Here is a 113,984-nt window from a genome sequence, read left to right as displayed (position 1 = left end):
CCCTGTTAGCCGCTGCTACCCTCTACGCTCCGTTATCTCAGGCCGAGGCGATGCACTACCAGCTGAACCCGGAGCATACGTCGGTGATTGTTGCCTGGAACCACTTTGGCTTCTCAAATCCTACTGCGGATATCCCGGATGCAACCGGTACTCTGGTGTTCGATAAAGATCATCCGGAGGCCTCACGCGTTGACGTGACCCTGCCAGTCAGCAAAATCGACAGCCACGTTGCCGCGCTGACCAAAGAGTTTAACGGTGCTGAATACTTTGATACCGCCAAATACCCGACTGCGACCTTCCACAGCACTAAAGTCGTTGCGAAGGGCGACAACAAATTTGACGTTGAAGGCAACCTGACCCTGAAAGGCATCACTAAGCCAGTAACGCTGCACGCGACACTGAACAAGCAGGGCGAGCATCCAATGGTGAAGAAGCAGGCGATTGGTTTTGACGCTACCGGCACCATCAAGCGTTCTGACTTTAAGCTGGACAAATATGTTCCTGCAGTCAGCAACGATGTTACGCTGATCCTGTCTACTGAAGCTTACGCGAAGTAACCGGCGACAGGCGCAGCCCCGCTGGCTGCGCCACTTTTCCCCTGACTTTGCTCTCGTCAGCCCTGCAGACTCTCCAGGGTAACGGAAGCCCCGCCACAGACGATAAGCAGCACATTATCATCCGGTTTAAAGCCGACTTTCCCGTCATACAGCATCGATAATGAGACGCCGCAGGCTGGCTCTGTCAGAACACGATGATCGTCCAGGAAGCGGCGACAGGCATTCACAGCTTCGTCATCGCTCACAACCTTTCCCCTGACATCTGCCCGGCGTGCCACGTTAAACGCATTTTCACACACCTGACTGGCTGCCAGCGTGGTGGCGATACCGCTGACCCGGTCCAGCGTGACCCGCTCCCCGGCTTCCAGCGCGGCGTTAAGCGACGCGGTTCCCACAGTTTCAACCGCATAGATCGGAATATGGCTGAGCTGATGCCTTTCCAGACCCTGGACAATACCGGAGAGCAGACTGCCGCCGCCCACGGAGAGGATTACCGCATCCGGGCGCAACCCTTCACTGATCACTTCATCGACCAGCGTACTGATGCCGTCCCACAGCAGCGGATGGTCAAAGGGATGGATGTAGATATGTTCCTGCGTCGCCAGCGATAAAGCGTACGCATTGGCCTCACTCCAGACGTTGCCGTGTACGATCAGCCTCGCACCTTCCTGTTCAATAAGCTGTCTGGCGCGCGCCGGGGTCGTTTCAGGCACCACCACCGTGACCGGTAGCCCCAGTCTGCGGCCGCTGTGCGCCACAGCAATACCCGCATTGCCGCCGGAGGAGCTGACAAACGCCTTAGCACCCTGTGCAGCGTAGTATTGACAGATATGGCCTGCGCTTCTGAGCTTAAACGATCCGGTTGGCTGCGCCGATTCCATTTTCAGCCAGACGTTGCTGCCGCTGAGCTGACTCAGTGGCAGGGAGTGAATGAGAGGGGTACGGATAGCTATTTCCATGCGTATGATCCTGGTCAGATATGGTCACAGAGAACCGGTTTGTCGTCACGGAGAACGTCGTTTTTTGCCGTGCGGATGAGCAGCGTCGGATGCAGAAGAGAATTCACCCCTCAGAAAGAGCGCAGAGGCTTTCCCTTAGAAATCATTATCGTCAGGCTGTGTTTTCTTTATGCATTGAAAGGTTATACCGAAGAATGCTACTCGTTCGCAACAGAGATGCTGAATCTGCTTAACATCTGCCTGCAGCTTGTCTTTCTGCCCCTGAACTGCGGTTTCTGCTCTGCGAAACCGGTAAAAATGAGGTGAAAGTCACAAATCTGCAACGCCGTCCGAATGACCGATTTTACCTCCTCCCGCTTTCTGGCCCGTTTACCCGCGCCATCTGCTAACCCAATGATATATATCGATTCGCCCAAAACGCAATAGGTTGGAATAGTGTGAGTCAAATCACAAATAAAGCGATGTCAGGAGCACTGTCAATATCCCCGTCTGAGAAAAACCGCGCGTAACTGTGATCTACTCTGCAAATAGCAACCCCGCTAACCGGAAGAATAACCTTCAGCAGAATAAGCCAGCGAGGTGAGGGTGATGCGAATTGGAATGGTGATCAGTGGCGGTGACGTGACCGGCATTAATAATTTTGTCTTCCAGATTGGGCGCATGGCACAGGCGGAGATGGTGATATTTGACGGCGGTATTCCCGGCCTGCTGGAAAATAATCATCGTGAGATTAGCCAGCGCGATCTGCTCGACTTTTCCATCGCCCCAATTCCGGTTATACAATCGGGACGCACTGAAAAGAAACTGGTCCGCAGCGAATATGAGTTAATAGCACGCCAGCTGAAAAACGCCCGGATAGACATATTAATTATGGCGGGCGGAGACGGGTCGCTGCAATTTCTCCATACCCTGTCGGCGTATGGCGTAAATTGTTTCGGCGTCGGTATGACCATCGATAATGATGTTTTCGGCAGCGATTACACGCTGGGATTTTCCACCGCCTGCGAGCAGGTATTAAAAGAGGTGGCGAAGCTGCGTAATACCGGCCGTGCCTTACCGGGCCGGGTTTTTATGCTGGAGTTACTCGGCGGCTATTGCGGCGAATTAACACTGCAGTCCGCGATTAAAGCTAACGCAGATATTGCGTTAATTCCGGAGTGCCAGATCCCGCTGCCACAACTGGCGCAGCGCATCACCGGGCGGCTGGCAGAGCAGAACAGCGTGGTGATCCTCTGTTCGGAAGGCTATACCCGTGAATATTCGCCCGGCTTTCAGGGGGCGATCGACACCTTAATTAAACAGCTTGAACCCCTTATTGGCGTGCGTATCCGTAAAACCATTCTGGGTTACGGGCTGCGCAATGGTGATCCCACCTGCGAAGAGATCTTTCAGGGCACCATTATGGCCAGTGAAGTGGTGCGTTGTATTCAGTCAGGCATGCGGAATAAAGCGGTCATTATTAATGGCAGCAATAAACCCATTCCGATTGATTTAATAAGCATGCAAAAACGCCTGGTCGATATTGACGGGCACCATTACAAACTCGCTAAACAACTCAATATAGTGTGAGGAAAAACCATGCTGAAAATATTATGTGTCTGTGGTTGTGGATTAGGTTCCAGTTTTGCGATTGAGATGAGCGCAAAAGCGGTATTAAAAAAACTGGAGATTGAGGCCGACATCGATCACACCACCATTTCAGAAGCGAATGCCTTTAAGTCAGATATGATCCTGACGCAAAAAGCGTTTGCCGATGTTTTAAACGCCGACGCCAGTCCGGAGCAGATTAAACGGGTCATTATTCTTAACCGGCTCACCGATAAAGCGGAGATAGAGCAGAAGATCCTGGCTTTCTTAAAAGAACACAACCAGAAGGTCGCCGCCCATGAATAGTGTGATCGACTTCCTGGTAAAAGATCTGCTGGGGCAGGCATCGATTCTGATCGCTTTTATTGCCCTGATTGGTCTGCTGCTGCAAAAAAAATCGGCAGGTAAGGTGGTGGAAGGCACCTTTAAAACCCTGCTCGGCTTTTTAATTATGATGGCGGGTATCAATATTATTGTGGGCACGCTGACGTTCCTTAATACCATTTTTACCCATGGCTTTGGCATGCGCGGCTATATCACCGATGTGGCCGCTATTGCCGGGCTGGCTAACCGTGAGCTGGGGTCTGAAGTGGCGCTGACGCTGCTGGTGATCTTTATCGTCAACATCATCATCGCGCGACTGACGCCGTTTAAGTACATCTTCCTGACCGGCCAGGCGTTGCTGTGGATGGCGACGATTGGCGCGGTGATCGGCTACAAAGCGGGGCTGACTGGCCTGCCGCTGATTCTGACCGGCGGCATCTTTGGCGGGATTATGGCGGTGGTAATGCCTGCGCTGGCGCAGCCAGTGGTGCGGCGCATCACCGACTCGGATGACGTGGCGCTGGGTCACTTCTGCACCATCGGTTATCTGGTTACGGCGGCAGTCGCCAAAGTGGTCGGCAAAGGATCGCGCTCCACCGAAGACCTGAAGCTGCCCGATAACTTCAAGTTTTTGCAGGATACCTATCTGTCGATGGCGCTGGTGATGGTGCCGATGTACCTGATCCCCGCTGTGGCAGCCGGCCCGGCGTTTATCGCGCAGTACAGCAACGGCATGAACTACCTGATGTACGCCTTTATGCAGTCGATTCAGTTCGTGGCCGGGGTCTTCGTGCTCTACAGCGGCGTCCGCTTGCTGCTGAACGAACTGGTGCCGGCCTTCCGGGGTATCGCGATGCGCGTGGTGCCGGATGCGAAACCGGCGCTGGATTGCCCGGTGATGTTTCCGTACGCCCCGAACGCGGTGATTGTCGGCTTCCTCGCCACCACGCTGGGTTCCATCGTCGGTATGCTGGTCTTCCCGATGTTTGGTCTGGCGATGATCCTGCCTGGCCTGTTGACCAACTTCTTCGCCGGTGGCACCGCCGGCGTATTTGGTAATGCCATGGGAGGACGGCGCGGCGCGATGATCGGCGGCTTCGTCCACGGACTCTTTATCACCATTCTGCCCGCCATCCTGGTGCCGATGCTGGAAAGCTACGGCTTCAACGGCGTCACCTTCAGTGATTCCGACGTGATCAGTACCGGACTGGTACTCGGCCACGCCTTCCAGAATAACTGGCTGTTTGTCGCCCTGTTTATCGCCTTTATTACCGCGCTTGCCTGGTTTGTTAATGGCAAATCGACCAAACCTCAGGAGGAAAAAATCCATGAAACTTTATAACTTCGCCGATCTGTTACAGCTGGCTAAACAGCGTGACTTCAAAGCGGTTGGTTCGTTTAATCTTCACTGTCTGGAGATGCTCCCCGCCTATTTTAAAGCGGCAGAGAAAACCAACAGCCCGTTAATGATTCAAATCTCCACCGGCACGGCGAAATATCTCGGCCATAAACTGCTGGTCGATGCGATTAAATCGCTGTCAGAGAGTACGAACGTGCCGACCTGCCTGCATCTCGATCACTGCTCCGATTTAGCCGCGATTCAGACAGCGATTGATGCCGGATTCAGTTCTGTCATGTATGACGGCTCACATCTGCCCATTGATGAGAATATTGCGAATACCCGTCGGGTGATTGATATAGCGCGACCACATCATGTTTCAGTCGAGGCGGAGCTGGGTGCCATCGGCGGGTCGGAAGATGGTAAATGCGTAGAGATGGAGGCGATAGCGTTCACTCCCGTGGAAGATGCACGCCGCTTCGTCGAAGAGACCGGCGTCGATATGCTGGCGATCTCCATCGGCACCGTGCACGGGCTTTATACCGGTAAAGCCCATATTCAGCATCAGCGGCTGGCCGATATTACGGCGGCAACCCACACGCCACTGGTACTGCACGGCGGCACCGGCGTCAGCGATGAGGATATGCGGCTGGCGGTCAGCAGCGGAATTGAGAAGGTGAATGTCGGCACCGAAATGAATGTGCAGTGGGTGGCGCAGTGTAAATCGACGTTTGAAAGAGGCAAGGTTAATGACAGCGTGCGTAATTTCCTGGTGCCAGCCAACGATGCGGTGACGAATGTACTGGTAGAGAAAATGCAGTTATTCCGGTAATTACCCGTGCCGCCATCATCGGGTTAATGCGTTAACGATCTTTTATTCACTGTTTATATTAGCCACCCCAATATTATGTGGGGCAGGAGAGCCTATGTTTGGATTCCTCAAAAAGTCTCCGGCTGTGGAACCACCCAGCGAGCAGCAGCAGGATCATCTGGCGGAATTAAGTCGCGAGAAAATAACGCAGCTGGAGCAGCAGCTGGCGATTAATCCGCGTGATGGCGAAACGCAAAAACAATTAATGCTGGAATATAATCGTGCATTAAGCCTGTTTGCGAAAAGCCGTCGCTACCGCAATGAAATTGATGCGCTGTTTGTCAAAATCGATGAATTACGCAATGTGGTTCGCCAGTCGATTTAAGGAGAGCTGATGACGATTAAGCAATTATTGCAGGAGGCCAACGCCATTCAGATTGGCATTGACGCCACGGACTGGCGTCAGGTTATCGCGCTGGCCGCCGAACCGCTGGTCAGCGGCGGTTATCTTGATGCCACCTATCCTGATGCCGTGATCGCCAATACGCTGGCTCACGGTGCGTATTATGTGTTTGAGGAGGGGATCGCCATTCCTCATGCGCGACCGGAAGCGGGGGTGATCCGCGACTGTTTCAGTCTGATTCTGCTGAATGAGCCGATCTCATTTGAGGGCAGTGATAAGGCGGACATTGTGATTATGTTTGGCGCACGCGACAGCAACGCGCATATCGAAGAGGGGATCCGCGCGATTGTGTCGCTGCTGGAGGATGAGGAGACGCTGGTCCGGTTACGCCGGGCCAGCAGCGTGGCGGAGGTTATCGATATTCTATGACGCAAAACATTCCCCCCAAACGTGTGGTGCTGGTTAACGGCATCCCCGCCTCAGGTAAAAGCACCCTGACGCACGCGCTGTCACAGCACTTTGGCTGGCCGGTACTGACCCTCGACAGTCTGAAAGAGCCGTTTATGTCCTGCTTTGCGCCGGTCGATCGCCAGTGTAACCGGCAACTGGGCTGCGCGGCTTACCAGGCGATCTGGAACATTGTCGGCCAGGCTCCCGCCAGTCAGATCTGGCTGATCGACGCCTGGTTTGGCTTTCAGCCACGGACATTGCTTGAGCTGGGACTGAAACAGGCGGGCGTCGAAGAGGTGCTGGAACTGTGGCTGAAGATTGCGCCGGAGGTAGCGGTGGCGCGCTATCAGGCGCGGCTGTCGCAGCGGCTGCCTGGCCATCCGGGCGCTGAGTATCTGCCGGAGCTGCGCCAGCTGGCCCAACAGGCCCGGCCAATGGCGCTGGGACCGGTGTGTGAAGTGGATGCCTGCAACCAGGATCACGCGGCCGTTATCCACTGGCTGCACCAGCAACTGAACATAACCCGCTACACTTCAGCTCATCATCAGATGAGTGAGGAGTTGCAGCATGTCATCACCCCCGTATCTGCAAACCGGTGAAAGCGCCGTACTTTATGACGGCGTCTGTAAACTGTGTAACGGCTGGGTTCAGTTTCTGCTGCGTCACCATCTGGCGCGGCAGGTGCGTTTTGCCGCGGTGCAGAGCGAGCAGGGCAAAGCACTGTTGCGCTGGGCCGGGATGCCGGAAGAGAACATCAGCACCATTGTCTACATTGATGGTAATCAGCACTGGCTGCGGGCGCAGGCGGTTTTCCGCGTGATGCAGCTTCTGCCTCCCCCGTGGCGCGGGCTGGCAGTGCTGCGCCACTTTCCCGACGCGATCAGTAATTTTGCCTACGACCGCATCGCCTTAAATCGCTATAAGCTGTCTGGCCGCTACAGCAGGCAGCACGCCATCCAACCCGATTATCCGGGTCGATTTCTGCATGAGGTGGAGACGTCCGTTACATCGGAAAGGTAAAGACCGTGCGGAAGCGGCTGTCGTCGCTCTGCCAGGCCTCAGCGACCTCACAAAGTGGCCGTGGCTGGAAGGGGATGGCAAATCCATGTGACGCGGCGGCCTGCAGCATTTCCCCTATTGAGGCGATCAACTCACGGTCTGGAACGCTGCCCAGCCCGCTTCCCATCAGCGTTAAGCCAGATGAACGCAGCAGTTTACTGTGCAGAGAAATCTCCTGTCCGCTCAGCGAACCAATCTGGACAAAGCGAACCACCTTGTCACCACCGTGTACCGCCGCTGTCATGATCGCCAGTACACTCTCACCCCACAGATAATCCAGCACCACATCAACGCCTTCCGCCATCAGAGAAGGAAGCTCTGCGGATAATGCATCCAGCGTCAGTATGATATCAGCACCCTCACTCTGTAGCTGTTCCAGAGTCTCCCGGTTACGGCCTGTGGCAATGATTCTGCCTGCGCCCAGCGCACGGGCAATGCGGATCGCCAGACGTCCCGAGGTACCGGTGGCACCATTGATCAGCACGGTTTCGCCAGGACGCAGTGCCGCCCGACGGGTCAGCGCAGCCCAGGAGGACATGCCCGGATTCGCGAGAGCGGCAGCCAGTACCAGATCCAGACCGGCAGGCAGTGGAATAATATGTTCACTGTTGACCACAGTTCGCTCGGCCATGCTGCCCGCCGCGGCGTTAAACGTCAGAAAACAGACCGGCTCGCCAGTGTCGAGATATCCGGTACCGTCAATGCCGGGAATAAACGGATAGTGTGCCACAGAGCTGTAGTGGGTCCCTGCCGCGCGGGCCTTTGCCAGCTGGCTGAGTGCCACAGCGTTGACCGTCACCCGCTGCTGATGCTCACCGGGCTGGGGTTCCGGCATGTCGCCGTAGTAGGGTTGTGCGCCTGCCTGCCCGATTATTGCTGCTTTCATTATTTATCATCCTTCTGTTCAGGCGTTAATGGGTGTAAAGTACACACATTATTCCCGCCTCTGGATGGTGTCAATGAAAAGCGTGCAAAATACACATAAATACGATGCGCTGCATGATTGTCTGCTGACAATTGCGGGCGCGCTTAACCGGCCTCAGCGCGATATGGCGATGATTAAAGCGGCGGGTATTGAGCTGGATCGGGCACTGTTCCCACTGCTGGTTCAGGTCAGCCGGTTCGGGCCGATCGGCGTGGGCGAACTCGCCGATCGGGTGGGTCGTGATTACAGCACGGTCAGCCGTCAGGTAGCGAAATTAGAAGAGACCGGGCTGGTCGTTCGGCAGAAAAACCGTCAGGACAAAAGAATCAACGAAGCCGCAATTACCGCGGCTGGCAGGGCAATGACCGATAAAATCGATGCGCAACGTGTGCAGGTTTATCAGCGCATTTTCCTCCACTGGCCAGAGAGTGACCGCGAGACGCTGGAACAGTTGCTCAGCAAATTCGTTAGCGATTTCAGCCAGACGGAAGGCGATGAAAATGATGATGGCAAGCCTGATGCGGTTTAGGGGAAGAGGAATGTATGCCAGTTAATTTCGATCTCAACGATCTCTACGCATTTCGCGCGCTGGTGGAGTTTGGCAATTTTCGTCTGGCGGCGGAATCGATCTGCCTTTCGCAATCGGCGCTGAGCCGCCGCATCGACAAGCTGGAAACCACGCTGGGAATCAAACTGTTTGAGCGGACTACGCGCCGCGTCACGCTGACGCTGAAAGGGCATACGTTTGCTCAGCGTTCGGAGAAGCTGCTGGCCGATTTTGAAGAGGTGATGGCCGATCTGAGTGAAGTGAGCTTAGCCCGCACCGGTCTGATTACCGTGGCCTGTGTGCCATCAGCCGCCTACTACTTTATGCCCAGCATCATCCGGCTGTTTCAGGCGCGCTATCCAAAGGTGCGGGTGAAGCTGATTGATAGCAGCGCGGCCAACGTCTATGACGCGGTGATTGGCGGACAGGCCGACTTCGGCATCAGTTTTTCCAGCCGCTCGCAGCCGGATGTGCACTTCCAGCCGCTGATGGACGATCCTTATGTGGCGGCCTGTCGGCGTGACCATCCGATAGCAGGCAAAACGAGTGTGAGCTGGCAGGCGTTTTATCAGTATGAGTGGGTCGGACTGGATAAAACCTCCGGCAATCGCAACCTGCTGGACCAGGCGTTGCAGGCGATCATACCGGAGAAGCCCTGTGTCTGTGAAACCCGGCACGTGACCACCATGCTGGGGATGGTTGAGGCGGGGCTTGGCATTGCTGCCGTACCCACTATGTCGATGCCCGGCTACGATCACGCCCTGCTGATGGCGGTGCCGTTAACCGATCCGCAGGTGAAACGCACCGTCGGACTGCTGCGTAAAAATGGCCGGACGCTATCGCACATCGCGGGCGAACTGGAAAACCTGATTATTGAACAGTATCAGCGACTTTAGCCGGTTTTGACGCCTTCACGCTGTGCAGGCCGCTGGCGTGCACTGCCTGCTGTGCCTCAGGCGAAGCGAGCCAGTGCAGTAGCTTCGCCGCCTCGTCCGGCTGCGCTGACCTGCGTACTACGGCACCGGCGAAGCGGGTGGTGTACTGCAGCGTGTCCGGCAGTTCGCCAATAAACGTTACGCCGGAGACCGGCAGCAGTTCACTGACCTGCTGAAAGCCGATAGCGTATTTACCCGCTGCGACCTCGGAGGCCACCGGGATGCGCTCAACCTTCACCGCCTTCGCTTTCACCTGATCCTCAATGCCCAGTCGGCTGAAGAGCTGGCTGCTGACATATTTGCCGCTGGCGCTGTCGGAGTAGGCGATGGAAGAGGCGTTCAGCAGGGCGGTACGCAGCTCGCTTTCGCTACCGATTTTTACCGGTGTGGTGCCCTGTTTTATCACTGCACCGATGCGCGAGTCCGCCAGCTCTACCCGTGAACCCGGCAGCGTGGCGCCCTTTTTTTGCAGTTCGCTTAAGGCATCGCCAACCATAATCACCACATCAGCCGGTTCACCATGCGCCAGCCGCGCCGGAATCGCCTGTGGCGTCTTACCCATCGACGGACCGGCAACCGTGTCAATGGTGATCCCTTCACGCTGAGCAAAGCGTGGCGAAAGCGTATCCCATGCCGCTTTAAATCCGCCAGAGATCATTACCGTCAGCTCTTTTGCCTGCGCCGTGGCACTGCCCGCCACGCTGAACAGCAGGGCAGCGTACAGCGACATCGTTTTCAGTTTCATCTTCAGTTCCTCAGCTAACGGTTTTATGGGCAGCTAATACGGCACTGCGGGTGCGACGATAGAGATACAGGGTTGCGCCCAGCGCGCAGACAGCCGCAAAACTCATCCAGTAGCCAGGCGAGGCTTTGTCGCCGGTCAGCTCGATCAGGCCGGTCGACATCACCGGGGTAAAGCCACCAAATACCGCGGTTGCCAGGCTGTAGGCCAGCGAGAAGCCTGCCACACGGACTTCCCCCGGCATGATTTCGGTCAGCGCCGGGACCATCGCGCCGTTGTAGAGACCGTAAATCATCGAAAGCCATAGCAGCACGCCCAGCATCATAGAGAAGCCCGGTGCCGCTGCCAGCAGGCTCAGGGCCGGATAGCTGGTGGCGATCGCCAGAAGGGTCATGGCAACCAGGACAGGTTTGCGGCCAAAGCGGTCGGAGATCGCGCCGCCAATCGGCAGCCAGATGAAGTTCGACACCGCCACCAGCAGCGTCACCAGCAGGCTGTCCGAGGCGCTCAGCAGCAGGACTTGCTTGCCAAAGGTCGGCGCGTAAACCGTAATCAGATAAAACGCCGTGGTGGTCATCGCGACCATCAGCATCCCGGCAATCACCACCTGCCAGTGACTGAGCAGGATGCAGAACACCTGTTTCACATCAGGATGACTGCGGCGATTGCTGAACTCCTGCGTCTCTTCCAGCTTGCGACGCAGCACAAAGATAAACGGCACAATCAGGCAGCCAAACAGGAACGGAATACGCCAGCCCCATTCGCGGATAGCGCTCTCTTCCAGTACGGCGTTGAGGATAAAGCCTATCGCGGCCGCCACCATAATCGCGACCTGCTGACTGCCCGACTGCCAGCTGGTGTAGAAGCCTTTGCGGCCCGGCGTTGCGATCTCGGCCAGATAAACCGACACCCCGCCCAGCTCTGCACCGGCGGAGAAGCCCTGCAGCAGCCGACCGATCAGCACCAGCAGCGGTGCCCACAGGCCAATGCTCTGGTAAGAGGGGATGAGCACGATCATAAAGGTGCCCGCCGCCATGATGGAGAGCGTGACGATCAGCCCCTTGCGACGGCCGACCTTATCGATATATGCCCCCAGCACCACTGCACCGATGGGGCGCATCAGGAAGCCTGCACCAAAGACGGCAAAGGTCATCATCAGTGAGGCAAACTCACTGCTGGCCGGGAAAAAGGTATGGGCAATATAGGTGGCATAAAAACCGAACAGGAAGAAATCAAACTGTTCGAGGAAATTGCCCGAGGTAACACGAAATATAGCGCCAATCCTGGCGCGATGAGTCATGGGTGAGGTTGTCTGCATCAGTAACTCCAGTAAGGTATGACACTTTTTGCCGTGCCTGTGACTGAAGAGTGGATCAGCGCCCGGCGCTGAATAAGTGCAAAAATGACAATGATTAATGTGTGCGCCGCATGATTGCCTGGCGTTATCATTTAATAGCTCTATGATTCATAAGGTTATAGAAACTGCCGGTTTTGTCGGTGTGTTATTAGCTCTGAGGCGAGTTTGCGGAAATGTGACAGAATTCATAAGCCTGTTATGGGCTGATAAGGGGATTCCAGGCAGTCCGAGGCCGCCCGCGCAGAGCCTGGCAGCAAATGGGCTCTGAACTCAGGCGTGCTGTGTCAGCGAAGTGTGATATCGAAAACCTGACGTAAATGCCTGGCGCCCACCGCAGTAAACGTCACTTCACGGTAGCCGGGCTGTCGGGTGAGCCAGCCCTGCACCTCAAAGGCGGTTAACAGCGCTGCGCCCGCGTAGCCGCCGAGATGAAACCGGCGCTCACTCCAGTCGAGACAGCCACAGCACGATTTGCGGCGTCCGGGCTGCGACAGATCAATTCGCAACGCCGCAAACTGCTGTTGTCCATAAAGGGTGAGCGCGCTGCCCTCCGGCGTGATCCAGCCGTGCTGTGCCATTGCGGCGTAGATCTGCACCGCGACTTCACCCCCCAGATGGTCGTAGCAGGTGCGGGCAGTGCGCAGTGATGTTGGCGTCGTGCTCTGCGGCGCAGCGATCCGTCGCCACGACACCCCCATCATGTTCTCAATCAGCGTTGCGATGTCACTGCCTGTCAGCCGGTAATAGCGGTGACGGCCCTGTGCCAGACAGACGATCAGGCCGCTGTTAATCAACCGGTTCAGATGCGCGCTGGCGGTGGAGGGGGCAACATCGGTGACGGCGCTAAGTTCCGTAGCCGTCCAGGCGCGTCCATCCATCAGCGCTGACAGCATCTTTACCCGAGACGAATCGGCCATCGCGGCGGCGACGCTCACAATTGCGTGCTCAAGCGCGTCGCTGTCGTCAGTTGCGTGATGGTGTTGCTGTGTCGCCATCAGATTAGGGAGCCCATTCTGTGGTCAGCCCGGCGGCTGATTGATTGTTATCGGTGATCAGGATTAGCTGGTTAGCGTGATCGCTGTATTGCACCAGAATGTTGATCCCGGCATCGGCCAGGCGTGTCGTGATCGCCCCCAGTTCGCCAGGACGCTGCTGCGGTAGCCTGCGAATCAGCGGGACATTTACGGCCTTGACGGTGATCCCCTCCGCTTCCAGCACGGCACGAGCCCGTTCGCCTTCCGCAATCAGAAAATGGGCATGGCTCTGCGCACCACACGAGAACAGGCCGCCGCCTTCCAGTCCGATTGCATGGCGGCCCAGCAGCGTGGTGAGTCGGGAAAGGGTGCCTGGACTATTTTGCAGGATCACATGAATATCGAACATGTTAATTTACTCCCTGTTGTGAGGCATATTCTCTGACCAGCGCGGCGATGCGAATGCGATAACCGGCAAAGAGGGTATCACGACCTTCACGCTGCGCGGCCTGGTGGCAGAGGTTACGTTTCCACGCCTCTACCGCGGCGTCATCGCGCCACCAGGAGAGCGAGAGGATTTTTTTCTCATCACCCAGGCTCTGAAAGCGCTCAATAGAGATAAATCCATCAATGTCCTTTAACAGCGGACTCAGGTCGGCGGCCAGTTGCAGATAACGTATCTGGTGTTCGGGGCGGGCTTCAGCTTCAAACAGTACGGCAATCATCGCTATCTTCCTTCAGACAAGAGTAAAGAGGGTGAGGCACAAAAATAGCGGGTGGAGCAAACCGATGCTTCGGCCGGAAACGAAATATGGCTGTACGGACGAACATCAGCCAGGCAACGCATTTTTACGATGGAGCAGACGATATGTTCGGCGGACTCAGTGCTTTTCCCCTTACTCACTTTGCAGAGGGCAAACCCGATCAAGCGGCCTTCTGCGGCCTCTGAGCAGGCTGACGGAGGCAAAAGTCGACTCCGGTGTGCGGCGGGCTGTTTCCGCGCGTTGCAAAAGCGATGACCGATGCGGCAGCCGCAGGTGAGTATGCGAGCGTCAGAGCGCAGTCCGATCGTCCTGAGCCGTTGTGGGCACTGTACCGCCAGCACGGCGGCAGTTTCCGGGTAATCAGCGCTGCGGCAGGGCTGCTGGGGCTGACCGAACGCGACTGTTGTTGCCGCTTACGGCTGCCGATTTCGGGAGATTGCTGATGTGCTTGCCGCTCTCGATCTCTCCTGATAGCAGAAGACGTTAACCGTGGCGTACCAGGTGAAAGCCTTCTTCCTCCTGCGGCGCTTCAAAATAGCGGGTAATCAGCGTGAACTGCTCGTCCGTTGCGGCAAAGGCGTGTTCGCCGCCCTGATTACGGGCATGCAGACGCGATTTACACAGTGCGTCCGGCACGTCCAGATAATGCAGGCGATGATCAGCAGACGAGGCCTCTATCACTGAGCGCATCCAGTCACGATTTGCCCGGGTATTGGCCGGAAAATCGAGTACCACCGATACACCTGCGTTAAGCAGCGCCACCAGGTGGGGCGTCATCGCCTTCCTGAGTTTTGCCGTAACGCGCACGTAATCGGCCACTGAATGCATCTCGTCCTGCCAGATCGCGGCCAGCCACTGATCCTCGCTGATGACCACACAACCCGGTAAAGCGCCCAGTTCCGCTGCCAGCGTCGATTTCCCGGAGGCAATTTTTCCACACAGCAGATGCAGTGTGGCAGGTGCTGGGGTCATGATCATGTCACTCCTTTTACAGACGGGTAATAAACCGTGCGGCGAGTGTAAGGCGCGTCACGCCGATGCGCGATTCAGGCTAACAAAAGCAGTGAGGGATAAGCAATCAGAGGCTGGGAGGGCTTGTGAGTAATCCCGGATTAACCGCCTGGAACAGCATCCGCTGATGTGGGCAATCTGGCGTTGGGAACAACAGGCAATGTTTACATGAAAATGAATACGCCTGAACGTCGAAGTGCGGTCAGGCGAATGTCCGGAGTAGTAATAAAGGTCCTGAAGCGTAGTGAATCAGCGTTAAACCGCCAGCCACAGGCTTCATTTTTGTGCCATCAGTAGCGTCAGCAGTTCACGGCAGCACGCTTCTTCTTCAGCACTGTCCGCAGAGGCCAGATGACGCAGCAGTTCCATGCAGCTTTTTTCCTTACCTGCTTCCATCAATTCTTCAATCAGAAAGTTAAGCTTGTCCTGTTCAGAGGCGTCAAAGGATGATGTGAACTCATTTTTGACCGGGATGGTATGGTTCACCGGCAGGGTCAGCGTGTTTTGCATTGGCATATTATTGTCCTGTTTCGGGTTAAAAAATGCACTGGTGTTGCTATTAAACTTATACAACGATCCGTATTTTGTACAGAAATCTGCTGAATGATTTTTAACCCAGCGCTAAGCGCAGCGCGGCCGCAGAGGAAGTGCTGGCTAATCATTCAGTTAGAAGTGAAGGGAATTTCAGAAAAATTACACCGGCTTTAAGTCAAATCCGGCGGGCAGGGAAAAGACACAGCACAGGTCAGTGCGACAAGCGGCCCATCGGGCCGCGTGAGTTATTTAGCAGCGAGGAAATCTTCGCGTTGTGGCGTAAAGGTATCCAGCAGCACGCCCGCCTCAAGACAGACACAGCCATGAAGCACATTGGGTGCTTTGTAGAGTGTGTCCCCCGCGGCGACTTCCCGTGTTTCACCCTCAATGGTGAAGGCAAAGCGTCCGCTCAGTACACAGGTCAGCTGCTCATGGGGATGGTGATGCAGCGGGCCAGTCGCCCCTTTTTCAAAACGGACTTCAACCGCCATCATTGTGCCGCCATGCGCCAGCACGCGGCGGGTCACGCCACCACCCAGATCGTCCAGTGGCTGGTCTTTATGATAGATAAACATCGGAATCCTCATGCGGTAACAGGCACTGCAATGGCCATTTTGTGATGGCTCTCACAGCGCGCAGGTGAATTAGCCCATGCACTTTAGTGCTTTTCCATTAAAATGAAACAGTGTTTCAATTAATTTATAGGGGGAGATCATGAAAATCGCATTAATGATGGAAAACAGCCAGGCCGCTAAAAACGTTACCGTGCTGAAAGAACTGGAAGGCGTCGCACAGCCACTGGGCCATCAGGTCTTTAACGTCGGGATGAGCGATGAGCAGGATCACCATCTGACCTACATTCATCTTGGTATTCAGGCCAGCATACTGCTCAACAGCCAGGCGGTGGATTTCGTGGTCGCGGGCTGCGGTACCGGACAGGGCGCGCTGATGTCGCTGAACCTCCATCCGGGCGTGGTCTGCGGCTACTGTATCGATCCGGCGGATGCTTACCTGTTTGCGCAGATCAACAACGGTAATGCTTTATCCCTCCCATTTGCTAAAGGGTTCGGCTGGGGTGCAGAACTGAATCTGCGCTTTATCTTTGAAAAAGCGTTCACCGGCGAGAAGGGCAATGGCTATCCGCCAGAGCGTAAAGAGCCGCAGGTACGCAATGCCGGTCTGCTGAACCAGGTTAAGGCTGCGGTGATCAAAGATAACTATCTCGACACGCTGCGTGCTATCGATCCTGAACTGGTGCGTACCGCCGTCAGCGGCCCGCGTTTCCAGCCGTGCCTGTCTGAGCATGGCAAAAATGAGGAGATCGTTGCCTTTGTGCGTCAGCTGACGCACTAAGCCATCCGATTTCACGAGGCCGGTCTGACCGGCCTTTTTTTTATTCTCTCTCACGATCTCCGCTGACTTTCAGCCTGCTGCATGAGTGTGGCGACTCGCCTCGACCAGCATCCGCGTGTAGGGCATAGCAGCGCGATCCGCCACCAGCGTCGGTACATCCAGCGTCTCCAGCACTTTGCCCTGTTGCATCACCGCCACGCGATGGCAAAGGTGCGCCACCACACCGAGATCGTGTGTCACCATCAGATAGGTGAGATTCTCCTGTTGCTGAAGATCGCTGAGCAGATTCAGGATCTCCGCCTGCACCGACACATCCAATGCAGAAGTCGGTTCATCCAGCAGCAGTACGCGCGGCGCTAAAATCAGCGCCCTGGCAATCGCCACGCGCTGACGCTGGCCTCCTGAAAGCTGGTGCGGATAGCGCGTCTGCCAGGCGCGATTCAGCCCGACCTTCTCCAGCATCGCCACCACCCGCTGCTGGCGCTGCCCGAGCCCCTGAATCTGTAACGGCTCTTCAAGAATGTCGCCCAGCGTGTGACGCGGATGCAGCGAACCGTAAGGGTCCTGAAACACCATCTGCACCCGACGACAGCGCGCCCGATCGATGCGGTGCGTCAGCGGCTGGTCATCAATGCTCAGCTCTCCCTGCCAGTGAGTAAATAATCCCGCCAGGCACTTCAGCACCGTAGTTTTACCCGAGCCCGACTCGCCCACCAGCCCGAAAATTTCACCCTGTTTCACCTGCAGATTTACGTCGAACAGCACCTGACTCCGGCGATCGTCATCACCAAAACTCAGGCTGAGATTTTTCACATCAATCATCGCGAACTCCTTAGTCCATCAACCAGCTGGCATGACGTTGTAACACCGGCAGACGTGTACGGCGGTGATCAAGGTCGGGCAGTGCCGCCAGCAATCCCTGCGTATAGGGATGCTGGGCATGGTCAAGCTCACTGGCGGCCAGCGACTCCACCACGCGTCCGGCGTACATCACCAGCACCCGATCGCAGAAGCTGCGCACCAGACTGATGTCGTGGCTGATAAAAATCAGTCCCAGCCCGCGCGCCTTCACCAGATCGTCCAGCAGCGCCAGCACCTGCAGACGCACCGAGACATCCAGCGCAGAAGTCGGCTCATCGGCAATCACCAGTTCCGGCTCAGTGATCAGCATCATAGCGATCATCACGCGCTGCCCCTGACCGCCAGAAATTTCATGCGGATAGCGCTGATAAACTCGTTCAGGATCGCGGATCTGCACCTCCTCCAGCATCGCCAGCGTTCGCTGGCGCGCCGCCGCTTTCTGGCCGCGATGATGACTGCGCCAGGCTTCGGCGATCTGCTCGCCCACCCTAATCACCGGGTTCAGGGAATATTTCGGGTCCTGCATAATCATGGAAATGCGTTTGCCGCGAATGGCGCGCATCTGCGCCGGGCTGGCGTGCAGCAGGTCAATATCACCAAACTGCATCCGGCTCGCCTCGATGCGCGCCCTGGCCGGATGCAACTGCAGCAGGGCGCGGCCCACGGTCGATTTACCGGAGCCGGACTCGCCGACAATCGCCAGCTTCTCCTGTCCGAGCTGAAAGGAGACGCCGCGCACCGCCGGGGTGATCTGGCGTCCGTTAACAAAGTTCACGTGCAAATCACGCACGTCGAGCAACGGCGAGGCGTTACTCACTGCGGGGATCGAGCAGGTCACGTAGGCCATCTCCTAAGAGGTTGAATGCCAGGCTGTTAATGAGGATCGCCAGACCGGGCACGGTAACCACCCACCAGCACTCCAGCATGTAGTTGCGGCCGCTGGCGATCATCGCGCCCCATTCCGGATCCGGCGGCTGCGCGCCCAGCCCGAGAAATCCCAGCCCGGCGGCGGTGAGGATAATGCCCGCCATGTTCATGGTGATGCGGATAATCACCGAGGGCAGGCAAAGCGGAATAATATGCTTCCACAGCACCCGCAGCGGCGACGCGCCCTGTAATCGCACCGCCGAGATAAAGTCCGCCTGGCGAAGCGACAGCGTTTCGGCACGCGCCAGACGGGCGATCGGTGGCCAGGCGGTGAGGGTAATGGCGATCACCACATGCTCCAGACCCGGCCCCAGCGCCGCCACAAACGCCAGCGCCAGTACCAGGCTGGGAAAGGAGATGAAGATATCGGTGACGCGCATCAGCACGCTGTCGACTTTGCCGCCAAAGTACCCGGCGGTGACGCCCAGCAGCAGGCCCAGCGGGCCGACGGTGATCGATACCAGCAGCACGATGTAGAGCGTAATGCGCGCGCCCCACACCAGACGGCTGAAGATATCGCGGCCAAACTCATCGGTGCCGAACCAGTGGGCCGCATCGGGCGGCATCAGGGCATTGTCCAGATCCTGAATCAGCGGATGCCAGGGCGCGATCCAGGGCGCAAACAGCGCCACGATGCAGAGCAGCAGCAAAATGCCGCCGCCGATGGCGGTCAGGGGATTACAGGCCATGCGCCACAGGAAAGTGCCGCAGTGAGCAGCAAATCGCCGACAGCGCGCCAGCCGTTCGCGGGTGTGTCCGGCAGAAGGGGTGTCGAAGGAGATCGTCATACTTTGGTCCTCGGATCGAACACCTGATAGAGCAGGTCGGCGATCAGGTTAAGCAGCACAAAGATCAGGCCGACCACCAGCACGCAGCCCATTACCGCATTCATATCGCCCAGCATCAGGCTGCCGGTGAGATAGGAGCCAAAACCGGGCCAGGAGAAGACCGTTTCAATCAGCACTGCGCCCTCCAGCAGCGAGCCATAGGCCAGCGCCACCACGGTCAGCAGCTGAACCAGAATATTGCGGAAGGCGTGCTGCCAGATCACCTGCCAATCGGTCAGGCCTTTGACCCGCGCGGTCAGAATGAACTCCTGCGACAGCTGTGCCAGCATAAAGCTGCGCGTCATACGGCTGATGTAGGCCATGGAGTGAAAGCCGAGCAGCGAGGCGGGCAGCACCAGATGATTCAGCGCATTCCGGAACACCTGACCGTTGCCCGCCAGCAGGGCGTCGATCAGCATAAAGCCGGTGCGACGCGGTACGACGCCATCCAGGCTGAAGTCCACCCGTCCTGCACCGCCGACCCAGCCGAGATGGGCATAGAACAGCAGCAGACCCATCATGCCAACCCAGAAAATCGGCGTGGAGTAACCGGCCAGGCTGAGCATCCGCACCACATAGTCGATGACGCTGTTACGCCGCGCCGCCGCCAGCACGCCAAGCGGCACACCGAGCCCTGCGCCAATTACAATTGCCAGCGTAGCCAGCTCAACCGTGGCGGGAAAAACGCGCAGGATGTCATGCACCACCGGCTGGCCGGTGAGCAGCGCGTGGCCCAGGTCGCCATGCAGCAGGGCATTAAGATAGAGGCCAAACTGCACCCACAGCGGTTTATCAAAGCCAAGCTGGTGGTAGACCTGCTGATAAGTGGCCTGATCGGTGTCAGGGCCGACTATCGCCAGCACCGGATCCAGCGGCATCACCCGGCCAATAAAAAAGGTCAGCAGCAGCAGGCCGAACAGCGTAATTGATACCTGTACCGCGCGATGGCTGATGCGGCGGCACTGATTTCGTGTCAGGGTCATCATCATGGTGTGCCTCCCGCCAGGGCTTCAGGGGTTTTCCAGACGTCGCGCAGGAAGGTGGTCGCGGAGGGATGGGGCTGATACGCCTGCACCCGATTACTGACCACCACGGAGTCGAGCATTTGTGATATCGGCATGAGCGCAGGCACCAGCTGGTCATAGCGTTGCTGGATGGCGAAGTAGTCCTGCTGCTGGCGTGTTTTGTCGCGTTCCACCAGCGCCTGATCGATCAGGCGGTTGAGCTGCGCGTCGTAGAAACCGGTTCGCCAGCCCTGGAAGTTGGTCAGCCGGGCGCTGTCGGCATTGTTCGGGTTGTAGACCAGCGCGCGAAGGCTGGAGTGGGGGTGCGGCTCGACGCCGCTGCCACCGCGTCCGACCAGCAGGCTGAACTGGCGATCGCGCATCGCGCCATAAATCTGGTTGCCGGTGCCGGTAATGATTTTTGCCCGGATGCCGCCCTGCAGCAGCGTTGACTGAATGGCGATGGCGATATTCAGGAACGGCTGATCGGCCAGCACCCGCAGCGTAGTGTCAAAGCCATCCGGATAACCCGCTTCAGCCAGCAGCGCACGAGCGCGCGGCACATCGAGCCGGTAACCGGGGTCGGGCAGCGTGGCGGGCATCCCCGCCTGTATCGGGCGCTGGTGCAGTTCGCCATAGCCGGTCATCAGGCTTTTATTAATGCCCTGATAATCGACCAGATAGCGGACCGCCTCACGCACCTTAATATTGTCAAAGCGTGGATCGTTCATGCTCATCGCCAGGTAGTAGATTGTTCCTTTTCTGACGGCATCTATGGTGAGGTCGGGATCGTGACGCAGAGCCCGCACGTCGGGGATTGCCATGTTGCTGGCGATATCGAGATCGCCTTTCTGCATCATCAGCCGCAGGGTCTGCGACTCCTGCAGGTGGCGGAACACCACCCGTGACATCTTCGCTGCGCCGCGCCAGTAGTCTGTCGCGCGACTCATGCGCAGCACATCTTTTGCCTGCCAGACATCCAGCCGGAACGGGCCGGAACCCGCTTCATGCGTGGTGAGCCAGCGGTTGCCCCAGTCGCCATCGACTTCATGCTGCTGTACCGTTTTGCGGTCCAGCACCACCATGCTGCCCAGCGCCGCCAGCGAGTAGATCACCAGCTGCGGATCGTTGGGTTTGGGCAGGGTGATCGCCAGCGTGCGGTCGTCGGGGGCGGTAATCATCTGGTCCACATTGTCGCGGCTGAAACCGTAGGACTTCCACACCGACGCCTGCGCCAGATTCAGGTGCAGCACCCGCCGCATCGACCAGACCGCATCAGCGCTGGTGAGCGGATTGCCGGAGTGAAACCTGACGTTGTCGCGCAGGTGGAAGGTCAGGGTGCGGTTATCCGGACTGACTGACCAGCGTTCCGCCAGCGCCGGGCGCACCTCGGTGAGCTGCTGCGGATTCAGCTCCACCAGGCCGTCATAGAGATTCACCACAATACCGACCACCTCGTTACCGGTCATCGCGGCCGGATCCAGGGTGAGCAGGTTGTTCATATTCATGCCGACGATCAGCTGGTCATCCGGGGTCTTTGCCTGGATTGGCGCGCTCGTGAGCACCAGCAGCGTGATCAGCCACGCACCACATCGTTGTGTCAGGGTCATAGGTAAAGTCCAGCAGGTCAGAGGTTTTCCCGTTTACCGCGTCATCGGGGCTGCGCGGCAACAGGGTTATTATTGTTTGCCGTACTTCATTACCAGCGGTTCAGCGTGTGGGTCTCAATCCAGCTGAAGTTAATATCCTCTCCCAGCCCGCTGCGGGTGGGCAGGGTGACAAAACCCCGATCGTCCATCGGATCAATCAGGCTGTTGAGATACGCAGGCGGCGTCTCATAATCCAGGAAGGGATGCAGCAGGCCGCGCTCATACCAGCGGCAGTTACGAATAGCCCCGACCACCGCCAGGCTGGCTGCGCCGTTGCCGTGGACTTCGCAATCCATACCGAAAGCTTCCGCCAGACTGGCTACTTTCATCGTAGCGGAGATGCCGCCTACGCCATTGGCACCAGCACGCAGAATGTCGCAGGCACCGGCACGGACCCAGTCGGCCCGGCTGTGATGTTTGCCGCCAAGACTCTCCGGGCCGAGCACGTCGATTGAGAGGTTGTCCGCCAGCCAGGCGTAAGAGGCCATGCTCTCTTCCTCCATTGGCTCTTCGAACCAGGTGAAGTTAAGTTTTTCCAGTGCTTTGCCGATGGTCAGCGCGTCACTGCGGCTGTACCAGTGGTAGCCATCCAGCATCAGTGCGATACCTGGGCCAACCGCTTCACGCACCGCTGCGCAGGCTTTGATGTCCATGGACGGGCTGGGCGCAAAGGCGACCGGCGGCATCCAGGTGTGCAGCTTGATTGCCTTATAGCCGCGTGTCACCAGCTTTTCCGCGAACTGTGCATACTCATCCGGCGTCGATAAACCGCCACTCAGTTCATCGCCACACATGGTGCTGCCGTAAGCCGGTATCTTCTCGCGATAGCCGCCCAGCAGCTTATGCACCGGCTGTTTCAGCCTGCGCCCAATCAGATCCCACAGCGCCTGCTCAACTGCGGAGAGGGCACGCTCGGTAAGCTGGTGGGCGCTGCCGCGCTGCCAGTGCACCAGATCCTGCCACAGACGCTCGCGGTCAAAGGCGTTCTGACCGATCAGCACCTTGCGAAAGAAGGCATTAACCACATGCGACCGCACCACTTCCGGTGGCGCAAAGGCGTAGCCGCATTCGCTATCCTCGCTGGTCAGGGTCAACAGCGCCATCTGCGCATCATTTTCCGGGCCGGGATGGGAGTGGCCAGCGCTGTCGGTAACGCGCCGGGTGGGATAGCTAAAAAGGGTGACATCTATGGCGCTGATTTTCACGGTTAACTCCTGTGGCTGGCTGTCCTGATTAATTATTAAAACGCTGTTTCATTTTTAATTTAGCGCTCACAATTCATTAACGCACTGGCCAAATCGATACGATTAACGGCTAATATGTGTGCAGCCGCCCAAGGTGCTGTGAGCATATTCACGAAAGCTGTCCGTTTTGTGAGCAGCAACACGCTGCACTTCTTTCTTCACGGAGGACATTCTCTGGCTGCTCACTCAATTCCTGTAGCGGGTTACAAGGGGGATAAAGCTGGCCTGTGATCTGTCTCAAAGGAATTGCCAGAGCCAGGCAAACCCGGTTCAGCAGCATTTAACCCTTCGCTTAACCTTTTACTTCAGCACATTCGTTTAAATGATTACCGGGAGCAGGACTCTAAAGGGCGAACAGACGGAACGGTCTTTGTGAGCGGCGGGAGAGGGTGTTTCAGAGGGTAAAGTCGTCAGCAACCGGAGGGTCATATCTGGAATGGCTAACAGGTAATAAAGAACCTGATTCACTGGCTCAGGCGCCAGCAAACCACTTAACAGTACCAACTGATGCTGTTTTGAGAGGAAAAAGGCAGTAAAAACCTGTCTGCTGTGCAACAGATATGCAGGCGCCATTGCAGTGCCTGTAACAAAGGGTAGCCTTTACCGTGCTGACGAGAGGATGGCGCTGAAGCCTGAGTCAGGCCGCAATGCGCCACCCCGATCGGAGACCAGCGTCAGGCGTGAGCAGATTGAACCGGTTGTCACTGCCCTGACCAGAGCAGAAAGCTAAGTCACCGTGGCCCGACCCTGCTCAGTGTGACGGGCCTCGTGATGTATCCGGCAATGGTTCTTTTAACCAGAACCGATATCAGAAAACCAGCTGAACCTTCGCCGCTTTTTCTTTATCTGAGGCCAGTTCCAGTGCAGCGCTGGCGTCATGCATATCCACTTCGGCAGAGAGTAATGGCAGCGGATTAATTTTGCCGTTACCCAGCCAGCTGACGGCTGTGCTGAATTCATCAACGAAGCGAAATGAACCGCGCAGCTGAATCTCCTTAACCAGCAATGCCCCTATCGGGTACGTCACTGCAGCGGCACCCATGCCCAGTTGCACGATTATCCCTCCGGGACGTGTATATGAGACAACAGAGGCTACGGCTGTCGCTGCCCCTGATGCTTCGAAACAGACGTCAAAAATGCCACCCCCGGCAGTCCAGCCTTCCGTGGTCTGTTCATCACGAGGGTCATGGGCAGATATGGCGCCCATCCTGACTGCCAGTTCGCGGCAACGCTCACTGATATCGGTGGCGATCACTTCGGTTGCGCCGGAAGCGAGAGCCGCTGCAATAACCAGGCAACCGATAGGTCCTGCACCGGTCACCAGAACACGTTTTCCGGTCAGGTCACCGGCTTGCTTTACGGCGTGGATGCAGACGGCGAGCGGCTCAGCAAAAGCGATAACCTTTGAATCAGCCTGGTCCGCGTAGGGTACACATTGTTCCGGGCTGACAACGACTTGCTGCGCGAAACCGCCGTTAACATGCGGGAAGAATTGGGCGCTGCCCATAAATCGCATTGAGCGGCAAAGGTTTTGTTTGCCGCTGCGGCAAATCTCGCATTGCTGGCAGGGTTGTGACGGATTGATGGCGACACGTTGGCCAGGGCGAAGATTGCTGCCGGGTGGGGCTTGCTCGACTATGCCGACAAATTCATGTCCCAACACCATCGGAGATTTCAGTACTGACATCCCGGCTTTACCGTGCTGAAAATAGTGGATGTCTGAACCGCAGATCCCGCCGCGCTCGACGCGCACCAGCACTTGCTCATCATCCCAGCTAATAATCTGCGCCTCCACGCCAACATCGTGCGCGCCTTTGACCATGACTGCTTCTACTGTTTTCTGCTGCATAACTTATCCCCGTACATTTGATGGAGTATTGAAATTATTGGCTTCGTTGCTGTTTTGTTCGTCTCCCGGCGGGGTTATCAACTCAATCTTACCGACCAGGAACAGGTAGGCGAAAAAACCCGCCAGCGCCACGGCGGCGATGTACCACATTGCGTACTGGAAGTTCTGTGTGCGTTGCAGGATCACGCCGATGATAATCGGGCTGGCAATACCGGAAAGGTTGCCAAAGATATTCAAAAAGCCGCCGATGGTGCCGATAAGGTGCCGTGGTATCACATCGCTGCATACCACCCAGCCCAGATTAGAGAAGGCATTGGCAAAGAACGCGATAGAGAGAATGCCGATAGCGATCACCGGCTGATCCTGGAAGAAATTGACCAGCCCAATCGAGCAGGTCAGCAGCATACCGGCCATCACCGGCAATTTGCGTGCAAATGTGCGGCTGCGGCCACGCTTAAGCAGCATGTCACTTAAGGTGCCACCACACAGCACGCCAGCCATTGCCATCAGATAGGGAAACATTGCGCCGATGCCCGCTTTATCGATCGACAGGTGCAAGCCTTTTTCCAGATAGACGATGAACCAGGTCAGAAAGAAATAGAGCGTCGACGAGGCCGCGAACTGCGCGATAAACAAGCCCCATGTCGTGTGCTGGCGCAGGATATAGCGCACCGACTGCCAGTTAACCCGGCTATGCGTGTTTTGCAGCGCGGAACCGTAACCGCCCCCCTGGCAAATGATTTCCAGCTCGGCCTTATTCACCGACGAGCTGTGCTGTGGATCACGATAGGTGAACAACCAGTAAATACCGAAAATGATGCCTGTCGCGCCAGACAGATAGAAAGACATCTCCCAACCCCATTTGCTGACGATAAACGACAGCGCGGGCGTGAGCAGTGCCAGGCCGATGTATTGCGCACTGGAATAGGTTGCGGTAGCACGCGCACGTTCATGATCAGGAAACCAGGTGGCGATAATTTTGGTATTGGAGGGAAAAGAAGGCGCTTCAGCTACGCCAACGAGTGCGCGACACACCAGTAACATCACGAAAGATGCGGAAGCCGTGGTGAACAGGTTATGCGAGGCAAAACCCATCAGCAGCGTGAAGATGCTCCACAACACGATGGCACTACCGTACAACCAGCGCGAGCCGATTCGGTCAAGCAAATAGCCGACCGGAATCTGACTCATGGCGTAGAACCAGGTAAACATCGAGAACAGCAGGCCAAGCTGAGTGGCTGACAGGGCGAACTCGCCCTGAATGTGAGAGCCTGCAACGGAAAGGTTTGCGCGATCCATGTAGTTAATCGCGGTGACTATAAACAACATGGTCAGCACGGAGAAGCGCGTTCGGGTCGGTTGAGTGGTCATGGATGAGCCTGTTTCAGTAAGCATTTGAAGTTTTCGTCAATGCTGCGGAATGGCTGCTGAACGTCGTCAACAGGGCGAGCAAAACAGCGACGACCAGCGATCCGCCCATGAACACATAGGACGTCATTGGGCTACTGGTCAGGCCATTGAGGTAACCGACAATCCATGCGCCAACGAAAGATCCCAGCGCCCCGAAACAGACGACGAAGGACATTGCTCCTGCCACCACATTGCGCGGGATCATTTCGGGTATTGCGGCGAAGAATGGGCCGTAAGGCGTATACATCGCACCCCCAGCGATCACCAACAGCGTGTAGGAAATCCAGAAGTGCGAGGCACCCAACGAGAATGATCCAATAAAACAAAGTGCACCAAGGCCGAGAAACGTCACCACAATGGCTTTACGCTGCTGATATTTGTCTGAAAACCAGGAGACGCCAAGCATTAGCGGGACGGCGAGGAGATAGGGTGCCGCTGAGAGCCAGCCGGTGGCGACGATGCTCAGTCCCGAGGCGGTTTTGAGGATTGACGGCAGCCACATGATGAAACCGTACATGCCGATGTTCCAGAAGAAGTGAATAAATGCCAGCGAAAGTACTTTGGATAAGCGGAAGGCTTCACGGTAATTTTTGACGGGTTTAATTGCCTGCTGTTCAGCTGCCAGGGCATTTTCCACCGCGCGTTTTTCTGCTTCGCTCAACCATTTGGCATCTTTCGGCCGATCCGCATAAATCGCCCACCAGATAAACGCCCAGAGAATGGCCGGCACACCTTCAATAATGAACATCCCGCGCCAGCCAAATGAATTCACCAGATAGCCGGAAAGAATCGACATCCACAGCACGGTGATGGGATTGCCGAGAAACAGGAAGGTATTGGCTTTAGAACGCTCGGCACGCGTGAACCAGTGGCTGAGGAAGATTAGCATCGCCGGCATCACCACGCTTTCAGCAACGCCGAGCAGGAAACGAATCGCGGCGAGCAGCGCCACGTTGTGCACCATGCCGGTTACCGCAGCCAGCGCACCCCAAAGTATCAGGCTCAAGAAAATCAGTCGCTTAGCCGAATGCTTTTCAGCGTAAATACCGCCCGGCACCTGAAAGCAGAAGTAGCCGAGAAAAAACAGCGCCCCGAGCAGCGATGAAATCGCGGGCGTGATGTGCAGATCTTCGGCTAATCCTGCTGCCGCGCCGAAGCCATAATTCGCGCGATCAAGATATGCCAGGCTGTAGGTGATAAAGGCGATGGGGATCAATCGACGCCATCTGCTGGTCGGTAATGTCCCTGCAACGGTCTGATTCATGGTTCTGACCTCTTTTATTTTTTGTCAGTAGGGTACAGGTGCGTTTTGATGCGGCGGGTAGCGCGTTACAGCGTCGCGAGCCAGCCGCCGTCCACATAGATCATCTGGCCATTAACGTAATTTGAGGCGGAGGACGCCAGATAAAGGGCGGTGCCGATCAGTTCTTCGGGTTTGCCCCAGCGGCCTGATGGATTGCTGTTGCAAACCCACTGATTAAACTCTTTGTTATCCACCAGCGCGGCGTTCATGTCGGTGAGGATATAGCCCGGACCAATGCCGTTAGTCTGGATGTTGTGCACGGCCCACTCGGCGGCCATAGATTTGGTGAGCAGCTTAATCCCGCCTTTAGCCGCGGTATAAGGCGCAACCGTCGGGCGCGCGGCTTCGCTGGTTAACGAACCGATGTTGATGATTTTGCCGCCACTGTTGCGTGAGACCATGCGTCTTGCCGCGGCTCGCGCCACCAGAAAAGCGCTGGTGAGATTCACGTCCAGCACGCGCTGCCAGTCACTTAATGCCAGATCGAGCATTGGCTGGCGAAACTGAATGCCGGCGTTGTTGATAACAATATCAACGTGAATGTTGGCTTGATCGAGCTGGCTGAACACCTGCTCAATATCGTCTTCTTTCGCAACATTAAAAATAAAGCCGGAAGCGTTATAGCCTCTGGAGTGCAATTGGCTCAGTGCGGCATCCATATGCTGCTGGCTGGTGCCATTCAGGATGACGCTGGCACCGGCTTCAGCCAAACCGCTGGCGTAAGCAAAACCCAGGCCGCGCGTCGATCCGGTAATCAACGCGGTTTTACCGCTAAGGTCGAAAAGAGTGCTCATTATAAATCTCCATGTAGCATGACTAACAAGTTAATAGTAATTGTTGTACTTGAGGTAAGCGTAAGCAGCAATTCTCCTTAAGGCGAAATGCAAAGCGCTTCACAAAAATTCAGTTCACTGTTTTACGATTTCGCAGCAAGTATTTAACCTAACTCTCTCATTAACCGGGAAAAATGGTGATTTGTTATTTTTCAGAAAGACGCCAATAGCGCAAAATTTATCTTGTACTGGTTTATAATCGGGGTTACAAATCCAGACATGTAGGACAAGTGGGTTGATGTTATGACGTTAGAAAGTGTACAAAAAAATAACATCGTGGATGTGATCTACGAGCAGATGAAGAAAAACATTCAGGAGGGTATCTGGGAGCCCGGCTGCAAATTGCCTTCAGAACCCGCCCTGACGGCCACTTTCCAGGTTAGCCGTGTCAGTGTAAGAAGTGCAGTTCAAAAACTGCGCGATCTTGGCGTGGTGGTCACGCATCATGGAAAAGGCACTTACGTTACGCGTAATGTGGCGCGTTACGACACTTTCAACGATAACCAGCCGATTCTGCATCTTTCACAGGAAGAGTTTGACCATATGCGTGTTTTCCGCCAGACCGTGGAGTTTTGCTGTATGGAACTTGCGGTGAAAAACGCGAATGATGACGATCTTAACGAGCTGGAAACAGCGCTTAACCGCATGCTGGTGAATAAGGATGATTACAAAAAGTATTCACTGGCAGATTATGACTTTCACCTGGCGATTGTGAAGGCTTCGCATAATTCGATCTTTATTCATGTGATGCAGTCGCTGAAGGGCATTTACATTCATTATCTGGAAGAGCTTAACCGGGTTCTGGGCATTACGCTGGAAAGTATCGAGGCTCACATCAAGGTCTATATGGCGTTGAAAAATCGGGATGCTACGCTGGCGACAGAAACGTTAAATAGCGCCATGGCGCACAACGTGCGTGCCATTCAGGATGTACGTCACGACTGATTTCACAGAAATCCCGTGCAGACTTTTTTAAACACCTTGCATGTAGGACATCTTACAAGATATTCAGGAGTATTATGAGCCAGCTGAAGATTACCAACGTTCAAACCATACTGACTGCACCTGGCGGCATTGATTTAGTCGTCGTCAAAATAGAAACCAACGAGCCAGGTTTATACGGTCTGGGCTGCGCCACGTTTACCCAGCGTATACACGCCGTAGCAGCGGCAATTGACAACTACATAAAACCTTTTTTGCTGGGCAAAGATCCCGCGCGTATAGAGGATATCTGGCAGTCGGCTGCGGTAAGCGGTTACTGGCGTAACGGTCCGGTGATGAACAATGCGCTTTCTGGCATGGATATGGCGTTGTGGGATCTGAAGGGCAAAGTGGCCGGTTTGCCGGTTTATGAACTGCTCGGTGGAAAATGTCGTGATGGCGTGGCGCTGTACCGTCACTGTGATGGCGCTGATGAAGTGGAAGTGGAGGACAACATTCGTGCACGCATGGAAGAGGGCTATCAATACGTACGTTGTCAGGTCGGCATGTATGGTGGAGCAGGCACTGACGATCTGCGCTTAATTGCGGGCAAGCTGGCAAAGGCACGTAACATTCAGCCCAAGGTTTCGCCGCGCAGCCAAACGCACGGCGTGTATTTCGATCCCGATGCCTATGCGCGGGCGGTGCCGCGCCTGTTTGATCATCTGCGTAATAAACTCGGCTTCGGCGTTGAGTTTATCCATGATGTGCATGAACGAATCGCGCCAATTGCTGCGATTCAGATGGCAAAAACGCTGGAACCTTATCAGTTATTCTTTCTTGAAGATCCGGTTGCGCCTGAGAACATCGACTGGCTGGATAAAATGCGTGCGCAAAGCAGCACGCCGATTGCGATGGGAGAGCTCTTTACCCAGATTAACGAGTGGAAACCGCTGATTCAGAATCATTTTATCGATTACATTCGCTGTCACGTCAGTACAATCGGCGGGATCACGCCTGCGAAAAAGTTAGCGACTTTTGCTGAACTTTACGGTGTAAAAACAGCCTGGCATGGCCCTGGGGATATTTCACCGATTGGGGTGGCAGCTAATTTACACATTGATTTAAGCATCACAAATCTGGGTGTTCAGGAATATACGCCAGTTAATGACGCGCTAATGGAGGTGTTCCCAGGATGCCCGGAAATCGATCGCGGCTACGCTTATCTCAGTGAACGACCGGGGCTGGGAGTTGATATTAATTTAAAAGAAGCAGCGAAATATCCGGTACAAGGTGATTTACCGAAATGGACCAATGCGCGCTTGCCGGATGGTACAGCAGCACGGCCTTAACGGGTGTATCTGGCAGCAGAAAATCGATCAGGTATCTGCTGCCCTCAGCGAGCTCTGTGAGCCAAAATGTAAACCAACAAACGGATCTCTGATGGTGCAGTCTTAAGCACTGAGCGGAGCCAGTGCTTCTGCATCAGTCAACCTGATCCGTTAACGCTTCCCAGGACGATTTTTGACACTCGTTAATTGATGAATTCCCTCTGCTTCATCATCCTGAAGATAAAGTTAACCGTCATGCAGCCACTTTAGCTTTTTTGTGTCCCAGGCAGGCTGAATTTTCTCTTTCCGGCGCTGAGTTTTGCCTGTTAACGTCACCGGGCGAATAATGCGCGGTTTGGTTTAAGCCGTAAGGTCGCTGTAACCTCGCCGCAAAAAACATTTAACCCCACGACTTCCCCTGAACGCTGTTTTAGGTGATAGTAACGCCGCTTTACATTAATAGTTCTCATTATCATTTGTGCGGGTTTTCATAATGAAAAAATGGTTTTTAGCGCTGGGGCTGCTCACGCTGGCAGGAACGGCTTCGGCCAAAATGATCACCGATGTCGCAGGCCGTCAGGTCGAGGTGCCGCAGGAGGCAAAGCGCATCATTCTGGGTGAGGGCCGTCAGATCTATCTGCTGGCCGCATTTGATAGCGACGCCCCGTTCACGCGGGTGATTGGCTGGCGTGATGACCTTCACAAGGCGGACTGGGACGGTTATCAGGCCTACGAGAGGCGTTATCCGGAAATTAAAAAATTACCGACCTTCGGCGGCGCGAAAGATGGCACCTTCAACGTCGAGCAGGCGCTGACCCTGAAACCCGATCTGGTGCTGATGAATCTGGAGTCGAAAGCGGCGACCGATGAAGGCAAGCTGATTGAAAAACTGCAGGCCGTTGGCGTACCGGTGGTGTTTATCGATTTCCGTGAAGCGCCGATGGTGAACGCGGAGAAAAGTATCCGCATCATGGGCGAACTGGTAAACAAACCGGCGCGTGCGCAGGAGATCATCACCTTCCGCCAGCAGCAGATTGACCTTGTCACCTCGCGGCTGAAGAACTTCACCGGCTATCGTCCGAAAGTGATGATCGACCGCGCAGGCGGCTATAGCGACGAATGCTGCATGTCATTCGGCAATGAGAACTTTGGTCAGATGGTGGAGATAGCAGGCGGTCGCAACATCGCGAAAGACCTGATCCCTGGCACCTTCGGCACGGTTAATCCGGAGCAGATTATCGCCAGCCAGCCGGATGTGGTGGTGGTGACCGGCGCAAACTGGAAGAACTACAACACCGTGGGCAAATGGGTCGGCGTCGGTCCGGGTGCAAACGTCACCGACGCGACGGCGCGTCTTAAGGCACTGATGATGCGCGATGCTTTTAAAACCCTGCCGGTGGCGCATAGCGGCAACGTCCACGCCATCTGGCATCAGTTCTACGATAGCCCGTACCAGTTTGTGGCGATTCAGGCGCTGGCGAAATGGCTGCATCCCGACCTGTTTGCCGATGTCGATCCGGATGCCACCTTCCGCGCGTTCCACGAGAAATTCCTGCCACTGCCTTACCAGCCAGGCTACTGGGTCACCTTACCCGCTGATAAGCCCTGACTGACCAGCGATGACAGGGACGTCATCCGCCTGATTTGCAATTCCTCCCAAATAAACTCTCTGTTCTCTTCAGATTTACTAATCTTTTACAGACGCGGGGTCGGTTGCTCTGAGCAGTGCGACATCTGACCTGGTCCGCATTCACGTTAAAAATGGAGAGAAACATGCGCAATACCCTGGGAAGATCGGCGTTTGCCGTGACGCTGTATGCTCTGCTGGAGCCGGTGCCGCTGGGCTTTTTTGTGGCGGCCTGGCTGTTTGACATTCTCTACATGCAGACCTTTGTGCAGTTCTGGACGGATGCCGCAGGCTGGCTGATTGCGCTGGGACTGATACTGGCGATCGTGCCACGTCTCATTGCACTGGTTTATCTGTTTCGCGGCAGTGACAGCGCGGAAAAGGGCCATTTCTGGCTCTGGCTGGTGGCCATCATCATCGCTATCGTCAATGCATTTATTCACAGCCGTGATGCCGCCGCGGTGATCCCACTGGGCGTAACGCTCTCGACGCTGGTGGTAGCGCTGCTGCTGCTGGCGAATGTGCAACTTGCGTTACGTCAGCGTAGCGCTTAAGGAGGAGCCACATGAACATACCGCATAAAACGCTGCTCGCGCTGACCCTGGCCACTTTGCTGGCAGGCTGTGATGATGGTGCGCTGGTCGATCCGCAAAAGCAGATCGGACCCAATCCCGAACTGCCGCAGGCGCAGAATTTCTTTATGCCGCCAATGCAGGTGCCGGAAGGCACGCCCTGGAAAGCCGGTGAAATGCCAAAAGTGGCTGATGGCCTGAAGATTGAGAAGATTGCTGAGAATCTGCAGCATCCGCGTCAGGTTTACGTGCTGCCAAACAATGATGTGCTGGTCGCGGAATCCAATGGCCCGCCAAAACCGACCACCCGGCCTAAACAGCTGATTATGGGTATCGTGCAGAAAGCGTCAGGTAAGGGCGGCGCAGGCGGCAACCGCATTACGCTGCTGCGCAACGTCAATGGTAAATGGGAGCAGCATCGTTTTATCGAGAATCTGCACTCGCCGTTTGGTATTCAGCTGATTGGGAATACGCTCTACGTGGCGAATGCTGACAGCCTGGTGAAGTTCCCCTATCGCGAAGGGGACACGGAGATCCGTACTGCTCCTGAAGAGGTAACGGAGCTGCCGGGCGGACCGATCAACCACCACTGGACCAAGGCGCTGTTAGCCAGCCCCGACGGCAGCAAGCTCTATGTGGGCGTCGGCTCCAACAGTAACGTTACCGAAAACGGCATTGGCGCAGAGTATCGCCGGGCAGCGGTACTGGAAGTGGATGCGGCCAGCGGTGCCAGCCGTATCTACGCCAGCGGTCTGCGCAATCCGACCGGCTTGCAGTGGGAACCGCAGAGCGGCAAGCTGTGGGCGGTCGTCAACGAGCGTGATGAAATCGGCTCCGATCTGGTACCGGACTACCTGACCTCGGTGCAGGATAAAGGTTTTTACGGCTGGCCCTATAGCTACTTTGGTCAGCATGTGGATACCCGTGCCGAACCGCAGCGTCCTGAACTGGTTGAGAAGGCGATCAAGCCCGATTACGCCCTGAGTTCGCATGTCGCGCCGCTGGGCCTGCTGTTCTATGGTGGTGATAATATGCCGCAGTACCGTGGCGGTGCGTTTATCAGTGAGCATGGCAGCTGGAACCGGACACCGCTGAATGGTTACAAAGTGGTGTGGGTGAAATTCGAGAACGGCAAGCCGGTGGGTCAGCCGCAGACGGTGGTTTCGGGCTTCCTGACGGACGATGAAAAGCAGGTAAGGGGGTTGCCGGTTGGGCTCGCCAGCGATAAACAGGGCGGCGTGCTGATTGCTGACGACGCAGGGAACACCATCTGGCGTATCAGCGCCGCGAAGTAAGTTCTGCACGGATTGGATTATCGCCGTAAAACAGGCATAAAAAAAGGATTTGGCATCGCGCCAAATCCTTTATTTTTTGTTCGCTACCCGGCTGGTAACCGCGCTGCGAACGAGGTGCTCAGCACTCTCCACAGACAGGATTGTAAAATGTGCGGCTAAGGATTTCAAGTTTCGCCAAAATACTGTATGTTTATACATGTGTTGAGTGTCGGGCATTGCCTCATTGTCGACTGGCCGCTCCCAGGGGCACGGTTTTAAAAATCCCGGCAGGCATCAGGTGGTGCTGGCCTGTGGCTTTAACCATGAGTGCCGCTCAGCCCTCTCCACAAAGATGTGCTCAGGCACCCGGCGGGTAGAGTCAAAGCCCTGGTTGCCGAATAGCGCGCTCCTGAAAAAGGAGAAGGAAAGTGATGGAACTGACTAAGCTGATACTGGATCTTATCCGGGTCATCTTGCAGATCATCGTTGCCCTTATGCAACTGACCGGTCACGCAGGTTAACCGGAACTTGAAACAAGGCGGAGCTAACCACTCCGCCTTTTTTCTGTGTCAATTATCTGTCATTAAAGGCGGGTAAGGTGATGCAGCAAACACACCACCGGGGTGCTGCTTATCCTGACAGGGAGTAATATGTCCATTTCCGCCGTTATGCCTGCCCGATTAATGCACACCTGGATTGATGAAAGTGTATGGATGCGGGAAACCACTGTGGGTCAGCAGTGCGAGATCCTGGCGCACAGCGTGCTGGAATACAGCGAGCTGGGTGACTTCTCCTATGTCGGTGAGCACTGCTGCCTGGCCGACACCCAGGTGGGGCGTTTCTGCGCCATTGCCAACCAGGTGCGTATCGGTGCGCCGAATCATCCAATGGACCGCGCTTCGCAGCATCGCTTTACCTACTGCCCGGAGTATTACCATCCCGGCGTGCAGCGCGATCAGGGCTTCTTTGCGGCCCGCCGCGCCGATCGGGTGGTGATAGGCAATGATGTCTGGATCGGGCACGGCGTGATTGTGCTGCCCGGCGTCACTATCGGCGATGGTGCAGTGCTGGCCGCGGGCGCAGTCGTAACCAAACACGTTGCGCCCTACAGCGTGGTGGGCGGTGTTCCGGCGCGGCCGTTGCGGGTCCGGTTTACGCCCGCGATTGCCGCCCGCCTGCAGCGCATTGCCTGGTGGAACTGGCCACTGGAGAAACTGCTCGCGCATCTGCCCGACTTTCAGCACGGCGACATCGACGCGTTCTGCCAGCGGCACGGGGAATAATCATCTCCGTGTCAGCCGGTTCGCACGCCGATAAAGCGCACGATCCGCTGCCCATAAAGTCCCACTGCCAGCCCGGCGACGATCAGCATCAGCGCGACGATTTTCTGAGCTGAAACCGTTTCGCCAAATATCGCCACTGAGCCCAGAATGCCGAACACCGGTACCAGCAGCGACAGTGGTGCCACAGTGGAGACCGGATACTGTTTCAGCAGCCAGTTCCACACCCAGTAGCCCAGCAGGGTGTTGGGATAGACCTGAAACAGTATTGATAACACCGCTTTCATATCCAGCTGCGTGAACAGCGCATGATAGCCCGCGCTGCCATTGACCAGTCCGTCCAGCAGAAAGAGCGGGATGGGTGCAAAGGCGCTCGACCAGACCAGAAACGCAAACACCTGCCGGGTCGCCGCTTTCTTGTTGATGATGTTAGCAATGCTCCAGGCGATTGCGCCTGCCAGCACCAGCAGCATGCCGGAGAACGTAACCGAGCCATCGGTAATAAAGAAAATGCTCAGCAGACCGGCGCAGGCCAGCAGACATCCGGCAATCTGATAGCGGCTGAGGCGCTCTCTGAATACCCAGCCACCCAGCAGCAGGGTGAAAAAGGCGCTGAACTGTAACAGCAGCGAGGCGATGCCCGCCGACAGCCCGGTTTTAATCCCCAGATTCACCAGTCCCCACAGACCGATTCCGAAGACCAGGCCATAGCTGATCAGGTAGCGCCACGGCACGTCCGGTTTCCTGATAAAGAACAGCGCGGGCAGGGCGCAGAGCGTAAAGCGGATGCCCGCCAGGATAAAGGGATCGACCGCATGCAGCCCGAGTTTGATAACGGAAAAGTTAACGCCCCAGATGGCGGTGATCAGCACGGCGAGTAGCAGATGCGATAATTTCATGATTGACGTGCTCCATACCAGCAAAGAAAGGCAGAGGCACTGACGGCTGCCCCGGCACAACAGACGGCCTGCCATCCCCAGTGCGCGTAAAGCCGTGTCGCCGCAATGGCTCCCAGCGCACTGCCCAGCGAGTAAAAGCACATGTACGCACCGACCAGACGACTGGCCGCTTCAGGGCGAGCAGTGACGAGCAGGCTCTGATTAATCACGTGCACTGTCTGAACAGCAAAATCGAGCAGGATAACCCCGAAAGCCAGCAGCAGGATTGAGCTCTGAAGCGCGGCTATCGGCAGCCAGGAGAGTGTCAGCAGCACCAGGGCTAAGCCGGTGGCGCGCTGGCCCCGTCCCCGGTCAGCCCATGCGCCTGCTCTGCTGGCCGCCAGCGCACCGGCCAGGCCCGCCAGTCCGAACATCCCGGTCTGAGTGTGTGACAGTGACAGGGTGGTCAGCGGCAACACCATCGAGGACCAGAGCATACTGAAGGCCGTGAAAATCAGCAGCGCCAGGATGCCACGTTTGCGCAGTTGGGGTTCTGTACGGAATAGCCGCAAAACCGACAGTAACAGCAGCGGGTAAGCGGTGCGCTGCGTCTGGCCGGTTGTGGCGGGCAGCACTTTTACGAGTACCAGCGAGATTAGCAGCAACAGACAGGCGGCCGTCAGAAAGACCGCCCGCCAGCCCACCAGATCGGCAATCATCCCGGAAACAAAGCGCGCCAGCAGAATGCCGATCACGATGCCGCTGGTCACGCTGCCGACCACCCGCCCGCGCTGTTCTGGCGATGCCAGCATGGCGGCCCAGGCCACCATCAGCTGCGCGACCACCGCCATCAACCCTACCAGCAGCATCGCGCTCAGCAGCGTCGTCAGATCGGGCGCGAAGGCCGCGGCGGTTAATGCCAGCACGGAAAGCAGTAGCTGGATAACCACCAATTTTTTGCGATTCACGCAGTCGCCCAGCGGCACCAGAATGATTAGCCCGATGGCGTAACCGATCTGCGTGGCCGTCACCACTGCGCCAATGGTACCAGGGAAAACATTCAGGCTGGCGGCTATCGATTCCAGCAATGGCTGCGCCGAGTAAACATTGGCGACCGCCAGCGCAGAGGTAAGTGAGAACAAAACGATCATCCGGTGCGTAAGCACCGACGTCGCAGCGGGCGGCAAATCTGATTCAGAAGTACACGTCTTGCCAGTTGTTGTGGTCATGTTAGCGCCTGAGTGGTTTTTATTTGAAACCGGGTTGCAACATAATTATCAGCAGAGGTTTTTTTTTGCAACTTCTTTTCCGGCTGGCTAAGCTGGCTTTATGAGACAGGCAAAGTGAGAGAAAACATGGCTAAGCAGGAATCTCTGAGAACCAGTGAATGTCCGGTTGCCAGAACCCTGGAATCAATTGGGGAACGCTGGTGCATGATGATCGTGCGTGAAGCCTTTGATGACGTCCGCCGATTCAGTGATTTTCAGCGCAATCTGGGGCTGGCAAAAAATATCCTGGCGTCACGCCTGAAGCAGCTGGTGGAGATGGGGGTATTTGAAATTGCGCCGGCCTCCGATGGCAGTGCCTACAACGAATATGTCCTGACTGGCAGAGGCTGTGCGCTGTTTCCGGTGGTAGTGGCTATGCGCCAGTGGGGCGAGCGCTATCTGTTTGAGAAGGGCGAGACGCACTCGGTGCTACTGGATAATGCAGAAGGCAAGCCGCTGCCGCGCCTGGAGGTCTGTTCCTCAACGGGGCTAAAACTGGATCCGGCCGACTGTCATCGCCAGCGGGTAGTCGCTGAAGGTTAACTGTCAGAGGATGTCTGCCTCTGCATTCTCTGAATCTGGCAGGCCTGACATTCCAGGCGATCATCATCATCAAAGTCAGCCTGTCGATATCATCATATTTTCCAATGACAGGTTGCCTTGTAACTTGCCGATGCGCATGACATTCTCGCTGGTTGTATAGACATGTATCTTCAACCCTGAGCCGGGCACTTCACCTTTCCAGTTAACGCATCTCTTACTGTTTCAGCGAGGAATCTATGTCGGTCAAAACATCTGTAGCAGACTATTCAGGCGCAGAAAAACAGCGCCTGTCAGAAACCCGTTCCATTGATTACATCCCGTTGCGCGAACGCCATGGTCATCCCATTAGCCAGTTTACGCTCTGGTTTGGGGGCAACCTGCAGATAACGGCCATTGTCACGGGTGCGCTGGCCGTGGTGCTGGGTGGCGACGTTATATGGTCGCTCATTGGCTTACTGGTGGGTCAGATTCTGGGTGCAGCGATCATGTCTTTGCATGCGATCCAGGGACCGCGCCTGGGTTTACCGCAGATGATCACCAGTCGTATGCAGTTTGGCGTATTTGGTGCCGTTATTCCGCTGGTGCTGGTCTGCATGATGTATGTGGGGTTTTCAGCCAGCGGGACAGTGTTAGCAGGACAGGCGCTGGCGAAACTTATCCATGTCAGCAATTCAGCCGGGATGATCCTGTTCAGCATCCTCATCGTGATCATTGCAGTGCTGGGCTATCGTGTCATCCATCAGTTGGGGAAAGTGGCGAGCGTTATTGGCGTTTTAGCCTTTGCTTATCTGTTTATCACTCTGTTCTCTGCGCATGACTTATCCGCCGTCTGGCAGAATCAGCACTTTACCGTCGCGAATTTCATGCTGGCGGTCTCCCTTTCTTCGTCATGGCAGATTGCCTTCTGTCCCTACGTCTCGGACTATTCGCGCTATCTGCCGGCTGATGTCTCTGCAAAGAAACTGTTCAGCGCGGTCTTTTTCGGCACCGTGCTTGGCACGCAGGCTTCAATGACGCTGGGGGTAATCGTCGCGGCTATTGCCGGCAGTGCGTTTGCAGGTAATGAGGTGGGTTACATCGTGAGCATGGGCAGCACGGCGACCATGGCAATGGTGATGTATTTCGCAATTTGCTTTGGGAAAATCACCTTTACCACGCTGAATGCGTACGGCAGTTTTATGTCACTGACGACCATCGTGTCTGGTTTCCGGCAGCAAACCACGCTGAGTCGGGGCGCACGCATTCTGTTTGTGGTGCTGATGGTGGCGCTGGCCTGCGTCATTGCTCTGCTCAGCGAACCGGCCTTCCTGAAATCCTTCACCCACTTCCTGCTCTTCCTGCTGGCTTTCTTTGTGCCCTGGAGCGCGATCAGCCTGACCGATTTCTATCTGATCACCAAAGGCAGGGTTGATGTCCCTGCGTTGTCTCAGCCGGATGGACGCTATGGACGCTGGAATCTGGCCGGTATCATCGTCTATTTCCTGGGAGTGCTGGTGCAACTGCCGTTTATTGATAATCCGCTGCACCATGGCTCGCTGACCTGGATTTTTGCCGGCAATGATGTCTCGTGGATCATTGGCTGGTTTGCGACGGCGCTGTTATGGCTATTCGTCAGCCGCTGGGATCACCGCGGCAGACCTGAACAGTCAATCTATCCCGCTAAGTGAAAGGTAAAAGCCGCCATAAAAGGCGGCTTTTATTCAGGGGCTGAATGTGTGATCGGCAGGGTGTCAGGCTAAGGCGCAATTCGTCATGCCAGGGAATCTTCCTGCCTGAGATTAGGCCGCCGAAACATCCACAGCGCCGGTCTGCGTGTCGGCCACCATCGGCTTTTCTGGTTGCAGCAGCGTCATCGCCAGCATGCTACCGGAGGCGATGACTGCAGTGACGGTAAACATCGCGTTGTAACCGTAATATTCCGCCAGCCAGCCGCAGAGCATCGGAGAAATAATTGCCGCCAGGTTGGCTATGGCCAGCGTCATGCCGCTGTAGGTGCCGACCGACGCTTTCGGGGTGACATCAATCACTACCGACCAGTAGACATTATTCACCAGCGCATTCAGCGCATTGCCCAGTGTCATCAGGGCGATAATCCCGGCGGCCGACTGCACGTAGGGGATCGCCATAAAACAGCATGCGGTGCCGCACAGCGTAACTGCCGCAAACAGATTGCGCGCCAGCCGCAGATTACCGAAGCGGGCCAGCAGGGCATCGGCAATACGCCCCCCCAGCAGCACGGTGATGCAGGCACCACTCCAGGGGATCATCGCCACGTACCACAGCGAGTGCAGATCGTAATGGAAATTATCCTGCAGATACTTCGGCATCCAGGTCACCAGGGTAAAGGTGATGTAGAGAAATGAGAAGTAACCCAGTGCGTTGCAGACCAGTGTGCGGCTGGTAAAGAAGCGCCTCCACGGCAGGGAGACGCTGTCGCCTGTGCTGCGGCGCTGACCGCGCTGGATCAGTGCGCGTTCAGCCGCGCTGGTGTGAGGGCTCTTTTCCGGGCTGTCGCTGAAGGTACGGGCAAACAACGCCATCGCCAGCAGGGAGAACACACCGAGCAGGATAAACATCATGCGCCAGTCATGGGTCAGCAGCAGCAGGCCCACCGCGATCGGGGCAGTCAGCAGCGCGCCAACCTGGGTAGAGAGCAGGCCGATACCCAGTGCGAAGCCACGCTCGCTGTCGGGTGCCCAGTGGGCAATCGCCTTGTTCATCAGCGCATAGGCCGGGCCTTCAGAAAAACCAAACAGGATGCGCAGGGCCGCAAAGCCCATAATGGCGGAGCCGCCAAACAGCGCCATGCCCAGTTCACCGGCCCAGGCGGTAGCGATCTCCAGCAACGACCAGAGCACGCCAGCCAGCAGCCAGACTTTCTTCGTGCCGATACGGTCGGCAAGGAAGCCGCCACACAGCGAACCAAACAGATAACCGAAGCCAAAGTAACCCAGCACCGCGCCGAGCTGGACTTTGCTGAAGTGGTACTCCGCCGCAATGGCGTTAGCCGCAAATGACAGGGCGCCGCGATCGATGTAGTTGATCAGGGCGATCAGGAACAGCAGTGAAAATAGGGTGTAACGGTAACGGCTGGATGTCATCTCACGTCTCCTGATTAAATGTCTCAGGATAGCCGAAGCAAGATTAATGCCGGATAAGAGGTTTATCCAGCAGAACCGGGGCTGACAGAGGCTGCGGGCTGCTGAGCCTGCGCTTAACGGTTTAACTGATCCCGCTAATTATTCGCCTGCGCATCAAAGCGGTGCAGTCATTGCCTGTGGATGGTGAACCTCAGGCAGCATTATGATGAGTGCTGCTGACGTGGGGCAGCGGGATAACCACCACTTCCGTTTCCGTCGTGGTTTTATCCTGTGGCGTTTCGCCAACGTGCTGCAAAATCTGTTGCTGATATGTTTCATCAGCGACTGTTGTCTGTTCACTCAGCAGCACGCCCGCTTCATTAACATTTTTTCCTGCCACTTTTACTTTGCTGGTGGCACTGGCCAGCATCCACTCATATTCAATATCGACATGGCCGCTATCAATACAGCGAATTCCGCGCTGACTTAAATCATATGCCAGCACGGTTGCCGTCGGGCCTAAAGAAATTAAGACCAGGTCAAAGTTGACTGCATTCGCTAATACTGTATTGAAGAGGCGATCATAAACGGAAAAAGCATTACGGTTCAGCGTCGTAATGCGTTTAATTTCACTGGCCCCCTCCAGTAAATTATTGCCTAATCCCAGACGAGTGCCACTGCCTTCAACAATTAATACCCGGCGACCCTGATAGAGCTGTTTAAATTTATCGAATATCGTCCTGGATAATTTTTTGCTTTTATAATCGTGATAAGGTCGGGTAACGGAAGTATTACCATACTGGTACTGATGATTCAGCAGAGCATCATAATGTTTAAAGTAAAATGATTTATGGAAGAACCAGAACAGGGCCGATCCATTTTTCATATTGCGGGTGGTGCGGAAAGCATCTGGCAGGCAAATCAGACAGTTCGGGTTGTCCTTGGGCGCCTGCTGCAGCAGTGCCGTGAGCCTTGCCGACAGTTTGGGGTCAAACGGCTGAAAACCAATGTTTTTATACCAAGTCATCTCCAGTTCACCGTCGCCGTAACGGGCCAGTGATAATTGCGGATTGTGTAATAACAGATCTATCGTTTCTTCTATCGACATGACGGAATAACGCTTTACCCGTGCCTGCGCGGCAGGATAGCGAATGGCCGCATTAATGAATTTAAACGGGAAACGTAACTTACGATAAATAGCATTAAGTGCGGACATAATTAGCCTTGGGTTATTGCTGCCAGTGAAAATCCCGCCTGCTGGCCGGATAAATTTTAAAAGAGTGATGATATATATCACAGATAAAAGTCGGGTCGGACTACGGAATATCTGAAATCGTTTTTATCGACAGATTCCCTTACGTAATTAATCTATTCCTTACTGAAGGTAGCGCTAAAAAATAATTGCTGAATAAGGTCAATTGCCAGAATTAATATTCTGAAAATCATTGAAGCCGCATGAGCATTGACAGCGGGACGGATTAAATCAGCAGTACATTAAGTTTACTGATTTCAGCAATAAGAGTAATTGCAGAGCTGTGTAAATAAACCATTATACTTATTTGACACTCGTTATCCCTGTCTGGTCACACTTAAGCTGGCGTTCATGAAGCGCGGCTGGTCTGTTAATAATTCGTTTTTGAACAAAAGGTGCGATAACTCACGGCCTATCGTTAATTTTTTGTGATGAATATCGCGTATTTGCCCCTTTGGAAAGTAAATAAAGCGGTCTCAAGGCCACTGCAGTCGATATTTTTAATAAATATTTTTAATGGGTTACGCTTATACACGTTTTTACATATTTCTCACGTAAGTTAAGATCTCGTTGAATTTATGTTTCCGGTTTAACTTTCTGATGACCGCTAATGACCCGAGGATGGATCATGATAAATAAAATAACCAGTGTAATCATGGTGATATTTGCTATCGCCCTGATTTACATGGGAGGACAACTTCTGCTGGCAGGAGGCAGCGCGTTCTATGCGTTGATGGGCATGGGCGTTTTGCTCAGCGCGATTCTGCTGATGATGAATAAACGCAGTGCACTGACGCTGTATGCGCTGCTGATGTGGATCACGCTGTTCTGGACTATCTGGGAAGTGGGCTTCGATAAGTGGCAGTGGATCCCGCGCGGCGACCTCTTTGGTGTGCTGGGTGTCTGGCTGGCTCTGCCGTGGGTGGTTCGTCCTCTCTATCAGGGACAGCGTCGCTTCCATCCTTTCCTTGGCGGCTCCGTGGTGCTGATGGTGCTGCTGGTGACTGGCCTCTGCTTCTACGATCCGCTGCCGCAACAGGGCACCATCAATACCCAACGTAACAGTTCCGCGACCGGCGGTGCTGCTGAAGAGTGGAACGCCTATGGCGGGACCACAGATGGCCAGCGTTTCTCGGCCCTGAAGCAGATCACTAAAGATAACGTCAACGATCTGGAAGTGGCCTGGACCTATCACACCGGCGATCTGCGTCAGGGTGATGATGCTACCGAGTACACCTTTGAAGCAACGCCGCTGAAAGCCAACGGCATGCTCTACCTCTGTACGCCGCACAACGAGGTTCATGCTCTTGATCCGGAAACCGGTGCAGTGAAGTGGAAAACAGCGCCGGATAAAAACCGCTCTTATCTGCAGCAGCACCAGACCTGCCGTGGCGTGAGCTACTTCGATGCCGGTCAGCAGGCGGAGCAGCAGACAGGCGCATCCCCGGCTATCTGCCGCAAACGTATCTTCAATGCGACCACCGATGCCCGTCTGCTGGCACTGGATGCCGACACCGGCAAGACCTGTGCTAACTTTGGTGACAACGGCGTGGTAAACCTGCGCGCCAGCATGGGCGAGGTGCGTCCGCATGCGCTGATGCAGACTGCCGCACCACTGGTGGCAGGCAATCTGGTGATTGTTGGCGGTTCTGTGATGGATAACGGCTTCAACAGCGGCAACCCATCGGGTGTGATCCGTGCCTACGATGCCGTTACGGGGCGTCTGGTGTGGAACTTCGATCCGGCTAATCCGGATAACACCGCACCGGTCGCCGCGGGCGCAACCTATCCGCAGGATACCCCGGTCGCCTGGGCTACGCTAAGCGCCGACCTGAAAAACGGCCTGGTCTATGTGCCGTTTGGTAACGCCTCGCCGGATGAAGTCGGCATTGAACGCGATCCTGCCAGCAATACCGAAAAATTCCGTGATGCGCTGGTGGCACTGGATCTGAAAACCGGTGCGTTCAAATGGCGTTTTCAGAGTTCGAACCACGACCTGTGGGATCGCGATAACCCGTCGCAGCCGTCGCTGGTGGACATCAACTATCAGGGCAAACCGCAACCGGCGGTGATCCTGCCGACCAAAACCGGCAACCTGTTTGTACTGAACCGCCTGACCGGTGAGCCGGTTTACCCGGTAGAGCAGGTTAAGGTCTCCACGGATGGCATTAAGGGCGAGCAGTACGCGGCGACTCAGCCGGTCTCCAGCCTGAACTTCATTCCGCAGCCGCTGACTGAGAAGTCGATGTGGGGCATTACACCGTTTGACCAGATGGCCTGCCGCACGACTTTCCGTGAGCTGCGTTATGACGGTAACCCGTGGACGCCGCCAACCGAGAAAGGCTCGCTGATCTTCCCGGGCAATATCGGGGTGTTCAACTGGGGTTCCGTGGCGGTTGATCCGCAGCGTCAGATGCTGATTGCGGCACCGGTGCGCCTGGCCTACAAATACAACCTGATCAAGCGCACGCCGGAAACCGAAACCCAGCGTACCTTCACCAAAGATGGCACACCGTACTGGAATGAGAACTTCCACGGAGATTACGCTATCCATATCCAGCAGATGGCATCGGGGCTGGGTATTCCCTGCATCGCGCCACCGTGGGGACGGATGGTGGGCGTGGATCTCACCACCGGCAAAACCGAATGGCTGCGTCGCGTTGGCACCACCAAAAACCTCAAGACCAGCTTCCTGCCTGGCCGCTTCCCGCTCGGTTTCCCGATGGGGATGGTGGCGCACGGCGGACCGCTGCTGACAGCGGGTGACCTGGTATTCCACGGCGCAACGGCAGATAACTTCTTCCGTGCTTACGACAGCACCACTGGCGAACTGCTGTGGCAGACGGAACTCAGCGCGGGTGCACAGGCCACGCCATCGACCTTTATGGGCAAAGATGGTAAGCAGTATGTGGTGATTGCCGCAGGCGGCCATGGCTCGCTTGGCACCACGGCGGGCGACAGCGTTGTCGCGTTCCGTCTGAAGTAATTATGACCTGCTGAGCGCCGCCCTGGCGCTCAGCGTTATTACGCGCTCTCCTGGCAAACTTTCCTGCGATATCACGTCTTCTCTTTTTTCCTTCTGAATACATTAACTGCTAAGCGTCGTCAGCGACAGGTGTGCCTGATTTGCGGGAGAGTCTTTGGGTTACGGGCGGGCCTGAGGCCGGAGAGGTCACACTGCGGGGATAGGGATACTGCATTCAATGCAGCGTGCCACGTCAGTGACGTGGCACGTTAACCATTATGCGCCGACGTTCACCACGGTTTTACCGAAGTTTTTGCCATTCAGCATATCGATAAACGCCTGTGGTGCGTTCTCTAACCCTTCAATCATGTGCTCGCGATAGTGGATTTTTTTGCTCTCAACCATAGGACGCATCGCCTCCAGGAACTCTGGATAACGGTCACCGTAATCCTGGAAGATGATAAAGCCCTGCATACGGATACGGCGCTTCAGAATGCCCGCCATGAGCAGTGAGGTTCTGTCCGGGCCTTCAGGCAGTTCGCGCTGGCTGTAGGCGGAGACCAGGCCACAGACCGGCACGCGCGCGGCAGTGTTAAGCAGCGGGAATACCGCATCAAACACTTTACCACCCACATTTTCGAAATAGATATCGATGCCATCCGGGCAGGCGTTTTTTAGTTGCTCTTCAAAGTCGGCGCTGTGGTGATCGAGGCAGGCATCAAAGCCCAGCGTATCGACCGCGTAACGGCATTTCTCTTCACCGCCCGCGACACCGACGACACGACAGCCTTTCTGCTTACCTAACTGACCCACTGTTGCGCCTACCGGACCGGTTGCCGCGGCGACGACCAGGGTTTCACCCGCTTTCGGCTGACCGATATCCATCAGACCCATATAGGCGGTAAAGCCTGGCATCCCGAGTATGCCCAGCGCCCATGACGGATGCGGCAGATCGTTGCCCAGCTTCGCAATCTCTTTGCCATCTGAGACGGCATATTCCTGCCAGCCACTCTGCGCCAGCACCCAGCCACCGGTTTCAAAATCGCTGTTTTTCGATTCGACGACCTGACAGACGGTGCCACCGACCATCGGCTGATCCAGCTCTGCCGGCGCGGCGTAGGATTTACCGTCGTCCATCCGGCCACGCATGTAGGGATCAAGTGAGAGATAGATAGTCTTCAGCAGCACTTCGCCATCTTTAATTTCCGGGATAGGCTGCGCCACATGGCGGAAATTCTCTTTGGTCGGCTCACCGTGAGGGCGTGAAGCCAGTAACCAGGCATGGTTCTGGGTTGCTTGTTCAGTCATATTGTCTTCCTTTTATAGCCGGGCGATGCACTGGGCATTGCCATATGAATACCGGAAAAGTGTAGATGACTGCGGCGGGAATGCGTTTAGCGCTGTGAGCGGTCAGCGGATTTTGCAGATGAGCTGGCTGAAGCTCCTGATTACGCGCCATCACTACATTCACCGGGCAAGGGCCTGTGTTGCAATTGCCAAAACAGAGAAGTTAAAACGTTTCTGTAACCGGGTTTTTTGTGCCTTCAATTTGCAAATACGGTCATTTCATGGAACTGGCTGGGCGGTTGTTAGCATTCAGGATCACAGGAAGCGCTGAAGATTGTGATAAATAACAGTCAATTGAACAGGGAGAGAACCATGACTTTTCAGCATTTGCGTATTGCCCGACCTGTGACTGACCTGACGCACAGCAGTCAGATCTATTGCCACGGGCTGGGGTTGCAGGAAATCGGTGAGTTTACCGGTCATCAGGGTTTTAGTGGTGTGATGCTGGGCGCGGAGGGATTGGGCTGGCATCTCGAGTTCACGCTCTGTCATACCCATCCCGTCCGGCCATCGCCAACGGAAGACGATCTGCTGGTGCTTTATATTCCCCACCAGCCAGACTGGCTGTTTCGTTGTACCTCTATGGATGACGCAGGCTTCCAGCGGGTGCCATCCTATAACCCTTACTGGGATCAGCGGGGCGTGACATTTATCGACAAGGATGGTTATCGTGTCGTTATCCAGCATGCCTTGTGGCAACCCACACGCTGACCCTGTACCTGTCAGAAAAGGAACTCACCCTGAATATTCTTTGCTTCCACACCGCTGCCAGCAATATCGCGATTTTTGATGATGCCGCCATAACCTTGGGGCGTGACAACTCGCCGCTAAATCATCTGGTGATGCCATCGCTGCTGGCCGAGGCGGAACGCAGCGGCGGCATGACAGCGCAATTACGCTGCCATATCGCGCAACTGGTTAAAGCCATGCTGCCGCAGTTCGATGCCGTACTGATTACCTGTTCGACGCTGGGACCGGTTGCCGATGATTTCTCCGTGCAGGATCGGGTCATGCGCACCGACGGCATGTTAGCGGCGGCGCTACAGCGTCATCCGGGGCCGACGGTGGCGCTCTGTGCGGCAGAATCAACGCTGGCGGCAACGCGGGCGCTTTTCTGCCAGCCCGGCAGCCAGACAGAGGTTGCGCTGGTGGAGGACGCATGGGCGGCGTTTAAAGCGGGGGACATAACACGCTATTTTGCACTGATTGCGGCAGCCGCAGAGCAGGCATATCAGCAGGGCGCCATTGCGGTGGCCCTGGCGCAAAGTTCGATGACGCCGGTTGCACTGCAGTTTCCCAAATCCCGGCGACCGCTGACCGGTCCGCATCTGGCTTTGCAGGCGTGCTACGAACTCAGATGAACGTCATGTTATGCGGGCAGAGCGCCGTCTATGCGCCCTGTCCGTATAGCTTACTGATCCTGCGTCAGAATGCCTTTGACATCGTGCGGTTCAGAACGCAGATACTGCGGCGGAACCTGAACTTTACCTTCCAGCACAGCCGCGGCGTGCCATGGCCAGCGTGGATCGTAGAGAATACCGCGCGCCAGAGCGACCAGATCGGCATCTCCCTGCTGAAGCACACCTTCCGCCTGCTGCGGTTCAGTAATCAGGCCAACCGCAATCACCGGAATCGACACCTGTTCGCGGATATCGCGAGAGAACGGTACCTGGTAGTTAGGCCCCACGCTGATTTTCTGATCTTCCGACAGACCCCCACTTGAGACGTGGATATAAGCGCAGTTCAGCGCTTCCAGTTCACGTGAGAAGGCGATCGACTGCTTGATTTCCCAACCGCCTTCTACCCAGTCCGTAGCGGAAATGCGCACGCCTACCGGCACGGACGCGGGTACGGCTTCACGGACGGCGTTGAACACCTCCAGCGGGAAGCGCATACGGTTTTCCAGCGAACCGCCATATTCGTCACTGCGCTGATTCGACAGCGGCGACAGGAACTGATGCAGCAGATAGCCGTGCGCTGCATGGACTTCGATCAGCTCAATGCCCAGGCGTACCGCGCGATGGGCGCTGTCGACAAAAGCCTGTTTTACCCGCTGCAGATCGTCAATGCTCATCGCCAGCGGTTTCACTTCACCCTCGCTGTAGCTCACAGCTGACGGCGCCACGGTCTGCCAGCCGCCGGCATCCGGTGCAATCTGCTTACCGCCTTCCCAGGGCACAGCACACGACGCTTTGCGGCCCGCATGGCCCAGCTGAATACCCACCGGAATAGAGGAGTAACGGCGCACATCTTCCAGCACCGTTTTCAGCGCGGCTTCATTGTCATCATTCCATAAGCCCAAATCGCCGGGGGAGATACGACCAATGTCCTCGACGGCAGTGGCTTCGATAATCATCAGACCCGCGCCGGAAAAGGAGAGCTGACCAAGATGGATACGGTGCCAGGCAGTGGCATTGCCTGCCTCAGCGGAGTACTGGCACATCGGCGCAATCACAATGCGGTTATCCAGCGTAAGTTCGCCCAGTGAGACAGAAGAAAAAAGTTGGCTCATGTTATCTCCATGGTGTTATGACGGACGTGACAGGCAATAACTATAGTGGCGGATTGACCGGGCGGGATGATTGCAACGTGATTTTTTATGACTGCGGCTGCGCTTAGCCAGCGGGATGCAGACCCCGCTGCCGTCGCAACACGGTCTGTTATCAGCACTCAGACCTGCGCCATTCCGCCATCGACAAACCGCTCTGTCACATTGATAAAGCTGGCGGCGTCTGACGCGAGAAAGGCAACGGTTATGGCAACTTCCCTGATGAACTACGTAACAGGCACCGGCTGGTGAGTTACTTTTTGCCGCTAACCGGCAAGTCATTTCCGCTATGATTCGAACCGCAGTGAGAAAAAGTTGAAATTACCAGTGCGCATTGTATTGGCGTCAATGAGAGTAACGGGCATCTGGCCGCGGGACTGGCAGGGCTGGGGATTATTAAGACGTTCAGCTATTCGCTGTCGTCGATTCTGCGGCGGGGTGAGATGGTGGAGATACTGCGCGACAGGCATCCCGCGGGTTATCCGTTTCATCTGGTCTATCCGCAAAACCGGCACGTGACGCAACGATTACGGGTCTTCATTGACTGGCTGTTGGCCAGTTTTCCGGCGCGTGTCGCGGGAGAAGGGGAATCCGGCACCTCAGTGCCGGACGGTCATCAGTTGCCGCGATAGGTTGAGTAACCAAACGGGCTCAGCAGTAACGGAATATGGTAATGCTCACCGTTCGCTTCCATGTTGAACTCAACCGGAATCTCCGGGAAGAAGGTCTTCTGGTTGCTCTTTTTGTAGAAGTCGCCGGTTTTAAATACGACGCGGTAGCTGCCTGCGCTGGCCGTTATATCCTGCGGGAACAGGGCGCTGATACGACCGTTGTTATCGGTGACGCCTGACGCCAGCTTCACCCAGTTATCCTGCTGTTTCTGATCCAGTTCAACTTCAATGCCGGCTGTTGGCTGGCCAGTCTGCAGATTAAGAACGTGCACGCTCAGTGGGTTTTTCGCGGCAGCCGGCTGGGCTGCGATAGCGGACGCGCCAGAGGTCATCAGTAATGTAGCAATCAAAGCATATGAAGTTTTCATCAATGTTTCCTTTATTGACTGTTTGAGGTCGGGTGACAGTGCTGAGAGAGTAATGTGCCTGAGTTCAAAGGGATAATTAGTCGAAGGAAATATGAAATTTCCGAGAGAAGGTAATCAGCGGTTAATTAGTTACATCATACAAAAACTTTAAATAAACCATCCGGCTATCGTGCCTTGAAGGCCTATCAGCATAATCACGACAACAGCTTAAACACCAGCTCAATTCAGTACTGAAAGCAGGGTGGTCAGTCACATAACGCCGTTTTATATTAAGTGTATCAATAAGTTACAGAGAGCACTAATTAAATAGCCAGAGCGCTGCTCTTCTTTTGCTATCGTTATGTTTGCTCAGGCATAGCAGCGCAGATCAACGCTTACAGGCGCTACCGGGACTAACAGCGTTTCAACTGCAATGGCGAATGAGGCTGTTGTCTCTGAGAATACAGAGAATCATGCCAGCGTCAGCGAGCAGGCTGTAAGCGATACCTCGCCAGCACAATCTGAATCACAGGCAGGCAACGTGGCAGTAACCAAAACGTCGACAGCGCCTCAATCTGCTCCGCAGCCAGAATCGCCATCTCCGGCCAGTCCGGCACCATCAGCACCGTTTACTGCTCAATCTGAGCGCGGATTCAAAACCGCAAAGTAGTAAAAAAGACAATTCGGGTCTCAAAATCTGGCAGCAGAAGGGCGGCAATGATTATATGAATTATCATGATGCGCTTTTGCCACTAACCATATTAAAGGACTGTTCACCCAAAGCGATATTAACAAAGCGGCTTCAGCTGGCTGTGCCAGAAAGTTAAAAGCCAAAGACGAACAAGAGATGCTCGGTATTCTGGCGCGTACCGATGCGCTGGCGTAAAACCTGGGATTAACGCCTGGCATGATCGTCATGCCAGCATCCGGCGCATCAATGTATAAATCAGGATGATCGAGATAACAGCAGCACGGCAGGGAACAGAATAATGGGGCTACTAATCAGCTGACCAGATATCTCATTTAACATAATATACATTATGCGCTATTTAGTGTCTGCCTGATTATGATGTCCGGACATCCCGACATTGCTGGATTCTGACGGCCATATCTCCTTTACCACCCAATTTATCTCTTTCATCAAACACGGCTGAAATTCTGGATCGTTCACGGGCCGCTGTCATTATCACTATCCTGAAAACAAAATGTCTCTTTTTGTATTATGACTGACGTCTGGTGCTGAGATGACTATTTCAGTGCTGCGCCCGATTACTCCGCTGTTCTATCGCCACTGTATCCGGCCGCAACGTCAACTCGAGATCATTTCGCTGCTGACTCTGCGCTCAAGATTTCCATGGTGACGTCATCCCTGAGTTTTGTGCTATTGCAATGAAGTCGTGGCTTCAACGTTCTCAGACAAAACGCTCTTAAAAGCTCGCTGCACATTGCTGGCGTTAACTTATGACAAAGACAACTTTGTTATTCTGCCGCTTCAGGACTCCGCTTCTGGTTTCGGTCCCGGACTCGCCCCCCGACAATCGCCATACCTTTCTTTCACGCACTCTGGCTTTCAGGACACATCAACAGATTACTGCCCGTAAAATGGCAACGCTACGTGAATTCTAAGACGCCCGCGTGGCTCATGGACCGCAAAATTAATGACAGCCCGTCATTTTAACCATGGCTTCTCGCCTGATTTCAGGAAATCCCCACAGCCACATGACATCTGATTTCAGGCACGCTAAAGTTGCTGGCTTCGACGGATTCCACGATGAGAGAAAATGAAACGCTTATTTGTCTATGGCACGCTCTGCCCGGGCCGGGAGAATGCCCATATCCTGGAAAACATTGGCGGAGAATGGCTGGCCGGTTCGGTGAACGGAACCTTCTATGAGCGTGGCTGGGGTGCGGCGGCCGATTTCCCTGGCATCGTACTGGATGAGCATGGCCCCGATGTGCCGGGCTATCTGTTTGTCTCTGACCGGCTGGATGCGCACTGGCCGATGCTGGATGCGTTTGAAGATGGCTATGATCGCGTCGAAGTTCGCGTCTCGGCCGGGGATAATCAGCATTACACTGCGTGGATTTATCAGCTCCAGCCACAGGGAAACAGTTAGCCCGTTCAAAGATGCGTGCGCCCTGCTCTTATTACTGGCTTCAGGCGCGGCGGGATGCGCGTCTGAGCTGGGGTGTGTCTGTCGCTGTCTGACAGTAAAGAGTATGCAACACACTGATTTTAAATCGGTATAATGTCAGCTTACATTATTTCGTTATCTCTGCCTTACCCTCAGTCCGGTCTGTTTTACTGAATGACTTGAAAAACAGGTACAATGCCTGACAGCTGTTTTAAATTAAGATTCAATGTATGATGTAACTAAAGTGCTATTCTATGGTTCAATTACCATAGCCCCAGACACCACCACCACCAGCAAGCTCTTTCCGTGTCAATCCGGCCAGCGTTGATGCGGAAACAGAGAAACCCGAATATTAAACAGATGGATTAACGGTGCGACTGCAACACTCTCCTGTCGCGCAATGGGCTCCAGCCGCAGCAGTAACAGGTCCAGCTCATCCAGCAAATCCTGATGCGGCGCAAGCTGCAGCCTCTTCATTTTGCGCTTCAGATAGAGCGCCAGCTCGTGAAACATCTGCCCACTCTCAATCCTATGCCCTTCCAGCACCTCTTGATGACGAGCGTAAAAGTCATAGCAGTTAGCACCCAGCCAGGTTTCAGTAATCAGATAGCCCCCCACCACAATATCCGGCACCGGATCGAGCCGTTTGCGCGGCAGAATGATGTTCACCCTGTCGAGCATTCGTGCAATAAATTGCTGGCGTGACAGCAGCGTGGCGGAATTGCGCTCCACCAATTTGATAAATCCTGACAGATCGCGAAGTCCCCGCTGCACCGCTCTTCTGGCAATCCACGATGGTCGTTTGTTACGGATCAGCGCTGTCAGCACCACCGCAAACATAATCCCCACCATCGATGAGATGGCTGCATTCAGGGTGACGATCAGATTCGGGACATAGTGATGGCTCAGGCCGATAAAGCCAGGGATCTGAATAGCGACACTCAGCCCCACCATATTGGTCGCCGGATTAGCGATGATCAGACTCAGCAGCATCAGACCTGGCAACAGACAGATCATCAGCGCCTGTAAGGTATTGGCCTGCGGGATCAGGAAAGCGATATAGAACAGACTGACCACCAGCGCAACCATCACCCCTTTCACGAACAGTTTCATGGGTGTTACCGGGGAATCAACACCGGCAAAGAATGAACTGATGATCGCCGCCATCAGAGGCGCATTCGCGCCGTCAGCCCAGCCGCTGCCAATCCAGAACAGACTGGAGAGAAAGGTCGCCAGAAAAGCGGTCAGCGCAGAGAGTCTCAGCAGCCCCTTATCGATGTGCCGGTGTTCGCGGATATTGCGGATCGCCGCCCCATCCCCGTGGCTATAGAGATCCCCGGCTCGCGCACTGACGTTCTCATAAGCATCGGCAATACGGACAAAGTTGGCCAGCCGTTCCAGCAGGCCAATCAGCAGCAGGCTCTCTTCCGTTGCCAGTTGTCCTGCCCGCCATTGATTTTCCAGGGTGGCCTGACTGGCAGCAATTGCCTCACGCAGTCCGGCGATATCGTTAATGCGATCGTGATGCAGCCACAGCAGAAACGCCTGAAACACATCGGTGACGCACTGCGGAAAACGGATATTCAGTTCGGCCAGCACACCCAGTCGTGACTCAATCGCGGTCAGGGTTGGCAGCAGATAGGTCAGATGCTGATACTGCACGCTGACCAGACGGATGACATTACGCGCCGCTTCGCCCTCATAGACGCAGTGGGTCAGCAGCGTTTCAACATTCAGCGGATAGCCCGCCATCTGGATCAGGATATCTTCCCGATCCAGCGATTTGTTCTTTGCCATCCCACTGATCAGTTCATCACATAATTTGCGCGCGTTCTGAAACCAGAGATTGACGCTCTGCCCCAGCAGATGGTGCATCGACACCGGAAACACCAGCCGGTGAACCAGCGTGCTGCAGAGGATCCCCAGCGTGATCTCCTCAATACGTGAAATCACGGTGTTGATGATCGCCGACGGCGTATCCACGTCAGGAAAGCCCATAATCGCCGCGCTGTAACCCGCCAGCATAAAGATATAACTTTTCGGTGTGCGGTCATGCAGAGAAAGATACAGGCAGACCGTCACCCATAGCGACACACAGAGGCTGAACAGCACCGGCGACTGTACGGTTTCGGGATAGATCAGCAGAATAAAGATGCCGCCGAGCAGCGTGCCCATCAGACGAAACAGCGATTTCGAGACGGTCGAGGCGGCATAGAGTTGTGAGGTGACAAACACGGTGGTCAGCGCCCAGGCCGGTTTTTCAAAGTTAAGTAACAGCGCTACAGAGAGTGCGATAAACGCGGCAAGGGAGGTTTTGCAGGCAAACAAAACCGCGTTTTTGGTAAACCATTTCATTGAATGAGAGCAACCAGGAACTTTCTGAGGCGCGTATCCTGACAGAAGCGCCTGCGTTTTACTCTCAGTTAAATTTTACAAATTATTACCGGCCTGGGGCGGCCGGTAAAAAGAGATGAGTGTGCGATTCTGTTAAGTAATCAACTGCCTTAACGCCGTGTCAATGCAAGGCGAATTCCCAACCCGATAAAGGTGGCACCCACGACGCGATCCAGCATTTTTTGCAGCGTTTGATTTTTTGCCACAGCACCTGCAGCACCGCCTGCCAGAATGGCAAACAACACATCAATCATGACGCCAATCAGCGCATAGACCATTCCCAGCACCAGAAATGATATCGCATGATGGTCGCCCTCAATCACCACAAACTGTGGGAAGAACGCGATGAAAAACAGCAGTACTTTGGGATTAGTTATTGAAGTAATAAAACCGCGCAGCATCAACCGTCGGGTTTCGACCTCAGCCATATTGCTCTGAACGTCCAGCGGGCGATCTTTATTGACGCCAAAGGTTGATAGCATCATTTTAGCGCCAAGATAGATAAGGTAGGCCGCGCCGATATATTTGATGACCGTGAACAGCAGCGGTGAAGCCGCAATGAGCGCTGTTAATCCCAGTGCACTGGCAATAGCATGCGTACAACTGCCCAATGCCACACCGGTCGCCGAAAGGATCCCGGCGCGTCGTCCCCTGACCATACTCTGACCGATGATATAGGCGAGATCGGGACCAGGCGTAATACAAAGCAGCACGACCGACGCGACGAACAGCGGAAAATGCACAATATCCAGCATCAATACTCCTGAGAACAGGCAGATTTACGATCTGATTAACTTATCAGGCCAGATAGTATTGTCCAGACCGAATCAATACCCTACTGGCACATCAGCGCACGCTGCTTATCCAGTAAGAAAGGGCGCAGATACCCTACCGTGTTCGAGCGCAAAATTACCTCCCCGGACAACCGGATTTTTAGTTCGTCGGTCAGACAGGCTTTGCGTCGGTTCATACGCTGCCAGACCTCCGGAAAACGGCTCGCCAGCTCGTCACGCAATAATGCATCTGCCAGTCCGACCGTATCTTCAATACTGCAGCCGCCCTAACCCGGCACCGATGGGATGACATCAATCTGCAACAGCATGCCGCTCTTCAGCGGTCTCCGCTGGAGCGGGATAGATGGGCGAGCTTAACCACTCTTCGTCAGCCAGCAGATGCTCCGGATTGAAACGAAAGCCCGCACTAAGCGGGCTCTTTGTATCATTTCACAGGCACGCCTGCATTCTCCAGCGCTTCCGCCTTTTCGGGGTACAACTCCGACGTTCCGGCGTTCATAATCACCGCGCCACAGCGAATGCAGTGATCGCCCTTCACATCCGGCACGACATCATCGGGATTACCCGTATTAAGACTGACGTCGCGCGTGGCGTAAACAAACGCCTCTCCTTCACATCCCGGACACTTCATACCCTTACTCCCTTGATAAGCCTGTCAGACAAGCATAGCTGACAGGCGGTTTGCCAGAGAGTAGTAAGAGGGCTTTTCAGGATAGTGCCAGCTCAAACCCGCCATCAATCGTTATGCCGTAACCGCTCCAGCATAATCAGTGAATGGCTGAAGATTGCATCCGCGATGTGCTGCGGGAAATCGGCCGGTAAGGCCTCACGCACTGAGACCACCGCCTTTGGAAACTCACGGACGAAAAAGTCAAAAATCTGCTGCAGGCTGTCACGATCAAAATTTACCTGCTTCGCCGTGGCAATAAAATGGCGCGGAAAGATTTTGTCGATTTCTGTCTTCTTTCCCTTAGTGGCACGCAACCCCATCGCCAGTTTGAGTGCACGCCTGTTCAGGCCGGTACCGCCCAGCACCGGATAAGCGGAGATCACATCATAAAAGGGTGTCAGTCGATAACTGCCGCCGCGCTCGATAAACAGTGAGAAGTTTTTAGCGTGACCGTCGGTTGCGCCCGTCAGCCACTGAAACACCTGGAACATCATAAAGCGATAACGATCCTCAATGGCGTTGCTCGATCCCATCAGTATCTGCATTATTTCTGCGATGCCCGGCCCGCCGTCCGACTCATATTTGGTCGAGGATGGCAGCCCGAGCGCCTGACAGAAATCCTCCTGTGGCAGACGAATCAGCCGGGTTTTGTCGCGCGACCAGCGGCGGTCAAAGCGCTCAACAGCCAGAGCGCGCATTTTACCGGCCCGGATAATCGTCGCCTGTGGCACATCGATACCCAGTGCGCGGGCCAGCGCCAGACAGAGATACTCATTCTCTACGCTTTCACGCATATCCAGCGTCGCGGCTGGCTGTTTAATCTCACCGATTGGCAGCTTGATAATGTGTGAGGTGGGCGTGGCACCGGCAGGAATGCTCCAGCCCTCTTCGGTCAGCAGCAGCGCCGTTTTCTCCTGTGCGCCCGCCACCGAAATACGGAAGTCGGTCTCTTCGCGCAGCATCCCCAGCGGAATATCGGACTGATAGGCTGACAGCACGCTCCCGAGTCGGGCTTCATCCAGCACCTCATAGCGAGCCTGCAGTACGGGCAGCGGCATATCGGGCGGCAATAGCATAGTCGCCCCGACGCTGTCACGTCCCACTTCCTGTAACAGGTCAAACGGCTGACGGGATTTAATCTGGTAACGCGCCACGATTCTGTCACGAATCAATGGGCTATCCGGCAGCAGATTGTCGAAGAAGTTAATTACGGCGTGTGAGGTGATCGCCTTAACCTGCAACGGCAGAGAAAGTGACAGCGGCCTGGAGAGCGGGTTACTCAGCCAGCCGGTGTCATACTGAAACTCATGAGCGCCATTCCGCTGCCGGGTAAGCACGCCTACCCGTTCACCGTTCATCCACGCAATCAGCCTTTGCATTACCAGTCATCCTCATCATGCAACTGAGGCGCACTGGCCTCCTCTTTTTCCACTACATCCAGACTCACTTCCAGCGCCTGTAAAAGCTTAAACAGCGTGGCCAGCGAGGTGCTATCAGGCGCATTTTCAAAGTGAGAGATGGTGGCCTGTTTCAGGCCCACCTTTTTTGCCAGTTCACTCTGGGTCCAGCCGTTGCGCTGGCGGATAAGCTTTAGCCGGTTTGCCAGCTGTAGCGGGCTGTATATCATGGGGTGACTCCTTCAGGATCACAGGCTGTAAGCATAGCGCAGAGGGGGTATCCCCGATCGGGCATAAAGTACATAATATACCCTTTAGGGGATAATATGCAAATTATACCCCCCAGAGGATAATTCCGGAATTATCCTTTATCAGGGATAAAGACAATGCGTGGATAGCAGAGGAACAGGATGAGCACATTTACCCTTACCCATCAGCAAAACGACGACGATCGGGAAGTGTTACTGGCAGGATTAGGGGCTTACAACCGGCAATTTATCAGTCGGGATAACTGGGGACCGCTGTCGGTTTCTCACCGGGATGCAGAAGGTGTATTACGGGGTGGATTGATCGCCTCGCGCAAAGGAAACTGGCTCTGCATTGACTATCTATGGGTGGATGAAATGCTGCGTGGCAGTGGTCTGGGTCGTGCGCTGATGGAAGCGGCAGAGCAGGAAGCAGTTAAACTGGGCTGTCTGTTTGCGCTGGTGGATACCTTCAGTTTTCAGGCGCTGCCGTTTTATCAGAAACAGGGTTATCAGCAGCAGATGTCCCTGCCCGATTTTCCGCAGGCCGGAATGCAGCGCCACTATCTGACGAAAACGCTACGACCTGCGGAATCACGCTGACCCTGATGAAGCCAGCGTGACAGGGTCACTGAGCTATAAACCAGCAATGCGGCGGAGGTCCGCTTCGGCACCGGGGGCCACGGCAAGCACCTGCGCCCCTTTAGTAATGCGGTCGCCTTCGACGTTGAACGGGTGGTACCAGCCGCCCGCTTCTTTCACAAGGCAGTAACCCGCCAGGCAATCCCAGGCGTGCATATAGGGTTCGTAGTAACCCACGACCCGACCAGCCGCGACCCAGGCCAGCATCAGCGCCCCGGAGCCGATGCGGATGAAGTTACCGCCCGCCGACAGCAGCGCCGCCACAATCTCGCCCACCTGTTGCGGACTGACATAGCTGTTAGCACCAAAGCCGGTGACGTGGTTTTGCAGCGTGCGTGCAGGATCGACCTGCAGACGACGCCCGTTCAGCATCGCGCCCTGCCCCAGTGCCGCCACGTAGCACTCCTCATAGGTGGGGGCGAAAATTACCCCGATGACCGGTACATCGTCTTGCAGCACCGCAACAGAAACACACCAGTTTGGCATTCCATTGAGGAACGGGCTGGTGCCATCGATGGGATCGACCACCCAGGTGTAATCAGAGGTTCCCGTCTGCAGTCCCGTCTCCTCGCCAAGAAAGCCATCATCGGGAAAAGCATCCCGTATGCGGCTGGCGATCAGCTGCTCGACTTCGCGGTCGGCTATCGACACCACATCCTGCAAATCGTACTTAGTCTCCACCACCAGCGTGTCACGGCGGTTGAAGTAAGATAGCGCGGTCGCGCCACCTTCGCGTGCCACGGCTTCTGCTAACGCCAGTCGCGCCACTCTTTCCTGCGATTCCATGCGAACTCCTCGGGTTAATCAGATTAACGGGCAATCAGGGCTAAACCCTGCGGCTTAAAGTTGATGCCAACCCTGGCGCCGAGCGGCAGACGCTGTTCCATCTGCGGGTCGATAATGAACAGCGCGCCAAGCTCAGTAACGACTTCATATTCGATATGATCGCCCAGCCAGATACTGCGGATCACTTCACCCTGCAACGCGCCCTGACCGTCGCCGGAAAATGTAATAAACTGCGGTCGCACCGCCATCTGGGCACTGCCGGTTTTTACACCGGTACCCCGCACCCGGAAGCGCTGATTTCCCAGACAGACCAGGGCGTCATCCGCATCGGCCTGTTCCACTTCACAGGGCAGAATGTTCGCCTCTCCCATAAAGTCCGCGATGAAGACTGAATTGGGCGAATGGTAAAGCGTCTCCGGCGCACCCTGCTGGGCAATATCTCCCTCTTTCATGACAATAATCTTATCGGAGACCGCCAGGGCCTCCTCCTGGTCATGGGTCACGTAGACGGCGGTGAACCCGAGCCGCTGCTGCAGATCACGAATGTCGGTGCGTACCCGACGGCGCAGACGCTCATCGAGGTTCGACAGCGGCTCATCGAGCAGCAGCACCTGCGGTTCCAGCACCAGCGCTCGCGCTACTGCAATACGCTGCTGCTGTCCGCCAGACAGTTCGGACGGCAGACGCTGGCCCTGACTCTCCAGCCCTACCAGCTTCAGCCCTTCGCGCGCCCTGTCCTGCGCCTCGCGTTTATTCATGCCCGAGGAGAGCAGCCCATACAGAATGTTGTCGAGGGCGTTCATATGCGGAAACAGCGCGTAGGACTGAAACACCATCGCCACGTCGCGCTCGTTGGCGGGCAGATGAGTTACCTCTTTGCCGCCAATCAGAATCCGTCCCGAGGTAGGATGCTCCAGCCCGGCCAGCAGCCGCAGCGTGGTGGTTTTGCCGCAGCCGGATGGCCCGAGCAGCGTGACCAGCGTGCCCGGTTCTACGGTAAGCGACAGATCCGGCAACGCAGTAAAACCGGCAAATCGCTTCGCGACATGTTCAAACACCACCGATCCGGCGTTAATGGTCGTCATACAGCTCTCTCCTGAGTCAGAGTGGATGCAGAGGGTGCGGCAACCATCACCGCCGGTTGGGCTGCACGGCGCAGGCGGCGTTCACCCACCAGCAGCTGGAACAGGCCAATGATTAGCAGCATTATCACGATCAGTACCGAGGAGTAAGCAATCGCGACGCCATACTCTCCGTTCTCCACCAGCCCGACAATGTACGAGGTCGCCATGTTGTACTGCGCGCTGACCAGAAAAATTACCGCGCTGATCGAGGTAATTGCCCGCACAAAGGCGTAAACCAGCGCGGCGCTGATCGCCGGTTTGAGGAGTGGCAGCACCACTTTGCGCAGCGTCCGGAAACTGTTGGCGCCCAGCGTCAGTGACGCCTCATCCAGGCTTTTATCCAGCTGGCTCATCGCTGCAATTCCGCCCCACACGCCGACCGGCATATTACGGAAGACAAAACAGGCGATCAGGATCATCGCGGTGCCGGTGATCTCCAGCGGCGGCAGGTTATAGGCCATCACATAACTCACACCTATCACCGTGCCGGGAATGGCAAAGCTCAGCATCAGCATGAATTCAAAGGTCTGTCGGCCGGCAAACTTCTGCCGCACGATAAGCCAGGCGGTCAGCAGCCCCACAATGGCGGTGAGCGGTGCGGCAATCAGGGCGATTTCCAGCGTGGTCCAGAAGGAGTTCCAGGCGACGCCACTCCACACCAGCTGCCCCTGATTCACGCTGATGCTGAAGGCGCGGATGTAGTGATCCAGCGTCAGGTTATTATTCAGCCCCCAGGACTGCACAAAGCCGCCAATCATGATCATGCCGTAGATCACCAGGGTGAAGAGTCCCCACGGGATCACCATGCCATAAACGCTGAAGCGTACCGGACGCGGAAGCATCACATGACGGCCGCCGTCGCCTTTGCCGGTCACGGTGGCGAAGCTTTTGCCGGAGAGCCAGACGCGCTGCACCAGAAAAGCGGCAAGGGTAAAGCCCAGCAGGATCATCGCCAGCACCGCCGCGCGGCTCGGATCGTTCTGTGCGCCGACCACGGAGAAGAAGATTTCCGTTGAGAGCACGCCGTGACTGCCGCCCAGCACCATCGGGTTACCGAAATCGGCCATGCTTTCGATAAAGCTGATTAAGAACGCGTTGGCCAGACCTGGCGCCATCAGCGGCAGCGAGATGCGGGAGAAGGTGCGCCAGAGGCTGGCGCGCAGCGTCTGTGATGCCTCTTCCAGTGACGGACTGACGCCCTCGACCACGCCAATCAGCACCAGAAACGCAATGGGAGTAAACGACAGCACCTGCGCAATCCAGATGCCGGTCATGCCATAGAGCCAGCGACCCGGCTCGATGCCGAACAGCGTCGCCAGCGATGCTGTCACCACGCCGGAGCGGCCAAACAGCAGGATCAGCGCCAGACCGATAACAAACGGCGGCGTGATAATCGGCAGAATGGTCAGCATCCGCAGCGCTTTTTTAAATGGCAACGCCGTGCGCGTGGCCGCCAGCGCAAACGCCAGTCCCAGCAGCGTGGAACCACTGGCGGTCATCAGCGCCAGTCCCAGCGTGCGCCAGGCTGTGCCGCAGGTGCCGCCTGTGAAACAGGAAAGACTCCAGATGGCGGGGTCCTGCATATTGGCAATCAGCCCGTCCGGTTTAAAGCTGCCGTCACTATCCTGCACTGAGGCAACAAACAGGCTCAGCACCGGATAGAGCACAAAGGTCGTCACCAGCGCTACCAGCAGCACAATCGACGCCACCACAAAGGCATCGCCTTTCAGCACACCGCGCTCCGCCAGGGCAAAGGCAAAGATCAGCAGAAAAACGGTCAGCAGCAGCAATGCGCCCGCGCCCATTGCCGGTTGCCCCTGCGCCAGCGGCCCAAAAAGATTCTCCAGCCACAGCCAGTTCCAGCCACTAAACCCAATGGCATGCCCTTCCAGCACCAGAAACAGAATGCCCGCCACGCTGAACAGCAGCAGCAGTGTGCTGCGGGAGCGGCCTGGCGGCAGAAAGACACTGGCCGCCGAGAGCAGCCACAGCGCCACGGCGATGCCCAGCCAGCTGTGCAACGCGAGCTGTCCCAGCGCTGGTGCGTTGTTCTCATCACGCCAGAAGCTGAACAGCCAGTCACCACTGAAGACGCCCTGCTCCAGGCTATACCAGGGCAGCAGCGTCAGCGCGACGGTACCTGCCAGCATCGCGCCGGTTAAGCGACGATTATGCGCATTCATAAATCACCTCCATCAGGAAGCGGACATCAGGCTTACGCCACCGCGGTCTGGCACAGGCCCGGCTGAGGCGGCCGGGCTGATACCCCCGTTATTGCGCGCTGGCACCAATCTCTTTATCCCAGCGGCCCAGCAGCGCTTTGCGTTTTGCCGGGTCGCCATAGGTTTTGAAGTCATAATCGATCAGCTTGATGTTCTCGAAGCGCGGCGCGTATTCAGAGATCTCTGCCTTGCGGTTGGAAGGCAGCTGGAACGATTTCGCCTCTTTCATGTGCGACTGCGCCTCCGCGCTGAGCGCCCAGTCATACCAGCTTTTAGCATTGGCCAGATTGCGCGCGCCTTTAATGATCGACATCGAACCAATCTCATACCCGGTGCCTTCGCAGGGCGCAACGGGCTTAATCGGGAAGCCATCCACCTCCATTGCCACGGCATCATGCATAAAGACAATGCCGACGGTGGTTTCACCGCGCGCGGCGGCCTTGACCGGTGCAGAGCCGGACTTGGTGTACTGAGAGATGTTGGCATTGAGCTTCTTCAGGTAATCAAAGGCCTTGTCTTCACCCATGATCTGCACCAGCGTCGCCAGAGTGTTATAGGCGGTGCCGGAGGAGTTGGGATTGGCGATCTGAATCTCCCCTTTGAAGCGCGTATCAAGTAAATCCGCCCAGCAGGCCGGGACCTTCAGCTTTTTCTCCGCCAGCAGTTTCGTGTTGTAGCCCCAGCCCAGCGCACCGGCATAGACGCCCACGGTGCGATACCCGGAGATCTCCGCCACTTTCTGTGACCAGGGCTGCTGCTGAGCGAGCAGGGGTGACTTGTAGGCCTGGGTTAAGCCCTCTTCGGCGGCCTGCATATGCGGGTCACCAGTGCCCGCCCACCAGATATCGGTACGGGGATTGCGCGCTTCACTGCGGATACGGGCATAGGCTTCACCGGCAGAGAGCCGCACCATGCTGAGTTTGATGTCGGGATGACTCTGGCTGAACAGCGTGGCCATCTGTTCGCACACCACCACATCAGCAGAGCAGATCATATTAAGGCCCGCCGCCGGGGCAGCAAACGGTACCATAGGGCAGACAATGACAGCAGCGAGCAGAGAGGGATAACGCATGGTGTTCTCCTGGGCTGAATGACGCAGGTGCGCCAGCTTTTGCACATGTGTGCAAACACGTGAGCAAAGTAGTACGGCGGCCCGACGACACTGTCAATTGAGTTGTTGTGCAATTGTCAGGCTCTGTCACAAATTTGAAACATCTGATACACAGGAACGCTTTGCACAGCCTTGCAATTTCAGGCAGACTCAGTGCAGGCAACACATGGCCGAGGAAACAGGATGCAGCAGCTTAAAGCGGTAGTGAGTGCGCAGGATGTGGCTGACCGGGCGGGCGTCTCCCGATCAGCTGTCTCACGCACCTTTACAGAAGGGGCCAGCGTGTCGGAGTCCACCCGTCAGCGGGTGATGAAAGCGGCTGAAGAGCTGGGCTATCACGTCAATCATCTGGCTCGCGGCCTCGTACGCAACCGCAGCGGCATTGTCTGCTTAATCGCCTCCGAGGTGGACACGCCCTACCGTGCCAGCCTGGTACGCTGGATGACCCAGTATCTGCAGGAAGCGGGAAAAGTGGCGATGCTGATCAACACCGACCGCTCGGATGCACGGGTTTCCGACGCACTGCAGCAGGCGATTAATTTCCGTGCCGACGCCTCTATCATTCTCTCCGGCATGCCGGACAGCGGCATTACCCGGCTTTGCTACAAACATGGTCAGCATCTGGTGCTGATTAACCGCGACGAGTCCCTGCCCGGCACGCTCAATATCAACCTCGACTCCCGCCCTGCCGCCGAAATGGCGGTTAACGCCTTTGTCCGGGCGGGCTGCAATCGCATCGCCTTTGTAAATTCGCTGGCGGGCACGCCGAGCCTGCTGAAGCGCGAAGCGGATTTTCTGGCGGCAGCGCAGAACGCGGACGTTACGGTTCAGGTAGAACGCTTCGGCACCACCTCCTATGAAAGCGGCCAGATTCTGGCCCAGCGCCTGCTGACACGTAATATCCGCCCGGATGCGGTTTACTGTGCTACCGACCTGCTCGCCTGCGGCTTTATGGATGAGGCGCGTCACCGCTTTGCGCTGCGCATTCCGGAGGATCTCTGCATCATGGGACATGACAACATTCCGCAGTCGGGCTGGTCCTCGTATAACCTCACCACCTTTGCGCAGCCGGTGGAGCAGTTTGCCCGCGATGCCATTGTCTGGCTGGTGGAGACGGAAGCGCAACCGGAAACATTAACACCCAAAAGTGAACAGCAGCAGGAGCGCAGAATATATCCGGTCGATGTGGTCTGGCGCGGTTCAGTACGCGGTGGTTAACCACCCTGCTTTTATTTTCAGCCGGAACATTTCACGTACTGAAATAATCCTCAGCCGGTTTTACGCTTCGCTTAAATTATTATCTGCCTCCATTGAAAATAATCGGACAGTGCAGCACACAATACCGATTTCCTGACTACGCTTTATCTGCATTATTAAGCTGTTCTGGTTTACCTGCTCAATGAAACAGCAGTCAGATGTGACAAACATCACATTTGTGCCAGGCTTAATGTCTCAGATAACTCTGTTCAAGGAGCATACAATGGCTACACCAACTAACAAGACGCTCGATCTGGATCACTTTCCTAAGCCTCCGTTTGAGGACCAGCCACAACAGGCACCAGGCCTGGCCAGCAAGATGATCCCGGTTCCCGACCACGGTGAAACCAGCTACCGCGGAACTGGCCGACTGACCGGCCGCAAGGCGCTGATCACCGGTGGTGACTCCGGTATTGGCCGCGCAGTGGCTATCGCTTATGCCCGTGAAGGCGCAGACGTGGTGATTAACTATCTGCCCGAAGAACAGCCTGATGCTGATGAAGTGATTAAATTAATCGAAGCGGAAGGCCGCAAAGCTTTTGCTATTCCCGGCGACATTCGTTCTGAAGAATTCTGCCAGCAGCTGGTGAAAGACGCTGCGGATAAATTAGGCGGTCTGGATATTCTGGTTAATAACGCTGGTCGTCAGCAATTTAATGAGTCCATTCGTACCCTGAGTACAGAAGATTTTGACGCGACGTTTAAAACTAATGTTTATGCGATGTTCTGGATCACTAAAGCAGCGCTGGAATATCTGCCACGCGGTGCATCGATCATTAATACCTCGTCAGTACAGGCGTTTAAACCCAGCGATATTCTGCTCGACTATGCGCAGACCAAAGCCTGTATTGTTGCCTTCACCAAATCGCTGGCGAAGCAGCTGGGTGGCGACGGTATCCGCGTCAACGCCGTAGCACCTGGCCCATACTGGACGCCGCTGCAGTCGAGCGGCGGACAGCCGATGGAAAAAGTGAAACAGTTTGGTGCCGATTCACCGATGGGCCGTCCCGGTCAGCCGGTAGAGATCGCCCCGCTCTACGTTACCCTGGCCTCAACAGAGAGCAGCTACTCATCCGGTCAGGTCTGGTGCTCGGATGGCGGCACTGGCACACTGTAATTTCACTCTGATGGCCGCTTAGCGCGGCCATTTTTTTGTCCCGCATTTCTCCTCTCGAACAGCGTTCGTTACTGAAAATCAAGGAAGCAGACCATGGAAAACCCGATCTTTCATTCGCCGGTCAGAGAAGATGGCTTTGCGGGTCTGGGTGATTATGCCGCCATTGGTGAAGGCCGCTCGGTGGCGCTGATCGCGCCGGATGGGGCGATTGACTGGTGGTGTGCGCCTAATCTCGACGCGAAACCGCTGTTTGATCGCCTGCTTGATGCCAGACTCGGTGGCTACTTTCAGATCGTGCCGCGCACGCCCTATCAGGTTTCGCGCCGCTACCGTGATAACAGCAATGTGCTGGAAACCCGTTTTGAGACGGACAACGGCAGCGTGCTGCTGACGGAATCAATTAACAGCACGCTGGCGGGCCGTCTGCCGTGGTGTGAACTGGCGCGCCGCATTGAAGGCGTCAGCGGTGAGGTGGAATTAGCGATCACCCTGCGCTTCGGCACTGCCGCCGAAACCCGTTCGCCCTGGGTGGCTGACAATGAGAAAGGCAAGGTGTTTCACATCGCGGAGATCATGGCGATGTTCCGCACCAGTGAAGATATTCAGATAACCGAGCTGGACGATGAGCAGGTCTGCGCCACGCTGCGCACGACGGCCGGTTCCCGATCGCTCTGCGCGCTGCTGGTAACCGAAAAAGAGCCGCTGGCAGTGCCGCCGCTGGAGGCTATCGATCAGCGGATTGAAACCAGTCACACCGGCTGGACCAGCTGGGTGGAAAGCCTGAGCTATGCGGGCAGCTATCCGGCACTGGTGAAGCGCTCTGCCCTGTCGCTGAAGTTTCTCTGGTACTCGCCGACCGGCGCGCTGGCCGCTGCCGCAACGACATCTTTACCGGAAGGGATTGGCGGCGAGAAAAATTATGACTACCGCTACGCCTGGGTGCGCGATGCGTGCCTGATTATCAAAGCGTTCGTTTATATCGGGGCGCTGGAAGATTGTAAGGCGGCCTTTTCCTGGCTGTCGCAGACCATAATGCGTCACGGCGTAAGGCTGCGCGCCTGCTATGCCCTGAACGGTGATGAGGTGCCCGCCGAGCGTTATCCGCCGCTGAGCGGTTATAAAAACTCTCAGCCGGTGCGGGTTGGCAACAACGCACGCGACCAGCTGCAGCTCAGTATGTATGGCGACATGCTGGTCACCGCACAGCACTTTATTGAAGCGGGACACGTGCTGGATATCAACACCTCGCGCATGCTGGGCGAGCTGGCAAACTGCTGCGCCGATCACTGGCGGCAGAAAGATTGCGGCATCTGGGAACTGCCAGAGCTGCAACACTACACCCACTCCAAGATGGCCTGCTGGATGGCGCTGGATCGGGCCGTAGCGCTGGCCGAAAGCCGGCATATTGAACCGACCTGGGTGGGGCGCTGGCAGCGGGAACGTGATCGCATCCGTGACTGGATTGAGACGCACTGCTGGTCAGAAGAGAAACAGGCTTATCTCTTTTACGCTGGCAGCGACGATCGTCTCGACGCATCGCTGGCGCTGGTTCACAGCTATGGCAATGCGGTCAATCCGCAGCGGATGCTCTCGACCTACCGCGCGATTCAGCAGGCGCTGGGCGATGGCAGCGCCATGCTTTATCGCTACAGCGGCGTCAGAGAGGAAGAGAGTACCTTTCTGGCCTGCGCCTTCTGGCTGGTGGAAGCCTGGGCAGAGATGGGCAAAACAGACCAGGCGGAACAGGCGATGCAGGAGATTCTGATGACGCTGAACGGCAAGGGTAACGTCGATATCTTCAATGAGATGTATGACGTTCGCAGTCAAAGCTGGCGCGGCAATATGCCGCAGGGACTGAGCCATCTGGCGCTGATTTGCGCGGCGCAGGCGTTATCAGAATCGCAGCCGTCGGAATGAGGTGGCGTGAGACGGTGACGAAATCAGCAAATCACTGCCCTACTACAACCGGAAGCGCGGGTCGAAGAAAAACGGTTCCACCACTACTTTGCTGATGATGCCAGCCGCCGCCGGATGACGGGGATTGAACAGCGCGTTCCATTCCCCCGTCAGCGTGCTCGGCACCTTCAGCACCAGGCCGTTGTCAGGGCTGGCGAGCCAGTCATCACCAATTTGTCGGGTAGACGATGGCGCAGGATCGGCCTGCCAGTCAGCGGGTAACGCCGTCAGCGAAAGCTCGGTGATCAGGGATTCCGGTACGCTAATTGCCAGCATTGCGTAATCATGTGCCAGATCCTGAATGGTGAGGTGCACCAGCGCCTCCAGCACACAGAGCGCCCGGCTCGATCCCATATAGACACAGACTGTTCCCACAGAATTCCAGCGCCCGCCATAGGTGCGGGCACCGAACCCATCAAAGGCGGTCATCGCATACTCACGCTTTACCAGGCGAAAGAAAGGCACCGCCATCAGGTGATCACGCCATGCTCAAGCTGACCAATCAGGTTAATCACCGCTTCTGCACCGGCCACCGTGGTAGTCATCTCGGCCGGCTTTTTACCGCCCAGCGCTTTAGCGGGCGTTTCCAGCCACTGTACCAGCCGCTCTCTGTCATCGCGGAACAGTTTGCTGGCGGCAGAAAGAACGCGGATCAGCATATAGATCCGTCCGCTCTGATCGGGCGAGAAGGTCTGCTGCGGATCTTTAACTTTGCGGTTGTATGTGGTGCGATCGATACCCGCCAGACGACAAAGCCAGCCTTCGTCAAAGGTGGACAATGACGCGGTGCGTTTCAGCAGGCCGCTGCTGAATCCTGTTGCAATACGCTGGTGTGCATCAGGCAGCGTTTCCGGCAGATTCAGGGCGTGCAGGAGCGAACGGTTGTGCTGATGCTGAGCGGGTGTGTAGATGGCGATGGACATAGCAGCCCTCCTGTTCATTTGATTTTTATTTTAGCGCAAATGAACAGAGGGTGCCAGCCTGCTCCGGACTGAGCAGGCGTAAGGCACATTATTTAGGTGCACCCTGCTGCAGCGCCTGCAGAATCTGCCACGCTACGCTGATGCGAAGCGGATTGGGATAATTTTTGTTGGCAAGTAGCACGATGCCGCTGTTCTGCTCAGGAATAAAGGCAATATAGGCACCAAATCCATTGGTGGCACCGGTTTTATGCACCCAGCTGGCGCTCTGCGACGGACCGACCGGATTAACCTGCGTCGCCGGGCGCGGCTTCAGCGCAACAGCATTATCGTTGTCCCTGAGCAGTGTCTCAGCATCGACAGGCCAGTCGTAGATCTCCCAGCCCAGCCCCTGATAGAGACTGCCGACTTTGAAGTAGCGCGACTGCGCAGTACGGATGGCATTCCGCAGCACCGCGTTGCCCGCCGATAAACGGTTAGGATCGATGTTCGCCTGCATAAAGGTGAGCATGTCCCGCGCGGTGGATTTAATGCCGTAGGCTTCCGCATCGAGCATACCGGGCGAGACGCGTACCGGCTGGCCATTTTTGTATCCCCAGGCGTAGTTCAGCATCATCGAAGGCGGCACGGTAATGTAAGTGCGCGTCAGGCGCAGCGGCTGAAATACATGTCGCTCCATCGCCTGCTCATAATCGCCCTTCACCATCAGCAAGCCAAACAGACCGATACTGGCATTGGAGTACTGGCGCTGCAAACCTGGTGCTGCCGTTGGCTGCCAGTTCTGATAAAAGCGGAGCAGCGAAGCCTGATCGGTGACCTCATCAGGCAGCTGTAAAGGCAGGCCGCCTGCGGTATAGGTCGCCAGATGCAGCATGCGCACCGGACGCCACTGCTCACCGGTCAGCTGTGGCCAGCGCTTCTGCACCGGATCGTTTAGACGGATTTCGCCGTTGCGAAGCATGATCCCGGCCAGAGTGCCGGTAAAGGTTTTACTCACCGACCCCAGTTCAAACAGCGTGTTTTCCGTGACCCGGCGGCGTGACTCAAGATCGGCCACGCCGAGATTCACAAACTGCGCCCGGCCCTTGTAAAGCACCGCCACCGACATGCCGGGGATCGCCTGCTGCTCCATCAGCGGTTCAATCGCGGCTTTAACCAGAGAAGTGACCTGCTGTGAGGAGAGATCGGCGGCAACACAGCTGGCAGAGAGAGAAAATAAAGCAAGGTAAAACAGGGACTTTTTCATTATTAACTAAGTGTTCTTCACTGAATCAAATTATTTACACTGGCTGGAACAGGCCTGTACACACATCTGAGCCTTTGAGCTACAGGCACCGCTATCCCGGGTGTTGCAGTGGGACTGCTCGACGTAACAGTTGGTCTGACAGGTGGAGAGATCGCAGCGGTCAGCGACGGGTGTCAGCTGCGCCAGCGGCGCGCGAGCCGGAAAAAGCGGTGCAGGCTGAGCGAAGGCGCTGCTGCCCAGTAATCCGGACAGCAGCAGAGTGAGGATAATTTTCATAACATTTCTCCTGAGGTACGCAGCACTAAGTATGGCCAGTCTGGCGCGTGCCGTCAGAGAAATCTCATCAAATTGAGACAACAGGCGGGTGTTAAGTGATATTCATCACGCCCCGGCTATAGATATCATTGAGCCGGGCGATATAACGCTGGGTGTCATGCTGCTCTTTGATGCGCAGAATGGCCGCTTCCCCTTTCTCCTGCAAGATTTCAGGACGTTCAGTGATGGCAAGCAGCGTCGATTTTAGCCCGTCCACCAGCGACCGGCGCAGCTGCGATTTTTGCTCTGCCGAGGTGATGCTGTATTCGCGATCGGCATTCAGCGGACTCGCAATCACCCAGCCCACATTGGCAGGATTGATCTCCGGCAGCGCACGCACGTTGCTGGTGATGACCGGACAGCCATTGGCCTGCATCTCCAGCACGGAGAAACCGTAAGTCTCCTGCCAGGTCGGTAACAGTCCGGCATCGCTCTGACGGAACAGCTGCATCAGCGCACTGTTTTCCATCTGTGAATGATGCGTAATGCAGCGATAGCGCTTGATACGGTTCTCAATGTCCCGACAGAAAGCATCATCATCCTGGAACTGACGATGAGCAACGTTGCGACGTTTAGTGAGATCGCCAATCAGCTGCAGGTCCAGCTGCGACTCATCCAGCCGGTGCTCTTCAATCAGCTCACTGATTGCCAGCACCACTTCCGCCCCGCCTTTACGGTAGAACTCATTACCGGCAAAAATCAGCTTCAGGACACCTGGCTGACGCGGCGTTTTTTGCTGAACGAACAGCTTTTGCGGCGGATGCAGCACCAGAGTTTTGCGGCGGATTTGCTGCTCAACATCCGGTTTGAACAGTTTCATCTGAATGTTCAGCGTGGCGTCTGAGATGGCAATCAGCCCCAGACAGTTATCTTTCAACAGATAAGGAATAAGCCGTTTCAGCTCGGGATTGTCCTGCTTGGCAACACCCGCCACCGGCAGTACGCGCGGCAGCTCAGTTTCAAACGAGGCAACCCACTTCTGCTGAGTAATCGCAACTTCGTTGAACAGGTGGAGGATGTCAGCCCGCGATGCCCCGGAAAATGGCACAGGCTGAAAGACAAAAGTTTTATTCTTTTTAAGTAATCGGGTACGTAACGGATTAATGAAATAGAACAGATTTCTCTTTTTCAGATTTATATATTCGTTATCCGGATTAACTAAGATATTACGTTGCTCCGGATACTGGTTATTCGTAATTCCAACTTTCATGATCGTCTTCCAGAGTCCTTTATGTCCAGAGTGATCTATATCACGCGATCGCGGCTGATACGTTTGAGCAATATCCTAAAAGCCTTTTCTGAGGCGGCTTGCGCAGTTTTACTAATGATTTACACCGGTGATAAAACGGTCACAGTTGTGTCTGATTATGAATCTGCGTTTTTTATTAACAGGTGTGTTTAATTATGTCATCCTAACTCATTGTTGTATATGGATAGAATTTTCATGGCAATATTCACGCCAGTTTTTATGTATAAATTTATTTACTTGTTAGCAATAATATTAAAATGAAGCGGATTTTTAGTTCATAACTTTTAAAGTAATTAACCGCGCGGAATGACTGCAGTCTGAATATTACTGGCGGTTGATGTCTCAAGCCCTCCAGCAATGATAAACAAACGATGAAACAAAAGATGCAGCCTGATCACATTTGCACCCTGATCGCGCTTTGATTTGCGACATTCAAGTGCATCACTTCTAAAGATGCGCTCGTCACACCTCGCAATTTCAGTAATAAGATTCTGTTTTTACTGAATTTAATAATTACGCCCGGCCAGACCCTCCTGCTGGTACAAAAGTTGCAAGAGTTTCTCTATGCAGACAGGAGAGTATTATGAAAGCAATCGTAATTGGTGGCGGTATTGGCGGAATGAGCAGCGCGATTGCGCTGGAGAAAGCCGGAATCGACGTTCACGTCTTTGAAGCCGTTAATGAGATGAAGCCCGTCGGCGCAGCGATTTCTATTTGGCCCAATGGCGTTAAATGTTTGAATGCGTTGGGAATGAAAACTGCGCTACGTGAGCTGGGCGGTAATATGGCCTATATGGCCTATCACGACGGCGCAACAGGCACACCCCTGACCCGCTTCAGCATGGCACCGCTGGTACAGCAGGTGGGCGAATATCCCTGTCCTGTGGCGCGGGCAGAACTGCAGGCGATGCTCATTGACACCTTTGGACGTGAACGGGTGAAGTTTGGCAAGCGGGTGATCCAGGTCGAACAGACTGAAGATGGCGTTATCGCAACCTTCTCTGACAACAGTCAGGCGCATGGCGATTTTCTGATTGCCGCCGATGGCACGCATTCCGTCGTCCGCGACTATGTGCTGGAAGAGAAGCTGGAACGACGTTATGCCGGTTACGTTAACTGGAACGGTCTGGTCACCATTGATGAGCGCATTGCGCCCGCCGATCAGTGGACCACCTTTGTCGGTGACGGCAAGCGCGTTTCACTGATGCCGGTCAGCGGCAATCGGTTCTACTTCTTCTTTGATGTGCCGCTGCCAAAGGGACTGTCGCAGGATCGCAGCACCGTAAAAGCGGATCTGACCGGCTACTTTCAGGGCTGGGCGGAACCGGTGCAGCAACTGATTTCGGCAATTCATCCTGACACCACCAACCGGGTGGAGATCCACGACATCGAACCGTTCAGCCGCTTTGTGAAAGGGCGTGTAGCGCTGCTTGGCGATGCCGCCCACAGCACCACGCCCGATATTGGTCAGGGTGGCTGTGCGGCGATGGAAGATGCCGTGGTGCTGGCCGCGACGCTGGCCTCTCATTCGCTGGGTATAGAAGATGCCCTGCTGCGCTATCAGGCACGACGGGTTGAGCGGGTAAAAGATCTGGTGCTGAAAGCGCGTAAACGCTGTGATGTGACCCATGCGCGCGACCCGGCGGTCACGGCGGCGTGGTATCAGTCATTGAAAAACGAAACCGGTGAGCGGGTGCTGGCCGGAATGTGCGAAACCATTGAAGGCGGCCCGCTGGGCTAATCCAAAAAACAGGGGCTGTCACCGCGACAGCCCTTTTATTATTAATCCGCCAGGCCGCGATTTTTCAGCATCGGCTCCAGCTGAGGCGCTGCGCCCCGCCAGCTTTCATACAGCGTTTTAAGATCGCTACTGTTGCCGCGCGACAGAATCTTCTGCCGGAAGATGTCACCGTTCTCACGCGTCAGTCCGCCATGTTCCGCAAACCACTGATAGCCATCGTCGGCGAGCATCTGCGTCCAGATATAGGCGTAATAACCTGCGGCATAGCCTCCGCCCCAGATGTGCTGGAAATAGCTGGACCGATAGCGCGGCGGCACCGCCGTCAGCGCCATATTGTCGCTCTGCAACGCCTGCTGCTCGAAATCCTCCACGCTTTGCGGCGCAGCATCACGATTAAGGCTGTGCCAGTGCAGATCCAGCAGCGCGGCAGCCAGCAGCTCACTCATCTCATAGCCTTTGTTGAACGTCGCGGCCCGGACGATCTTTTCATGCAGCTCGGCAGGCATTAACGCCTGAGTCTGATAGTGGCGGGCGTAGTTGCGGAACACCGCGGGCTCGCTGGCCCAGTGCTCGTTGATCTGCGAAGGAAACTCAACGAAGTCGCGCGGGGTTTCCGTGCCCGACAGGCTTGGATAGCGCTGGCTGGCAAACAGGCCGTGCAGCGTATGGCCGAACTCATGAAACAGTGTAATAACGTCGTCCCAGCTCAGCAGCGCCGGTTCTCCGGCGGGCGGTTTTGTGTAGTTACAGACGTTATAGATCACCGGTTTGCTGCCGAGCAGCGTTGACTGGTTAACGAAGTTACTCATCCAGGCACCGCCGCCTTTACTGTCGCGCTTAAAGAAGTCGGTGTAGAACAGCGCCAGCGGCGTGTCGTCGGCATCGAAAATCTCATATACCTGCACGTCGGGATGATAAACCGGCAGATCCTGGCGCGGTGTAAAGCGGATACCGTAAAGCTGCGTCGCCGCCCAGAAGACCCCATTCAGGAGCACCGAATTCAGCTCAAAGTAAGGTTTAATCTGGCTCTCATCGAGATCGTAGCGGGCACGCCGTACCTGTTCAGCATAAAAACGCCAGTCCCATGCCTGCAGAGTAATATCGCCCTGCTGCTGATCGATCGTCTGCTGAATGGCCGCCGCTTCACGTTCCGCACGAGCGCGCGCGGCGGGCACGATGTTGCGCATAAAGGCCAGCGCCGCATCGGGGGTTTTCGCCATCTGATCCTGCAGCTTCCACTCGGCATAGCTGGTAAAACCCAGCAGCCGGGCCTGCTCCGCCCTGACCTGCGCCAGCCGTAATACCAGCTCCCGGGTGTCGTTCTCATCGCCTTTTTCCGTGCGCGTCACGCCCGCTTTATACAGCGCTTCCCGGGTTGCGCGATCGGCCAAACTCTGCAGCGCCGGTTGCTGCGTGGTGTTCTGCAACACCAGCAGCCAGCTTTTTTCCAGTCCGCGCGCCTGCGCTTCCGCCTGGGCCACTGCCAGGTCGGCCGGTGACAATCCCGCCAGCTGCTGCAGATCGCTGACGACCAGTCCGCCCGCTTTGGTGGCGGCCAGCAGTTTATTGGTGAAACGGGTGCTGAGGCGCGCCGCTTCCTGATTCAGAGCTTTGAGCTGCTGCTTCTGTGCCTCCGGAAGATTGGCCCCCGCCAGCTGGAAGCGCTGCCAGATCACCTCAACCAGCCGTTTTGATTCGGCATCCAGTTTGGCGAGCTGCAGATAAACCGCATCGAGCCGTGAAAACAGCGGACGGTTCAGCATGATGTCGTCGTTAAGCGCAGTAAGCTGCGGCGCAATCTCCTCATCTACCTGCTGCAGATAAGGGCTGGTATGGGCCGAGGTCATAGCGCTGAAGACCAGACTCACCCGATTGAGGAGCTGTCCGCTTTTCTCCAGCGCCTCAAAGGTGTTGAGAAAGGTGGGCGCCTCGCTGTTCAGGGCGATCGCCTCAACGTCCTGACGCTTCTCCTCAATGCCCGCCTGCAGTGCGGGCAGGAATCCTGCTCCTCAATCTGGTCAAAGGGAGGCGCCTGGTAAGGCAGTGTGCTGACGCTAAAGAAGGGATTCTGACGGGCGTTCATGGTTCGCTCCTGATGGGCATCGCAAAGTCTTATCCTGACAGGTTGCCGTGAAAGCGCAACTCAGGCGATTTGCTGCTGATACACGCTGATGATTTCACCGGCAATTGACACCGCAATCTCGGCGGGCAGCTTGCCTTTAACGTCCGGCAGGCCAATCGGACAGCGCAGGCGCGCCATCGGGGCGCTGGCCACACCCTTGCCCGCCAGCCGGTAGCGGAAACGCTGATTTTTGCTTTCAGAGCCGATCAAGCCGGCATAGCGAAAATCGCCGCGTTTCAGGACCGCTTCACAGAGTTCAAAGTCCAGTGGATGATGATGCGTCATGATAATAAAGTAGCTGCCCGCTGGCGCCTGCGCCACGCAGTCGAGCGGGTCGTCTGGCTGCAGTGTTACTACGCCTGCCGGAACGTGACTGAACTGCCCTGGACGACTGTCAATCCAGTGTATGTGACAGGGTAACGTCGCCAGGAGATTCACAACCGCCTGACCGACATGACCCGCGCCAAACAGATAGATTTCTGGCTGCGCCTGCAGCAGCGGCTCGAACAGCAGCGTGGTTTTGCCACCACAACACTGTCCAAGTCGCGCGCCGAGGCTGAAATCCTCGGTATGTGGCGCAGTTGCTCCACTTTGCAGCATCGCTCTGGCCTGGGCGATGCATGCAAATTCCAGATGACCGCCCCCGATCGTGAGAAAGCTCTCCTGTTGCGTGACGACCATTTTGCTGCCGTTGTCACGCGGCACCGAACCCTGCTCACTGAGCACGGTAATTAATACGCAGCTCTGGCGTTTTTCACGCAGCTGGTGCAGCACGCCGATCCAGTCATGATAAATCATCAATGGCTCCCGTCAGGTGCTGCACGCCCCAGAAGATCCGCTCCGGCGTGGCGGGCGCATCCAGCCCCGGGTGCTGACGGTAGTCGTCAACGCTGGCGACCGCATCCTGCAGCGCGCACCAGGCGGCGATCCCTAACATAAACGGCGGTTCGCCAACGGCCTTGGAGTGGAACACCGTGTCTTTCGGGTTTTTGCGGTTCTCCACCAGCGTCACACGCAGGTCGGCCGGGACGTCGCTGATGGCGGGAATTTTGTAGCTCGCCGGACCATCGGTCAGCAGCTGGCCTTTATCACTCCACACCAGCTCTTCGCAGGTGAGCCAGCCGACGCCCTGGACAAAGCCCCCTTCAACCTGGCCGATGTCGATGGCCGGATTCAGCGAGGCGCCGACGTCATGCAGGATATCGGCACGCAGCAGGCGGGATTCGCCGGTTAAGGTATCGATCACCACCTCGCAGCAGGCAGCCCCAAAGGCGTAGTAATAGAACGGGGTACCGCGCCCGGCCAGCCTGTCATAATGAATGCCCGGCACGCGATAGTAGCCGGTGGCGGAAAGGGGCACCTGATTGAGCCAGGCCAGCTTCGCTACCCCGGCAAAGGTGTAATGCTTTTCACCAGCGCGCACCACGCCGTTGCGGAAGCTCACCGCCGACGCATCGCACTGATGCAGTTCGCAGAGCATAGCGGTCATGCGGTCGCGCAGGATTTCCGCAGCGTTCTGCGCGGCTTTACCATTAAGATCAGCGCCGCTGGAGGCCGCCGTCGGCGAGGTATTGGGCACTTTACCGGTGTCGGTGGGGGTGATCTGAATTTTATCGGTCTCAATCTGCAGCACTTCGGCGACAATCTGAATTACCTTGGTGTTAAGGCCCTGGCCCATTTCAGTGCCGCCGTGGTTAAGCTGCACCGTGCCATCGGTGTAGATCAGGATCAGCGCGCCCGCCTGATTGAGGAAGCTGGAGGTAAAGGAGATGCCGAATTTCACCGGCGTCAGCGCCAGACCGCGTTTCAGCAGTGGACTGCGGGCGTTAAACGCTGTGATTACCGCGCGGCGCGCCTGATAGTCGCTGCTCAGCTCCAGCTGTTCAGTGATCTCATCCAGCAGATTGTCCTCAACCTGCTGGTGGTAATGGGTGATGTTGCGCTCCTGCTTGCCGTAATAGTTGCGCTTGCGCAGCGCCAGCGGGTCCAGTCCACGGTCTCGGGCGATATGATCCATGATCTGTTCAATCGCCACCATGCCCTGCGGCCCACCAAAACCGCGATAGGCGGTGTTCGAGGCCGTGTTGGTTCGGCAGCGGTAGCCGGTTACCCGCGCATCGCCAAGATAATAAGCGTTATCGGCGTGGAACATGGCACGATCGACAATGGATCCGCTCAGATCCAGCGAATAGCCGCAGTTACCGGCCAGATCGATTTTGATGCCGCACAGACGCCCGTCCTCTTCCACGCCCGCGTCGTAGCGCACAAAGAACGGATGCCGTTTGCCGGTCACGCGCATATCGTCGCGGCGTGAAAGTCGCATCTTCGCCGCCCGCCCGGTCTGGCGCGCCACAATGGCGCAGAGGCAGGCAACACCCGCTGCCTGCGTCTCTTTGCCGCCAAAACCGCCGCCCATCCGGCGCATATCGATGGTCACCTGATTCAGGCTGATACCCATCACTTCTGCCACCAGCTTCTGCACTTCGGTGGGGTTCTGAGTCGAGGAGAAAACCTGCAACTGCTGATCTTCACCCGGAACGACCATCGCCGTCTGGGTTTCCAGATAGAAATGCTCCTGCCCGCCGATATGAAACGATCCACTGACCCGATGCGGTGCACGCGCCAGTGCCGCGTCCACGTCACCGCGCTGGTGGATGTGCGGTTCCTGTACAAAGCAGCCCTGCGCCAGCGCCTGCTCCACATCCAGCAGCGGTTCCAGCACCTCGTACTCAATCACCGCCGCGGCCGCGCCAAGACGTGCGGCGTCCGACGATTCCGCCGCCACGGCGATCACGATCTGCCCCAGATATTCCACTTTGTCATGGGCCAGCAGCGGATCACCTGGCTCCAGCGGGCCAACATCATTAATGCCCGGCACATCCTGCCAGGTTAAGACGCTGACAACGCCAGGCACGGCATAACAGGGCTGCACATCTATGCGCAGGATGCGTGCATGCGCATGTTGACTCAGGCGCGGGCAGAGGTGTAGCAGACCCGGCAGTTCAGGCTTGTCGTCGATAAAACGCGCTTCACCGGAGACATGTTTTTCTGCGCTCTCATGACGGTGACTGCGGCCCACGCCGCTCTGTAAATCCGCGGCATACTGCGCCTTGATCACCTCTTCGTTGAGTTCAGGACGGTTATGAGACATAGCGGGAGACCTCAAGACAGGTTATTTCGCCGTTATGGCGATGCCAGTAGCGGCGAAGCAGATTGCGTGCCACCTGAAGGCGGTAGTCGCTGCTGGCGCGGAAATCAGATAGCGGCTGGAAATCTTCAGCCAGGGCAGCGGCTGCCCGTGACACCGTCACGGCATTTAGTGGCTGACCGGCCAGCGCCGCTTCACAATGTCGGGCGCGTTGCGGTGTGGCCGCCATGCCGCCAAAGGCGATGCGGGCTGAACTGACCACGCCCTGTTCCATCTGCAGGTTAAAGGCAGCGAACACAGCCGAAATATCATCATCCAGCCGCTTCGAGACTTTCCACGCCACAAAGTCAGGTGACACCGTCACTTTATCGATGTGAATGGCGCGGATAAACTCCCCTTTTTCCAGCTGCGTCTGGCGATAGCCGGTAAAGAACTGATCAAGCGGCAGGCTGCGCCGCTGCTCACCCCGCTGCAGCACCAGGCTGGCATTGAGGGCCAGCAGCACTGGTGAGGCATCGCCTATCGGAGAGGCGTTACCGATGTTGCCGCCGAGTGTCCCCTGTAAACGGATTTGCAGTGATGCAAAGCGTTGCAGCATCTCGCTAACGCCGGGAATGCGACTGGCAAGAAACTCGCTGACCTGCTGCAGCGAAGCGCCTGCACCCAGCAGGTAGTGATCATCAAATTCGCTGCAGACTTTGAGCGCGGCAACCTGCTCCAGTGCAATCAGCAGCGGAATTTTTTTATGTTGCTGAGTGATCTGCAGGCTGAGATCGGTGCCACCCGCAATCAGCTTCGCATCGGGATGCAACTGATAGATAGCCGCCAGCTGGGACGGGGTTTTGGGCAGAAAGCAGCGATGACCCTCATCGCCTATTTCCTGCATCTCCGGGGTGGCCAGCGCCTCAAGCCGATGTACGGTGCTGGCGGCACTGTGATCGAACTGGTCATTGACCGGCTGCGAGCAGAGCTGTTCGGCGGCGGCCATAATTGGCCGGTAGCCGGTGCAGCGGCAGAGGTTGCCCGCCAGGGCGGTTTCCGCCTGATGCCGATCCCAGCCCGCTGCCTTTTTTTGCAGGCTGAACAGCGACATCACAAAGCCTGGCGTACAGAACCCGCATTGCGAACCGTGGCAGTCAACCATCGCCTGCTGCGCCGGATGCAGTGCGCGACCGTGACGCAGATCCTCAACCGTGATCAGCTGCTTGCCCTGTAAGGCGGAGACCAGCGTCAGGCAGCTGTTGATCGTTTCATACTGCATCTCTCCCTCAACAGCTTTGCCCAGCGTGACGCTGCAGGCACCGCAGTCGCCGGAGGCACAGCCCTCTTTAGTGCCAGGCCGATGCTGACGAGTGCGCAGATAGTTAAGCACGGTGAGATTCGGGTCGAGCGCATCTTCGCTGACCAGCTGATTGTTTAACAGAAACTGGATCATGCGGCTTGCTCCTGTGCGTCGCGCTGCCAGACCGGACGACCGCCGACCCAGGTCTGGGCAATGTTGCGGTCGTCGCCCAGCGTCATTAATACGAACAGCTTTTCCCAGATATCTTTGCTGTTGCTGATGCGGAGTTGCTGCAGCGCAGAGACCGCCGGATCGAGCACCACAAAGTCAGCCTCTTTGCCGACGCTGAAATTACCAATTTCATGGTCGAGATCCAGCGCTCGCGCCCCGCCCAGCGTGGCGTGATAAAAGGCTTCGGCGGCGCTGAGCCGGTAGTGCTGCAGCTGGCCCACCTTGTAGGCTTCGCCCAGGGTCTGCAGCATATTAAAAGTGGTGCCTGCGCCGACATCGGTGCCAATACCGACTTTCACGCCCTGCTGCCAGCTGCGTTTGATGTTAAACAGGCCGCTGCCGAGGAACAGGTTTGAGGTAGGACAGAAGGCAATGGAAGAATCGGTATCGTGCAGACACTGCCACTCCTGCTCTTCCAGATGCAGGCAGTGCGCAAAGACGCTGCGGCGACCGGTCAGCTGGTGATGATGATAAACATCCAGATAACCCTCGCGCTCCGGGAACAGTTCTTTGACCCAGGCAACCTCCTGCGGGTTTTCGCTGAGATGGGTGTGCAGCCAGGTATCCGGGAACGCCTGACGCAGCTGCTGCACTTTTTCCAGCAGCTGCGGGGATGAGGTCGGCGCAAAGCGCGGCGTCAGCGCATAATTCAGCCGTCTACGTTTGTGCCAGCGCTCAATCAGCGCTCGCGTCTGCTGGTAGCTCTGTTCCGGGGTTTCGATGAGATTGTCGGGCGCATTGCGATCCATCATCACTTTGCCGGCAATCAGCCGCATGTTCAGGGCTTCGGCGGCGCTGAACAGCGCGTCGACGGATTGCGGATGCACGGTGCCAAACACCAGCGCGCTGGTGGTGCCGTTGGAGAGCAGCTGATGCAGGAAAAAGGCGGACATCTTTGCCGCGTGATCCGGGCAGTGATATTGCGCTTCAACCGGGAAAGTGTAGTGATTCAGCCACTCCAGCAGCTGTTCGCCAAAGGCACCGATCATCTCCGTCTGCGGATAGTGAATATGGGTATCGACAAAGCCCGGCACAATCAGTTTGCAGCGCAGATCGGTCACGGGATGACCCACCAGCTTCGCCTCGCTGTCCTCCCAGCTATCCAGCCCAATTACGTGTCCGTCACACAGCAGCAGCACCCCATCCTCCAGATAGCGAGCCTTTCCAGTCAGATCGTCGGGATGATCCACCACGCCAGTGAAGTCAAAGAAGCTGGCGCGTATCGCCGTATCGGTTGCTGATAGCATGGTATGTCCTTTCTGAAAGCGCGATTGTTTATCTGCAGAGGAATCTCTGTTAAAAAGCCTGCAACCTGCGTGCCAGATCCGTGATGTAACAAAAATCTTAAATATCAGTAAATTAACGCCAAAAATAGCGCGTTGCGCAACAAAAATGTCCCATAACAGCGTCGCAACCGTTTGCGGACCCGATGCAAACGGTTGCGATTCGAGATCGCGCAGATAGCTTAACGTGAGTATGGCCTGCCACTCACCAGTCTGCTCTTTTACGGTGCAGGTTGCCCTGAAAAGGCGCAGCGGGATACCCGTTAAAATCTGTTTACAGGCCAGTCTGCTTTTCCACGCGCAGAAGCAGAAACGAAATGCTATGGTGAAGCCATCGACTCTGAAAATGGCATAAGGAACAGTGAGATGATTATTTTTGTCACCGGTGCGACCGCCGGTTTTGGTGAGAGCATCACCCGCCGCTTTATTGAGAACGGTCATAAAGTGATCGCCACTGGCCGACGCGCTGAACGTCTGAAAGCGCTAAAGGATGAGCTGGGCGACAGCCTCTATACCGTGCAACTGGATGTACGTAACCGTGCCGCTATTGAAGAGGCGGTGGCAAAGTTGCCGGCCGAATGGCGAAATATAGATGTACTGGTTAACAACGCCGGTCTGGCGCTGGGCATTGAGCCTGCGCACAAGGCTAACGTGGAAGACTGGGAAAATATGATTGACACCAACACCAAGGGGCTGGTCTATATGACCCGCGCCCTGCTGCCACAGATGGTGGAGCGGGATGTGGGTCATATCATCAACATCGGTTCTATTGCCGGCAGCTGGCCTTATGCCGGAGGCAACGTTTATGGGGCGACCAAAGCCTTTGTGCGTCAGTTCAGCCTGAATCTGCGTACCGATTTGCACGGCACCGCGCTGCGTGTGACCGACATTGAGCCGGGTCTGGTTGGTGGTACCGAATTTTCCAACGTGCGCTTTAAAGGCGATGATGGCAAAGCCGGTCAGGTCTATGAGGGCGCTACCGCCCTGACGCCTGAAGATGTGACCGAAGCGGTCTGGTGGGTCGCCACACTGCCTAAGCATGTCAATATCAATAGTCTGGAAATGATGCCGGTCAGCCAGACGCTGGCGGGCCTGAAAGTGCATAAGCCGTAAGCCTCTGCCGCGCCAGCCATCACGGCTGGCGCTAGCCGCGTCCCCAGCCCAGCACGATGATCAGCATGCCGCTGAAGGCAATCAATGCACCGCTCCAGTCCCACGCACTTAACTTCACGCCATCCACCACCCGTAACCAGAGCAGTGCGGTCAGCACATAGACACCCCCGTAGGCGGCATAGACCCGTCCACTGGCGGCAGGATGCAGCGTCAGCAGCCAGACAAACAGCGCCAGACTCGCCGCGGCGGGCAGTAACAGCCACACCGATCCGCCTTTTTTCAGCCATAGCCACGGCAGAAAGCAGCCGGTGATCTCCGCCAGCGCGGTAATAAAAAACAGCAAGGCGGTCTTAATCAGCACTCTTACCTCTCCTGAACGTAAACAAACGACTCACCGCTGGTGAGCAAAGAAACGGCGATGATATACTATGAGTACTCGCTGCAACAGCCGTCCCGGATGGCGATGTTTGCGTTAACTAAAGGAAATTGTGATGAAAAAAATGATCCCTGCCGTGCTGATGGTGCTGCTCTCCACAGCAGCGTTAACTGCCACTGCGAATACTAATCGTCTGATCATTGAAGATGGCAGTTCTGCGCTGAGCAATGAAGCAGCGCGTCAGGACAAAGAGCAATGGAATGACACACGTATGCTGCGCAACAAAGTGAACACCCGCGTCGAAAAAGAGTTTGATAAAACCGATCGCGCCTTTGACACCCGCGACAAGTGCGAGCAGAGCCTCAATCTCAACGCGTACTGGGAACCTAACACCCTGCGTTGTCTGGATCGCCGTTCAGGTCGCCCGGTAGCGCCGTAAATTTGAGCTATAGTAATGACGGACGACTAACATAAGGAAGACGTGATGAAGCTACAGAGGGTTTTGTTTAGCGCGGCGTTATTTGCTCTGCCGCTGATGGCGCAGGCATCCTGCGAATCGGTAAAAGCCGATATCAGCCAGAAGATTATTCAGAACGGCGTACCTGAATCGGGTTTTAGTCTCGATATCGTTGCCAATGACCAGGTTGATCAGGCAGGCGGTCAGGTCGTCGGACATTGTGAAAACGACACACAAAAGATTGTTTACAAGCGTACAGGCCGTGACGATGAAGCCAGCGTCCCGGCCAGTGCCGGCAGTTCTCAGGATGCGCCAGCACAATAGTGAGCATCAATCAGGGCGACATCCTGTCGCCCTGCCCGTTATTCCGCCTGTTCCGGCCGCTGACGCGGCATCATCCATGCTACCCCCACCGCAAACAGTGCAATCACCAGAGCTACCACGAACACCCAGTGCAGGGATGTGGCTATCGCTGCGACCATCTGCTGCAGGTTTTCCGGCTGCAACTGCTGGCGACTGGGCTCGGACATAATTTGCTGCACCGGATCCTGCACCTGCGGCAGACGCCACTGCAGATTAAGATTCAGCACTGCCCCCATAATCGCCGTCCCCACCGCCGAACCAATCATCCGGCTGAACATGACAGACGCGGTACAGATGCCGCGGATTTGGTAATCCGCCTGGTTCTGCACAGAGACCAGGAAGGTGGTGCTGGTCACCCCCATGCCGCTGCCAATCAGAAACGCCGTGAAGCCCGCCTGATAAAGGGAGCTGGCGGGCTGCAGGAACAGCAGCAAGGCGCTGCCGGCGACCAGCAGCAGCGCGCCAAGCTGAGCAGTAAAGCGGTAGGACGTGTGCAGCATCAGTCTACCGCTCAGCGTGCTGGCCAGCGGCCAGCCAATCGACATCATTGCCAGTACACTGCCCGCCTGTAAAGGTGAGCCGCCGCTGACCCCCTGAATCCAGGTGGGCAGAAACGCGCTAATGCCCATCATCGCCGCCCCGATAATCAGGTTACCCGCATTGCCTGCCACGATTAGACGGCTGCGCCAGATCACCAGCGGAAACAGCGGTGCCGCTGAACGCTGCTCGTGGCGCCTGAGCTGCCAGCCCGCGAACAGAGAGAAAAGCAGGAACGGCACCAGCCAGAGGCCCAGCTGTTCCGCCTGCAATAGTGCAATCAACAGGGCCGTCACGCAAAGCATCAGCCAGCTACTGCCCGCCAGGTTAAGCGGCTGCGATGACGCCTCTTTCTGATGCGCCGGTAACCAGCGCGCCAGCATCAGCATGCTAATCAGGCCAATCGGCAGATTGACCCAGAAAATCACCGACCAGCTAAAGTGCTGCACCAGCCAGGCACCGGTCAGCGGCCCCACTATCGCCGCCACACCCCAGACACTGGAGAGCCAGCCCTGCACGCTGGCGCGTTCACGCGGCGAATAGATGTCGGCCACAATGGTGGAGCTGAGCGGCATGATAGCCCCCGCGCCCAGGCCCTGAAAGGCCCGGAAAAGAATCAGCCAGGTCATAGTGTGGGCAAAGCCACACAGCACCGATCCCACCAGAAAGATAGAGGTGCCGATAAAAATCATGGTTTTGCGCCCCACCCTATCCGCCAGCCGCCCATACAGCGGCACGCTGACCGCCTGCGTCAGCAGATAGATGGAGAAGACCCAGCCAAACTGCGAAAACCCGCCAAGGTCAGCAATGATGGTCGGCATCGCGGTGGCCACAATCGTGACTTCAATGGCCGCCATAAACATCGCCAGCATGCAGGCGATTAAGATCCAGTGGCGATGTCCGGTCTCGAGTTGTGTGCTGTCAGTCATAGGGTTCCTTTTTTAATCTGCAAGGCTAGCTGAAAACAGCCCGTGCAGTTTCCCACGCGTGCGCATTTTCTGCGCCATCTGTGACGGTGTCACCTGAAGTCGATGAATTTTTTTTATTGTCGCATTAGCCCAGCGGCTACGCGGCTTTAACACGCTTTTAACCTGTTCCTATCTGCCTGATTTCAGACTTAAAAGCTGGCTTGTACAAAAAAGGCCTGCTATAGCATTACACCATCTTATTCGGTATTCACTGAAAAAGAGTGGATAAACAGTCATTTTATCTACATTTTATCGCAGTTTCGGTATTGGGCGCGGCGGCTGTTTTTGCCGTACCTGTCGGGCTGTTTAGGGTTGTTATAACAATTGAGATCGTTATCAGGGAGATTCTCCTATGCAAAACGCTTCACTGGCCCGACGCGCCGGTCTGGCACTGCTTGCAGTGGTCGCGGTGATCGCGGTGCTGATCTGGGGCTTAGGCTGGGATCAGCTGGTCGCACGTAAAGTCGATCTGCTTTATCTCGGGCAACAACACCTTTTCTTAGTTTTCTGGTCAATGCTGTTCGCCTTGCTGGTCGGTATTCCCAGCGGCATCCTGCTTAGCCGCCCATTTGCGCGTCGCTGGGCCGAATACGTGATGCAGATTTTCAATGTCGGTAACACTCTGCCACCGCTCGCGGTGCTGGCACTGGCGATGGTTATCATCGGGATTGGCGACCGTCCGGCGCTGATTGCGCTGTTTCTGGCGTCGCTACTGCCCATCGTCCGCAATACCTTCTCGGGTCTGAGCGCGGTTCCTCCGTCGCTGATTGAGGCCGCCAACGGCATCGGCATGACCAAATGGCAACGTCTGCGTCAGGTTGAGCTGCCCAACGCGATGCCGGTGATCCTCTCTGGCGTGCGTATCGCCACCGCTATCAACGTTGGCACCGCGCCACTGGCGTTCCTGATTGGTGCCAGCAGTTTTGGCGAGCTGATCTTCCCGGGTATCTATCTGAATGACTTCCCGACCCTGATTCTGGGTGCCGTTGCGACTGCGCTGGTGGCACTGGTTCTGGATATGATGCTGGCCGCGCTGGGCCGCTTTCTGAGTCCGCACGCTGCGGCCTGACCACAAGGAGCTTTGCAATGCTAACGAAGTGGATTAAGAAAAGCGCTGTCGCGCTCACCGCGACACTGCTGCTAAGCCAGACGGCACAGGCGGCTGCCCCACTGGTGATGGCAACCAAAAGTTTTACCGAGCAGCATATCCTGTCAGCCATGACGGTACTCTGGTTGCAAAAGAAAGGTTTTGAGGTGGTCCCTAAACGCAATATCGCCACCACCATCGGCCGTAATGCGCTGCTGAATAAGCAGATTGATATGGTCTGGGAGTATACCGGTACGTCACTGATCATCTTCAACCACATCAGTCAGCCGATGTCTTCACAGCAGGCGTATGAGACGGTGAAACAGCTGGACGGCAAACTGGGGCTGGTCTGGCTGAACCCGGCACCGATGAACAACACCTACGCCTTTGCCATGACTCAGGAACGGGCCAAAAAAGAGGGCATTAATACAATGTCACAGCTGGTCGCGAAAGTTGAACAGGTTCGTCAGTCTGACCCGGACCACAACTGGCGGCTGGGGCTGGACCTGGAGTTCGCGGGGCGTTCAGACGGTCTGAAACCGCTGCAGAAGACTTACAATCTGGGGCTGGACCGCCCGCAGATCCGTCAGATGGATCCGGGTCTGGTTTATAACGCCATTCGCGACGGATTTGTGGATGCCGGTCTGATCTACACCACCGATGGACGGGTTAAGGGCTTTAATCTGAAGGTGCTGGAGGATGATAAACACTTCTTCCCGAGCTATAACGTGACGCCGGTCGTGCGTCAGGATGTGCTGGCGAGCCATCCGGGACTGGATAGTGCCCTTAATCAGCTCTCTGCACAGATCACCAACGAGGCGATTACCGAGCTGAACAAGCGGGTCGATATCGACCATGAGTCACCGGAAAAAGTGGCACGTGATTTCCTTCAATCTAAAAACATGCTGTAAGGAGGCACTGTGGATACCCTTCACTACATCATGGATAACTGGAGCACTCTGCTCACCCTGAGCTGGCAGCACAGCTGGCTGGTGCTGGTTGCGGTCGGTCTGGCCATTGTAATTGGCGTGCCGCTGGGCATCCTGATCGTGCGCGTCAGATGGCTGGCTACACCGATTCTCGGTATCGCCACCGTAGTACTGACCATTCCGACCATTGCGCTGTTTGGTCTGATGATCCCGCTGTTTTCGCTGATCGGTCAGGGCATCGGTGCGCTGCCAGCGATTACCGCCGTGTTTCTCTACTCGCTGCTGCCGATTGTGCGTAACACCCACACCGCGCTGGAGAATCTGCCGGACGGTCTGCGTGAAGCCGGTCGCGGCATCGGCATGACCTTCTGGCAGCGTCTGCGCTGGGTTGAAATCCCGATGGCGCTGCCGGTGATTTTCGGCGGCATCCGAACCGCCGTGGTAATGAACGTTGGCGTGATGGCGATTGCCGCCGTGATTGGCGCGGGTGGTCTTGGCCAGCTGCTGCTGGATGGCATCAGCGGCAGTGATATTCGTATGTTAATTGCCGGCGCATTGATGATTTGTCTGCTGGCTATTTTTCTTGACTGGTTGCTGCACCGTTTGCAGCAGGCGCTGACTCCAAAGGGGATTCGATAATGATCACGCTGGAAAACCTGACGAAAACCTTTACCCAGAAAAACGGCACTACTAACAAAGCCGTCGATAACGTCAGTCTGCATGTGCCAGCCGGTGAGATGTGCGTGCTGCTGGGTCCATCAGGCTGCGGTAAGACCACCACGCTGAAGATGATTAACCGCCTGATTCCGGCCACCAGTGGTCGGATCCTGATTAATGGCGAAGATACCAGTACTCAGGACACCACCACCCTGCGCCGCAACATTGGCTATGTGATCCAGCAGATTGGTCTGTTTCCTAACATGACCATCGAGGAGAACATTACCGTTGTGCCGCGCATGCTGGGCTGGAATAAGAAGCAGTGCCATGAGCGCGCCACGGAGTTAATGAGCATGGTTGCGCTGGACCCTAAAAAGTTCCTGCACCGCTATCCGCGTGAGATGTCTGGCGGTCAGCAGCAGCGTATCGGCGTTATTCGTGCGCTGGCCGCAGATCCACCGGTATTGCTGATGGATGAGCCGTTTGGTGCTGTCGACCCGATTAACCGTGAAGTGATTCAGAACGAGTTTCTGGATATGCAGCGTCAGCTTAAGAAAACCGTGATGCTGGTGAGCCACGATATTGATGAGGCGCTGAAGCTCGGCGATCGCATCGCGGTATTTGGTCAGGGCAGGATCGTGCAGTGCGCCAGTCCGGATGAATTGCTCGCGACACCTGCCAATGAGTTTGTCGGCTCGTTTGTGGGTCAGGACCGTACGCTCAAGCGTTTGCTACTGGTGCAGGCGGGCGACGTAACCGATCAGCAGCCGACCATTACCGTGCGCCGCTCGACGCCGCTTGAAGAAGCCTTTGGCACCATGGATGAGAACGATATGCGGTCGATTACCGTGGTCGATGAGGATGGCAAGCCGCTGGGCTTTGTGAAGCGGCGTGAGGCGCGAAACGTTAATGGCCGCTGCGAAGAGAAGCTGCACACCTTTAAGGTGACCGGTAAAGCCGAAGAGAACCTGCGAGTGGTGTTGTCGAAACTCTATGAGCACAATACGGTCTGGATGCCAATTGTTGATGAAGAGGGACGCTACAGCGGGGAGATTTCGCAGGATTATATCGCGGATTACCTCAGCTCGGGTCGAACCCGTCGTCGTCTGAATCCGTAATTTCGTCACATAAAAGGGTCTCATAGGCCCTTAAAATAGCTGGCATGCTTAAACTCTGATCAGTCTGGCAGCAACAAATAAGCTTAACGCGAAGGGAACTGAGTCAGAGGAGGAAAGCGTCCCGCGCCATGGACAAAAACGCCGGGAGCGTTTTTGAACAACGCAACGCGTTGGCCCGGTTACGGGCGCACCTCATGAATGAGGTGCGTAATCGCGCGGGTCGAGCAGTCAGGGATGACTCTTTTGCGTCTTTCCGATCTGACCCAGTTCTCTTCGCTGACTCGATCTTAAAGCGAATCAGTTTACGGGCTGCATGGGAACATTCTTTCTGGTATTTCAGGTAATGGTTCAGGGAGCATACGCCCTCCGCAAAGACGCAAAACCCGCCATCCATGGTCCGCTATGCTTTGCTACTGGCGTATGCTCCCATCGCTTTAATTTCTGTGTTGTATGGAAGGACAACATCGGCCCTTCTGCATTTAACGGCTTATAGCATTTAGCTCTCGGTGAGTGTTTCCGCCTCAACCTCTTCCACCACGTGTGCCTCGTCTGGCAGAACAAGATTGAGCACGATCGCCAGAATGCCGCCGGTCGTCACCGCGTGACCAAATAAATTGTTAATCAGGGGCGGGAACTGCTTCAGCACCTCCGGCACCGCTTCCACACCCAGTCCAATCCCGAATGAGATCGCGACAATCAGCATCTCGCGGCGGCCCAGCGGCGTCTGTGTCATCACCCGGATACCGGCAGCGACTACACTGCCAAACATCACCACTGTCGCCCCGCCCAGCACGGGCGACGGGATCTGCTGCAACAGCGACCCAACATAGGGAAAGAGCCCCAGTAGCGCCAGCATAATCCCCAGCAGCATACCGACATAACGACTGGCAACGCCGGTCATCTGGATCACGCCATTGTTTTGCGCAAACGTTGTGTTAGGAAAGGCAGAAAAGACTGCGGCCAGCACGCAGCTCAGGCCATCGGCAACAATACCGCCCTGCAATCGCTGCTGAAAAGGTTTGCCGGTAATCGGCTGTTGTGAAATCAGGCAGTTAGCGGTGAGATCCCCGACCGCTTCAATCACTGCAATCACAGACACCAGCGCAATCGGCAGGAAAATGGTCCAGTCAAAGGCGAAACCAAACCGGAAGAAAGCAGGCAGCACCAGCCAGCTGCTCTCCGGCACGGCCCTGAGTTGCAGATGACCGGTTAAGGCTGCTGCAATACATCCCACCGCGATGCCAGCCACCACCGCCACCAGTCGCGCCCAGCGGTTACGCGAGCGGTTCAGCGCCACGATCACCAACAGCGTTAACGCACCCAGCGCCAGATTCCCCGGCGAGCCAAAATCTGTGGCGTTGTGACCACCTGCCCAGTCAGTGATGCTGACTTTAATCAGGCTGATGCCTATCAGGGTTATTACCGTACCGGTCACCACCGGCGTCAGCACTTTACGCAGCGTGCCAACGCAACGACTGATCAGAACCGGGATCAGCGCCGCGACCAGATTGCAGCCAAACAGCATCGCCATAATCTCTTCCGGCGAGCCGCCGCGCCCTTTTACCATCAGGCCACCGGAGAGAATCACGCCCAGAAATGCGAAACTTGTTCCCTGCAGACAGATCATGCCCGCCCCGACGCCATAAAAACGTCGGGCCTGCATAAACGTGCCTAAGCCGGAGACGAACAGCGACATGCTAATCAGATAAGGAATATAGGCCTGCAATCCCAGAACCGAGCCAATAATCAGGGGTGGTGTGATAATGCCCACCACGCTGGCCAGCAGATGTTGCAGCGCGGCGAAGAACGCCGGGACGGGGCCAATGCGGGCTTCAAGCCCATATAACAAACCTTTCTCGTGCGAGTGCGACATGGTGGTGCTCCGGCTTTGTGTGATAAGCGGAGTTAATGCATTTTCTGCGCCATGACGTCAGGGGTTTACGACAGGCGATCCAGGTCTTTCAAATTCAAACAGAAATAGTTACAGACAGTCCGGGATGAGCCTGAAACTTTAGGCTCACCCCGGACTCAATTGATTTTTTTTGTTTCATAATCAGGCGATCTTTGCACTCACAGCGTGCATAGCATCCTGTTCCAGTACTGAAATATCGATCCAGGACGTGAGATCGCGCTGTTCAGCGCGCGGCAGATAAGGCAGTTCGCCCAGCAGTGGCGCAGCAATTTTTTCCTGCAAAACCTCAATAATATCGCTGTATTGTGCCAGTCCCGGATTGATGCGATTTGCGACCCAGCCGACCAGTGGCAGTCCATCCCGCGCTATCGCCTCTGCCGTCAAAAGGGCGTGACTGATACAACCCGACTGGATGCCGACCACCAGCACCACCGGAAGCTGCTGCTCAACGACCCAGCAGGAGAGCGGACGTCCGTCGTTCATCAGGCTTCGCCAGCCGCCTGTGCCCTCAACAACTACTCGATCGGCCTGCTGCGTCAGGCTGGTTAATCCCAGGGTCAGCAATCCGTAATCGATAATCTGCCCCGGATGGGTGCAGATCTCCTCTTCCTGGAAAGCCAGCGGATTGATTGCCAGATAGGATAAGTCGATTGATGACGAACTTTGCAGAACCTGTGCATCTTTGTTACGCAGGCCATCAGCGGTTTTGACGGCACAGCGCGCAACGGGCTTATAGCCCACAGCACTTTGTCCGGTCTGGATAAAACTTTGTAATAGCGCGCGGGACACCACCGTCTTGCCCACTGCGGTGTCGGTGCCGGTAACAAATAGTCTGTTCACACAACTTCTCCTCTCGAACCGTTGCGGTTAATCGGTGATTAACCTTGCTGCGAAACGGCATTTTAAGGAATGAAGGATGAGAATGAATTGCGTTAGCGCAAGTTCAGGCCTGCTTAACCTTGCAACAGTTTCACTAACAGGTGCCCGTTGTAGAGAGCGTCTTTGATCAACGCGGCACCGCCCAGCGTTCCAGGCTCGCTGAATTCAGTGGGTGCAAGCTGAATGCCGGCGCTGTAGGCAGGCAGCGACTGCTGCAGAATAGTGTTGCTTACCGCGGGAAACAGCACATCAGCAGCGGCATTGAGAGGAGAACCGATAAGAATATGTTGTGGATTGAAGATGTTGACCATCATTGCCAGGATCCGCCCAGCGTGATGCCCGGCGCTGGCAATAGTATCACGCGCCAGACGATCGCCCGACTGCGCGGCCGCACACAGTGACTGAAGCGTCAGCGGCTGGTTATTGAGCAGGCTGTCAGGCTGGGCAGACAGACGCTGCGCCGCCAGCGTCAGCAAACTGCCGGTGCTGGCTACCGTCTCCAGACAACCATGATTCCCGCAATAACACTGCTGCCCATAAGGGTCGATCTGAGTGTGGCCAATCTCGACCAGCGCCCGGCCGCTCTTGTGCAGCAGTTGCCCGCCACTGATGACGCCAGCTCCCACAGTTTCATCAATCACAATCTGAATCACATCCTGGGCACCGCGCGAGGCACCAAACAGCGACTCCGCCAGCGTCCAGGCTGAGATGTCATGCTGTACAAACACCGGTAAGCCGGTTCGCGCCGCCAGTGCATCGCCCAGCGGCATATCGCGTACCTGATAACCCGGCAGCCGATGCACCACGCCTGACGCAGCGTTAATCAACCCCGGCAGCGTAATGGCGATGGCCGTGAGACGTTCCAGCTTCTTCTGATGACGAACAAAGAAAGCATCGACCTGTTCAATCAGCGAGGTCAGTAAGGGCTGAGCAGATTCATCGGGCAGCGGGAGACTCTCTTCTGCCAGCTCACGGCTACTGAGATCGCGTAGCGTAAAGGTCATGGCACCGCGATGCAGACGAATCGCCAGATAGTGCCAGGCGTCGGTATCCAGTATCAGGCCAATTGCCGGACGGCCACGGCTGCCGGGATCCTGAAACTCAGTTTCCTGCACCAGATGCGCATCCAGCATCTCACGCACAATTTTGGTTATGCTGGCCGGAGCAAGCTGAGCACGGCGGGAAAGTTCGATACGCGAAATGGGACCGTAACGGTCAATTAATCGATATACGACACCTGCATTGGTCTGCTTGATCTGGTCAATGTGGCCAGGTTGACTGTCCGGATTCACAACCCTGCTCCCGGTTATTTTCGCGCTTCTAAATAAACATGCGCCATGGTGAGGCAGATCAGGCGACAGCGTCAAATATTTGATTAGAAATGTGATTTATCGCACAGATTGATGCTGTGTCGCGCTCGCTTCAGGCCCGGTTTTCCCGCAGCAACGTCATCATATTCTCCATCTGTGCATTTATTTCGCGTCCGGCTGACCAGACCAGCCAGAGTTCTGAAATTGCATCCTCTTCCGTTAACGGCAGCCAGACCAGATCGGCCAGTCGCGCCCGGCGAAAAGAGGCGGGCAGAATGGAAACGCCTAAACCGGTTGCCACCAGCCCCAGGATGGTCATCGCCTCACCCACTTCCTGGGTGACGTAAGGCTTGATGTGGTAGCGGTGCAGCAGCGCCAGAATGTCGCTATAGAGCGCGGTTCCGCCCTGAGGGTCGAAAAAGACAAAGGGTTCAGCCGCCAGCGCCGTCACAGAAATCTTTTCAGCCTCAGCCAGCGGATGCGCCTTGTACACCACGGCATAAAGTGGCTCGCTCAGCAGCAGCTGATGACGCAGGTCGGCGGGCAGCGGCGTGTTGCGCATTACGCCGAGATCGAGCCGTCCGTCATGTAACGGGGCCAGCTGCTGGCGGGTATTAATCTCCTGCATCTGAATATGCACCTGTGGCCAGCGCTGCCGGAACCGGAAGAGCGCATCAGAAACGACAGCGGTAAAGGGTGCCGACGAGGTAAAGCCGATACGCAGCTCACCCTCTTCGCCACGATGCAGCCGGGCAGCACGATCGCCGGCCTGCTCAACCTGCAGGATTATCGTGCGGGCATCACTCAGCAGTTGCTGTCCGGCAGCGGTAAGCTGCACGCTGCGGTTGGTGCGATTGAACAGCCTTGCGCCGGTCTCCGCTTCCAGCTGAATAATCTGCTGACTGAGCGGCGGCTGGGAAATGTTCAGACGCTGGGCTGCCCGCCCGTAATGGAGCTCTTCCGCCACCGCAATGAAGTAGCGCAGATGACGCAGTTCGATATTCATATTTTAAACGTCTTATTTGAGATTATTAATATATTAGACAGCATAATGCCGCTTTCCTAAGCTGACGACAGGTTTTCTGAATGAGAGGAAGATGTGTGAGTCGCTCAATACAGGCAACAGTGGATGAGAAAGCGGTGACTGAACCGCAGGCGTCCGTTGCCGCAGCAGGATATATCCGGCGGGGAACCCCCGCTTTTATGCGCGTCACTTTGGCGCTTTTCTCTGCCGGGCTGGCGACATTTGCCCTGCTCTACTGTGTGCAGCCGATTCTGCCGGTGCTGTCACAGCAGTTTGGTGTTTCTCCGGCGACCAGCAGCCTGTCGCTCTCTATTTCTACCGGCCTGATGGCGCTGGGCCTGCTGGTGACCGGGCCGCTCTCAGATGCCATCGGGCGAAAATCGGTAATGGTGACCGCTCTGATGCTGGCGGCCATCTGCACGCTGATCTCCGCCACCATGACCAGCTGGCACGGCATTCTGATTATGCGTGCGCTGATGGGACTGTCGCTCAGCGGTGTTGCGGCGGTCGGTATGACCTATCTTAGTGAAGAGATGGATGCACGGGTCGTCGCCTTTTCAATGGGGTTATATATCAGCGGTAACTCCATTGGCGGGATGAGCGGGCGTCTGTTAAGCGGTGTCCTGACCGACCTCTTCACCTGGCGCATCGCCGTGGCGGTGATTGGCTGTTTTTCGCTGGCTTCAGCGCTGATGTTCTGGAAAATCCTGCCTGCATCACGTCATTTCCGCCCCATCACGCTGCGCCCGCGCAATCTGCTGATTAACTTCCGGCTGCACTGGCGCGATCCGGGCCTGCCCTGGCTGTTTGCCGAGGGCTTTCTGCTGATGGGTGCCTTCGTTACCTTGTTTAACTATATTGGTTACCGTTTACTGGATGCGCCTTGGCATCTCAGCCAGGCCGTGGTGGGTCTGTTATCGGTGGTCTATCTGACCGGCTCCTGGAGTTCACCTAAAGCCGGTGCACTGACCGGTCGCCTGGGACGCGGGCCGGTGATGCTGGGCGCGACAGCCATCATGCTGCTGGGTTTGCTGGTCACTGCCTTTGACTCGCTCTGGCTGATTCTGCCCGGAATGATGATGTTTACCGCCGGCTTTTTTGCCGCCCATGCGGTCGCCAGCGGCTGGATTGGTCCCCGTGCACGCCGGGCGCGTGGGCAGGCTTCGTCGCTCTATTTGTTCAGCTACTACGTGGGTTCCAGCGTGGCGGGCACGCTGGGCGGTTTGTTCTGGCATAATTTTGGCTGGAGCGGAGTCACGCTGTTTATCAGCGTCCTGTTAATCCTGGCGCTGCTGGTTGCCTGGCGTCTGCATAGTAAAAGACTCTGACAGATTTCTCCCGAGCCAGGCCCCGACCTCCCCGGCGAGCCTGGCTGCTTGTCACGCTGAACATTCCCTTCAGATCCATAACAAACAAAACGTGCTTTTCCCGCTATAATCCTTTTTATTGTAATAATTCATCTGCTTTGCCTTTTAACACGGCAACAAGGAACGCCTGTGGCTCTCTACTACTACGTTAATAAACAATCGGGATATAACGATAATCATGTTGTTCATGCCGCGGGCTGCCCCCATCTTCCCGACATGGATAACCGACTGTTTCTGGGCAGTTTTTATCATGTGAATGCCGCTATTCTGCAGGCCAGAAAATATTATGCGGGCGCCATTGGCTGCGAAAACTGCTGTCCGCTTAATCATAGCGACCCGCAGGCCAGTCAGCTCAGTGTGGCCCTGAAACATACTCCGCCATCGCGTTAATTAAATCAGGCGGGCACTGGATGAAAACTGCCGCTGAGATAAATCCATTAAGTATTTCTGTTGTCTGACGTTATCCTGACATTACTCATTAACCTCAAGGGATTGCACAATGCGGGAAAAGTTTGCACGCTCACAGATAATCTTTCACTGGCTGACTTTTATACTGGTGGCGGTTGCCTACGCTACCATTGAGCTGCGTGGCTTTGCTCAACGCGGTTCCTGGCAAGGATATGCCATGATCATTACCCATTTCAGCGCCGGCGCGTCGATTTTGGTTTTGATGCTTATCCGGTTATTTTTACGCACTCATCATGAATTACCACCCATTACCCCTGCAGCGCCGCGCTGGCAAACCGGTCTGGCACATCTGACGCATACGTTGCTCTACGCGCTGTTTATCACCCTGCCAATCCTTGGCCTGGCGTCGCGCTATCTTAAGGGCCGGGAATGGTGGCTGTTTGGTATCAGCATGCCGGTCGCGCCTGAGCCCCACGTTGATCTGGCAGACAGGTTGATTGACTGGCATCAAATTCTGGCCCCGCTGGGTTACTGGCTGATTGGGCTGCATGCTGCTGGTGCACTCTTCCATCACTATCTGCTTAAAGACAATACCCTGCTACGCATGATGCCCACTCGTCGTGGTTAATAACCTCAGACTATCGCCCTGTGCTGGGGCGATAATAAAAATTCAGTGTGAAAAGGCCGTTATAAGGTTTCTCTTCCCGTTTTATTTACTACAATAGCGTTTTATTTGTGACACAGGTCACTTTCGCTGGATGTTTTTGCCACATCCGATTTCGCTGTACTGACTGACTTGACTCCTCATGCAACCAACAACTGTTTCACGTAAAACTGCCTGGCTACGCGTGGTATTGCTGGCCATCGCTGCATTTGTCTTCAATACCACCGAGTTCGTGCCGGTTGGCCTGTTATCTGATATCGCTGCTGACTTTTCAATGCAGACGGCTGATGTCGGGATCATGCTGACCATCTACGCCTGGGTCGTCGCGCTGCTTTCACTGCCGCTGATGCTGCTGACCCGCAATATCGAGCGACGGCTGCTGCTGGGCGTGCTGTTCCTGATTTTTATCGTCAGCCACGTGCTTTCAACCGTCGCCTGGGATTTCCGGTCGCTGATGGTATCGCGCGTCGGCATCGCCCTGTCTCATGCGGTTTTCTGGTCGATCACCGCCTCGCTGGCGATTCGTGTTGCCCCGGCGGGTAAGAAAACCCAGGCGCTGAGTATGCTGGCGACCGGTAGCGCGCTGGCGATGGTGCTGGGCGTGCCGATTGGCCGCGTGGTGGGACAGTATCTTGGCTGGCGCACCACTTTCGGCGCGATTGGTCTCTCGGCGCTGGTGCTGATGATTATGCTGGCGCGTATTCTGCCGCGCCTGCCGAGTGAGCATACCGGCTCGCTGAGCAGTGTGCCGATGCTGTTTCGCCGTCCGGCGCTGGTCAGCATGTACCTGCTGGTGACGCTGGTGGTGACCGCGCATTACACCGCCTACAGCTATATCGAGCCATTTATGCAGACCGTCGCTCACTCCAGCGGTAATTTCACAACCCTTCTGCTGCTGCTGTTTGGCTCAGCGGGCATTGTCGGCAGCCTGCTCTTCAGTACGCTGGGTAACAAATTTCCTTCCGCCCTGCTGATTGCCGCCATTGCGCTGATCACCCTTTGCATGGGACTGCTGATTTTTGCCGCCGTTCGCCCCGCAGCTATCTCCACGCTGTGCGTTGTCTGGGGAGTGGCAATGATGATGATCGGGCTGGGTATGCAGGTGCGGGTACTCTCGCTGGCACCGGATGCCACAGATGTCGCGATGTCCCTGATGTCCGGTATCTACAATATTGGTATTGGCGCGGGCGCGCTGCTGGGGAATCAGGTCAGTCTCCATCTGAGCATGGCGGAAGTGGGGAATGTCGGCGGGATGATTGGTCTGGTGGCGTTGCTGTGGTGTGTTTATATTTTCCGACGCTATCCGCAGTTACGCAGCAACGGATAATCAGCGCCTTATCAAATAAAAAAGGCTTCAGATAAGTGAGTTTATCTGAAGCCTGTTTATGAATATTTATAGCGCCTGTTACTTATAAAGAATGGCTGTGCCATGCAGGTTGTTGCTGCCAGAGGTCGAAGTGATGCGGAAAGACTTTGCGCCGACATCGCTGGCCTTTCCTGACAATTGTTGCTCCAGCGAGGTCAGGTTTGTGCTGCCCGTTGCGCTGATAACACCGATTTTTTGCTGATCCAACGGGGTGCTGTTCACCTGTTGGGCCGCCACGCTGGCAAAGGAAAGGCCACTTAGCACCGCTGCCGCCACTATCATATTGATACGTTTCATAACGAACCCCTTCTCACATTATCTGATGAACAGCCTGTTACTGATAGATCACAGCCGTGCCGTGCAGTTTGTTCTGACCGCTGGTTGAAGTGATGCGGAATGATTTCGCACCGGCTTCATCCGCTTTGGCACTCAGCTGCGCTTCAACAGAACTCAGGTTGGTTCCACCCAGTACTGAGAGGGTGCCAACAGGCTTCTGATTAGCCGGTTCGCTGGTGACGAGATCAGCAGCAGATGCGCCAAAAGCCAGGGTAGTGAGTGCCAGTGCTGCCAGGGTGATTTTGATGGTTTTCATAATATTTTCTCTGTTCAGTATTTGAATTTGGTGTGTCTGAATGACGTTGTCGCCATTTAATTAACGACCGTTAAATAAATGATAGTTCCCGACCCGGTACGTCGTCAATATTTATTTAATGACCGTTATTTTATTCGCGAAGTGGCGTGATTATGGGCTTCCGCCCTTTTTCTGACTTAACCATAGGGGCGGTAAGATTGCGCTGACGCACAAAATGACAACACTTGCGGCTGACATTTCCAGTGGCCCTTGCGCATTTTTATAATGATCGGTAATTTAATAGGGTGTTTTACTGTCTGAGAGGGTGTATGAGTCAGGTTCAGGATTGCGATGTAAAAAAATGCCGCGGCCGGCCCAAAATGTTCGATCGCGAAGCTGCGCTCGATAAAGCTCTGACCCTGTTCTGGACACACGGTTACGAGGGAACCTCTCTCGCCGATCTGGTCGCCGCTACTGGCGCAAAAGCACCAACCCTCTACGCAGAGTTTGTGAATAAAGAGGGACTGTTTCGCGCAGCGATGGCGCGTTATGTAGAGAAGTTCAGCGCATGGCGTGAAGCAGCATTAGGCGACGATCAGTTACCGGTAGATAGGGTTATTGAGGCCTATTTCCGTTCTACTGCGGCCTGTTTTACTGAACGCGACTCTCCCGGCGGATGTTTCTTTATCTGTACCTCAACTGCCCTGTCGGCGGCTTCGGCAGAGATTGCCGCCATGCTGCAACAGCAGCATCAGTCGCAGGAGCATGTGCTGAGTGATTTTCTGCTGGCGCGCCAGCAGCGTGGAGAACTGAGTCCGGCAGTGAATATTCCGGCGCTGTCACGTTATCTGGGTTGTATGTTGCAGGGTATGTCGGTGCGGGCCCGTGAAGGCGCAGAGCGTGACGATCTTGAGGGTATTATTGATACGCTGATGGCCATGTGGCCAACGCTGACCGGCTTGTGTCAGGCCAGGGGCTAGAAAACAGGGCGGCATTGCCGCCCTTTTCGTCATCTAGTTCAGGAAAAACACCGGTTTTAATGGCTGACTGACAGGACTGTTATCTGCATCAGACGGCATGAGATCTTTCATTGACGCCCACCAGCGCTGACACACCTCCGTTTCTGCTACCGCTTCCCAGCGTGCTTCAGATTCAATCTCAACGCTGGCGAACAGCAGATTCCGCTCTGCATCCAGCCAGATGGCATAGTTGTGCGCACCGTGTGCCTTCAGCGTCTCAGCCAGTTCAGGCCAGATTGGGGAGTGACGACGTTCATACTCTGCATGACAGTCGGCATTCACCTGCATCACAAAGGCTTTACGCAGCATTGGCTGGGCCCACATCCAGCGCCGGTTGCCATGGCTTGACGCCAAAGCGTTTACCCAGCGCGATTAGCTGTTCGGTGGTGATGCTCTGACGAATTCCGCCCATCGACAGCACTTTGACGATTACTTCTGACGATTTTTCCGCCGTATCAATCAGACCAAAGGTTTCATCGAGTGTCGGGCCTGTGCCAAAGACGCCGTGGAATGGCCACATCACCAGGGTGTGTGACTGCATCTGTCCCGCAGTCGCCGTGCCGATTTCATCGGTGCCAGGAACCATCCATGGCAGCACACCCACGCCATCCGGGAATACAACCAGACATTCGGTACTGCCTTCCCACAGCAAACGGGTAAAGCGGGCAGAGTCCATCTCAACCACGTAGCTCAGAGCCATAAAGTTGGTCGCATGGCAGTGCATAATCACCCGATCTGCGCCTTTACTGACGGCTTTACGTACCGCGTGAGACTGAAAGTGTGATGCCAGCTCAGAGGTCGGCAAACCACCCTTCGACAGGCCCCAGTGAATTTTACAGGAAAGTCCCTTGTCATCGACCTGCAGCAGCGCCAGACAATCCGCCGGATCGAGCTGGACGTTACGCATGAATTTTCCTGACCCGGTCACCAGAAACCAGTCATTTGCCAGCGCTGGCGCAGGCTGGGTCAGCTCGATGCAGCGCGGTTCCTTACAGAAATCGGCGGCAAAGGGTTTCACCTCCTCCTCCAGCAGACGGAGGCTGACATTACCGCCGTTACGTTCGTCCCAGCCCTTCAGCCACATGTCGCTGGTCGCTTTGACCATTCCCTTAACAAACCCGGAAGAAAGAATGCTTTGCATAGTGAAATCCTTAACGTTTGCTCAAAATCTGTTGTTCATAATGACGAACATCACCTAACCAGCTGGCATCAGCAGGGACGTCATGGCGCAGGCACCACCCTTCCCAGACCGCCTGCCATGGCAATGATTTTTGCTCCTCCAGCAGGGTAAGCCGCGCGGTGTAATCGCCGCTGTTCTCGGCCTGGCGTAAGCGGTCAGTTGGCTCCAGCAAGGCACGCAGCAGCGCTTTTTTGGTGTTACGGGTGCCGATAACCCAGGCGGCAATCCGGTTTATTGAGGCGTCGAAAAAGTCGAGGCCAATGTGCACTTTGTCGAACAGCTGATGACGGACGATCTCACTGGCGATAGCCTGGGTTTCATCATCCAGCAGCACAACATGGTCGCTGTCCCAGCGCACCGGACGGCTGACGTGCAGCAGCAGGTGCGGCACATAGAGCATGGCGGCGGAAATTTTGTCGGAGATCATTTCGGTTGGATGGAAATGCCCTGCATCCAGGCAAAGCGCCGTCTGGCGACTGGCGGCATAGCCCAGATAAAACTCGTTAGAGCCTACGGTATAGCTCTCAGCGCCTATGCCAAAAAGCTTGCTCTCTACCGCATCAATATGGTGCTGCGGATTGAGTTTTTCTGAGATGACTTCATCCAGCGCACTCATCAGGCGCTCACGCGGGCCCAGCCGATCCACAGTGATATCTTTCATACCGTCCGGCATCCAGATATTCATCACTGAGGGGGTGCCCAGCTGCTCACCAAATGAGGCAGAGATGCGGCGACTCGCTTTGCAATGGTCGATCCAGAACTGACGGACGGTTTTATCACTGTGCGACAGCGTAAAGCCGTCCGCGCTTTTTGGATGCGAGAAGCAGCTTGGGTTAAAATCGAGGCCCAGCTTATTCTCTTTGGCCCAGGCGACCCAGTTGGCGAAATGGGCAGGTTCAATGGCATCCCGGTCCACCGGCTTGTCGCTTTCAAGGTAGATAGCGTGCAGGTTCAGACGTTTCGCGCCAGGAATCAGCGACATAGCCTTGTCGATATCACTGCGTAGTTCACTGGCATTCCGTGCCCGTCCCGGGTAGTTACCGGTCGCCTGAATGCCGCCGGTCAGAGCGCCCTGTGGGTTCTCGAATCCCCGGACATCATCACCCTGCCAGCAGTGCATGGAGACAGGAATGCGGTCCAGCTGGCGGATGGCCTGTTCAACATCAACCCCATTATCAGCGTAGCGTTGTTTAGCCAGTTCAAAAGCCTGTTCAATTTGCTTAGTCATAAGCGGGTTCCTTAGCGGGTTGACTCAGCGTGGCGAAGCGTGCCTGACTGGCACTGAAAACGCTGTGTGTTTGCGGTTCGAATTTTTCGAGTGGGAAGTTGTTAATGACGCTGCAGCGGAAATCAGCCACATCGGTCAGTTCGCCCAGGGCAATCAGCTGGCAACCAACGTTACCCAGCGTGGAGGCTTCAACCGGGCCTGCCAGTACCGGGATCTGGCAGGCATCGGCACAGAGCTGATTAAGAAAGCGGTTCTGGCTGCCGCCTCCCACCAGGTGCAACTGGCTGAAAGGCTTGCCGCGCAACTGAGCCAGCTCCTGGATTACTTCACGGTAGAGCAGCGCCAGGCTGTCAAAGATGCAGCGAGCCAGCGCAGCGGCAGATTGGGGCACCGGCATGCCCTGCTCTGCGCAGGCGTTTTGAATCTCATTGACCATGCTGTCCGGATTGATGAAGCGCGCATCATTGGGACTGATGAGTGAAACACAGGCGGGCTGACGGGCTGTCTCTTCAATCAGCATGCTGAGATCGTCAATCTGCAGTTCGCTGCAGATGCGCTGCAACAGCCACAGCCCCATGATGTTTTTCAGTACGCGATATCCCTCAGCACCGCCTTCGTTGGTGATGTTGGCGCGCAGTGCCGTATCGCAGGCATAGGGCTGCAGACTTTCGAAGCCCACCAGCGACCAGGTTCCTGAACTGAGATAAGCGCCGTCGTCCTGCATCAGCGGTGTTGCAAGGACTGCGCTGGCGGTGTCGTGGGTGGCGACGGCGATCACCGGAACCGCCGTGCCTGCGCGATTGATCCAGTGACCGACGGTATTGCCGGGTGCCTGCGGCTGGCCAAACCACCGCGCGTCAACGCCCGCCCAGGCGAGCAAATCGCGATCCCACTCACCGCTGTGAATATTGAGCATTTGTGTGGTGGTTGCGTTGGTGTATTCCCAGTTGAGATGTCCGGTCAGGCGATAATGCAGGTAGTCAGGTATCATCAGCGCATGCGCTACGCGGGCCTTCCAGTCGGGCTGCTGCTGATGCAGAGCGCGCATCTGATAGAGTGTATTGAACGGCAGAAACTGAATGCCGGTTCGGGCATAAATGGCGCTGCGGCTCAGCTCATGCTGCGCCTGCTCCATCAGACCGTGCGTGCGCGCATCACGATAGCTGACCGCTTCACCCACCTGCTCACCCTCTGCATCCAGCAGCACCATATCAACACCCCAGGTGTCGATGCCGATACTGTCAGGGACGACGCCTTCATCATCTAACTGAGCCAGCCCGGCGCGTATCTCCTGCTCCAGCATCGTCAGATCCCAGCAGTCATAACCGGTACGACGCTGGCGCTTATTGTTAAAGCGCCGGACCTCACGCAGTGCCAGCTGGCGCTGCGCGGCATCCCAGCTGGCGAGCATGACCCGTCCGCTGGATGCGCCGAGATCGATAGCAACAATGTTTCTCCTGGTCATGGCGACTTTTCCCTGTGATTAAGTGGTCACAGAGTAAAAATCCTGACTGGTCGTCACCTTCCCGAGAATGCCAACAGACGTCAGTGGCTGGCAGATGGGCAAAGAACTTCGTGAGGGAGATCACAGAGATAGCAGCAGAAGCGATGTGACCCCTGCCGCAAATCTGTTAACTGCCAGGGATTTCTTGAAAAATCAGCATGATTCCTGATGAGTCCAGCTGAAAATTCAAGGTAAGGTAACGGCGTCCTGATTAGACTGCGTTACGGTTTTGTTAAGCAGCGAGAGACGACGATGACCCTATTGCACAGTGCAGATTTTTTTCCCGAAGGCGATTACGCGATAGCAATTGAACCCCGCATACCGCAGACAGCTTTTCCGGAACATCATCATGATTTTCATGAGATTGTACTGGTGGAGCAAGGCTCCGGAATTCATGTGTTTAATGGTCAGCCGCAGACACTGTGTGCGGGCTGTGTCTGCTTTGTGCGCGATCACGATCGTCATCTCTATGAGCAGACCGAAAATCTTTGCCTGACCAATGTGCTTTATCGCAGTCCAGGCGCGTTTCGCTTTCTCTCCGGGCTGCAGGCTTTGTTGCCCTGCGATCAGGACGGGCAATATACCTCTCACTGGCGTATCAATCACAAAGTCATGGCGCAGGCGCTGAGTGTGACAGCGAAGATGCAGCAGGATAATATCTGGTCGCTGGAAAAACAGGCGCACCAGGAACAGCTCTTTTTGCAGTTGCTGGTGTTGCTGCGGGAAGCCTGTATAGACGGGCAGAGTCAGGATCAGGAAGCACGATTGCATCGCCTGCTCGACTGGCTTGGCGACCATTACAGTGACGAGATTGTCTGGGAAGAAATGGCTGATCGCTTCTCCCTGTCGCTGCGAACCCTGCATCGGCAGATGAAGCAGCAAACCGGCAGTACGCCGCAGCGCTATCTGAACCGTTTGCGGCTGTTACAGGCTCGTCATCTGCTGCGTCACAGTGATATGCGAATTACCGATATCGCCTTCCAGTGTGGATTTGGTGACAGTAACCATTTCTCAACCCTGTTCAGGCGCGAATTTGGCTGCGCACCACGAGCGGAGCGCCAGCAGATGTTGTAAAGGAGCAATGTATGGCATTGATACTCAGTCGGGATGACTATTTTCCCGCTACCAGTTTACCGGTGGCGGTTGCCGAAAGAATGCCCCAACCCTCCTTTCCGCCCCATCAACACGAGTTCAGTGAAATCGTGATTGTCTGGCGCGGTAACGGCCTGCATGTCCTCAACGATCGTCCCTGGCTGATAACCTGCGGCGACGTTTTTTATATCCGCGACAGTGACTGCCATAGCTACGATAGCGTTAACAATCTGGTGCTGGATAATATCCTCTACTGCCGTGACCGCTTTGGCCTTGGCCTTGACTGGAATCAGCTGCTGCCACAACAGGGACCGGACACGCCCGGCTGCTGGCGTCTGACCACGCGCGGCATGTCACTGGCCCGTGGCGTTATCAGCCAGCTGGAGCGTGAAAGCCGCAAAAGCGATCCGCTGTCAGTACAGCTCTCTGAGGCACTGTTTTTACAGCTGGCATTAATTCTGCGCCGCCATGGCTACGCCGCCGATCGTCCCTGGGCACTGCCGGAGGGTGAACAGCTCGATCTGCTAATGTCAGCCTTACAGGGTGCCCTTGCCCGTCCCTTTGATCTGGCGGCGTTTTGTCAACAGAATCAGCTCAGCGAGCGGGCGCTGCGACAGCTTTTTCGTCAGCAGACCGGAATGACCATTGGTCATTACCTGCGCCAGTTGCAGCTCTGTCAGGCAAAATATCTGCTGCGTACCCAGGATTGCCTGATTAGTGAGGTCGCCGCCCGCTGCGGCTTTGATGACAGTAACTATTTCTCGGTGGTCTTCACCCGTGATACCGGTTTAACGCCCAGTGCCTGGCGTCAGCGATTTATTGCGCCCCGGCAGGCGCTGAAGCATGCCGGGTCTGAATAATATGGGCCTGCTAAGCAGGCCCATTATGTATAAAGACAGCATCACTCTGCGCGATCAGGCCGCCATACCCAAACCAACGATATTGGCGGCAATGATGATCACTATACAGCCGATCGATAATACGCTTACCGGGCGACGCCCTGCTGACTTCCACTCTTTCATCAGCAGGCCTGCCAGCCCACCACACAGGACATAAAGGCTCATGTGCAGCATCCAGCTGACATAGTCATACTGCGCCGGGATGCGGGCATGGCCCCAGGCGTAAAAGAAGAACTGCAGATACCACATGGTACCGCCGAGCACCGCAAAAGCGGTATTGGCAATCAGCAGCGACTTCCCGACAGAGAAGTCTTTACGTACCGACAGCTCAGGCCGGGTGGCCAGCCGCCAGAAACAGAAGGCCAGATTCACCAGTGCCCCGCCGCCCATGATGATGACGTAGCTGGGTAAAGCCACATAGAGCGGATCGATGCCCAGATTAGCGGCGGCCTGATGCATCGGTTTCGCCGCATCCATTGCAAAGGACATACCCGCTGAGAAAATGCCGCACATCACCGCCAGCAGCAGTCCTTTTCTGAGGTTAAACTCTTCGGCGTTTATCCCCAGCGCCCGCTCCTTTAATAGCCCGGCACGCGTCACAATCCCAACACCAATCAGTGCCACCAGCACGCCCAGCAGGGTTAACCGGCCTCCTGCCAACGCAAACAGTTCGCCAAAACGGCCCTGCAAGAGTGGCGTCATCAGCGTGCCGACCACCAGGGTAATGCCAATCGCAATACCGATCCCCATCGACATGCCAAGGTAACGCATGGTCAGTCCGTAATTAATATTGCCAATGCCCCACATTGCGCCAAACAGAAAAACTGGCGTCAGTTGCGCCAGCGTAAAACTGCTGTAATAGGCCATGAAGTCTGGCAGTAAAATGGCACTGACCGCCCACGGCAGGATCAGCCATGACATCAGGCCACCAATTGACCACATGGTTTCCCATGACCATCTTTTCACCTGTTTAAAAGGCGCGTAAAAACATGCGGCGCTGGCAGCACCGACAAAATGCCAGAAGATACCTGCAATAATGGCGCTGTTCATTGTTATTCCCCGGTTAGGTTGAGGCCTGTCGGAAACCTGTCAGCTTCCGTTCAGCAGGCAGTCTACGTTTTGCAGGAATTCCTCAGCCTTTGGATAAATGCCGGAAGCCGCAGCGGAGTGGCAATATTTACCCGTTATCAACGTTAAGGATCACAATTTCACAGTTGTCAGATAACCGGACAATGAATAAGGTAAGTGTCTTATTATTCTTACTTTTTTATCGTTTAGCTGTGTGGCGCAGCACACTTTTAAACTGACTGCCATTTAAACTGGTATGGTGGCAAAAGGGCAAAGAACCCTTCTTTACCGCAGATAAGGTCGTATAAACTGGGAAAAATTGATGCGATCAGGGATTGGAATGACAACGAAGTGGTTAACACTGTTTCTTTCACAGTCAGTCAGCCGGGTGATGCTGGATGATCTCCGGGCGATATTACCTGCAGATGCGATAAAGGTGTTTGTGAATGGTCTGGATGAAACACACTATGCCACCATTGAGTGTGTGCAGGCGGAGCAACATTGCGCACTGATCGCCTCGGCGATTGTGGTCTGGCGTCAGCTCGGCCATGTGCACCATATTATTTATAAAAAAGGCGAGGTGCTGCGTGAGGAGAACGAGGCAACCCAATTCCAGCTTTTCACCCTGCTGAAAACCCACCGCGCAGTCCTCCAGATCTCATGATAAGATTGCGCCCCCTGAAATCGCTGTTTGCAGCAGGTTGAATATGAGAATTGGAATTCTGTTTCCGATCGCCATCATCGTGGCGGGTGTGGGCTTTCTGGCGTGGTTTATTGGCAGCGGCCTGGCGATGCCAGGCTCCTGAGCGCTAGCGCAGCTGACTGTCTTTACTGCCACGACGGTTATATAAGCTGCTGGTCTGCTGTTGTTTGTCGATTTTTTCCTGACACGCCACGCAGTAGTGCACCCCTTTGAGTGCCTGACGGCGCGCTTCAGGAATCGGTTCGCCGCAGAGTTCACATTCGGTGGCGCTTTCGCCCTGCCCGAGCGATTGTCTGACCCGCTCAATCCCGTCGTTAACAGTGCTATCAATCTGTTCCTGCACTGCGCCTTCTGCCGCCCATCCGCTTGCCATTATTAACCCCCTCTTTGACGATTTCGCTCTTTTAAATCTACAACAGATTGACGTTTTTGCCGCAGGACTCACCGATATCTGTGATTGGCTGCCAGCCAAACACGCAAGCTGGCAATAAGCTAAAGGTCACGCTTAGCGATCTGTTTCACCCTGCTATCACATTACTGCAACGTATCGATAGCGGAGAGCCAGGCGAATGACAACACATCATCAACATTACATTAATGGCGAGTTTGTTGCCCATCAGGGTGACCCGTGGATTGAAGTCATCAATCCGGCCACTGAAGCGTTGCTGTCACGCATTCCTCAGGGCACTCGTCAGGATGCCAGCCTTGCGATCAATGCCGCCGAAGCGGCTCAGCCGGCGTGGGAAGCATTGCCTGCGGTTGAACGCGGTGTCTGGCTGCACAAAATCGCCAGCGCCATCCGCGACCGCGAGCCTGAACTGACGGCAACCATCGTGGCGGAAGGCGGCAAAACCCAGGGCCTGGCGAAGACGGAAGTATTGTTTACCGCCGACTACCTCGATTACATGGCGGAGTGGGCACGGCGTTATGAAGGCGAGATCATCAACAGCGACCGGCCCAATGAAAACATCTTCCTGTTCAAAAAAGCGATCGGCGTCACCACCGGGATTTTACCGTGGAACTTCCCCTTTTTCCTGATCGCCCGCAAAGCAGCGCCTGCCCTGATTACCGGCAACACGATTGTGATTAAACCCAGCGAGCTGACGCCGAACAATGCCGCACTGTTTGCCGGGATTATCCAGACGCTGGGTCTGCCGGCTGGCGTCATTAACATTGTCTACGGTCTGGGACCTGAAGTAGGACAGGAACTGGCAGCCAATCCAAAGGTCGGGCTGGTAAGTCTGACGGGCAGCGTCGGCGCAGGTATCGCCACCATGGAAGCCGCGGCTAAAAATGTGACCAACGTGTCGCTGGAACTGGGCGGCAAAGCGCCCGCTATCGTAATGGAGGATGCCGACCTGGATCTGGCAGTGCGATCCATCATCAGCTCACGCGTGATCAACAGCGGCCAGGTCTGTAACTGCGTGGAGCGCGTCTATGTGCAGGAAGGCATTTATGATCGGTTTATCAGCGCACTGACAACCGCGTTTCAGCAGGTGACGTTTGGCGATCCCGCTGAACGCAGTGATATCGATATGGGACCGCTGATTAATGCCGCCGCACGGGATCGGGTCGAGCAGAAAGTGGCCGATGCCGTTGCCGCAGGTGCAAAAGTCGTACTGGGCGGCAAGCGCGCCGGAGAGCGAGGCTTTTTCTTCCAGCCCACGCTGCTGACCGATGTGCGTCAGGAGATGGCGATTATGCAGGAGGAGATTTTTGGCCCGGTACTGCCGGTGATGACCTTCAAAACGCTGGATGAGGCGATTGCGCTGGCTAACGACTGTGAGTATGGACTGACCTCCTCAATTTATACCCGGAATCTTAATACCACGATGACCGCGCTGCGCAAGCTGAAGTTTGGCGAAACCTATGTGAACCGCGAGAACTTCGAAGCGATGCAGGGCTTTCACGCCGGATGGCGCAAGTCGGGTGTCGGCGGGGCCGATGGAAAACATGGTCTGGAGGAGTATCTGCAGACACATGTTGCTTATTTACAGTTCAGTTAAAGAACGGGAAGGTTCAACGGCCCGCTGATATTGATAACGCACGCTGGTTCGTTTCGCGGTTGAGATCGCGCCTTCGCAGGAAACAGGGTCAGATCGGAAAGTCGCAAAATCCGCCATCCATGGCATGCTCGGCCCGCGCAATTACGCACCTCATCCTTGAGGTGCGCCCGTTGCCAGGCCAACGCTTCGCGTTGTTCAAAAACGCTCCCGGCGTTTTTTTCCAGGCGGCGGGACGCTTTCCTCCTCTGACCCAGTTCCCTGCACTTTGAGCTTTTTTATTGCTGCCAGAGCCTGATGTGACTATGTCAGCTGCCTGAAAAGGCCAATGAACTGGCCTGATTTGCTATGCCACCCGCTTACTGCAACGCAGCAGCGCGATACCACTCAGCAGTGCCACTGCCATCAGGTAGTAGCCTGGTGCCAGACTGCTGCCGGTGGCAGCAATAAGCATGCTGCAAATCAGCGGCGCAAACCCGCCAAATACCGTTACGGCCACGTTGTAACTGATCGCCATACCGCTGGCACGGGTCGTCGCCGGGAAGAGATCCGCCATTACCGATGGCACCGTCGAGAAGTAGATCGACTTCAGCAGCGCCATCCAGGCCACCAGCAGGATTAGTGTGGTGGGCGTGGTGTGATCGACCATCCATTTAAACGCGGGATAGATAGTGACCACCAGCAACAGCAGCGATCCCCACATCAGCGGCAACCGCCCAATCCGCTCCGCCCATAATCCCATGATGGGCGTCACCACCGTCAGGATAATTCCCGCTATCAGCGTAGCGGTGAAGGCGACCGATCCCGGCAGGTGCAGCGTTTTGGTGGCATAAGTCGGGATGTAGTTGAGCATGTAGTTGACTGCGGTCGAAATCACCATCACGCCAATCGCCAGCGTGATCAGCGCTTTCTGCCGCCCGAACAGCGTTTTCAGCGGTGCGGCTTCCTTTTCCTGTGAGGCAAAGCTGGCGGGTTCCTGCACATGACGGCGAATGTAGATCCCCAGCGGCCCAATCAGCAAACCGAAAGCAAACGGGATGCGCCAGCCCCACGCCTGAATCTCACTTTCGCTCAGCCACTGTGTCAGCCCCAGTCCGAAAGCTGATGCCATCAGGGTACTGGCACCCTGGGTAGCGAACTGCCAGCTGGCGATGAACGCTTTGCGCTCGGGAAAGTGCTCCACCAGAAAGGCGGTCGAACTGCCAAATTCACCGCCGGCAGAAAAGCCCTGTATCAGCCGCGCCAGAATAATCAGCAGCGGCGCAGCCAGACCGATAGTGGCGTAACCCGGCATAAACGTAATGATCGCCCCGCCCAGCATCATCAGATTAATTGACAGCAGCAGCGCCTTTTTGCGGCCATGCCGGTCGGCATAGTTGCCCAGCACAATGGCGCCCAGCGGACGGATCAGAAAGGAGATACCAAAGCTGCCAAAGGTCAGCAGCAGCGACACAGACGGATCGCTGACCGGAAAGAAAACATGGGCGATGTAGCTGGCGAAAAAGCCATAAACCGCGATGTCGAACCACTCCAGCGCGTTACCAATACAGGTAGCGAACAGCGTTTTGTGCAGGCTCGGTTTCACCTGCGGGGCACTTTGCGCGATGCTGCTCATTGTTCACCTCTCCGCCACTGATGGTGGCGCGTCATCAGCTGTTCACCCTCTTCTCCAAGTTGCCAGAACAGCCGGGTCATAATCGCCAGGCCTTCGCGTGCAATTGAGGTGAGCATATGTTCGTTAACGCCATGCTGGCCGCAGGCGGGATAAGAATGTGGCACCCACAGCGTCGGCAGGCCCAGGATATCGGCGAAGACTTCATTGGGTAGTGAACCGCCGAGATTGGGCAGCAGCGCCGGTTTTTTGCCGCTGCTGCGGGCCAGCGTATCCAGCGCCCAGTCCACCAGCGGATCCTGAGGATCAAGCCGCGTCGCCGGTGAACCGCGCACAAACTCCACGCTGACGTTATCGAAGCCGTGCTGATGCAGGTGACGTTCGACATGCTCCACCAGATTTTCCCAGTCGGTGCCGACTACAAAACGCAGCTGACACACCGCCGTAGCGCTGCCCGGAATGGCGTTCATGGGTCGTGCCGGATTACCGGTTTCAAACGCCAGCACCTCCAGCGTGTTCCAGCCATAAAGCCGCTCGGCAGGTGTCAGACCAGGCTCGCCCCAGCCTTCCGCCAGCGCCGGGTCACCCGGCATGCCACCCACATCAATATCACTGAGGATGGCGCGCACGGCGTCGGTCAGGGAGTCTGGTTTCAGCGCGGCAACCTGTAATACGCCCTGCGCATTCACCAGGCAGGCGATCACACTGGCCAGTTGGGTTCCGGGGTTGCTCAGCAGTCCGCCCCAGTTGCCGGAGTGGTAAGCGTTGTCACGCGCCCGAATAGTCAGACGAAAGTTCGCCGCACCGCGCGAACCCAGAAACAGTGTTGGCCGCAGCGCATTAAGGCGTGGGCCATCCGAGGCGATAAAAAGATCGGCCTTTAACAGTGCCTGCTGTTGCTGGCAGATTTCAGCCAGCCCTGGCGAGCTGATCTCTTCACCCATTTCGAACAGGATTTTGCAGTTGAAGCCCAGCGCGCCGCCGCGTGCCTGCCACACCTGCTCCAGCGCCGCGAGATTCACGCAGTGCTGGCCTTTGTTATCCGCGCTGCCACGTCCATACAGGCGTTCGCCTTCGGCTGTGAGTTGCCAGGGCGATAACCCTTCGCGCCAGTTTTCATCGTCACCAAACACGACATCGCCGTGGCCATAGCAGAGCAGCGTGGGTTTAGACGGATCTTCGATACGGGTGGCGATCAGAAACGGCGGGCTGCCGGGATGCGGATTGTCAAACGGGTGTAGCGTGAATCCCATCGCCGCCAGCTGCGGACCAATTTCCTGCTGAAGATAGTGGTCCAGCTCTGCCCGTCTGCTGGCGTGCTGGCTTTCGGTCACGCAGGCGACGCGCCATGCCAGCAGTTGCTGAAACTCACCGCTATCAAAATAGTGCATCGCCTGGTCAACTGCCTGTTGCTCTGTCATGTTTGCCCTGTCTGTTATTTTTATCGTGCTTTATCTTTGACAAACTTCACTCTTTGCCACAATTATCAATTTATCGAGTGTGCCTTGCTTTTAAAGCAAGGCTTCGCTGCCCTTTTATGATGCGTTTTGTTGGAGTGACCATGTTAAGCAGCGAGATACGCTATTTCCTGGCGGTCGTCGAGAGCGGCTCGCTGAGCGCCGCCAGTGAGAAACTGTTTGTGGCGGTCTCCGCGATCAGCCGTCAGATTCAGCGGCTGGAAGCCCAGGTCGGTGTGCCGCTGTTTGAACGGCATGCGCGCGGCATGGTGCTGAATGAGGCGGGAGAAATTTTTGCGCATCACGTGCGTAAAAGTCAGCTTGATATGGAATATGCGCTGGCAGAGATTAAGGGCCTGAAAGCGGTACGCCGCAGCCTAATCCGTATCGCCTGCACGGATGGAATGGCGTTCAGTCTGCTGCCTGGCCTGCTGGCGGCGTTTCGACTGGCGAATCCCGGCGCACTGTTTGCGATTAACGTGACGCACTCGCAGGGCGTGGCGGCATGCGTCAGGGCGGGTGAATGCGATGTGGCACTGCAGTTCAGTCTGCAGCCTGAGCGCAGCGTTGAGGTGCTCGGCTCGTGGCCTGCCCCGGTTTTACTGGCGATGCATCAGTCACATCCGCTGGCGTCACGTGAGGTAACACTGGGCGACTTGCATCGCTGGCCGCTGGCGCTGCCGGGCCATCACACGACCGTGCGGCAGCTGTTTGATCTCTCCTGTCAGATGAATGACTGCGTGGTTGAACCGGTATTGACCTGCGACTATTTCGCCACGCTCTATCACTTTTTGCTGCATACGCCACAGGCGGTCACCATCTGCAGCGCATTTACCCTGCTGTTCGAGCGCGAGTCCCAAAATCTGGTGTTGCAATCGCTGGGGGTGGATCAACTGAGTCAGCGTACGTTGCAGCTTCAGACAGTCTCAGGACGTCAGCGCAACGCAGCACTGACGCTGTTTCTGGCGTTTTTGCAGCAGCGGCTGACAGAGATGGATCAGCAGGTGAGGATGGGCTAACCAGCCCGTGGGACTATAAGCTCTTCACGTCTGTAAAGACTTGTTCCGAGCCGCGGTGAGATCGAGGTGGCTAAGGGAACACGACCCGATCGGAAAGTCGCAAAAGCCGCCATCCCTGGCATGCTCGTCCCGTACAATTACGCACCTCATCCCTGAGGTGCGCCCGTTGCCGGGCCAACGCGTTGCGTTGTTCAAAAACGCTCCCGACGTTTTTAGTACGCACCTCATCCCTGAGGTGCGCCCGTTGCCGGGCCAACGCGTTGCG

Annotated in this window: 109 protein-coding genes and 5 pseudogenes (1 of these 114 running past the window's edge); 49 read left to right on the top strand and 65 right to left on the bottom strand. The window is 55.9% G+C overall.

Going from position 1 to position 113,984, the window contains the following annotated elements; genetic code table 11:
* A protein-coding gene (locus QSK07_RS14655; RefSeq protein ID WP_285721826.1) for a YceI family protein crosses the window boundary here: on the top strand, positions 1-557 show its 3' portion. Its footprint begins 28 nt before the window's first position; 557 of the gene's 585 nt are visible here — the last part of the coding sequence; its start codon lies off the left edge, out of view; it ends in the stop codon at positions 555-557.
* A gap of 56 nt (positions 558-613) precedes the next feature.
* On the opposite strand, the gene QSK07_RS14650 is transcribed toward QSK07_RS14655, so the two are convergent.
* Positions 614-1,516, bottom strand: coding sequence for a pyridoxal-phosphate dependent enzyme (locus QSK07_RS14650; RefSeq protein WP_285721825.1), 903 nt, complete (start codon positions 1,514-1,516; stop codon positions 614-616).
* 588 nt (positions 1,517-2,104) lie between these two features.
* Here QSK07_RS14650 and QSK07_RS14645 point away from each other — a divergent pair.
* The 8 genes from QSK07_RS14645 (at position 2,105) to QSK07_RS14610 (ending at position 7,450) form a co-directional block, all read left to right on the top strand.
* Positions 2,105-3,085, top strand: a complete 981-nt coding sequence (locus tag QSK07_RS14645; RefSeq protein WP_275219480.1) for a 6-phosphofructokinase — start codon at positions 2,105-2,107, stop codon at positions 3,083-3,085.
* A 9-nt stretch (positions 3,086-3,094) separates the two neighbouring features.
* The gene (locus QSK07_RS14640; protein WP_098050554.1) at positions 3,095-3,409 is read left to right on the top strand and encodes a PTS sugar transporter subunit IIB; all 315 of its coding nucleotides are present in this window, start codon (positions 3,095-3,097) and stop codon (positions 3,407-3,409) included.
* Entirely contained in the window at positions 3,402-4,769 is a 1,368-nt protein-coding gene (locus QSK07_RS14635) for a PTS sugar transporter subunit IIC (protein ID WP_098050553.1), read from the top strand. Before QSK07_RS14640 ends, QSK07_RS14635 begins: the two co-directional genes overlap by 8 nt.
* Positions 4,756-5,598, top strand: a complete 843-nt coding sequence (locus QSK07_RS14630) for a class II fructose-bisphosphate aldolase (RefSeq protein WP_098050552.1) — start codon at positions 4,756-4,758, stop codon at positions 5,596-5,598. The genes QSK07_RS14635 and QSK07_RS14630 overlap by 14 nt, the downstream gene beginning before the upstream one ends.
* 94 nt (positions 5,599-5,692) lie before the next feature.
* Positions 5,693-5,962: a hypothetical protein gene (locus QSK07_RS14625; protein WP_098050551.1), complete on the top strand. Its 270-nt coding sequence runs from the start codon at positions 5,693-5,695 to the stop codon at positions 5,960-5,962.
* A gap of 9 nt (positions 5,963-5,971) precedes the next feature.
* Positions 5,972-6,409 (top strand): PTS sugar transporter subunit IIA, encoded by a 438-nt coding sequence (locus tag QSK07_RS14620; RefSeq protein WP_285721824.1) that lies wholly within the window; start codon positions 5,972-5,974, stop codon positions 6,407-6,409.
* Positions 6,406-7,029, top strand: coding sequence for a P-loop nucleotide/nucleoside kinase family protein (locus tag QSK07_RS14615; protein WP_285721823.1), 624 nt, complete (start codon positions 6,406-6,408; stop codon positions 7,027-7,029). Before QSK07_RS14620 ends, QSK07_RS14615 begins: the two co-directional genes overlap by 4 nt.
* Positions 6,998-7,450: a thiol-disulfide oxidoreductase DCC family protein gene (locus QSK07_RS14610; RefSeq protein ID WP_285721822.1), complete on the top strand. Its 453-nt coding sequence runs from the start codon at positions 6,998-7,000 to the stop codon at positions 7,448-7,450. Before QSK07_RS14615 ends, QSK07_RS14610 begins: the two co-directional genes overlap by 32 nt.
* Here the strand turns inward: QSK07_RS14610 and QSK07_RS14605 are convergent.
* Positions 7,434-8,375, bottom strand: a complete 942-nt coding sequence (locus tag QSK07_RS14605) for a quinone oxidoreductase family protein (protein WP_285721821.1) — start codon at positions 8,373-8,375, stop codon at positions 7,434-7,436. The genes QSK07_RS14610 and QSK07_RS14605 overlap by 17 nt on opposite strands.
* A gap of 73 nt (positions 8,376-8,448) precedes the next feature.
* On the opposite strand from QSK07_RS14605, the gene QSK07_RS14600 reads away from it, so the two are divergent.
* Together QSK07_RS14600 and psrA are read left to right on the top strand one after the other, a co-directional pair.
* Positions 8,449-8,943: a MarR family winged helix-turn-helix transcriptional regulator gene (locus QSK07_RS14600; RefSeq protein ID WP_033732652.1), complete on the top strand. Its 495-nt coding sequence runs from the start codon at positions 8,449-8,451 to the stop codon at positions 8,941-8,943.
* Positions 8,944-8,957: 14 nt separating this feature from the next.
* Positions 8,958-9,857: an L-proline-binding transcription factor PsrA gene (gene psrA, locus QSK07_RS14595; protein ID WP_285721820.1), complete on the top strand. Its 900-nt coding sequence runs from the start codon at positions 8,958-8,960 to the stop codon at positions 9,855-9,857.
* Here the strand turns inward: psrA and QSK07_RS14590 are convergent.
* From QSK07_RS14590 to QSK07_RS14570, 5 genes are all read right to left on the bottom strand, one after another.
* Complete coding sequence (locus QSK07_RS14590) at positions 9,832-10,641, bottom strand: substrate-binding domain-containing protein (RefSeq protein WP_285721819.1); 810 nt, start codon at positions 10,639-10,641, stop codon at positions 9,832-9,834. The genes psrA and QSK07_RS14590 overlap by 26 nt on opposite strands.
* 10 nt (positions 10,642-10,651) lie before the next feature.
* On the bottom strand, positions 10,652-11,959 hold the full coding sequence (locus QSK07_RS14585) for an MFS transporter (RefSeq protein ID WP_285721991.1): 1,308 nt from the start codon (positions 11,957-11,959) through the stop codon (positions 10,652-10,654).
* Positions 11,960-12,279: 320 nt separating this feature from the next.
* Entirely contained in the window at positions 12,280-12,990 is a 711-nt protein-coding gene (locus QSK07_RS14580) for an ArsR/SmtB family transcription factor (protein WP_285721818.1), read from the bottom strand.
* Positions 12,991-12,994: 4 nt separating this feature from the next.
* Positions 12,995-13,378 carry an amino acid-binding protein gene (locus QSK07_RS14575; protein WP_285721817.1) on the bottom strand — a complete coding sequence of 128 codons (384 nt, stop codon included), beginning with the start codon at positions 13,376-13,378 and terminating at the stop codon, positions 12,995-12,997.
* Between the two features lies 1 nt (position 13,379).
* Positions 13,380-13,694, bottom strand: coding sequence for an antibiotic biosynthesis monooxygenase family protein (locus QSK07_RS14570; RefSeq protein WP_285721816.1), 315 nt, complete (start codon positions 13,692-13,694; stop codon positions 13,380-13,382).
* 254 nt (positions 13,695-13,948) lie between these two features.
* Between QSK07_RS14570 and QSK07_RS22860 the strand changes: the two are divergent.
* Positions 13,949-14,204, top strand: a pseudogene (locus tag QSK07_RS22860) (dihydrodipicolinate synthase family protein); the annotation flags it as partial.
* A 12-nt stretch (positions 14,205-14,216) separates the two neighbouring features.
* On the opposite strand, the gene QSK07_RS14565 reads toward QSK07_RS22860, so the two are convergent.
* The 3 genes from QSK07_RS14565 to QSK07_RS14555 all read right to left on the bottom strand — a co-directional run bounded on the left by QSK07_RS14565 (position 14,217) and on the right by QSK07_RS14555 (position 15,853).
* Positions 14,217-14,711, bottom strand: coding sequence for a P-loop nucleotide/nucleoside kinase family protein (locus QSK07_RS14565; protein ID WP_285721815.1), 495 nt, complete (start codon positions 14,709-14,711; stop codon positions 14,217-14,219).
* A 309-nt stretch (positions 14,712-15,020) separates the two neighbouring features.
* Positions 15,021-15,260 carry a hypothetical protein gene (locus QSK07_RS14560; protein WP_098050538.1) on the bottom strand — a complete coding sequence of 80 codons (240 nt, stop codon included), beginning with the start codon at positions 15,258-15,260 and terminating at the stop codon, positions 15,021-15,023.
* A gap of 263 nt (positions 15,261-15,523) precedes the next feature.
* Positions 15,524-15,853: a cupin domain-containing protein gene (locus QSK07_RS14555; RefSeq protein ID WP_098050537.1), complete on the bottom strand. Its 330-nt coding sequence runs from the start codon at positions 15,851-15,853 to the stop codon at positions 15,524-15,526.
* Positions 15,854-15,992: 139 nt separating this feature from the next.
* Here QSK07_RS14555 and QSK07_RS14550 point away from each other — a divergent pair, with 139 nt between their 5' ends.
* Positions 15,993-16,631, top strand: coding sequence for an RpiB/LacA/LacB family sugar-phosphate isomerase (locus QSK07_RS14550; RefSeq protein WP_285721814.1), 639 nt, complete (start codon positions 15,993-15,995; stop codon positions 16,629-16,631).
* Positions 16,632-16,700: 69 nt separating this feature from the next.
* On the opposite strand, the gene QSK07_RS14545 is transcribed toward QSK07_RS14550, so the two are convergent.
* The 10 genes from QSK07_RS14545 to QSK07_RS14500 form a co-directional block, all read right to left on the bottom strand.
* Positions 16,701-17,453 (bottom strand): ABC transporter ATP-binding protein, encoded by a 753-nt coding sequence (locus tag QSK07_RS14545; RefSeq protein WP_285721813.1) that lies wholly within the window; start codon positions 17,451-17,453, stop codon positions 16,701-16,703.
* A 10-nt stretch (positions 17,454-17,463) separates the two neighbouring features.
* A complete protein-coding gene (locus QSK07_RS14540; RefSeq protein WP_285721812.1) occupies positions 17,464-18,330 on the bottom strand; it encodes an ABC transporter ATP-binding protein in 867 nt (288 codons plus the stop codon).
* Positions 18,302-19,207, bottom strand: coding sequence for an ABC transporter permease (locus QSK07_RS14535; protein ID WP_285721811.1), 906 nt, complete (start codon positions 19,205-19,207; stop codon positions 18,302-18,304). Before QSK07_RS14535 ends, QSK07_RS14540 begins: the two co-directional genes overlap by 29 nt.
* Positions 19,204-20,235, bottom strand: coding sequence for an ABC transporter permease (locus QSK07_RS14530; RefSeq protein WP_285721810.1), 1,032 nt, complete (start codon positions 20,233-20,235; stop codon positions 19,204-19,206). Before QSK07_RS14530 ends, QSK07_RS14535 begins: the two co-directional genes overlap by 4 nt.
* Positions 20,232-21,758 carry an ABC transporter substrate-binding protein gene (locus tag QSK07_RS14525; protein WP_285721989.1) on the bottom strand — a complete coding sequence of 509 codons (1,527 nt, stop codon included), beginning with the start codon at positions 21,756-21,758 and terminating at the stop codon, positions 20,232-20,234. The genes QSK07_RS14530 and QSK07_RS14525 overlap by 4 nt, the downstream gene beginning before the upstream one ends.
* A 191-nt stretch (positions 21,759-21,949) precedes the next feature.
* Complete coding sequence (locus tag QSK07_RS14520) at positions 21,950-23,104, bottom strand: mandelate racemase family protein (protein WP_285721809.1); 1,155 nt, start codon at positions 23,102-23,104, stop codon at positions 21,950-21,952.
* Positions 23,105-23,951: 847 nt separating this feature from the next.
* Positions 23,952-24,992 (bottom strand): L-idonate 5-dehydrogenase, encoded by a 1,041-nt coding sequence (gene idnD, locus QSK07_RS14515; RefSeq protein WP_285721808.1) that lies wholly within the window; start codon positions 24,990-24,992, stop codon positions 23,952-23,954.
* Positions 24,993-24,995: 3 nt separating this feature from the next.
* On the bottom strand, positions 24,996-26,363 hold the full coding sequence (locus tag QSK07_RS14510) for an MFS transporter (protein WP_285721807.1): 1,368 nt from the start codon (positions 26,361-26,363) through the stop codon (positions 24,996-24,998).
* 13 nt (positions 26,364-26,376) lie between these two features.
* Positions 26,377-27,666, bottom strand: a complete 1,290-nt coding sequence (locus tag QSK07_RS14505) for an MFS transporter (protein ID WP_285721806.1) — start codon at positions 27,664-27,666, stop codon at positions 26,377-26,379.
* A gap of 65 nt (positions 27,667-27,731) precedes the next feature.
* Complete coding sequence (locus tag QSK07_RS14500; protein WP_285721805.1) at positions 27,732-28,499, bottom strand: SDR family oxidoreductase; 768 nt, start codon at positions 28,497-28,499, stop codon at positions 27,732-27,734.
* 282 nt (positions 28,500-28,781) lie between these two features.
* Here QSK07_RS14500 and QSK07_RS14495 point away from each other — a divergent pair, with 282 nt between their 5' ends.
* The 6 genes from QSK07_RS14495 to QSK07_RS14470 all read left to right on the top strand — a co-directional run bounded on the left by QSK07_RS14495 (position 28,782) and on the right by QSK07_RS14470 (position 35,546).
* Positions 28,782-29,483, top strand: a complete 702-nt coding sequence (locus tag QSK07_RS14495; protein ID WP_275219462.1) for a FadR/GntR family transcriptional regulator — start codon at positions 28,782-28,784, stop codon at positions 29,481-29,483.
* Between the two features lie 74 nt (positions 29,484-29,557).
* Positions 29,558-30,811, top strand: a complete 1,254-nt coding sequence (locus QSK07_RS14490; protein ID WP_285721804.1) for an enolase C-terminal domain-like protein — start codon at positions 29,558-29,560, stop codon at positions 30,809-30,811.
* Between the two features lie 472 nt (positions 30,812-31,283).
* On the top strand, positions 31,284-32,399 hold the full coding sequence (locus tag QSK07_RS14485) for an ABC transporter substrate-binding protein (RefSeq protein WP_285721803.1): 1,116 nt from the start codon (positions 31,284-31,286) through the stop codon (positions 32,397-32,399).
* A 164-nt stretch (positions 32,400-32,563) separates the two neighbouring features.
* A complete protein-coding gene (locus QSK07_RS14480) occupies positions 32,564-32,971 on the top strand; it encodes a DUF2231 domain-containing protein (RefSeq protein WP_013357848.1) in 408 nt (135 codons plus the stop codon).
* 11 nt (positions 32,972-32,982) lie between these two features.
* Positions 32,983-34,284 (top strand): PQQ-dependent sugar dehydrogenase, encoded by a 1,302-nt coding sequence (locus QSK07_RS14475; protein ID WP_285721802.1) that lies wholly within the window; start codon positions 32,983-32,985, stop codon positions 34,282-34,284.
* Between the two features lie 629 nt (positions 34,285-34,913).
* Complete coding sequence (locus QSK07_RS14470; RefSeq protein WP_275219458.1) at positions 34,914-35,546, top strand: DapH/DapD/GlmU-related protein; 633 nt, start codon at positions 34,914-34,916, stop codon at positions 35,544-35,546.
* A gap of 11 nt (positions 35,547-35,557) precedes the next feature.
* On the opposite strand, the gene QSK07_RS14465 is transcribed toward QSK07_RS14470, so the two are convergent.
* Entirely contained in the window at positions 35,558-36,442 is an 885-nt protein-coding gene (locus QSK07_RS14465; RefSeq protein ID WP_098050527.1) for an EamA family transporter, read from the bottom strand.
* Positions 36,439-37,650 (bottom strand): MFS transporter, encoded by a 1,212-nt coding sequence (locus QSK07_RS14460; RefSeq protein WP_285721801.1) that lies wholly within the window; start codon positions 37,648-37,650, stop codon positions 36,439-36,441. The genes QSK07_RS14465 and QSK07_RS14460 overlap by 4 nt, the downstream gene beginning before the upstream one ends.
* A 126-nt stretch (positions 37,651-37,776) precedes the next feature.
* Between QSK07_RS14460 and QSK07_RS14455 the strand changes: the two genes are divergently transcribed.
* Positions 37,777-38,232 (top strand): winged helix-turn-helix transcriptional regulator, encoded by a 456-nt coding sequence (locus QSK07_RS14455; protein WP_285721800.1) that lies wholly within the window; start codon positions 37,777-37,779, stop codon positions 38,230-38,232.
* 236 nt (positions 38,233-38,468) lie between these two features.
* Positions 38,469-39,899 carry a purine-cytosine permease family protein gene (locus tag QSK07_RS14450; RefSeq protein WP_285721799.1) on the top strand — a complete coding sequence of 477 codons (1,431 nt, stop codon included), beginning with the start codon at positions 38,469-38,471 and terminating at the stop codon, positions 39,897-39,899.
* A 111-nt stretch (positions 39,900-40,010) separates the two neighbouring features.
* On the opposite strand, the gene QSK07_RS14445 is transcribed toward QSK07_RS14450, so the two are convergent.
* Complete coding sequence (locus QSK07_RS14445) at positions 40,011-41,333, bottom strand: MFS transporter (protein ID WP_285721798.1); 1,323 nt, start codon at positions 41,331-41,333, stop codon at positions 40,011-40,013.
* Positions 41,334-41,523: 190 nt separating this feature from the next.
* Positions 41,524-42,528, bottom strand: a complete 1,005-nt coding sequence (locus tag QSK07_RS14440) for a GT-D fold domain-containing glycosyltransferase (protein ID WP_285721987.1) — start codon at positions 42,526-42,528, stop codon at positions 41,524-41,526.
* A gap of 664 nt (positions 42,529-43,192) precedes the next feature.
* On the opposite strand from QSK07_RS14440, the gene QSK07_RS14435 reads away from it, so the two are divergent.
* Positions 43,193-45,550, top strand: coding sequence for a membrane-bound PQQ-dependent dehydrogenase, glucose/quinate/shikimate family (locus QSK07_RS14435; RefSeq protein WP_285721797.1), 2,358 nt, complete (start codon positions 43,193-43,195; stop codon positions 45,548-45,550).
* A gap of 255 nt (positions 45,551-45,805) precedes the next feature.
* On the opposite strand, the gene curA is transcribed toward QSK07_RS14435, so the two are convergent.
* The gene (gene curA / locus QSK07_RS14430; RefSeq protein WP_275219452.1) at positions 45,806-46,837 is read right to left on the bottom strand and encodes an NADPH-dependent curcumin/dihydrocurcumin reductase; all 1,032 of its coding nucleotides are present in this window, start codon (positions 46,835-46,837) and stop codon (positions 45,806-45,808) included.
* A gap of 351 nt (positions 46,838-47,188) precedes the next feature.
* Between curA and QSK07_RS14425 the strand changes: the two genes are divergently transcribed.
* Complete coding sequence (locus QSK07_RS14425) at positions 47,189-47,587, top strand: VOC family protein (protein WP_285721796.1); 399 nt, start codon at positions 47,189-47,191, stop codon at positions 47,585-47,587.
* Positions 47,569-48,237, top strand: coding sequence for a glutamate racemase (locus QSK07_RS14420; RefSeq protein WP_285721795.1), 669 nt, complete (start codon positions 47,569-47,571; stop codon positions 48,235-48,237). The genes QSK07_RS14425 and QSK07_RS14420 overlap by 19 nt, the downstream gene beginning before the upstream one ends.
* A gap of 50 nt (positions 48,238-48,287) precedes the next feature.
* Here the strand turns inward: QSK07_RS14420 and QSK07_RS14415 are convergent, their stop codons facing one another.
* Positions 48,288-49,388 carry an NADH:flavin oxidoreductase/NADH oxidase gene (locus tag QSK07_RS14415; RefSeq protein ID WP_098050519.1) on the bottom strand — a complete coding sequence of 367 codons (1,101 nt, stop codon included), beginning with the start codon at positions 49,386-49,388 and terminating at the stop codon, positions 48,288-48,290.
* Positions 49,389-49,546: 158 nt separating this feature from the next.
* Positions 49,547-49,642, bottom strand: a pseudogene (locus tag QSK07_RS14410) (oxidoreductase); the annotation flags it as partial.
* Between QSK07_RS14410 and QSK07_RS14405 the strand changes: the two are divergent.
* Positions 49,637-50,056: pseudogene (locus tag QSK07_RS14405) on the top strand (LysR substrate-binding domain-containing protein); the annotation flags it as partial. The pseudogenes QSK07_RS14410 and QSK07_RS14405 sit on opposite strands and share 6 nt — an antisense overlap.
* Here the strand turns inward: QSK07_RS14405 and uraH are convergent.
* Both uraH and QSK07_RS14395 read right to left on the bottom strand, forming a co-directional pair.
* Positions 50,041-50,463 carry a hydroxyisourate hydrolase gene (gene uraH / locus QSK07_RS14400; RefSeq protein WP_285721794.1) on the bottom strand — a complete coding sequence of 141 codons (423 nt, stop codon included), beginning with the start codon at positions 50,461-50,463 and terminating at the stop codon, positions 50,041-50,043. The pseudogene QSK07_RS14405 and the gene uraH sit on opposite strands and share 16 nt — an antisense overlap.
* Before the next feature lie 461 nt (positions 50,464-50,924).
* Positions 50,925-51,068 (bottom strand): hypothetical protein, encoded by a 144-nt coding sequence (locus QSK07_RS14395; RefSeq protein ID WP_285721793.1) that lies wholly within the window; start codon positions 51,066-51,068, stop codon positions 50,925-50,927.
* 1,155 nt (positions 51,069-52,223) lie between these two features.
* On the opposite strand from QSK07_RS14395, the gene QSK07_RS14390 reads away from it, so the two are divergent.
* The gene (locus QSK07_RS14390; protein WP_275219442.1) at positions 52,224-52,559 is read left to right on the top strand and encodes a gamma-glutamylcyclotransferase family protein; all 336 of its coding nucleotides are present in this window, start codon (positions 52,224-52,226) and stop codon (positions 52,557-52,559) included.
* Positions 52,560-52,886: 327 nt separating this feature from the next.
* Here the strand turns inward: QSK07_RS14390 and QSK07_RS14385 are convergent, their stop codons facing one another.
* The 6 genes and pseudogenes from QSK07_RS14385 to hipB all read right to left on the bottom strand — a co-directional run bounded on the left by QSK07_RS14385 (position 52,887) and on the right by hipB (position 58,062).
* On the bottom strand, positions 52,887-54,932 hold the full coding sequence (locus QSK07_RS14385; protein WP_285721792.1) for an FUSC family protein: 2,046 nt from the start codon (positions 54,930-54,932) through the stop codon (positions 52,887-52,889).
* A gap of 149 nt (positions 54,933-55,081) precedes the next feature.
* The gene (locus QSK07_RS14380; protein ID WP_275219440.1) at positions 55,082-55,726 is read right to left on the bottom strand and encodes a LysE family translocator; all 645 of its coding nucleotides are present in this window, start codon (positions 55,724-55,726) and stop codon (positions 55,082-55,084) included.
* An 80-nt stretch (positions 55,727-55,806) separates the two neighbouring features.
* Positions 55,807-56,164 (bottom strand): annotated as a pseudogene (locus QSK07_RS14375) (Xaa-Pro aminopeptidase); the annotation flags it as partial.
* Between the two features lie 25 nt (positions 56,165-56,189).
* Complete coding sequence (locus QSK07_RS14370) at positions 56,190-56,396, bottom strand: type II toxin-antitoxin system MqsA family antitoxin (protein WP_013357880.1); 207 nt, start codon at positions 56,394-56,396, stop codon at positions 56,190-56,192.
* Positions 56,397-56,500: 104 nt separating this feature from the next.
* On the bottom strand, positions 56,501-57,814 hold the full coding sequence (locus tag QSK07_RS14365; protein WP_098050513.1) for a type II toxin-antitoxin system HipA family toxin: 1,314 nt from the start codon (positions 57,812-57,814) through the stop codon (positions 56,501-56,503).
* Positions 57,814-58,062: a type II toxin-antitoxin system antitoxin HipB gene (hipB, locus tag QSK07_RS14360; protein WP_033732705.1), complete on the bottom strand. Its 249-nt coding sequence runs from the start codon at positions 58,060-58,062 to the stop codon at positions 57,814-57,816. The genes QSK07_RS14365 and hipB overlap by 1 nt, the downstream gene beginning before the upstream one ends.
* 180 nt (positions 58,063-58,242) lie before the next feature.
* On the opposite strand from hipB, the gene QSK07_RS14355 reads away from it, so the two are divergent.
* Positions 58,243-58,680 (top strand): GNAT family N-acetyltransferase, encoded by a 438-nt coding sequence (locus QSK07_RS14355; protein ID WP_285721791.1) that lies wholly within the window; start codon positions 58,243-58,245, stop codon positions 58,678-58,680.
* Between the two features lie 33 nt (positions 58,681-58,713).
* Here QSK07_RS14355 and QSK07_RS14350 read toward each other — a convergent pair whose 3' ends face one another.
* The 4 genes from QSK07_RS14350 to QSK07_RS14335 form a co-directional block, all read right to left on the bottom strand.
* Positions 58,714-59,505 carry an inositol monophosphatase family protein gene (locus QSK07_RS14350; RefSeq protein WP_098050510.1) on the bottom strand — a complete coding sequence of 264 codons (792 nt, stop codon included), beginning with the start codon at positions 59,503-59,505 and terminating at the stop codon, positions 58,714-58,716.
* Positions 59,506-59,528: 23 nt separating this feature from the next.
* The gene (locus tag QSK07_RS14345; protein ID WP_098050509.1) at positions 59,529-60,590 is read right to left on the bottom strand and encodes an ABC transporter ATP-binding protein; all 1,062 of its coding nucleotides are present in this window, start codon (positions 60,588-60,590) and stop codon (positions 59,529-59,531) included.
* Positions 60,587-62,812: an ABC transporter permease gene (locus QSK07_RS14340; protein WP_285721790.1), complete on the bottom strand. Its 2,226-nt coding sequence runs from the start codon at positions 62,810-62,812 to the stop codon at positions 60,587-60,589. Before QSK07_RS14340 ends, QSK07_RS14345 begins: the two co-directional genes overlap by 4 nt.
* An 88-nt stretch (positions 62,813-62,900) precedes the next feature.
* Positions 62,901-63,923, bottom strand: coding sequence for an ABC transporter substrate-binding protein (locus QSK07_RS14335; RefSeq protein ID WP_285721789.1), 1,023 nt, complete (start codon positions 63,921-63,923; stop codon positions 62,901-62,903).
* Between the two features lie 222 nt (positions 63,924-64,145).
* Here QSK07_RS14335 and QSK07_RS14330 point away from each other — a divergent pair, with 222 nt between their 5' ends.
* The 3 genes from QSK07_RS14330 to QSK07_RS14320 all read left to right on the top strand — a co-directional run bounded on the left by QSK07_RS14330 (position 64,146) and on the right by QSK07_RS14320 (position 68,253).
* Positions 64,146-65,180: a LacI family DNA-binding transcriptional regulator gene (locus tag QSK07_RS14330; RefSeq protein ID WP_285721788.1), complete on the top strand. Its 1,035-nt coding sequence runs from the start codon at positions 64,146-64,148 to the stop codon at positions 65,178-65,180.
* Between the two features lie 262 nt (positions 65,181-65,442).
* Positions 65,443-66,336 (top strand): SDR family oxidoreductase, encoded by an 894-nt coding sequence (locus tag QSK07_RS14325; protein WP_098050505.1) that lies wholly within the window; start codon positions 65,443-65,445, stop codon positions 66,334-66,336.
* A gap of 93 nt (positions 66,337-66,429) precedes the next feature.
* The gene (locus QSK07_RS14320) at positions 66,430-68,253 is read left to right on the top strand and encodes a glycoside hydrolase family 15 protein (protein WP_285721787.1); all 1,824 of its coding nucleotides are present in this window, start codon (positions 66,430-66,432) and stop codon (positions 68,251-68,253) included.
* A 42-nt stretch (positions 68,254-68,295) separates the two neighbouring features.
* On the opposite strand, the gene QSK07_RS14315 is transcribed toward QSK07_RS14320, so the two are convergent.
* From QSK07_RS14315 to QSK07_RS14295, 5 genes are all read right to left on the bottom strand, one after another.
* The gene (locus QSK07_RS14315) at positions 68,296-68,763 is read right to left on the bottom strand and encodes an RES family NAD+ phosphorylase (protein WP_275219434.1); all 468 of its coding nucleotides are present in this window, start codon (positions 68,761-68,763) and stop codon (positions 68,296-68,298) included.
* A complete protein-coding gene (locus QSK07_RS14310) occupies positions 68,763-69,215 on the bottom strand; it encodes an Xre family toxin-antitoxin system antitoxin (protein WP_275219433.1) in 453 nt (150 codons plus the stop codon). Before QSK07_RS14310 ends, QSK07_RS14315 begins: the two co-directional genes overlap by 1 nt.
* An 88-nt stretch (positions 69,216-69,303) precedes the next feature.
* Positions 69,304-70,458: a class C beta-lactamase gene (gene ampC, locus QSK07_RS14305; protein WP_285721786.1), complete on the bottom strand. Its 1,155-nt coding sequence runs from the start codon at positions 70,456-70,458 to the stop codon at positions 69,304-69,306.
* Positions 70,459-70,488: 30 nt separating this feature from the next.
* Positions 70,489-70,734 (bottom strand): hypothetical protein, encoded by a 246-nt coding sequence (locus QSK07_RS14300; protein WP_033783134.1) that lies wholly within the window; start codon positions 70,732-70,734, stop codon positions 70,489-70,491.
* A 91-nt stretch (positions 70,735-70,825) separates the two neighbouring features.
* Positions 70,826-71,983 (bottom strand): glycosyltransferase family 4 protein, encoded by a 1,158-nt coding sequence (locus tag QSK07_RS14295; RefSeq protein ID WP_285721785.1) that lies wholly within the window; start codon positions 71,981-71,983, stop codon positions 70,826-70,828.
* A gap of 622 nt (positions 71,984-72,605) precedes the next feature.
* On the opposite strand from QSK07_RS14295, the gene hpxO reads away from it, so the two are divergent.
* The gene (gene hpxO, locus QSK07_RS14290; RefSeq protein ID WP_285721784.1) at positions 72,606-73,763 is read left to right on the top strand and encodes an FAD-dependent urate hydroxylase HpxO; all 1,158 of its coding nucleotides are present in this window, start codon (positions 72,606-72,608) and stop codon (positions 73,761-73,763) included.
* A gap of 41 nt (positions 73,764-73,804) precedes the next feature.
* Here hpxO and dcp read toward each other — a convergent pair.
* The 5 genes and pseudogenes from dcp to guaD form a co-directional block, all read right to left on the bottom strand.
* Positions 73,805-75,846, bottom strand: a pseudogene (gene dcp / locus QSK07_RS14285) (peptidyl-dipeptidase Dcp).
* Between the two features lie 60 nt (positions 75,847-75,906).
* Positions 75,907-76,683, bottom strand: coding sequence for a xanthine dehydrogenase accessory protein XdhC (gene xdhC / locus QSK07_RS14280; RefSeq protein ID WP_285721783.1), 777 nt, complete (start codon positions 76,681-76,683; stop codon positions 75,907-75,909).
* Positions 76,670-79,036, bottom strand: coding sequence for a xanthine dehydrogenase molybdopterin binding subunit (xdhB, locus tag QSK07_RS14275; RefSeq protein ID WP_285721782.1), 2,367 nt, complete (start codon positions 79,034-79,036; stop codon positions 76,670-76,672). Before xdhB ends, xdhC begins: the two co-directional genes overlap by 14 nt.
* On the bottom strand, positions 79,026-80,468 hold the full coding sequence (gene xdhA, locus QSK07_RS14270; RefSeq protein ID WP_285721781.1) for a xanthine dehydrogenase small subunit: 1,443 nt from the start codon (positions 80,466-80,468) through the stop codon (positions 79,026-79,028). The genes xdhB and xdhA overlap by 11 nt, the downstream gene beginning before the upstream one ends.
* Positions 80,465-81,793, bottom strand: a complete 1,329-nt coding sequence (gene guaD / locus QSK07_RS14265; protein ID WP_285721780.1) for a guanine deaminase — start codon at positions 81,791-81,793, stop codon at positions 80,465-80,467. The genes xdhA and guaD overlap by 4 nt, the downstream gene beginning before the upstream one ends.
* Before the next feature lie 402 nt (positions 81,794-82,195).
* Between guaD and ydfG the strand changes: the two genes are divergently transcribed.
* Positions 82,196-82,942, top strand: coding sequence for a bifunctional NADP-dependent 3-hydroxy acid dehydrogenase/3-hydroxypropionate dehydrogenase YdfG (ydfG, locus tag QSK07_RS14260; protein ID WP_275219426.1), 747 nt, complete (start codon positions 82,196-82,198; stop codon positions 82,940-82,942).
* A gap of 31 nt (positions 82,943-82,973) precedes the next feature.
* Here the strand turns inward: ydfG and QSK07_RS14255 are convergent, their stop codons facing one another.
* Complete coding sequence (locus QSK07_RS14255) at positions 82,974-83,300, bottom strand: YnfA family protein (RefSeq protein ID WP_110331895.1); 327 nt, start codon at positions 83,298-83,300, stop codon at positions 82,974-82,976.
* 133 nt (positions 83,301-83,433) lie between these two features.
* Between QSK07_RS14255 and QSK07_RS14250 the strand changes: the two genes are divergently transcribed.
* Complete coding sequence (locus QSK07_RS14250; RefSeq protein ID WP_013357904.1) at positions 83,434-83,757, top strand: DUF1283 family protein; 324 nt, start codon at positions 83,434-83,436, stop codon at positions 83,755-83,757.
* A gap of 45 nt (positions 83,758-83,802) precedes the next feature.
* Positions 83,803-84,099: a DUF1161 domain-containing protein gene (locus QSK07_RS14245; protein ID WP_285721779.1), complete on the top strand. Its 297-nt coding sequence runs from the start codon at positions 83,803-83,805 to the stop codon at positions 84,097-84,099.
* A 38-nt stretch (positions 84,100-84,137) separates the two neighbouring features.
* On the opposite strand, the gene QSK07_RS14240 is transcribed toward QSK07_RS14245, so the two are convergent.
* On the bottom strand, positions 84,138-85,604 hold the full coding sequence (locus QSK07_RS14240; protein WP_285721778.1) for an MDR family MFS transporter: 1,467 nt from the start codon (positions 85,602-85,604) through the stop codon (positions 84,138-84,140).
* Positions 85,605-85,995: 391 nt separating this feature from the next.
* On the opposite strand from QSK07_RS14240, the gene QSK07_RS14235 reads away from it, so the two are divergent.
* Genes QSK07_RS14235 through osmV form a run of 4 tightly spaced genes read left to right on the top strand, consistent with a single transcriptional unit; the run spans position 85,996 to position 89,434 of the window.
* Complete coding sequence (locus QSK07_RS14235) at positions 85,996-86,712, top strand: ABC transporter permease (RefSeq protein ID WP_013357908.1); 717 nt, start codon at positions 85,996-85,998, stop codon at positions 86,710-86,712.
* Positions 86,713-86,729: 17 nt separating this feature from the next.
* The gene (locus QSK07_RS14230; protein WP_098050491.1) at positions 86,730-87,641 is read left to right on the top strand and encodes a glycine betaine ABC transporter substrate-binding protein; all 912 of its coding nucleotides are present in this window, start codon (positions 86,730-86,732) and stop codon (positions 87,639-87,641) included.
* A gap of 9 nt (positions 87,642-87,650) precedes the next feature.
* On the top strand, positions 87,651-88,298 hold the full coding sequence (osmW, locus tag QSK07_RS14225; RefSeq protein WP_010244802.1) for an osmoprotectant ABC transporter permease OsmW: 648 nt from the start codon (positions 87,651-87,653) through the stop codon (positions 88,296-88,298).
* The gene (gene osmV, locus QSK07_RS14220) at positions 88,298-89,434 is read left to right on the top strand and encodes an osmoprotectant ABC transporter ATP-binding protein OsmV (protein WP_098050490.1); all 1,137 of its coding nucleotides are present in this window, start codon (positions 88,298-88,300) and stop codon (positions 89,432-89,434) included. The genes osmW and osmV overlap by 1 nt, the downstream gene beginning before the upstream one ends.
* Positions 89,435-89,930: 496 nt before the next feature.
* On the opposite strand, the gene QSK07_RS14215 is transcribed toward osmV, so the two are convergent.
* The 4 genes from QSK07_RS14215 to QSK07_RS14200 form a co-directional block, all read right to left on the bottom strand.
* Positions 89,931-91,307: a nucleobase:cation symporter-2 family protein gene (locus QSK07_RS14215; protein WP_285721777.1), complete on the bottom strand. Its 1,377-nt coding sequence runs from the start codon at positions 91,305-91,307 to the stop codon at positions 89,931-89,933.
* Positions 91,308-91,487: 180 nt separating this feature from the next.
* On the bottom strand, positions 91,488-92,186 hold the full coding sequence (gene bioD / locus QSK07_RS14210; protein WP_098050487.1) for a dethiobiotin synthase: 699 nt from the start codon (positions 92,184-92,186) through the stop codon (positions 91,488-91,490).
* A 113-nt stretch (positions 92,187-92,299) separates the two neighbouring features.
* On the bottom strand, positions 92,300-93,517 hold the full coding sequence (gene mlc / locus QSK07_RS14205; protein ID WP_098050486.1) for a sugar metabolism global transcriptional regulator Mlc: 1,218 nt from the start codon (positions 93,515-93,517) through the stop codon (positions 92,300-92,302).
* A 130-nt stretch (positions 93,518-93,647) separates the two neighbouring features.
* Positions 93,648-94,541 (bottom strand): LysR family transcriptional regulator, encoded by an 894-nt coding sequence (locus tag QSK07_RS14200; protein WP_285721776.1) that lies wholly within the window; start codon positions 94,539-94,541, stop codon positions 93,648-93,650.
* A gap of 95 nt (positions 94,542-94,636) precedes the next feature.
* Here QSK07_RS14200 and ynfM point away from each other — a divergent pair, with 95 nt between their 5' ends.
* From ynfM to QSK07_RS14180, 4 genes are all read left to right on the top strand, one after another.
* The gene (gene ynfM, locus QSK07_RS14195) at positions 94,637-95,887 is read left to right on the top strand and encodes a multidrug efflux MFS transporter YnfM/SxtP(Kp) (protein WP_285721775.1); all 1,251 of its coding nucleotides are present in this window, start codon (positions 94,637-94,639) and stop codon (positions 95,885-95,887) included.
* A gap of 168 nt (positions 95,888-96,055) precedes the next feature.
* Positions 96,056-96,316, top strand: coding sequence for a hypothetical protein (locus QSK07_RS14190; RefSeq protein ID WP_098050483.1), 261 nt, complete (start codon positions 96,056-96,058; stop codon positions 96,314-96,316).
* Between the two features lie 109 nt (positions 96,317-96,425).
* Positions 96,426-96,962 (top strand): cytochrome b561, encoded by a 537-nt coding sequence (gene cybB / locus QSK07_RS14185; RefSeq protein ID WP_098050482.1) that lies wholly within the window; start codon positions 96,426-96,428, stop codon positions 96,960-96,962.
* Between the two features lie 178 nt (positions 96,963-97,140).
* Positions 97,141-98,325, top strand: coding sequence for a sugar transporter (locus tag QSK07_RS14180; protein ID WP_285721774.1), 1,185 nt, complete (start codon positions 97,141-97,143; stop codon positions 98,323-98,325).
* 78 nt (positions 98,326-98,403) lie between these two features.
* Here the strand turns inward: QSK07_RS14180 and bhsA (QSK07_RS14175) are convergent, their stop codons facing one another.
* Positions 98,404-98,661 carry a multiple stress resistance protein BhsA gene (gene bhsA, locus QSK07_RS14175; protein WP_098050480.1) on the bottom strand — a complete coding sequence of 86 codons (258 nt, stop codon included), beginning with the start codon at positions 98,659-98,661 and terminating at the stop codon, positions 98,404-98,406.
* A gap of 37 nt (positions 98,662-98,698) precedes the next feature.
* On the bottom strand, positions 98,699-98,956 hold the full coding sequence (gene bhsA / locus QSK07_RS14170) for a multiple stress resistance protein BhsA (RefSeq protein ID WP_098050479.1): 258 nt from the start codon (positions 98,954-98,956) through the stop codon (positions 98,699-98,701).
* A gap of 308 nt (positions 98,957-99,264) precedes the next feature.
* On the opposite strand from bhsA (QSK07_RS14170), the gene QSK07_RS14165 reads away from it, so the two are divergent.
* Positions 99,265-99,915 carry a TetR/AcrR family transcriptional regulator gene (locus QSK07_RS14165; protein WP_275219420.1) on the top strand — a complete coding sequence of 217 codons (651 nt, stop codon included), beginning with the start codon at positions 99,265-99,267 and terminating at the stop codon, positions 99,913-99,915.
* 33 nt (positions 99,916-99,948) lie between these two features.
* Here QSK07_RS14165 and rhaM read toward each other — a convergent pair whose 3' ends face one another.
* The 4 genes from rhaM to rhaB are packed head-to-tail and all read right to left on the bottom strand — an operon-like array spanning position 99,949 to position 103,827.
* The gene (gene rhaM, locus QSK07_RS14160; protein WP_285721983.1) at positions 99,949-100,263 is read right to left on the bottom strand and encodes an L-rhamnose mutarotase; all 315 of its coding nucleotides are present in this window, start codon (positions 100,261-100,263) and stop codon (positions 99,949-99,951) included.
* Positions 100,253-101,095 (bottom strand): rhamnulose-1-phosphate aldolase, encoded by an 843-nt coding sequence (gene rhaD / locus QSK07_RS14155; protein ID WP_285721773.1) that lies wholly within the window; start codon positions 101,093-101,095, stop codon positions 100,253-100,255. The genes rhaM and rhaD overlap by 11 nt, the downstream gene beginning before the upstream one ends.
* Before the next feature lie 10 nt (positions 101,096-101,105).
* Entirely contained in the window at positions 101,106-102,362 is a 1,257-nt protein-coding gene (locus QSK07_RS14150) for an L-rhamnose isomerase (RefSeq protein ID WP_285721772.1), read from the bottom strand.
* On the bottom strand, positions 102,355-103,827 hold the full coding sequence (gene rhaB / locus QSK07_RS14145; protein WP_285721771.1) for a rhamnulokinase: 1,473 nt from the start codon (positions 103,825-103,827) through the stop codon (positions 102,355-102,357). Before rhaB ends, QSK07_RS14150 begins: the two co-directional genes overlap by 8 nt.
* Before the next feature lie 291 nt (positions 103,828-104,118).
* Between rhaB and rhaS the strand changes: the two genes are divergently transcribed.
* Both rhaS and rhaR read left to right on the top strand, forming a co-directional pair.
* Positions 104,119-104,940 (top strand): HTH-type transcriptional activator RhaS, encoded by an 822-nt coding sequence (rhaS, locus tag QSK07_RS14140; protein WP_285721770.1) that lies wholly within the window; start codon positions 104,119-104,121, stop codon positions 104,938-104,940.
* Between the two features lie 11 nt (positions 104,941-104,951).
* Positions 104,952-105,818 (top strand): HTH-type transcriptional activator RhaR, encoded by an 867-nt coding sequence (gene rhaR, locus QSK07_RS14135; protein ID WP_285721769.1) that lies wholly within the window; start codon positions 104,952-104,954, stop codon positions 105,816-105,818.
* A 54-nt stretch (positions 105,819-105,872) separates the two neighbouring features.
* Here the strand turns inward: rhaR and rhaT are convergent, their stop codons facing one another.
* Positions 105,873-106,907, bottom strand: coding sequence for an L-rhamnose/proton symporter RhaT (gene rhaT / locus QSK07_RS14130; RefSeq protein ID WP_098050471.1), 1,035 nt, complete (start codon positions 106,905-106,907; stop codon positions 105,873-105,875).
* Positions 106,908-107,265: 358 nt separating this feature from the next.
* On the opposite strand from rhaT, the gene QSK07_RS14125 reads away from it, so the two are divergent.
* Entirely contained in the window at positions 107,266-107,589 is a 324-nt protein-coding gene (locus QSK07_RS14125) for a hypothetical protein (RefSeq protein ID WP_013357928.1), read from the top strand.
* Positions 107,590-107,632: 43 nt separating this feature from the next.
* Complete coding sequence (locus tag QSK07_RS14120; RefSeq protein WP_008925225.1) at positions 107,633-107,731, top strand: YoaK family small membrane protein; 99 nt, start codon at positions 107,633-107,635, stop codon at positions 107,729-107,731.
* Positions 107,732-107,734: 3 nt separating this feature from the next.
* Here QSK07_RS14120 and QSK07_RS14115 read toward each other — a convergent pair whose 3' ends face one another.
* Positions 107,735-108,001 carry a DksA/TraR family C4-type zinc finger protein gene (locus QSK07_RS14115; protein ID WP_098050469.1) on the bottom strand — a complete coding sequence of 89 codons (267 nt, stop codon included), beginning with the start codon at positions 107,999-108,001 and terminating at the stop codon, positions 107,735-107,737.
* A 196-nt stretch (positions 108,002-108,197) separates the two neighbouring features.
* Between QSK07_RS14115 and aldA the strand changes: the two genes are divergently transcribed.
* Positions 108,198-109,634, top strand: a complete 1,437-nt coding sequence (aldA, locus tag QSK07_RS14110; protein ID WP_285721768.1) for an aldehyde dehydrogenase — start codon at positions 108,198-108,200, stop codon at positions 109,632-109,634.
* A 343-nt stretch (positions 109,635-109,977) separates the two neighbouring features.
* On the opposite strand, the gene QSK07_RS14105 is transcribed toward aldA, so the two are convergent.
* Positions 109,978-111,246: an MFS transporter gene (locus QSK07_RS14105; protein ID WP_285721767.1), complete on the bottom strand. Its 1,269-nt coding sequence runs from the start codon at positions 111,244-111,246 to the stop codon at positions 109,978-109,980.
* Positions 111,243-112,664, bottom strand: a complete 1,422-nt coding sequence (locus QSK07_RS14100; protein WP_285721766.1) for a M20 family metallopeptidase — start codon at positions 112,662-112,664, stop codon at positions 111,243-111,245. Before QSK07_RS14100 ends, QSK07_RS14105 begins: the two co-directional genes overlap by 4 nt.
* Positions 112,665-112,804: 140 nt before the next feature.
* On the opposite strand from QSK07_RS14100, the gene QSK07_RS14095 reads away from it, so the two are divergent.
* Positions 112,805-113,719, top strand: a complete 915-nt coding sequence (locus QSK07_RS14095; RefSeq protein ID WP_285721765.1) for a LysR family transcriptional regulator — start codon at positions 112,805-112,807, stop codon at positions 113,717-113,719.
* Positions 113,720-113,984: the final 265 nt, after the last annotated feature.

It is taken from the genome of Pantoea sp. QMID4 (genome assembly GCF_030270445.1).
GTDB lineage: Bacteria > Pseudomonadota > Gammaproteobacteria > Enterobacterales > Enterobacteriaceae > Pantoea > Pantoea vagans.
The sequence above is the reverse complement of the archived record's forward strand: the minus strand, read 5'-3'. Positions and strand labels throughout refer to the sequence as shown.

Bases quoted from the DNA above. Each gene is read 5' to 3' on its own strand.
- QSK07_RS14120 (WP_008925225.1), top strand. From the start codon at position 107,633: ATGAGAATTGGAATTCTGTTTCCGATCGCCATCATCGTGGCGGGTGTG.
- QSK07_RS14510 (WP_285721807.1), bottom strand. From the start codon at position 26,363: ATGACCACTCAACCGACCCGAACGCGCTTCTCCGTGCTGACCATGTTG.
- QSK07_RS14485 (WP_285721803.1), top strand. From the start codon at position 31,284: ATGAAAAAATGGTTTTTAGCGCTGGGGCTGCTCACGCTGGCAGGAACG.
- QSK07_RS14235 (WP_013357908.1), top strand. From the start codon at position 85,996: ATGCAAAACGCTTCACTGGCCCGACGCGCCGGTCTGGCACTGCTTGCA.
- QSK07_RS14320 (WP_285721787.1), top strand. From the start codon at position 66,430: ATGGAAAACCCGATCTTTCATTCGCCGGTCAGAGAAGATGGCTTTGCG.
- osmV (WP_098050490.1), top strand. From the start codon at position 88,298: ATGATCACGCTGGAAAACCTGACGAAAACCTTTACCCAGAAAAACGGC.
- QSK07_RS14390 (WP_275219442.1), top strand. From the start codon at position 52,224: ATGAAACGCTTATTTGTCTATGGCACGCTCTGCCCGGGCCGGGAGAAT.
- QSK07_RS14525 (WP_285721989.1), bottom strand. From the start codon at position 21,758: ATGAATATGAACAACCTGCTCACCCTGGATCCGGCCGCGATGACCGGT.
- QSK07_RS14575 (WP_285721817.1), bottom strand. From the start codon at position 13,378: ATGTTCGATATTCATGTGATCCTGCAAAATAGTCCAGGCACCCTTTCC.
- QSK07_RS14385 (WP_285721792.1), bottom strand. From the start codon at position 54,932: ATGAAATGGTTTACCAAAAACGCGGTTTTGTTTGCCTGCAAAACCTCC.
- QSK07_RS14150 (WP_285721772.1), bottom strand. From the start codon at position 102,362: ATGACTAAGCAAATTGAACAGGCTTTTGAACTGGCTAAACAACGCTAC.
- QSK07_RS14105 (WP_285721767.1), bottom strand. From the start codon at position 111,246: ATGAGCAGCATCGCGCAAAGTGCCCCGCAGGTGAAACCGAGCCTGCAC.
- QSK07_RS14545 (WP_285721813.1), bottom strand. From the start codon at position 17,453: ATGATTGATGTGAAAAATCTCAGCCTGAGTTTTGGTGATGACGATCGC.
- bhsA (WP_098050480.1), bottom strand. From the start codon at position 98,661: ATGAAACGTATCAATATGATAGTGGCGGCAGCGGTGCTAAGTGGCCTT.
- QSK07_RS14605 (WP_285721821.1), bottom strand. From the start codon at position 8,375: ATGAAAGCAGCAATAATCGGGCAGGCAGGCGCACAACCCTACTACGGC.
- QSK07_RS14335 (WP_285721789.1), bottom strand. From the start codon at position 63,923: ATGCGTTATCCCTCTCTGCTCGCTGCTGTCATTGTCTGCCCTATGGTA.
- QSK07_RS14295 (WP_285721785.1), bottom strand. From the start codon at position 71,983: ATGAAAGTTGGAATTACGAATAACCAGTATCCGGAGCAACGTAATATC.
- QSK07_RS14560 (WP_098050538.1), bottom strand. From the start codon at position 15,260: ATGCCAATGCAAAACACGCTGACCCTGCCGGTGAACCATACCATCCCG.
- QSK07_RS14620 (WP_285721824.1), top strand. From the start codon at position 5,972: ATGACGATTAAGCAATTATTGCAGGAGGCCAACGCCATTCAGATTGGC.
- QSK07_RS14625 (WP_098050551.1), top strand. From the start codon at position 5,693: ATGTTTGGATTCCTCAAAAAGTCTCCGGCTGTGGAACCACCCAGCGAG.
- QSK07_RS14230 (WP_098050491.1), top strand. From the start codon at position 86,730: ATGCTAACGAAGTGGATTAAGAAAAGCGCTGTCGCGCTCACCGCGACA.
- QSK07_RS14480 (WP_013357848.1), top strand. From the start codon at position 32,564: ATGCGCAATACCCTGGGAAGATCGGCGTTTGCCGTGACGCTGTATGCT.
- QSK07_RS14615 (WP_285721823.1), top strand. From the start codon at position 6,406: ATGACGCAAAACATTCCCCCCAAACGTGTGGTGCTGGTTAACGGCATC.
- hipB (WP_033732705.1), bottom strand. From the start codon at position 58,062: ATGATATACAGCCCGCTACAGCTGGCAAACCGGCTAAAGCTTATCCGC.
- curA (WP_275219452.1), bottom strand. From the start codon at position 46,837: ATGACTGAACAAGCAACCCAGAACCATGCCTGGTTACTGGCTTCACGC.
- QSK07_RS14125 (WP_013357928.1), top strand. From the start codon at position 107,266: ATGACAACGAAGTGGTTAACACTGTTTCTTTCACAGTCAGTCAGCCGG.
- QSK07_RS14180 (WP_285721774.1), top strand. From the start codon at position 97,141: ATGCAACCAACAACTGTTTCACGTAAAACTGCCTGGCTACGCGTGGTA.
- QSK07_RS14610 (WP_285721822.1), top strand. From the start codon at position 6,998: ATGTCATCACCCCCGTATCTGCAAACCGGTGAAAGCGCCGTACTTTAT.
- QSK07_RS14600 (WP_033732652.1), top strand. From the start codon at position 8,449: ATGAAAAGCGTGCAAAATACACATAAATACGATGCGCTGCATGATTGT.
- rhaS (WP_285721770.1), top strand. From the start codon at position 104,119: ATGACCCTATTGCACAGTGCAGATTTTTTTCCCGAAGGCGATTACGCG.
- cybB (WP_098050482.1), top strand. From the start codon at position 96,426: ATGCGGGAAAAGTTTGCACGCTCACAGATAATCTTTCACTGGCTGACT.
- QSK07_RS14330 (WP_285721788.1), top strand. From the start codon at position 64,146: ATGCAGCAGCTTAAAGCGGTAGTGAGTGCGCAGGATGTGGCTGACCGG.
- rhaR (WP_285721769.1), top strand. From the start codon at position 104,952: ATGGCATTGATACTCAGTCGGGATGACTATTTTCCCGCTACCAGTTTA.
- QSK07_RS14475 (WP_285721802.1), top strand. From the start codon at position 32,983: ATGAACATACCGCATAAAACGCTGCTCGCGCTGACCCTGGCCACTTTG.
- QSK07_RS14490 (WP_285721804.1), top strand. From the start codon at position 29,558: ATGAGCCAGCTGAAGATTACCAACGTTCAAACCATACTGACTGCACCT.
- QSK07_RS14470 (WP_275219458.1), top strand. From the start codon at position 34,914: ATGTCCATTTCCGCCGTTATGCCTGCCCGATTAATGCACACCTGGATT.
- hpxO (WP_285721784.1), top strand. From the start codon at position 72,606: ATGAAAGCAATCGTAATTGGTGGCGGTATTGGCGGAATGAGCAGCGCG.
- QSK07_RS14435 (WP_285721797.1), top strand. From the start codon at position 43,193: ATGATAAATAAAATAACCAGTGTAATCATGGTGATATTTGCTATCGCC.
- QSK07_RS14555 (WP_098050537.1), bottom strand. From the start codon at position 15,853: ATGTTTATCTATCATAAAGACCAGCCACTGGACGATCTGGGTGGTGGC.
- xdhB (WP_285721782.1), bottom strand. From the start codon at position 79,036: ATGTCTCATAACCGTCCTGAACTCAACGAAGAGGTGATCAAGGCGCAG.
- QSK07_RS14380 (WP_275219440.1), bottom strand. From the start codon at position 55,726: ATGCTGGATATTGTGCATTTTCCGCTGTTCGTCGCGTCGGTCGTGCTG.
- QSK07_RS14650 (WP_285721825.1), bottom strand. From the start codon at position 1,516: ATGGAAATAGCTATCCGTACCCCTCTCATTCACTCCCTGCCACTGAGT.
- QSK07_RS14345 (WP_098050509.1), bottom strand. From the start codon at position 60,590: ATGACGACCATTAACGCCGGATCGGTGGTGTTTGAACATGTCGCGAAG.
- QSK07_RS14095 (WP_285721765.1), top strand. From the start codon at position 112,805: ATGTTAAGCAGCGAGATACGCTATTTCCTGGCGGTCGTCGAGAGCGGC.
- QSK07_RS14505 (WP_285721806.1), bottom strand. From the start codon at position 27,666: ATGAATCAGACCGTTGCAGGGACATTACCGACCAGCAGATGGCGTCGA.
- ampC (WP_285721786.1), bottom strand. From the start codon at position 70,458: ATGAAAAAGTCCCTGTTTTACCTTGCTTTATTTTCTCTCTCTGCCAGC.
- QSK07_RS14425 (WP_285721796.1), top strand. From the start codon at position 47,189: ATGACTTTTCAGCATTTGCGTATTGCCCGACCTGTGACTGACCTGACG.
- idnD (WP_285721808.1), bottom strand. From the start codon at position 24,992: ATGCAGCAGAAAACAGTAGAAGCAGTCATGGTCAAAGGCGCGCACGAT.
- QSK07_RS14460 (WP_285721801.1), bottom strand. From the start codon at position 37,650: ATGACCACAACAACTGGCAAGACGTGTACTTCTGAATCAGATTTGCCG.
- QSK07_RS14445 (WP_285721798.1), bottom strand. From the start codon at position 41,333: ATGACATCCAGCCGTTACCGTTACACCCTATTTTCACTGCTGTTCCTG.
- QSK07_RS14455 (WP_285721800.1), top strand. From the start codon at position 37,777: ATGGCTAAGCAGGAATCTCTGAGAACCAGTGAATGTCCGGTTGCCAGA.
- QSK07_RS14535 (WP_285721811.1), bottom strand. From the start codon at position 19,207: ATGACGATCTCCTTCGACACCCCTTCTGCCGGACACACCCGCGAACGG.
- QSK07_RS14100 (WP_285721766.1), bottom strand. From the start codon at position 112,664: ATGACAGAGCAACAGGCAGTTGACCAGGCGATGCACTATTTTGATAGC.
- QSK07_RS14450 (WP_285721799.1), top strand. From the start codon at position 38,469: ATGTCGGTCAAAACATCTGTAGCAGACTATTCAGGCGCAGAAAAACAG.
- QSK07_RS14325 (WP_098050505.1), top strand. From the start codon at position 65,443: ATGGCTACACCAACTAACAAGACGCTCGATCTGGATCACTTTCCTAAG.
- QSK07_RS14310 (WP_275219433.1), bottom strand. From the start codon at position 69,215: ATGTCCATCGCCATCTACACACCCGCTCAGCATCAGCACAACCGTTCG.
- QSK07_RS14495 (WP_275219462.1), top strand. From the start codon at position 28,782: ATGACGTTAGAAAGTGTACAAAAAAATAACATCGTGGATGTGATCTAC.
- QSK07_RS14630 (WP_098050552.1), top strand. From the start codon at position 4,756: ATGAAACTTTATAACTTCGCCGATCTGTTACAGCTGGCTAAACAGCGT.
- QSK07_RS14550 (WP_285721814.1), top strand. From the start codon at position 15,993: ATGAAAATCGCATTAATGATGGAAAACAGCCAGGCCGCTAAAAACGTT.
- QSK07_RS14115 (WP_098050469.1), bottom strand. From the start codon at position 108,001: ATGGCAAGCGGATGGGCGGCAGAAGGCGCAGTGCAGGAACAGATTGAT.
- QSK07_RS14415 (WP_098050519.1), bottom strand. From the start codon at position 49,388: ATGAGCCAACTTTTTTCTTCTGTCTCACTGGGCGAACTTACGCTGGAT.
- QSK07_RS14250 (WP_013357904.1), top strand. From the start codon at position 83,434: ATGAAAAAAATGATCCCTGCCGTGCTGATGGTGCTGCTCTCCACAGCA.
- xdhC (WP_285721783.1), bottom strand. From the start codon at position 76,683: ATGATTTATCATGACTGGATCGGCGTGCTGCACCAGCTGCGTGAAAAA.
- uraH (WP_285721794.1), bottom strand. From the start codon at position 50,463: ATGAAAACTTCATATGCTTTGATTGCTACATTACTGATGACCTCTGGC.
- aldA (WP_285721768.1), top strand. From the start codon at position 108,198: ATGACAACACATCATCAACATTACATTAATGGCGAGTTTGTTGCCCAT.
- psrA (WP_285721820.1), top strand. From the start codon at position 8,958: ATGCCAGTTAATTTCGATCTCAACGATCTCTACGCATTTCGCGCGCTG.
- QSK07_RS14165 (WP_275219420.1), top strand. From the start codon at position 99,265: ATGAGTCAGGTTCAGGATTGCGATGTAAAAAAATGCCGCGGCCGGCCC.
- QSK07_RS14645 (WP_275219480.1), top strand. From the start codon at position 2,105: ATGCGAATTGGAATGGTGATCAGTGGCGGTGACGTGACCGGCATTAAT.
- QSK07_RS14355 (WP_285721791.1), top strand. From the start codon at position 58,243: ATGAGCACATTTACCCTTACCCATCAGCAAAACGACGACGATCGGGAA.
- QSK07_RS14530 (WP_285721810.1), bottom strand. From the start codon at position 20,235: ATGATGATGACCCTGACACGAAATCAGTGCCGCCGCATCAGCCATCGC.
- QSK07_RS14240 (WP_285721778.1), bottom strand. From the start codon at position 85,604: ATGACTGACAGCACACAACTCGAGACCGGACATCGCCACTGGATCTTA.
- QSK07_RS14440 (WP_285721987.1), bottom strand. From the start codon at position 42,528: ATGTCCGCACTTAATGCTATTTATCGTAAGTTACGTTTCCCGTTTAAA.
- rhaB (WP_285721771.1), bottom strand. From the start codon at position 103,827: ATGACCAGGAGAAACATTGTTGCTATCGATCTCGGCGCATCCAGCGGA.
- guaD (WP_285721780.1), bottom strand. From the start codon at position 81,793: ATGCTATCAGCAACCGATACGGCGATACGCGCCAGCTTCTTTGACTTC.
- QSK07_RS14315 (WP_275219434.1), bottom strand. From the start codon at position 68,763: ATGGCGGTGCCTTTCTTTCGCCTGGTAAAGCGTGAGTATGCGATGACC.
- QSK07_RS14500 (WP_285721805.1), bottom strand. From the start codon at position 28,499: ATGAGCACTCTTTTCGACCTTAGCGGTAAAACCGCGTTGATTACCGGA.
- QSK07_RS14570 (WP_285721816.1), bottom strand. From the start codon at position 13,694: ATGATTGCCGTACTGTTTGAAGCTGAAGCCCGCCCCGAACACCAGATA.
- QSK07_RS14465 (WP_098050527.1), bottom strand. From the start codon at position 36,442: ATGAAATTATCGCATCTGCTACTCGCCGTGCTGATCACCGCCATCTGG.
- QSK07_RS14580 (WP_285721818.1), bottom strand. From the start codon at position 12,990: ATGGCGACACAGCAACACCATCACGCAACTGACGACAGCGACGCGCTT.
- ydfG (WP_275219426.1), top strand. From the start codon at position 82,196: ATGATTATTTTTGTCACCGGTGCGACCGCCGGTTTTGGTGAGAGCATC.
- rhaT (WP_098050471.1), bottom strand. From the start codon at position 106,907: ATGAACAGCGCCATTATTGCAGGTATCTTCTGGCATTTTGTCGGTGCT.
- QSK07_RS14640 (WP_098050554.1), top strand. From the start codon at position 3,095: ATGCTGAAAATATTATGTGTCTGTGGTTGTGGATTAGGTTCCAGTTTT.
- QSK07_RS14300 (WP_033783134.1), bottom strand. From the start codon at position 70,734: ATGAAAATTATCCTCACTCTGCTGCTGTCCGGATTACTGGGCAGCAGC.
- QSK07_RS14635 (WP_098050553.1), top strand. From the start codon at position 3,402: ATGAATAGTGTGATCGACTTCCTGGTAAAAGATCTGCTGGGGCAGGCA.
- QSK07_RS14565 (WP_285721815.1), bottom strand. From the start codon at position 14,711: ATGATCATGACCCCAGCACCTGCCACACTGCATCTGCTGTGTGGAAAA.
- bhsA (WP_098050479.1), bottom strand. From the start codon at position 98,956: ATGAAAACCATCAAAATCACCCTGGCAGCACTGGCACTCACTACCCTG.
- QSK07_RS14200 (WP_285721776.1), bottom strand. From the start codon at position 94,541: ATGAATATCGAACTGCGTCATCTGCGCTACTTCATTGCGGTGGCGGAA.
- xdhA (WP_285721781.1), bottom strand. From the start codon at position 80,468: ATGATCCAGTTTCTGTTAAACAATCAGCTGGTCAGCGAAGATGCGCTC.
- QSK07_RS14370 (WP_013357880.1), bottom strand. From the start codon at position 56,396: ATGAAGTGTCCGGGATGTGAAGGAGAGGCGTTTGTTTACGCCACGCGC.
- rhaD (WP_285721773.1), bottom strand. From the start codon at position 101,095: ATGCAAAGCATTCTTTCTTCCGGGTTTGTTAAGGGAATGGTCAAAGCG.
- QSK07_RS14350 (WP_098050510.1), bottom strand. From the start codon at position 59,505: ATGGAATCGCAGGAAAGAGTGGCGCGACTGGCGTTAGCAGAAGCCGTG.
- QSK07_RS14365 (WP_098050513.1), bottom strand. From the start codon at position 57,814: ATGCAAAGGCTGATTGCGTGGATGAACGGTGAACGGGTAGGCGTGCTT.
- QSK07_RS14215 (WP_285721777.1), bottom strand. From the start codon at position 91,307: ATGTCGCACTCGCACGAGAAAGGTTTGTTATATGGGCTTGAAGCCCGC.
- QSK07_RS14590 (WP_285721819.1), bottom strand. From the start codon at position 10,641: ATGAAACTGAAAACGATGTCGCTGTACGCTGCCCTGCTGTTCAGCGTG.
- QSK07_RS14340 (WP_285721790.1), bottom strand. From the start codon at position 62,812: ATGAATGCGCATAATCGTCGCTTAACCGGCGCGATGCTGGCAGGTACC.
- rhaM (WP_285721983.1), bottom strand. From the start codon at position 100,263: ATGCTGCGTAAAGCCTTTGTGATGCAGGTGAATGCCGACTGTCATGCA.
- QSK07_RS14245 (WP_285721779.1), top strand. From the start codon at position 83,803: ATGAAGCTACAGAGGGTTTTGTTTAGCGCGGCGTTATTTGCTCTGCCG.